98 protein-coding genes (1 of these 98 running past the window's edge) are annotated in these 103,682 nt (G+C 73.4%); 50 read left to right on the plus strand and 48 right to left on the minus strand.

The genetic code is table 11. The features are described from left to right. The 7 genes in view from ACFQ46_RS10165 to ACFQ46_RS10195 are tightly spaced (each overlapping or abutting the next) and all read left to right on the plus strand, a layout consistent with a single transcriptional unit that may run on beyond the window. Positions 1 to 477, plus strand: partial view of an ABC transporter permease gene (locus tag ACFQ46_RS10165; protein WP_380259390.1) — the 3' portion only. The gene continues 420 nt to the left of window position 1, outside the view; the window shows 477 of its 897 coding nt (coding positions 421–897); its start codon lies off the left edge, out of view; its stop codon occupies positions 475 to 477. After that, on the plus strand, positions 477 to 1,256 hold the full coding sequence (locus tag ACFQ46_RS10170; protein WP_328294887.1) for an ABC transporter ATP-binding protein: 780 nt from the start codon (positions 477 to 479) through the stop codon (positions 1,254 to 1,256). The genes ACFQ46_RS10165 and ACFQ46_RS10170 overlap by 1 nt, the downstream gene beginning before the upstream one ends. Beyond that, positions 1,253 to 2,818 (plus strand): hypothetical protein, encoded by a 1,566-nt coding sequence (locus tag ACFQ46_RS10175; RefSeq protein WP_380259391.1) that lies wholly within the window; start codon positions 1,253 to 1,255, stop codon positions 2,816 to 2,818. The genes ACFQ46_RS10170 and ACFQ46_RS10175 overlap by 4 nt, the downstream gene beginning before the upstream one ends. Continuing rightward, the gene (locus ACFQ46_RS10180) at positions 2,815 to 3,324 is read left to right on the plus strand and encodes a phosphatase PAP2 family protein (RefSeq protein WP_380259392.1); all 510 of its coding nucleotides are present in this window, start codon (positions 2,815 to 2,817) and stop codon (positions 3,322 to 3,324) included. Before ACFQ46_RS10175 ends, ACFQ46_RS10180 begins: the two co-directional genes overlap by 4 nt. Beyond that, entirely contained in the window at positions 3,321 to 4,223 is a 903-nt protein-coding gene (locus ACFQ46_RS10185) for a decaprenyl-phosphate phosphoribosyltransferase (RefSeq protein ID WP_380259393.1), read from the plus strand. Before ACFQ46_RS10180 ends, ACFQ46_RS10185 begins: the two co-directional genes overlap by 4 nt. Beyond that, positions 4,223 to 4,654: a GtrA family protein gene (locus ACFQ46_RS10190; protein WP_328296266.1), complete on the plus strand. Its 432-nt coding sequence runs from the start codon at positions 4,223 to 4,225 to the stop codon at positions 4,652 to 4,654. Before ACFQ46_RS10185 ends, ACFQ46_RS10190 begins: the two co-directional genes overlap by 1 nt. Continuing rightward, complete coding sequence (locus ACFQ46_RS10195) at positions 4,647 to 5,759, plus strand: glycosyltransferase family 87 protein (RefSeq protein WP_380259394.1); 1,113 nt, start codon at positions 4,647 to 4,649, stop codon at positions 5,757 to 5,759. The genes ACFQ46_RS10190 and ACFQ46_RS10195 overlap by 8 nt, the downstream gene beginning before the upstream one ends. Here the strand turns inward: ACFQ46_RS10195 and ACFQ46_RS10200 are convergent. From ACFQ46_RS10200 to ACFQ46_RS10235, 8 genes are all read right to left on the minus strand, one after another. Next, a complete protein-coding gene (locus tag ACFQ46_RS10200) occupies positions 5,644 to 5,988 on the minus strand; it encodes a DoxX family protein (protein ID WP_380259395.1) in 345 nt (114 codons plus the stop codon). The two genes, ACFQ46_RS10195 and ACFQ46_RS10200, sit on opposite strands and share 116 nt — an antisense overlap. 56 nt (positions 5,989 to 6,044) lie before the next feature. Continuing rightward, complete coding sequence (locus ACFQ46_RS10205; RefSeq protein WP_380259475.1) at positions 6,045 to 7,175, minus strand: low temperature requirement protein A; 1,131 nt, start codon at positions 7,173 to 7,175, stop codon at positions 6,045 to 6,047. A gap of 153 nt (positions 7,176 to 7,328) precedes the next feature. Further along, entirely contained in the window at positions 7,329 to 7,640 is a 312-nt protein-coding gene (locus ACFQ46_RS10210; RefSeq protein WP_380259396.1) for a DUF559 domain-containing protein, read from the minus strand. 683 nt (positions 7,641 to 8,323) lie between these two features. Then, the gene (locus ACFQ46_RS10215) at positions 8,324 to 10,327 is read right to left on the minus strand and encodes a SpoIID/LytB domain-containing protein (RefSeq protein ID WP_380259397.1); all 2,004 of its coding nucleotides are present in this window, start codon (positions 10,325 to 10,327) and stop codon (positions 8,324 to 8,326) included. Positions 10,328 to 10,352: 25 nt separating this feature from the next. Next, positions 10,353 to 11,576, minus strand: coding sequence for an LGFP repeat-containing protein (locus ACFQ46_RS10220; RefSeq protein WP_380259398.1), 1,224 nt, complete (start codon positions 11,574 to 11,576; stop codon positions 10,353 to 10,355). 1 nt (position 11,577) lies between these two features. Beyond that, a complete protein-coding gene (locus ACFQ46_RS10225; RefSeq protein WP_380259399.1) occupies positions 11,578 to 13,524 on the minus strand; it encodes an N-acetylmuramoyl-L-alanine amidase in 1,947 nt (648 codons plus the stop codon). Positions 13,525 to 13,909: 385 nt separating this feature from the next. Continuing rightward, positions 13,910 to 15,187 (minus strand): DUF1501 domain-containing protein, encoded by a 1,278-nt coding sequence (locus ACFQ46_RS10230; protein ID WP_380259400.1) that lies wholly within the window; start codon positions 15,185 to 15,187, stop codon positions 13,910 to 13,912. 14 nt (positions 15,188 to 15,201) lie between these two features. Continuing rightward, complete coding sequence (locus ACFQ46_RS10235) at positions 15,202 to 16,674, minus strand: DUF1800 domain-containing protein (RefSeq protein WP_380259401.1); 1,473 nt, start codon at positions 16,672 to 16,674, stop codon at positions 15,202 to 15,204. Between the two features lie 105 nt (positions 16,675 to 16,779). Here ACFQ46_RS10235 and ACFQ46_RS10240 point away from each other — a divergent pair, with 105 nt between their 5' ends. After that, positions 16,780 to 17,820, plus strand: coding sequence for an NAD(P)-dependent alcohol dehydrogenase (locus ACFQ46_RS10240; protein WP_380259402.1), 1,041 nt, complete (start codon positions 16,780 to 16,782; stop codon positions 17,818 to 17,820). Positions 17,821 to 17,830: 10 nt separating this feature from the next. Continuing rightward, complete coding sequence (locus ACFQ46_RS10245; protein ID WP_380259403.1) at positions 17,831 to 18,235, plus strand: MerR family transcriptional regulator; 405 nt, start codon at positions 17,831 to 17,833, stop codon at positions 18,233 to 18,235. Positions 18,236 to 18,259: 24 nt separating this feature from the next. Here ACFQ46_RS10245 and ACFQ46_RS10250 read toward each other — a convergent pair whose 3' ends face one another. From ACFQ46_RS10250 to ACFQ46_RS10265, 4 genes are all read right to left on the minus strand, one after another. After that, a complete protein-coding gene (locus ACFQ46_RS10250) occupies positions 18,260 to 19,384 on the minus strand; it encodes a diguanylate cyclase domain-containing protein (protein WP_380259404.1) in 1,125 nt (374 codons plus the stop codon). 129 nt (positions 19,385 to 19,513) lie between these two features. After that, entirely contained in the window at positions 19,514 to 21,130 is a 1,617-nt protein-coding gene (locus ACFQ46_RS10255; RefSeq protein ID WP_380259405.1) for an N-acetylmuramoyl-L-alanine amidase, read from the minus strand. A gap of 133 nt (positions 21,131 to 21,263) precedes the next feature. Then, complete coding sequence (locus ACFQ46_RS10260) at positions 21,264 to 22,757, minus strand: glycosyltransferase family 39 protein (protein ID WP_380259406.1); 1,494 nt, start codon at positions 22,755 to 22,757, stop codon at positions 21,264 to 21,266. Positions 22,758 to 22,831: 74 nt separating this feature from the next. Continuing rightward, complete coding sequence (locus ACFQ46_RS10265; RefSeq protein ID WP_328294905.1) at positions 22,832 to 23,593, minus strand: decaprenylphospho-beta-D-erythro-pentofuranosid-2-ulose 2-reductase; 762 nt, start codon at positions 23,591 to 23,593, stop codon at positions 22,832 to 22,834. A gap of 142 nt (positions 23,594 to 23,735) precedes the next feature. On the opposite strand from ACFQ46_RS10265, the gene ACFQ46_RS10270 reads away from it, so the two are divergent. Further along, positions 23,736 to 24,662, plus strand: coding sequence for an AEC family transporter (locus ACFQ46_RS10270; protein WP_380259407.1), 927 nt, complete (start codon positions 23,736 to 23,738; stop codon positions 24,660 to 24,662). Between the two features lie 12 nt (positions 24,663 to 24,674). On the opposite strand, the gene galE is transcribed toward ACFQ46_RS10270, so the two are convergent. After that, positions 24,675 to 25,643 carry a UDP-glucose 4-epimerase GalE gene (gene galE / locus ACFQ46_RS10275; protein WP_380259408.1) on the minus strand — a complete coding sequence of 323 codons (969 nt, stop codon included), beginning with the start codon at positions 25,641 to 25,643 and terminating at the stop codon, positions 24,675 to 24,677. A 64-nt stretch (positions 25,644 to 25,707) separates the two neighbouring features. Here galE and manA point away from each other — a divergent pair, with 64 nt between their 5' ends. Continuing rightward, positions 25,708 to 26,886: a mannose-6-phosphate isomerase, class I gene (gene manA, locus ACFQ46_RS10280; RefSeq protein WP_380259409.1), complete on the plus strand. Its 1,179-nt coding sequence runs from the start codon at positions 25,708 to 25,710 to the stop codon at positions 26,884 to 26,886. A gap of 54 nt (positions 26,887 to 26,940) precedes the next feature. Here manA and ACFQ46_RS10285 read toward each other — a convergent pair whose 3' ends face one another. The 3 genes from ACFQ46_RS10285 to ACFQ46_RS10295 are packed head-to-tail and all read right to left on the minus strand — an operon-like array spanning position 26,941 to position 29,772. Then, the gene (locus tag ACFQ46_RS10285; RefSeq protein WP_380259476.1) at positions 26,941 to 28,440 is read right to left on the minus strand and encodes a flotillin family protein; all 1,500 of its coding nucleotides are present in this window, start codon (positions 28,438 to 28,440) and stop codon (positions 26,941 to 26,943) included. Positions 28,441 to 28,484: 44 nt separating this feature from the next. After that, the gene (locus ACFQ46_RS10290) at positions 28,485 to 28,973 is read right to left on the minus strand and encodes a hypothetical protein (protein ID WP_380259410.1); all 489 of its coding nucleotides are present in this window, start codon (positions 28,971 to 28,973) and stop codon (positions 28,485 to 28,487) included. Positions 28,974 to 29,016: 43 nt separating this feature from the next. Next, entirely contained in the window at positions 29,017 to 29,772 is a 756-nt protein-coding gene (locus ACFQ46_RS10295; protein ID WP_380259411.1) for a TIGR03089 family protein, read from the minus strand. A gap of 56 nt (positions 29,773 to 29,828) precedes the next feature. Here ACFQ46_RS10295 and ACFQ46_RS10300 point away from each other — a divergent pair, with 56 nt between their 5' ends. Beyond that, positions 29,829 to 31,910, plus strand: a complete 2,082-nt coding sequence (locus tag ACFQ46_RS10300) for a hypothetical protein (protein ID WP_380259412.1) — start codon at positions 29,829 to 29,831, stop codon at positions 31,908 to 31,910. Positions 31,911 to 32,049: 139 nt separating this feature from the next. Here the strand turns inward: ACFQ46_RS10300 and ACFQ46_RS10305 are convergent, their stop codons facing one another. Continuing rightward, positions 32,050 to 32,811, minus strand: a complete 762-nt coding sequence (locus tag ACFQ46_RS10305) for a class I SAM-dependent methyltransferase (protein WP_380259413.1) — start codon at positions 32,809 to 32,811, stop codon at positions 32,050 to 32,052. Between the two features lie 69 nt (positions 32,812 to 32,880). Between ACFQ46_RS10305 and ACFQ46_RS10310 the strand changes: the two genes are divergently transcribed. The 3 genes from ACFQ46_RS10310 to ACFQ46_RS10320 are packed head-to-tail and all read left to right on the plus strand — an operon-like array spanning position 32,881 to position 36,774. After that, entirely contained in the window at positions 32,881 to 33,810 is a 930-nt protein-coding gene (locus ACFQ46_RS10310) for a glycosyltransferase family 2 protein (RefSeq protein WP_328294914.1), read from the plus strand. Further along, entirely contained in the window at positions 33,807 to 35,801 is a 1,995-nt protein-coding gene (locus ACFQ46_RS10315) for a glycosyltransferase (protein WP_380259414.1), read from the plus strand. The genes ACFQ46_RS10310 and ACFQ46_RS10315 overlap by 4 nt, the downstream gene beginning before the upstream one ends. Before the next feature lies 1 nt (position 35,802). Next, the gene (locus ACFQ46_RS10320) at positions 35,803 to 36,774 is read left to right on the plus strand and encodes a lysylphosphatidylglycerol synthase domain-containing protein (RefSeq protein WP_380259415.1); all 972 of its coding nucleotides are present in this window, start codon (positions 35,803 to 35,805) and stop codon (positions 36,772 to 36,774) included. Between the two features lie 12 nt (positions 36,775 to 36,786). Here ACFQ46_RS10320 and ACFQ46_RS10325 read toward each other — a convergent pair whose 3' ends face one another. The 4 genes from ACFQ46_RS10325 to ACFQ46_RS10340 all read right to left on the minus strand — a co-directional run bounded on the left by ACFQ46_RS10325 (position 36,787) and on the right by ACFQ46_RS10340 (position 39,493). Then, on the minus strand, positions 36,787 to 37,122 hold the full coding sequence (locus tag ACFQ46_RS10325) for a putative quinol monooxygenase (protein WP_380259416.1): 336 nt from the start codon (positions 37,120 to 37,122) through the stop codon (positions 36,787 to 36,789). Further along, a complete protein-coding gene (locus ACFQ46_RS10330) occupies positions 37,119 to 37,625 on the minus strand; it encodes a hypothetical protein (RefSeq protein WP_380259417.1) in 507 nt (168 codons plus the stop codon). The genes ACFQ46_RS10325 and ACFQ46_RS10330 overlap by 4 nt, the downstream gene beginning before the upstream one ends. Positions 37,626 to 37,675: 50 nt before the next feature. Next, entirely contained in the window at positions 37,676 to 39,082 is a 1,407-nt protein-coding gene (locus ACFQ46_RS10335) for a TonB-dependent receptor (RefSeq protein WP_380259418.1), read from the minus strand. Positions 39,083 to 39,214: 132 nt separating this feature from the next. After that, complete coding sequence (locus ACFQ46_RS10340; RefSeq protein WP_380259419.1) at positions 39,215 to 39,493, minus strand: GlsB/YeaQ/YmgE family stress response membrane protein; 279 nt, start codon at positions 39,491 to 39,493, stop codon at positions 39,215 to 39,217. Positions 39,494 to 39,659: 166 nt separating this feature from the next. Here ACFQ46_RS10340 and ACFQ46_RS10345 point away from each other — a divergent pair, with 166 nt between their 5' ends. After that, on the plus strand, positions 39,660 to 40,289 hold the full coding sequence (locus tag ACFQ46_RS10345) for a DNA-binding response regulator (protein WP_380259420.1): 630 nt from the start codon (positions 39,660 to 39,662) through the stop codon (positions 40,287 to 40,289). A 15-nt stretch (positions 40,290 to 40,304) separates the two neighbouring features. On the opposite strand, the gene ACFQ46_RS10350 is transcribed toward ACFQ46_RS10345, so the two are convergent. Beyond that, complete coding sequence (locus tag ACFQ46_RS10350) at positions 40,305 to 41,246, minus strand: LysR substrate-binding domain-containing protein (RefSeq protein WP_380259421.1); 942 nt, start codon at positions 41,244 to 41,246, stop codon at positions 40,305 to 40,307. Between the two features lie 50 nt (positions 41,247 to 41,296). Between ACFQ46_RS10350 and ACFQ46_RS10355 the strand changes: the two genes are divergently transcribed. Both ACFQ46_RS10355 and ACFQ46_RS10360 read left to right on the plus strand, forming a co-directional pair. Next, positions 41,297 to 42,211 carry a DMT family transporter gene (locus ACFQ46_RS10355; protein WP_380259422.1) on the plus strand — a complete coding sequence of 305 codons (915 nt, stop codon included), beginning with the start codon at positions 41,297 to 41,299 and terminating at the stop codon, positions 42,209 to 42,211. Beyond that, entirely contained in the window at positions 42,208 to 43,173 is a 966-nt protein-coding gene (locus ACFQ46_RS10360) for a DNA-3-methyladenine glycosylase family protein (protein ID WP_380259423.1), read from the plus strand. The genes ACFQ46_RS10355 and ACFQ46_RS10360 overlap by 4 nt, the downstream gene beginning before the upstream one ends. Here ACFQ46_RS10360 and ACFQ46_RS10365 read toward each other — a convergent pair. Genes ACFQ46_RS10365 through cofD form a run of 3 tightly spaced genes read right to left on the minus strand, consistent with a single transcriptional unit; the run spans position 43,147 to position 45,784 of the window. Continuing rightward, entirely contained in the window at positions 43,147 to 43,755 is a 609-nt protein-coding gene (locus ACFQ46_RS10365) for a cyclase family protein (RefSeq protein ID WP_380259424.1), read from the minus strand. The two genes, ACFQ46_RS10360 and ACFQ46_RS10365, sit on opposite strands and share 27 nt — an antisense overlap. After that, positions 43,755 to 44,804 carry a coenzyme F420-0:L-glutamate ligase gene (gene cofE, locus ACFQ46_RS10370; protein ID WP_380259425.1) on the minus strand — a complete coding sequence of 350 codons (1,050 nt, stop codon included), beginning with the start codon at positions 44,802 to 44,804 and terminating at the stop codon, positions 43,755 to 43,757. Before cofE ends, ACFQ46_RS10365 begins: the two co-directional genes overlap by 1 nt. Beyond that, entirely contained in the window at positions 44,801 to 45,784 is a 984-nt protein-coding gene (gene cofD, locus ACFQ46_RS10375; protein ID WP_380259477.1) for a 2-phospho-L-lactate transferase, read from the minus strand. Before cofD ends, cofE begins: the two co-directional genes overlap by 4 nt. Before the next feature lie 500 nt (positions 45,785 to 46,284). Between cofD and ACFQ46_RS10380 the strand changes: the two genes are divergently transcribed. The 6 genes from ACFQ46_RS10380 (at position 46,285) to ACFQ46_RS10405 (ending at position 50,803) form a co-directional block, all read left to right on the plus strand. Beyond that, the gene (locus tag ACFQ46_RS10380; protein WP_380162206.1) at positions 46,285 to 46,554 is read left to right on the plus strand and encodes a WhiB family transcriptional regulator; all 270 of its coding nucleotides are present in this window, start codon (positions 46,285 to 46,287) and stop codon (positions 46,552 to 46,554) included. A gap of 74 nt (positions 46,555 to 46,628) precedes the next feature. Next, positions 46,629 to 46,979: a hypothetical protein gene (locus ACFQ46_RS10385; protein WP_380259426.1), complete on the plus strand. Its 351-nt coding sequence runs from the start codon at positions 46,629 to 46,631 to the stop codon at positions 46,977 to 46,979. A gap of 186 nt (positions 46,980 to 47,165) precedes the next feature. After that, positions 47,166 to 49,277: an ATP-binding protein gene (locus ACFQ46_RS10390; protein ID WP_380259427.1), complete on the plus strand. Its 2,112-nt coding sequence runs from the start codon at positions 47,166 to 47,168 to the stop codon at positions 49,275 to 49,277. 5 nt (positions 49,278 to 49,282) lie between these two features. Next, positions 49,283 to 49,720 carry a roadblock/LC7 domain-containing protein gene (locus ACFQ46_RS10395; RefSeq protein WP_328294930.1) on the plus strand — a complete coding sequence of 146 codons (438 nt, stop codon included), beginning with the start codon at positions 49,283 to 49,285 and terminating at the stop codon, positions 49,718 to 49,720. Beyond that, positions 49,717 to 50,220 (plus strand): DUF742 domain-containing protein, encoded by a 504-nt coding sequence (locus tag ACFQ46_RS10400; protein WP_380259428.1) that lies wholly within the window; start codon positions 49,717 to 49,719, stop codon positions 50,218 to 50,220. Before ACFQ46_RS10395 ends, ACFQ46_RS10400 begins: the two co-directional genes overlap by 4 nt. Further along, positions 50,204 to 50,803 carry an ATP/GTP-binding protein gene (locus tag ACFQ46_RS10405; protein WP_380259429.1) on the plus strand — a complete coding sequence of 200 codons (600 nt, stop codon included), beginning with the start codon at positions 50,204 to 50,206 and terminating at the stop codon, positions 50,801 to 50,803. The genes ACFQ46_RS10400 and ACFQ46_RS10405 overlap by 17 nt, the downstream gene beginning before the upstream one ends. Positions 50,804 to 50,906: 103 nt before the next feature. On the opposite strand, the gene ACFQ46_RS10410 is transcribed toward ACFQ46_RS10405, so the two are convergent. Continuing rightward, positions 50,907 to 51,341, minus strand: coding sequence for a metallopeptidase family protein (locus ACFQ46_RS10410; protein ID WP_380259430.1), 435 nt, complete (start codon positions 51,339 to 51,341; stop codon positions 50,907 to 50,909). A gap of 97 nt (positions 51,342 to 51,438) precedes the next feature. Here ACFQ46_RS10410 and ACFQ46_RS10415 point away from each other — a divergent pair, with 97 nt between their 5' ends. From ACFQ46_RS10415 to ACFQ46_RS10435, 5 genes are all read left to right on the plus strand, one after another. After that, complete coding sequence (locus ACFQ46_RS10415) at positions 51,439 to 51,837, plus strand: DUF3499 domain-containing protein (protein WP_328294934.1); 399 nt, start codon at positions 51,439 to 51,441, stop codon at positions 51,835 to 51,837. A 63-nt stretch (positions 51,838 to 51,900) separates the two neighbouring features. Then, on the plus strand, positions 51,901 to 52,170 hold the full coding sequence (locus tag ACFQ46_RS10420) for a hypothetical protein (RefSeq protein WP_380259431.1): 270 nt from the start codon (positions 51,901 to 51,903) through the stop codon (positions 52,168 to 52,170). 54 nt (positions 52,171 to 52,224) lie between these two features. Then, positions 52,225 to 53,694: a phosphomannomutase/phosphoglucomutase gene (locus ACFQ46_RS10425; RefSeq protein ID WP_380259432.1), complete on the plus strand. Its 1,470-nt coding sequence runs from the start codon at positions 52,225 to 52,227 to the stop codon at positions 53,692 to 53,694. Next, positions 53,694 to 53,876: a Trm112 family protein gene (locus ACFQ46_RS10430; protein ID WP_328294937.1), complete on the plus strand. Its 183-nt coding sequence runs from the start codon at positions 53,694 to 53,696 to the stop codon at positions 53,874 to 53,876. Before ACFQ46_RS10425 ends, ACFQ46_RS10430 begins: the two co-directional genes overlap by 1 nt. Then, complete coding sequence (locus ACFQ46_RS10435; protein ID WP_380259433.1) at positions 53,873 to 55,030, plus strand: SIS domain-containing protein; 1,158 nt, start codon at positions 53,873 to 53,875, stop codon at positions 55,028 to 55,030. Before ACFQ46_RS10430 ends, ACFQ46_RS10435 begins: the two co-directional genes overlap by 4 nt. A 114-nt stretch (positions 55,031 to 55,144) precedes the next feature. Here the strand turns inward: ACFQ46_RS10435 and ACFQ46_RS10440 are convergent, their stop codons facing one another. Further along, positions 55,145 to 55,963, minus strand: a complete 819-nt coding sequence (locus ACFQ46_RS10440; protein WP_380259434.1) for an alpha/beta fold hydrolase — start codon at positions 55,961 to 55,963, stop codon at positions 55,145 to 55,147. Positions 55,964 to 56,038: 75 nt separating this feature from the next. Further along, entirely contained in the window at positions 56,039 to 57,229 is a 1,191-nt protein-coding gene (locus ACFQ46_RS10445; protein WP_380259435.1) for a hypothetical protein, read from the minus strand. Between the two features lie 95 nt (positions 57,230 to 57,324). Between ACFQ46_RS10445 and ahcY the strand changes: the two genes are divergently transcribed. Then, the gene (gene ahcY, locus ACFQ46_RS10450) at positions 57,325 to 58,788 is read left to right on the plus strand and encodes an adenosylhomocysteinase (protein WP_380259436.1); all 1,464 of its coding nucleotides are present in this window, start codon (positions 57,325 to 57,327) and stop codon (positions 58,786 to 58,788) included. Between the two features lie 52 nt (positions 58,789 to 58,840). Here ahcY and ppk2 read toward each other — a convergent pair whose 3' ends face one another. After that, a complete protein-coding gene (gene ppk2, locus ACFQ46_RS10455; protein WP_380259437.1) occupies positions 58,841 to 59,731 on the minus strand; it encodes a polyphosphate kinase 2 in 891 nt (296 codons plus the stop codon). 78 nt (positions 59,732 to 59,809) lie between these two features. Here ppk2 and ACFQ46_RS10460 point away from each other — a divergent pair, with 78 nt between their 5' ends. The 4 genes from ACFQ46_RS10460 to ACFQ46_RS10475 are packed head-to-tail and all read left to right on the plus strand — an operon-like array spanning position 59,810 to position 63,266. Then, positions 59,810 to 60,427 (plus strand): SGNH/GDSL hydrolase family protein, encoded by a 618-nt coding sequence (locus tag ACFQ46_RS10460; protein WP_380259438.1) that lies wholly within the window; start codon positions 59,810 to 59,812, stop codon positions 60,425 to 60,427. 12 nt (positions 60,428 to 60,439) lie between these two features. Next, a complete protein-coding gene (locus ACFQ46_RS10465) occupies positions 60,440 to 60,682 on the plus strand; it encodes a hypothetical protein (RefSeq protein WP_380259439.1) in 243 nt (80 codons plus the stop codon). Between the two features lie 41 nt (positions 60,683 to 60,723). Next, positions 60,724 to 62,745 (plus strand): glycogen debranching protein GlgX, encoded by a 2,022-nt coding sequence (gene glgX / locus ACFQ46_RS10470; protein WP_380259440.1) that lies wholly within the window; start codon positions 60,724 to 60,726, stop codon positions 62,743 to 62,745. 41 nt (positions 62,746 to 62,786) lie between these two features. Further along, positions 62,787 to 63,266, plus strand: coding sequence for a hypothetical protein (locus ACFQ46_RS10475; protein WP_380259441.1), 480 nt, complete (start codon positions 62,787 to 62,789; stop codon positions 63,264 to 63,266). Here ACFQ46_RS10475 and ACFQ46_RS10480 read toward each other — a convergent pair. Further along, positions 63,263 to 64,081, minus strand: a complete 819-nt coding sequence (locus tag ACFQ46_RS10480) for an RDD family protein (RefSeq protein WP_380259442.1) — start codon at positions 64,079 to 64,081, stop codon at positions 63,263 to 63,265. The genes ACFQ46_RS10475 and ACFQ46_RS10480 overlap by 4 nt on opposite strands. A 46-nt stretch (positions 64,082 to 64,127) precedes the next feature. On the opposite strand from ACFQ46_RS10480, the gene ACFQ46_RS10485 reads away from it, so the two are divergent. Then, positions 64,128 to 66,029: a prolyl oligopeptidase family serine peptidase gene (locus tag ACFQ46_RS10485; protein ID WP_380259443.1), complete on the plus strand. Its 1,902-nt coding sequence runs from the start codon at positions 64,128 to 64,130 to the stop codon at positions 66,027 to 66,029. On the opposite strand, the gene gap is transcribed toward ACFQ46_RS10485, so the two are convergent. Both gap and ACFQ46_RS10495 read right to left on the minus strand, forming a co-directional pair. Beyond that, entirely contained in the window at positions 66,030 to 67,025 is a 996-nt protein-coding gene (gene gap / locus ACFQ46_RS10490; protein WP_380259444.1) for a type I glyceraldehyde-3-phosphate dehydrogenase, read from the minus strand. It abuts the gene before it with no gap. A 122-nt stretch (positions 67,026 to 67,147) separates the two neighbouring features. After that, on the minus strand, positions 67,148 to 68,101 hold the full coding sequence (locus ACFQ46_RS10495; protein ID WP_380259445.1) for a GlxA family transcriptional regulator: 954 nt from the start codon (positions 68,099 to 68,101) through the stop codon (positions 67,148 to 67,150). Between the two features lie 22 nt (positions 68,102 to 68,123). Between ACFQ46_RS10495 and ACFQ46_RS10500 the strand changes: the two genes are divergently transcribed. Continuing rightward, complete coding sequence (locus ACFQ46_RS10500; RefSeq protein ID WP_380259446.1) at positions 68,124 to 69,122, plus strand: stage II sporulation protein M; 999 nt, start codon at positions 68,124 to 68,126, stop codon at positions 69,120 to 69,122. Here ACFQ46_RS10500 and ACFQ46_RS10505 read toward each other — a convergent pair. After that, on the minus strand, positions 69,112 to 70,062 hold the full coding sequence (locus tag ACFQ46_RS10505; protein WP_380259447.1) for an AraC family transcriptional regulator: 951 nt from the start codon (positions 70,060 to 70,062) through the stop codon (positions 69,112 to 69,114). The two genes, ACFQ46_RS10500 and ACFQ46_RS10505, sit on opposite strands and share 11 nt — an antisense overlap. A gap of 40 nt (positions 70,063 to 70,102) precedes the next feature. On the opposite strand from ACFQ46_RS10505, the gene ACFQ46_RS10510 reads away from it, so the two are divergent. Next, the gene (locus tag ACFQ46_RS10510; protein WP_380259448.1) at positions 70,103 to 70,840 is read left to right on the plus strand and encodes an SDR family oxidoreductase; all 738 of its coding nucleotides are present in this window, start codon (positions 70,103 to 70,105) and stop codon (positions 70,838 to 70,840) included. A gap of 3 nt (positions 70,841 to 70,843) precedes the next feature. Here ACFQ46_RS10510 and ACFQ46_RS10515 read toward each other — a convergent pair whose 3' ends face one another. From ACFQ46_RS10515 to ACFQ46_RS10570, 12 genes are all read right to left on the minus strand, one after another. Further along, positions 70,844 to 71,878, minus strand: coding sequence for an AAA family ATPase (locus ACFQ46_RS10515; RefSeq protein ID WP_380259449.1), 1,035 nt, complete (start codon positions 71,876 to 71,878; stop codon positions 70,844 to 70,846). Then, on the minus strand, positions 71,875 to 72,213 hold the full coding sequence (locus ACFQ46_RS10520; RefSeq protein WP_380259450.1) for a hypothetical protein: 339 nt from the start codon (positions 72,211 to 72,213) through the stop codon (positions 71,875 to 71,877). Before ACFQ46_RS10520 ends, ACFQ46_RS10515 begins: the two co-directional genes overlap by 4 nt. Further along, positions 72,194 to 73,144, minus strand: a complete 951-nt coding sequence (locus ACFQ46_RS10525) for a serine hydrolase domain-containing protein (RefSeq protein WP_380259451.1) — start codon at positions 73,142 to 73,144, stop codon at positions 72,194 to 72,196. Before ACFQ46_RS10525 ends, ACFQ46_RS10520 begins: the two co-directional genes overlap by 20 nt. 40 nt (positions 73,145 to 73,184) lie before the next feature. Next, positions 73,185 to 74,972 carry an ABC transporter ATP-binding protein gene (locus ACFQ46_RS10530; RefSeq protein ID WP_380259452.1) on the minus strand — a complete coding sequence of 596 codons (1,788 nt, stop codon included), beginning with the start codon at positions 74,970 to 74,972 and terminating at the stop codon, positions 73,185 to 73,187. Further along, entirely contained in the window at positions 74,969 to 76,507 is a 1,539-nt protein-coding gene (locus ACFQ46_RS10535) for an ABC transporter transmembrane domain-containing protein (RefSeq protein WP_380259453.1), read from the minus strand. Before ACFQ46_RS10535 ends, ACFQ46_RS10530 begins: the two co-directional genes overlap by 4 nt. Before the next feature lie 32 nt (positions 76,508 to 76,539). Continuing rightward, complete coding sequence (locus ACFQ46_RS10540; protein ID WP_380259454.1) at positions 76,540 to 78,354, minus strand: ABC transporter ATP-binding protein; 1,815 nt, start codon at positions 78,352 to 78,354, stop codon at positions 76,540 to 76,542. Then, positions 78,351 to 80,075, minus strand: coding sequence for an ABC transporter ATP-binding protein (locus tag ACFQ46_RS10545; protein ID WP_380259455.1), 1,725 nt, complete (start codon positions 80,073 to 80,075; stop codon positions 78,351 to 78,353). Before ACFQ46_RS10545 ends, ACFQ46_RS10540 begins: the two co-directional genes overlap by 4 nt. A gap of 95 nt (positions 80,076 to 80,170) precedes the next feature. Then, positions 80,171 to 81,487 (minus strand): DUF58 domain-containing protein, encoded by a 1,317-nt coding sequence (locus ACFQ46_RS10550; RefSeq protein WP_328294965.1) that lies wholly within the window; start codon positions 81,485 to 81,487, stop codon positions 80,171 to 80,173. A 23-nt stretch (positions 81,488 to 81,510) separates the two neighbouring features. Continuing rightward, positions 81,511 to 82,488, minus strand: a complete 978-nt coding sequence (locus ACFQ46_RS10555) for an AAA family ATPase (RefSeq protein WP_380162204.1) — start codon at positions 82,486 to 82,488, stop codon at positions 81,511 to 81,513. Positions 82,489 to 82,520: 32 nt separating this feature from the next. Next, positions 82,521 to 83,705, minus strand: coding sequence for a DUF4350 domain-containing protein (locus ACFQ46_RS10560; RefSeq protein ID WP_380259456.1), 1,185 nt, complete (start codon positions 83,703 to 83,705; stop codon positions 82,521 to 82,523). Beyond that, positions 83,702 to 84,328, minus strand: a complete 627-nt coding sequence (locus tag ACFQ46_RS10565; protein ID WP_328294968.1) for a DUF4129 domain-containing protein — start codon at positions 84,326 to 84,328, stop codon at positions 83,702 to 83,704. The genes ACFQ46_RS10560 and ACFQ46_RS10565 overlap by 4 nt, the downstream gene beginning before the upstream one ends. After that, complete coding sequence (locus tag ACFQ46_RS10570) at positions 84,325 to 85,398, minus strand: glycerophosphoryl diester phosphodiesterase membrane domain-containing protein (RefSeq protein WP_380259457.1); 1,074 nt, start codon at positions 85,396 to 85,398, stop codon at positions 84,325 to 84,327. Before ACFQ46_RS10570 ends, ACFQ46_RS10565 begins: the two co-directional genes overlap by 4 nt. 130 nt (positions 85,399 to 85,528) lie before the next feature. On the opposite strand from ACFQ46_RS10570, the gene mtrA reads away from it, so the two are divergent. The 10 genes from mtrA to secA all read left to right on the plus strand — a co-directional run bounded on the left by mtrA (position 85,529) and on the right by secA (position 98,877). Continuing rightward, positions 85,529 to 86,206 (plus strand): MtrAB system response regulator MtrA, encoded by a 678-nt coding sequence (mtrA, locus tag ACFQ46_RS10575; protein WP_380157984.1) that lies wholly within the window; start codon positions 85,529 to 85,531, stop codon positions 86,204 to 86,206. A gap of 27 nt (positions 86,207 to 86,233) precedes the next feature. Next, positions 86,234 to 87,844 carry an MtrAB system histidine kinase MtrB gene (gene mtrB / locus ACFQ46_RS10580; protein WP_380259458.1) on the plus strand — a complete coding sequence of 537 codons (1,611 nt, stop codon included), beginning with the start codon at positions 86,234 to 86,236 and terminating at the stop codon, positions 87,842 to 87,844. Beyond that, complete coding sequence (locus ACFQ46_RS10585) at positions 87,841 to 89,562, plus strand: LpqB family beta-propeller domain-containing protein (RefSeq protein ID WP_380259459.1); 1,722 nt, start codon at positions 87,841 to 87,843, stop codon at positions 89,560 to 89,562. Before mtrB ends, ACFQ46_RS10585 begins: the two co-directional genes overlap by 4 nt. A gap of 101 nt (positions 89,563 to 89,663) precedes the next feature. Beyond that, the gene (locus ACFQ46_RS10590) at positions 89,664 to 90,308 is read left to right on the plus strand and encodes a ComF family protein (protein WP_380259460.1); all 645 of its coding nucleotides are present in this window, start codon (positions 89,664 to 89,666) and stop codon (positions 90,306 to 90,308) included. Between the two features lie 86 nt (positions 90,309 to 90,394). Next, on the plus strand, positions 90,395 to 90,547 hold the full coding sequence (locus tag ACFQ46_RS10595) for a hypothetical protein (protein ID WP_380157977.1): 153 nt from the start codon (positions 90,395 to 90,397) through the stop codon (positions 90,545 to 90,547). Between the two features lie 61 nt (positions 90,548 to 90,608). Then, positions 90,609 to 91,406: a ribosome hibernation-promoting factor, HPF/YfiA family gene (gene hpf, locus ACFQ46_RS10600; RefSeq protein ID WP_380259461.1), complete on the plus strand. Its 798-nt coding sequence runs from the start codon at positions 90,609 to 90,611 to the stop codon at positions 91,404 to 91,406. Positions 91,407 to 91,518: 112 nt separating this feature from the next. Further along, a complete protein-coding gene (locus tag ACFQ46_RS10605) occupies positions 91,519 to 92,217 on the plus strand; it encodes a response regulator (protein WP_380259462.1) in 699 nt (232 codons plus the stop codon). Continuing rightward, positions 92,214 to 93,464: a winged helix-turn-helix domain-containing protein gene (locus tag ACFQ46_RS10610; RefSeq protein WP_380259463.1), complete on the plus strand. Its 1,251-nt coding sequence runs from the start codon at positions 92,214 to 92,216 to the stop codon at positions 93,462 to 93,464. Before ACFQ46_RS10605 ends, ACFQ46_RS10610 begins: the two co-directional genes overlap by 4 nt. Before the next feature lie 48 nt (positions 93,465 to 93,512). After that, the gene (locus tag ACFQ46_RS10615; RefSeq protein WP_380259464.1) at positions 93,513 to 96,122 is read left to right on the plus strand and encodes a putative bifunctional diguanylate cyclase/phosphodiesterase; all 2,610 of its coding nucleotides are present in this window, start codon (positions 93,513 to 93,515) and stop codon (positions 96,120 to 96,122) included. Between the two features lie 70 nt (positions 96,123 to 96,192). Next, complete coding sequence (gene secA / locus ACFQ46_RS10620; protein WP_380259465.1) at positions 96,193 to 98,877, plus strand: preprotein translocase subunit SecA; 2,685 nt, start codon at positions 96,193 to 96,195, stop codon at positions 98,875 to 98,877. 21 nt (positions 98,878 to 98,898) lie between these two features. Here secA and ACFQ46_RS10625 read toward each other — a convergent pair whose 3' ends face one another. Then, complete coding sequence (locus ACFQ46_RS10625; protein WP_380259466.1) at positions 98,899 to 99,441, minus strand: Rv3235 family protein; 543 nt, start codon at positions 99,439 to 99,441, stop codon at positions 98,899 to 98,901. A 70-nt stretch (positions 99,442 to 99,511) separates the two neighbouring features. Then, positions 99,512 to 100,207: a LysM peptidoglycan-binding domain-containing protein gene (locus ACFQ46_RS10630; protein WP_380259467.1), complete on the minus strand. Its 696-nt coding sequence runs from the start codon at positions 100,205 to 100,207 to the stop codon at positions 99,512 to 99,514. A gap of 215 nt (positions 100,208 to 100,422) precedes the next feature. Here ACFQ46_RS10630 and ACFQ46_RS10635 point away from each other — a divergent pair, with 215 nt between their 5' ends. Beyond that, on the plus strand, positions 100,423 to 100,974 hold the full coding sequence (locus ACFQ46_RS10635) for a hypothetical protein (RefSeq protein WP_380259468.1): 552 nt from the start codon (positions 100,423 to 100,425) through the stop codon (positions 100,972 to 100,974). Positions 100,975 to 101,007: 33 nt separating this feature from the next. Here the strand turns inward: ACFQ46_RS10635 and ACFQ46_RS10640 are convergent, their stop codons facing one another. Continuing rightward, positions 101,008 to 101,226 (minus strand): helix-turn-helix domain-containing protein, encoded by a 219-nt coding sequence (locus ACFQ46_RS10640; RefSeq protein WP_328294983.1) that lies wholly within the window; start codon positions 101,224 to 101,226, stop codon positions 101,008 to 101,010. Between the two features lie 244 nt (positions 101,227 to 101,470). Between ACFQ46_RS10640 and ACFQ46_RS10645 the strand changes: the two genes are divergently transcribed. Both ACFQ46_RS10645 and ACFQ46_RS10650 read left to right on the plus strand, forming a co-directional pair. Beyond that, a complete protein-coding gene (locus ACFQ46_RS10645; protein ID WP_380259469.1) occupies positions 101,471 to 102,130 on the plus strand; it encodes a hypothetical protein in 660 nt (219 codons plus the stop codon). Beyond that, on the plus strand, positions 102,127 to 103,404 hold the full coding sequence (locus ACFQ46_RS10650) for a CpaE family protein (RefSeq protein ID WP_380259470.1): 1,278 nt from the start codon (positions 102,127 to 102,129) through the stop codon (positions 103,402 to 103,404). The genes ACFQ46_RS10645 and ACFQ46_RS10650 overlap by 4 nt, the downstream gene beginning before the upstream one ends. Positions 103,405 to 103,682: the final 278 nt, after the last annotated feature.

The raw sequence follows: 103,682 nt of genomic DNA on the forward strand, positions 1-103,682 counted from the left end.
ATCGTCCTGCTGGTGGCCTGCTTCGTCACGGGCTGGCGTCCCGGGGTCGTGCAGATCCTCGCCGGGCTGCTGGGTTTCGTGATCGTGGCCGTGCTGTCGGTGGGGCTGGGGCTGCTCTTCGGTGCGGTCAACGTGCTGTACCGGGACTTCGAGAACATCGTGGACCTGCTGCTGATGATCGTGACCTGGACCTCGCCCGTCCTCTACGACTGGCAGAAGGTCGCCGCCGCGACCGGCGGTCCGAACTCCCTGTTCATGACCCTCTACCAGCTGAACCCGGTGACGGCGGCCGTCGAGCTGTTCCACTGGGCGTTCTGGTACCCGACCGGCGACGTCCGTGACGCCGTGACCCCGGTCGTGCTGCCGCCGCACCTGCTGTGGTCGGGTCTGTGGGGTCTCCTCATCGCTCTCGTGATGCTCGCGCTGGGACAGTTCGTGTTCCGCCGCATCGAGGGCCGTTTCGCGCAGGAGCTGTGATGAGCGTGACGACTTCCTCCGACTCCCCGGTGCCGGGCGCCGCCGCGGCCGACGCGCCCACCGCGATCGAGGTCCACGGCCTGGTCAAGGACTTCACCCTCCGCCACAACCGCTCCCTCAAGGAGCTGGCGATGGCGAAGATCCGCAAGCGTCCGATCTCGGACAACTTCCGCGCGCTGCACAGCATCGACCTCGAGGTCCGCCAGGGCGAGTCCCTGGCCCTGCTCGGGTTCAACGGGTCGGGCAAGTCGACGCTGCTGAAGCTGATCTCCGGGGTCATGCGCCCGGACCAGGGCACCATCGGGGTCCGCGGCCGCATCGCCGGGCTCATCGAGGTCGGTGCCGGGTTCCACCCCGACCTGACGGGCCGGGAGAACGTCTACCTCAACGGCGCCATCCTCGGGATGGACGAGGCGACGATCAACGAACGCTTCGACGACATCGTCGCGTTCAGCGAGATCGAGCGCTTCATCGACACCGAGGTGAAGTTCTACTCCTCCGGGATGTTCCTGCGCCTCGCCTTCGCCGTCGCGGTGCACACCGACCCCGAGGTCTTCCTCATCGACGAGATCCTCTCCGTCGGCGACGAGCCGTTCCAGAAGAAGTGCCTGGCCCGGATCGAGGAACTGCGCGCCGAGGGCCGCACGCTCGTCATCGTCAGCCACGACCTCGACATGGTCGCGAACCTCTGCACCCGCGGGATCCTGCTCGAGCAGGGTCGCATCGTGGCCGACGACACCGCGACCCGCGTCGTCGCCCGCATGCGCGGTGAGGCGTGACCGCCACGACGACACCGGGGACGGGGCGGCCGCGCACGGCCGGACCCGCCGCCTCCCGCTTCGGGACCTTCGTCCCCGCCCTCGTGGTCGGCGTCCTCGCGGCCGCCACCTTCGTCCTCGTCCACCGGGCCCTGGTCGACGACGCCTACATCACCCTCGCCTACGCGCGGAACCTCGCGCTGCACGGGACGTGGGGGCTGCTGTCGAACGTCGAGTCCAACACCGCGACGTCACCGTTGTGGGTGCTGCTGCTCGCCGGGGTCACCGCCGTCGTGCGCCGGCCCGTCGTCGCGCTGGGCGTCCTGCACGTCGTCATGGCCGTGGCCCTCACGTTGTCCCTGACCTCCGCGGCCCGTCGCACGGGACTCCCGGCGTGGGTGGGTCCGGTCGCGGCCGTCGCGATCGGGGTCAACCCGCTGCTGCTGAGTTCCGTCGGCCTCGAGTCGGCGTTCCTCGTGCTGCTGCTGTCGTTGCTGCTGCTCACCGCGGTCCGCGGGGCCGCGCTGCCCTACGGGCTGGTCGCGGGCGCCGTCGTGCTGACCCGGATGGACGCCTCCGTCGTGGTCGTCGTCCTCACCCTGCTGACCCCGGCCGTGCTGAAGCGGGTCTGGATCGCCGTCCCCGCCGCCCTGGTCGTGGTGCTCCCGTGGATGGCGTGGAGCTGGTTCGCCCTGGGCTCCGCCGTCCCGGACACCGTCGTCATCAAGACGCTGCAGAAGGCGTGGGAGCAGTACGACGTCCACAACGGCATGCAGCTCTACGTCGAGGTCTACGGGCTGACGGCCGTCCTCGCGTTCCTGCCGGTGCTGCTGGGCGGGCTCGGCTGGTTCGTGCTCGCGGGGTTCGGCTGGACCCGTCGCCGGTCGGCGACGAGCGCCCCGAGCGAGCTGCGGGTGTGGCCGTGGCTGGCGCTGGGCATCGCGGGCGTCGCGCACTACGTGGCGCTGAGCGTCCTCGGCGTGCCGCCGTACCACTGGTACTACGCGGTGCTGGTGTCGGCGTCGACGATGGTCGGGGCCGCGGCCCTCGGTGCCTGCTTCCGCGGCCTGGAACTGCGCCCCGTCGCGCTCGGGGCGAGCGCGGCGGCCGTCGTCCTGCTCGTGGCGAGCGTCGGCTCCGACCTGCGGGCCGGGACCCCGTGGGCGCTGTCGCCGATCCAGACGAACTGGGCCCACCCGGCCCGCTACACCGAGATCGCCCGGGACGTGAAGACGATCCTCCAGCAGCAGGGTGGTCCGCAGTACGTGACCTCACCCGGTGAGGTCGGGCACCTGGCCTACGTGTGCGACTGCGTCGTCGACTACTTCGGCGACCCGGCCCGGGTGCAGCCGATGATCGACCAGGTCGAGGCCGAGGCCTCGCCCCTGGAGAAGCGGCTGCTGGAGTGGAACTTCACCCACCGCGACGCGGCCGCACCGCCCGTCCCGGTGGCGGGGGAGCTGTTCCGCTACGACCGGGGGACCGAACCGCCCGCGGCGCAGGGGCTGCCGACCTGGCCGATCACCACGACCTGGGACATGGTCCCCTCCGACATCGTCCTGCAACCGGTGGGTGGCGCGTGAGCACGTTGTCCTCGATCGCCGCGGCCGACCTGCGCGTCCTGCGCGGCGTCCAGTCCGCGGTGACCTTCCCCGGCGCCGTCCCCACGGCGACGGCCCTCTCGCACGCGGGGGAGCACGCCGCCGCCTGGATCGGCCTCGGCACCGTCGGGTTCCTGCTCGACCGGTCCCGCCGCCGGGAGTGGGCGATCGCCACGGGGTCGGTGGTCGCCGCGCACGGCGCCTCCGTCGTGCTCAAGCGCGTCGCGCGCCGGCACCGCCCGCTGGACCACCACGTCCAGGTCCGGGTAGGGACCCCGAGCCGCTGGAGCATGCCCTCCTCGCACGCGACGTCGACGACGGCCGCCGCGGTCGCGTTCGCGCCGCTGCTGCCGGTCCCGACGTGGCCGCTGGTCCCCGCGATGGCCCTGTCCCGGCTCGTGCTCGGCGTGCACTACCCGAGCGACGTCACCGCCGGTGCCCTCCTCGGTGCCGCGACGACGGTCGTGGTCCGCCGGATCGCCTCGTGACCACCCAGGAGCGCTCCATCACCCCGTCCACGTCCCGGCTGCCCGCCTGGTTGCGGGCGATGCGCCCGCGGCAGTGGGTCAAGAACGTCCTCGTCCTCGCGCCGGTGTTCCCGGCCGGCGAGCAGGTCGGGCTGGACACGCTCACCGGGGTGGGCGTCGCGTTCGTGCTGTTCTGCCTCGTGTCGAGCTCGATCTACCTCATCAACGACGCGAAGGACGTCGAGGCCGACCGTGCCCACCCGCGCAAGCGGTTCCGCCCGATCGCGTCGGGGGAGCTCTCCGCCCGGACCGCCGTCGTCCTCGCGATCGTGCTCGCCGTGCTCGCCCTGGGGTTCGGCACCTTCTGGCAGCCGATGCTCGGGGTCGTCCTCGGGGTGTACTTCGCGATCCAGCTCGCGTACTGCTTCGGGGTCAAGCACGAACCCGTCCTCGAGCTCGCCTGTGTCGCGTCGGGCTTCCTGCTGCGGATGCTCGCCGGCGGCACCGCGGGGGACATCCCGCTGTCGGGGTGGTTCCTGCTCACCACGGCGTTCGGTTCGCTGTTCATGGCGGCCGGCAAGCGCTACGGCGAGGCCCGTCGTGGGGAACTCACCGGTGAACCGGTGCGCCGGGTCGTGCAGAAGTACTCCACCACCTACCTCCGGTTCGTCTGGACTCTGGCGGCGACGGTCGTCGTCACGACCTACGCGCTGTGGGCGATCGAGGTCCTCGTCGCCCAGACCGGTACGAACCTCGCGACCCTGACCATCGTCCCGTTCATCCTCGCCGTCCTGCGCTACGCCGTCGACGTGGACGCGGGCAACGCCGAGGAACCCGAGGAGATCGCCCTGCACGACCGGGTGCTGCTGGCCCTCGCCGTGGTGTGGTGCGGCTCGCTGCTGCTCGCGGTGTGGCTCTGATGCGCGAGTTCCTGCGCTCCGAGCGCATGGGCGAGGTCGTCCGCTTCCTCATCTCGGGCGGGATCGCCTACCTCGCCGACCTCCTGGTCTTCAACCTGCTGCTGCTCGCCGGGGTCGACTCGATCCTGGCGAAGGTGGTCTCCAGCGTCATCGCGATCTTCATCGCGTTCCTGGGCAGCCGCTACTACACGTGGCGCGACCGGCGCAGCGAGCACCCGGGCCGCGAGTACGCGATGTTCTTCCTGTTCTCCGCGATCGCGGCGGGCCTGCAGCTGCTCTGCCTGGCGATCACCCACAACGGTCTCGGCTGGACGTCGGCGCTGGCCGACAACATCTCCGGCAACGTCGTGGGGATGGCCATCGCGATGGTGTTCCGGTTCCTGACCTTCCGGACGTTCGTCTTCCCGGACCGCTCCGTCACCCGTGCGTGACCGTCGCTTCCTGGTCCCCGCGCTGCTGGGGGTCGTGGTGGCCGTCGCGATCGTCCTCTCCGGGGTCGGCCAGGAGTCGTGGGAACGCGGCTACGACCTCGCGGTCTACCGCGACGGCGCACGGGACCTGCTGGCCGGTCGCGACCTCTACCTGCGCGAGACCTACCGCGGGCACTGGTTCGTCTACCCGCCCTTCGCGGCGGTCCTCTTCCTGCCGTTGCTGCTCCTCCCGGCCTCCGCGGACCTCCTCGTGTGGGACGCGGTGCTGCTCGGGGTCACGGTGTGGGGGACCTGGCGGATCTTCCGGTCCTTCGGCGCCGCGCTCTCCGCGGGCCTCGGTGTCGCGTTCGTCCTGCTGAGCGACCCGTTCCGGGAGGCGCTGGTGCTCGGGCAGATCAGCCCGCTCGTCGTCCTCGGACTGGTGCTGGGGTGCCTCTACGGCGGGCGGGGCGGATCGATCCCCGCCGCGTTGTCGGCGGCGGTGAAGGTGACCCCGGCGCTGGTCGTGGCGGCGCTGCTGAACCGGCAGGCGCGACGGTGGTTCGCGCTGCCCGTCGTCGTGGTCGGGGCCGTCCTGACCCTGCTCGGGGTGCTCGTCTCACCCCGGTCGGCGGTGTCCTACTTCGGGGGCCTGCTCTGGGACTCCGCCCGGGTCGCCGCCCCGGGGACGACGACGAACAACTCCCTGGCCGGGGCGTTCGCCCACGCCGGGTGGCCGACGTGGCCGTCGCTGGTGCTCAGCGTCCCGTTGCTGGTGACCATCGCCGTGGTGGCGCGGCGCTGCGACTGGCTGGACCGGACGGCCCGCATCCGGTTCGGGCTGCTCGTCTCCCTGGTGACGTGCCTCGTGTCGCCGGTGACGTGGTCGCACCACGCGCTGGCCGCGCCGATCGCCGTCGTGGTGCTGTTCGCCCTCGGGCGGTACCGGCCGCTGGTGGCGCTGGCCGGTGTCCCGTGGTTGCTACCGGTGCTGCAGTGGGGGCCCGTGCTCAGCGAGACGCGGCCGGTGTCGTTGCTGGTGCTCGTCGTCCTGCTGGTGCGGCGACGAACGCCGCGGCCAGGAACAGCGCGATCGTCGGCAGCGGGTTCGTCTCCAGCACGCTGACGTTCACGACGGTCGCGCCGACCATCAGCAGGGCGAGGCCGAGGGCCGCGAGCCGGTGCAGCCGTGGGACCAGCAGCCCGATCGCACCGGCCACCTCGCAGGCACCGACGACGAGCGACAGCGCCCGGCCGCCGCCGATCTCGTCGAACATCGCGACCGTCTCCGCACCGCCCGCCAGCTTCCCCGCCCCCGCGGCGAGGAACACCGCGGCGAGGAGGACCCGGACCACCCACCTGATCGTTCGTGTGACTCTCATGCGGCTGGGACTCACGAGGTCCCGAGGACTCATCGGTGCGCCGGCACCACCGGGGGACGGATCACCAGCACCGTGACGACGACCGCCATGACCACGGCCGTCAGGGTCACGGGGACGGGCAGCACGGGGTCGAGCAGCACGAGGAGCGCGCCGACCGGGACGACGGTGTTGACGAGGCGGTCGGCGCTCTGCCGGATCGCGAGGAACCAGATCCCGAGGACGAACACCGCGACGGGGACGGTCACCGTGAACGAGGCGGCGACGTCGCCGAGTTCGCCCTTCCCCGCGAGGTGCTCGATCTCCACCTCGATCCCGGCGGAGAACGCGCCCGCGGCGGCGAACACGAAGTAGTGCAGGTAGCCGTAGCGGAGGGAACTGCTGAGGTCGCGGATCACCCGGTGGTGCGGCGGCCAGAAGTAGGTCCACCACATCGCCGCCGTCACGACGAGGGTGAGGACGGCGATGGAGATCAGCGGTCGCAGCGCCTCGGCGTCGTGCAGGGCCTCGATGACCGCGTTCGCCGATCCGAGCAGGCTCTCGCCCAGCAGGATGAGGGTGAAGAGGCCGTACCGCTCGGTGATGTGGTGCGTGTGCCACGGCGTCCGGCCCTGGCGTTCCGCGACGACGGGGACGGCGATCTCGGCCAGGGCCAGGACGACGAACGCGGGGACCGCGAGGTCCTCCGGCAGGGCGAGGAACGCGATCCAGAACACCTGCACGACGGCGATGCCCAGCGCGTACACGACCGTCGTCCGCCGACGCGGCCCTGCGCTGCGGGAGGCCCGCAGCCACTGCGCGATCATCGCGACGCGCATGACGACGTAGCCGACGACGGTGATCGTGAAGTCTGAGTCCTCGAACGCCGGTTGCACCCCGGCCGCGAGGATCAGGACCCCGGCCATCTGGAGGATCGCGAGGACGCGGTAGAGCCAGTCGTCGGTGGCGAAGCTGGTGGCGAACCAGGTGAAGTTCATCCACGCCCACCAGATGGCGAAGAACAGCAACAGGTAGTGCGTGAGGGCGTACCCGACGTCGCCGTCGGAGAGGGAGTGGTGAAACTCGGCCGCCGTGATGCTCACGGCGACCACGAAGACCAGGTCGAAGAACAGTTCCAGCGAGGACGCGACCCGTCCCGGTTCCTCCGGGTCGCGGGCCCGCATCGGGATCAGGCGGGCACGGGCGCTCGTCTCGGTCACGCGCCGACGGTAGCGGGTGGTGGGCCGTGGACGAGGCGTTGCGAGAGGGGCTACCCGTTCGCGCCCGCCGGCTGCTCCCGACCGACGGTCCCACGAAGACTCTGACGTTCGTCCCGCTCAGGCGGCGGGTCGTCCCGCGGTGTGGACGTCGCGGACGACGCCGAGCCACCACTCCCGTTGACGCACCACCTGGGACCAGCTGAAGCGCAGGACGACGAAACCCCGTCGCCGCAGTTCGGCGTCCCGACGGAGGTCGTCGTCGCGTCGTTCGCGCGCGGAGTGGAAGGTGAAACCGTCCACCTCCACGACCAACCACTCGTCGACGACGAAGTCGTCCGGCCGGCCGGTTCCAGGACCTGCTGGCTGCGCAGGTGGTACCCCTCGTCTAGGAGGTCGACGCGCGCGACGCTCTCCAAGGCGGAACCGCACTCGGGGTCGGCCATCGCCACCAGTTCACGACGGGGGTCGTTCCGGTTCATCCGCGCGGCCGCCTCCTGGAGTTCCGTCACCGTGACCAGGCCGCGGCGCAGGGCGTGGTCGAGGGGGACGAGGGCGAAGCGTCGGGGGAGGCAGCGCAGGCAGTCCAGGACGGTGGTCAGGGGATCGGTGCAGCCGTCGAGGTCATGGACCTTCCTGCGGTGCACCACCGTCCCCGGCCAGGTGCCGCGGGAGCCGGGAGGACTGGTGACGTGCGGCCGCGAGGGTGGGTCGACGAGGTCGAGTCCGAGAGCGGCGGCCGCGGTGTGGCAACTGCGCACACCTCCGAGGGCGACCGCGGCGACGAGGTCGGGGTGGGCGTCGCGGGTGGCGTACACCCCGCGGGCGGCCCGGACGACGTCGCCGACGGCCACGGCGGACCTGAGGGCGCGCCGCGACGTCCTGGGTCGGAGACGCTCGAACCGCGCGGCGCCACCGCACTCGTGGAGGGCTTCGAGGGGGTTCATGGCCGGACAGGTTGCCGGAACGAGGGTCCGACTGCGCGAAGGCCTGTGGACAACTCCGGAGGCGGACACGACTGCTGGTTCCAGCTTCCGACACGCCGAGTTCGCGGTGACCGCGAGCGGCGTGTCGGGAGATGGAGCCAGCAGTCGTGTCCGGTGCGGGCGGGGACCTCAGCTGCGGGCGACCGCGCGGGTCGTCGCGTCGTAGGTCAGGGTTCCGCCCTGGAAGGTCTGCGAGACGCGGGAGCCGTTCCACTGCTCGTCGGCCGTGGGCATGCCCAGGGACCCGCCTTCCCACCCCTGCGCGGCCCAGGTGGTGAGGATCGCCCCGCGCACCGCGTGCGCACCGGTCCCGGCGGAGTAGTAGATCGACCCGCCCTGGAAGGGGGTGAACCAGCCCCGTCCGTTCGGCAGGGCGGCGTCCCCGGAGGTGGGGAAACCCAGACCGTTCTCCCAGCCGAGCTGACCGTACTTCTGCAGGATCGCGCCGCGGACCTCGTGGGCGCCGGTCGCGGGGGACCAGTAGATCGACCCGCCCTGGAACCGGGTGAACCAGCCCGCCCCGTTCGGCGTGGGCGCGTCGCTGCTCAACGGCAGGCCCAGGCCCGTCTCCCACCCGAGGGAGGCCCACCGGCGGAGGATGTCCCCGCGGACGGCCTGCGCGCCGGTGGCGGCGGACCAGTAGATCGAACCGCCCTGGAAGTGGGTGTAGTAGGCGTTCCCGCCGGGAACCCGGTTGTCCCCGGTCGTGGGGAAACCGAGGCCGGTCTCCCAGCCCATCGCGGCCCACTTGCTGCGGATGGCGCCGCGGACCTCGTGCGCACCGGTCGCCGCGGAGGCGTAGATCGAACCGCCCGCGTAGTGCTGGTAGGCACCCTGGCCGTTCGGGGTGCTGAGTTCACCGGTGGTGGCCCCACCCATCGTGCCGCCCGCGCCGCCGAGGGCGTTGTACTGCAGCTGCACCGCGCTGACGATGGCGAAGTAGTCCGACCGCAGGGCTCCCAGCTGACGCAGTTTCGTCCCCGTCACCGCGACGCTGCCGTTGGTGCAGACGAGGGTCGCGCTGGTGACGCGGCCGCCGTAGTCGCCGCGACCGTCGCGGGCCTTGACGACGATCCCCGTCGCGGCACCACCCGGGGCGCACCCGGCGTTGAAGGCGGCGGCGGACACGGTGTTCGTCCAGGCGGCCACGCTGTCCCCGGGGGCGGTGCGGCCCGGCGCGGAGAACGGGTCCTCCTTGGCGACGAGGTACGGCTTGGAACCCGCGACCGTCCACCCTCCGTTGGAGGAGGAGAACTGGGTGAAGGCGACCTGGCCGGAGGAGGCGCGAATCTCACCGGCGGTCGCGGCGATCGCCGAGTTCGTCGACGACGGCGTCGTCCAGGTCTGCGCCCCGTTCCTGTCCCGGGCCTCCGCACCCCGGTACACCTGGCACGCGGTCGTGTCGCAGATGTCGGTCTGCGCCTGCGCGTTCAGCACGGACAGCGCGTAGCTGCGGGCCGCCACGGCCTGGGCCTTGAGCGCCTCGGCGTTCCAGGACGAGGGGGACTCGGCGGGCACGACCCCGCGCAGGTAGGTCTCGAGCGGGACGTCGTTGACGACGGTCAGGGTCGGACCGGTGACGATGCGGATGACCCCGTCGTAGCGGACGAAGGAACCGTCGCCCTTCTGCAGCATCACCCCGTCGGGACCGCTGATGGTGACGGAACCGCCCCACGTCTGGTTCCCGCCGCCGTCGACGGTGCCGGAGAGCCCGGAGCCGCTCGGCGCGACGACCAGCCGCTGCCCGGCGCTGACCTTCTGGTCGGTGCCGGAGATGGACAGCTGCTGGCCCGTGGGCGCGTAGACGGCGACGGCGGCGTTCGCGAACGACGTCAGTCCGACCCGCAGCGTCCGGTTCTCGCGCGAGGCGACGTCGGTGCCCGGGTAGTAGAAGTCGAGGATCGTGCGGTAGCCCTGGCCGGCGACGGCGCGCGACTGGGCCCCCCACTGCGACATGCCGATCCCGTGGCCGAACCCGTGGCCCACGAACGTGAAGGAACCCCCGCTGGCGGGGCGCACCTCGTCGGCGGCCGCCGGGCCCGCGGTGAGGGTTCCGGCCGTGAGAGCCAGGGCGGTTCCGGCGATGACACCGGTGAGGCCGGTGACCAGGCGGGAGAGAGGGGTGCGTGTCATGTCGTCCTCCGGGGACTCGCGCGGTTCAGTGGTTCAGCGAGATCGAGGTGCTGCGGCGGACGGCGTCCCACACGAGGTAACCGCCCTGGAAGTCCAGGCGCAAGCCCCCCGGAAGGGGGTGCTCCTCGCCCACCGGGAAACCCAGCGGGCCGTTCTCCCAGCCCGAGGCGGCCCACGCGTCGCGGAACGCGCCGCGGACGGCGTGCGCACCGGTCGACGGCGACCAGTACACGGAACCGCCCTCGAAGTGGGTGTAGGTCCCCGGTTTCGTGGGCGTCCGCTGGTCGCCCGTCGTCGGGAAACCGAGACCGGTCTCCCACCCCAGTGCGGCCCAGCGGTCCCGGACCGCCCCGCGGACCTCGTGGGCCCCCGTCGCGGGGGACCAGTAGATCGAGCCGCCCTGGAAGTGGTTGTAGGCGCCGACGCGCTGCGGGGTGCGCTGTTCGTCGGTGAGCGGCGCACCGAGCGCGGACGTGGCACCGAGGGAGGTGAACCGGCCCGCGATGGCACCGTGCACCTCGTGCACCGGCGTCGTGGGGGAGGAGTAGACGCTGCCGTAGCGGTAGTCGCGGCGCTGGACGCCCGTCGCGGACGTCGTGCGCCGGCCGCCGACGTCGGCGCCGAGGACGGAGCGGTCCCCGCCGAGGGCGATCCAGTGGCCCGTCAGCGGGTCGGCCGTCCCGCTCCACCACGAGGTCTCGCGGGCCGCGCCGGAGAACGTCAACGACAGGTGGACGTGACTCGTGTGCGGGTCGGGACCGGTGTACGGCTGCCACCCGGCGGCGGGGTCGTACGCCTTCCACACCGAACGGTTCCAGATGACGTACATGACCCCGAGCCGGCGGGCGTTGACGGCGGTGTTCCCCTGCTCGTCCGGCGCCAGCAACCAGGAGGCGAACTCCTGGGCGAGGGCCGCCTGCGCCGGGTCCGCGGCGTCCAGCGTCCAGTCCAGCGCGCGGCCGTCGGAGTGCTCGGAGACCGGGACGCCGTTCGCCGGGCAGTCCCGGGAGGTGCCCACGGTCTGCTTCCCGTAGGTGTCCCTGATCAGCTGCGCGAGCGCCAGGGTTCCCGGACGGGGTGCGGCGCAGGAGATCGGCGCCTGGTAGCGCGTGGGCAGCGCGTCGACGTCGGCGGGAACCCCCGCGGGGGTGCGGGGTGCCGCCGACGCCGACGGCACCGCTGACGGGGCCAGCAGGCCCGTCAACGTCGCGGCGAGGACCCCCGCCACGACGTTCCGCCGACGCCCCACGTCACTTCTGCTTCGCGGTGATCTTGCCGGTGGAGCGGTTCCAGGTCAGGGTTCCGCCCTCGAAGTCCATCCGCAGCCCGCCGTCGACGGAGTACTCGTCCTTGGTCGGGAAACCCAGCCAGGAGTTCTCCCAACCGAGACCGGCCCAGGTCTCGCGGAACGCGCCGCGCACGGCGTGGGCGCCGGTCGCGGGGCTCCAGTAGATCGAGCCGCCCTGGAAGTGGTTGTAGAAACCCTTGCCGTTCGGGGTCGCGGTGTCGTCGATCGTGGGGAAACCCATGCCACGTTCCCAGCCGAGGGCGGCCCAGCGGGCCCGGATGTCCCCGGCGGTCCAGTGGGCTCCGGTGGCCGCGGAGTAGTAGATGGAACCGCCCTGGAAGTGCGTGAACCAGCCGCCCGCGGCCTTCGAGTCGCCCGTCACGGGGAACCCGGCGGGGCCGCCCTCCCAGCCCAGCGCGGCCCACTTGCTGCGGATCGCGCCGCGCACGTCGTGCGCCCCGGTGGCCGCGGACCAGTAGATCGAGCCGTTCTGGAAGTGGTTGTAGGCACCGCCCTTGGCCTTGGAGTCGTCGGTCGTCGGGAACCCGAGCCCGTTCTCCCAGCCGAGGTTCCCCCAGGCCGCCAGGATCGCGCCGCGCACCGTGTGCGCACCGGTGGTCCTGTTCCAGTAGATCGCGCCGCCGGTGTAGAAGCGGTAGGAACCGCTCCTGCCGGGGGTGTCGTTCTCCGGGGTGGTCGGCGCGCCGAGCACGGCGGCCCCGCCGACGGCGGCGTACTTCGCGTCGATCGCGGTGCTGGTGGCGGCACCCATGAGCTGGGCGACGCGGGCGCGGATGCTGTCCATCCGGGTGAAGCCGACGTTGCCGGGGCAGGCCGTGAAACCCACGTCGCGGTGGGCGTTGATCGTCCGGAGCTTCACGGTCGTGCCGGGGGAGTAGCGCGCGGTGCCGCCGCCGGCGGAGGTGAGGTAGGTGACCCCGTCGGCGGGCAGGCCGTACATCGACAGCTTCCAGGCGATGACCTGCGCCACGGAGTCGAGGCACTCGGCGCTCGGCGCGACGGAGGTGAAGTCGCCCATCATCGAGACGCCGAAGGTGTCGGCGTTGAAACCACCGGCGTGGGCGCCCACGACGGGTTGGGTGATCCCACCGGCGCGACCCTCCCAGATGCCGCCGAAGCGGTCGACGACGAAGTTGTACCCGAGGTCGGCCCAGCCCAGGGAGACCGTGTGGTAGCGGTACATGCCGCGGATCACCGAGGGGACCTCGGCGAGGCTGTAGGTCCCGCCGTCGGCGGTGTGGTGCACCACGCAGGCCTTGATGGTGTCGCTGTAGCTCGCGCCGCCCTTGCGCAGGGACTCGTCGGCGCCCCAGTCCGCGCGGGAGCGGATCCTCGGTTGCGGGACGGCCTTCGGGCTGGCCTTGACCTCCGAGGCGAGGGTGCTGCGGGAGAGCGCGGAGCTCTCGCCGGCGTCGACGAGCTGCAGGTGGGCGTCGGCGACGTCGGTCGTGGGCAGGCGCACCTGGACGGTGGCACCGGCGCCGAGGGCGCCGACCCACGTGGGGTCCGAGGCCGTCACGGAGCGTCGCCCTTCGGCGGTGTCCGGGTCGGGTTCGGAGTCGTTGAGGGGGAGGTCGCTCCAGGCGGTCCAGTCGCCGCCGGCCTTGCGCACGCGCAGCGAGACGGTGTCCGTGGAGGCGCCGGAGGGGAAGGTCACGCCGAGCATGTGGCCGCCGTCGACGTCGACGGAGACGACGGTCAGCCCACCGGTGGAGAGCAGACCGGCGCTGCGCTGGCCACCGAGCGGGTAGGCGCGGGTCGAGCCACCGACCTGGAGGGCCGCGGGGGCCAGGGCGCTCGCGGAGGTCTGCCCGCACAGCAGGGCGGCGCCGGCGGCACCTCCGGCGAGGAGGGCGCGACGGGACAGGGGGGTGGTGACGGACCGCATCTGGGCTCGTTCCTCCTTCTGGCGTGGGGCGACGATCACCCCGTGGGTCACACCCACACGGGTGAACGCTCGGCTCCGGCATCGGCTGACCCACGGCGGACCTTGAGCGTGTCGCTGCTGTCCTGTGCGTCATCCGTCACGCAAAGTAGGTGACGATGCCAGTGGTGTACAAGGTGCGTGAGTGCACAACTGCGTAACACCTCTGTGGTCACTCACTCACTCTACGTCACAATCGTCCGTCCAGCCCCAGTTCTGAGGGCCGAGATGTGGTCTTCACCAAGGGTTCGAGTCGTTCGGGAACGACGAAGCCCCCCGGCCCGCAGGGGGCTCGGAGGGCTCGTCCAGCCCCTTCTCAGACTCAGGGGCACGTCACGCAGAGTGATGGCTACTTCGGACGGACGACCCCCAGAGGGGTGCCCGAGAACCCCGGGAAGATCGTCGCGAGCGAACCCGCCCCGCACCGCTTCTGCAGCACCTCGCCGATGATCGAGCGGTAGTCGCTCGTCCCGGCGAGGTCCCCGTCGACGAGCCGGTCGGCCCCCAGGCCCGGCCAGACGCCGTGGACCCTGCCGCCGACGACGCCGCCACCGAGCAGCAGGACGGCGTTGCCGTGACCGTGGTCCAGACCGCCCGAGGCGTTCTCCCCGACCCGGCGGCCGAACTCCGACAACGTCACGAGGGTGGTGGAGGCGAAGGAGCCGCCGAGGTCGGTCGCGAAGGCCGCCAACGACGAGGACAGCTCCGTGAGCTTCTCCTTCATCCACCCGCCGTCGACCCGGCCGAGGCCGGCGTGCATGTCCCAGTCGCCGTAGTCCAGGGCGATCACCTGGACCGGGGCGCCGGACTTCTTGAGCACGGCGGCCTGGGCGAGCGCCTTGCCGAGGTCGGTGTCGGGGTAGCTCGCCCCGTTCGCCGGACCGCTCGCGGTGCTCTTGAGCGCGGCGACCCCCTCCATCGCGGTGATGAGGGTGCCCGCGGGGGCCGCGACCTCGGGGCGGGCGCCCGTGTGCATGCGCCGCAGCGCCGCGTGCCACGTCGGCCGGTCGTCGCCCGGGCCGATGAGGCTGAAACCCTCCAGGGACGTCATCGTCGTCTCCTGACCGGGCCCGGCGAACGAGCGCGGGGTGGTGTTGGAGATGCCGACCACGTTCAGCACCGAACCCGTGCCCAGCGAGCCGAGGGTGCGGTCGATCCAGCCGGTGCGGACCGAGGAACCCGGGGCGGCGAGTTCCATCTGCTCCATCGCGGCGAAGTGCGAACGCGTCGGGTCGGACTGGCCGACGGCGTGCACGACCCCGAAGGTGCCGTTGCGCCACAGCGGCATCAGCGGGGCCATCGCCGGGTGCAGGCCGAACGTCTGGTCCAGGCCGAGCAGCGTGGAACGCGGGACGGCGATGTTCGGGCGGGCCGCGTAGTACCCCGCGTCGCCGCCGGGCACGACGGCCGACAACCCGTCGAAACCCCCGTGCAGGCTCAGCACGACCAGGGTCTCGCCGTTCCAGCCGGACCCGGCGAAGGAGACCTGGGTGGAGACGTCGCCCACGGTGTAGGTGGTCGCACCCACGGCCGCCGCGGCCAGCGCCGCGCGCAGCACGGTCCGGCGGGAGACGAGCTTCGAACCCTCGTCGCAGCCGCAGCGGCCGGCGTCCTCGAACTTCGACACGTCAGGGTCCTTCCTCAGCGGATCGTGAACGTCGGGCCGTCGAGCGTGAGCGCGACGACGTAGCGCAGGTTGTCCTGGACCCACCGGTCGTTCCTCGAGACCGGCGCTCCGGGCTGGCGGTTCGCGTACATCAGCAGCGCCGCCTTCTCGTCCGCGGTCAACGGGCTCCCCGTGAGGCGGACGCCCAGCGCGTCGACCAGCGCGCCCCAGGTGCCGGGGAAGTCGCCCAGCAGGTCCGGCGCCTTGGCGAAGGGCAGCTCGGGCGGGTACCAGCCGGCGGCGAAGTCCATGTGCCGGTTCCAGCGCGAGAGCGTGCCGCTGGGGGAGATCCAGGCCGCGGCCACGTCGGGGTAGCCGTTCGGGGCGCCCCAGGCCATCGGCGCGTGCCCCTGGTCCAGCACGTGCCAGAACAGCTTGGTGATGCCACCGGTACCGCTGGACTCCATGCCGGTGCCCAGGGTCCGCAGGGTCGCGACGTAGTCCTCCTGCGGGGTGCGGACCTTCTGACCCGCCGCGGACCAGAACTCGGCGGAGTCGAACAGCGTGCGCAGCACCGCGACGACCTGACCACCGGTGCTGGTCCAGGTCTGGGCCATCCGGTCGATCAGCGCCGCCGGGGGGTTGTCGGAGACGAACCGGGTGGCGATCCTCGTGCTGAGGCGGCGCGCGGTGGCCGGGTGGACCGCCAGCCAGCGCAGGTAGGCGTCGATCCAGCCGTTCCCGTCCGCCGGGGCGTGCGGCGGGACGACGAAGCCGAAGACGGTGCGGCCGCCGCCGTCGTGACGACCGGCGTCGTAGACCGCGGAACCGTCCGCGGCGATCGTCAGGCCGGTCAGCAACCGGGCGGAGTTCTTGACGTCGGCCTCGGTGTACCCGGCGTCGACGCCGACGGTGTGCAGTTCCAGCAGTTCCCGGCCGTAGTTCTCGTTCGGCTTCGCCGCGGTCGAGCTCGCGTTGTCCAGGTAGTTCAGCATCGCCTGGTGGCGGGCCGAGGCGACCAGCATGTCGGGGAAGCTCCCGAACGCGAACCGGCGGACGACGTTGCGGTCGTAGTCCTGCCGGCTGTACCAGGCGTCGGAACTCGGGCAGGTGACGTGCAGGACGTTGTTGAAGACGTCGACGACGACCTCGAACAGCTGCCGGTTGCTCCAGATCTGGCGGGCCAGCGTGAGGCGGCCCGTCTCGAGCATCGCGTTCCACTCCGTCGCCGCGTACCCGCCGGCGTAGAGCTGCTGGGCGCTGCGCCAGTAGAAGCTCATCCGGCCCGCGAAGGAGTCCATCGCGGCGTCGTCGACCGCGCCGGGGCTGAGCTGGCGGTCCAGCCAGGCCGCGGTGCCGAGCCTCGCGACCTCGGCCAGGGACGCCGGGGTGGGGCCCCAGCTGGCGCGGCGCAGCAGGTGCAGCCGGTCGGCGGCGCTCTCGTGCGCGAACGGCGACGCCGCGGGGCGTCGGCGGCCTCGGGTGACGGTGGCGGCGGAGGAAGGCACGCGACCTGTTCGGCAGGGGATCTCCGAAGCTTGAGCCGACCGGGTGCCCCGGCTCCGGGAACGCCCCTTGCGGTGGAGTGCGCTCCAGCGCCTAGCGTCCCCGGCATGCGGACGACGACAGGCCTGGCGCTGCTCGCGCCGGGCGGGACCTTGCAGCCCTCGACCATCGAACGGCGGGACCTGCGCCCGGACGACCTCGCGGTGCGGGTCACGTGGTGCGGCGTCTGCCGCACCGACCTGCACGCGGTGCAGGACGCGAGCAGCGGCCCGCTCGTCCCGGGGCACGAGTTCGTGGGCGTGGTGAGCGAGGTGGGGACGCAGGTCACCCGCTTCGCCATCGGCGACACGGTCGCGGTCGGCAACATCGTCGACTCCTGCGGGACGTGCGCCTCCTGTCGCGCCGGTGACGAGCAGTTCTGCGCCGAGTTCCCGACCCTGACCTACGGCGGGAGGGACCGCGTCGACGGCTCCACCACGTCGGGTGCGTACGCGGGGGAGTACGTCGTGCGCGAGGGATTCGCCTACGCCCTGCCCGCCGGGATGGACCCCGCCGGCGCGGCCCCGCTGATGTGCGCCGGGGTGACGGTCTTCGAACCGTTGCGCCGCTTCGGGGTGGGGGCGGGGGACCGGGTGGGGGTCGTCGGGCTCGGTGGGCTGGGTCACCTCGCGGTGAAGTTCGCCCGGGCGATGGGGGCGGAGGTCTCGGTGTTCACGACCTCGCAGGCGAAGGTGGAGGACGCCCGTTCGCTCGGGGTCGAGGACGTCGTGGTCTCCCGCGACGCCGACGCGATGGCCGCCGTGGCCGGCCGGTTCGACGTCGTGCTGGACACCGCGTCGGCCAAGCACGACCTCTCGCCGTACCTGCGCAGCCTGCGCGCGGACGGCACGTTGTGCGTCCTCGGCATCCCCGACCGCTACGAGGCCGACCCGATGGCCCTCATGCAGGGGTTCAAGCGGCTGACCGCCTCGGGCAGCGGCGGGCGCCCCCGGACCCGGGAGATGCTGGACTTCGCCGCCGCGCACGGGATCAGCGCGGACGTCGAGGTCGTGACCCCGGCGGAGATCACGACGGCCTTCGAACGGCTGGCCCGCGGTGACGTCCGGTGGCGGTTCGTCCTGGACACCGCGTCCCTGGCTCAGGCGTAGCGTCGTGGCCGTGACCACCCCGGACGCCGCCGGGCTCGGGATCCGTGAGGTCTCCGAGTCCACCGGACTCAGCGTCGACACCCTGCGCTGGTACGAGAAGGAGGGGCTGCTCCCGCACGTCGGGCGCAGCGCCGACGGTCGCCGCGTCTACGGCCCCGGCGCCGTGCGCTTCGTGCAGCTCGTCCAGTCGTTGCGCCGCACCGGGATGCCCGTCGCGCAGGTGCGGACGTTCGTGCAGCTCGGGCCGGGGACGCCCGGGAACAGCGTCGTGCGCCTCGAGGTGCTGCTCCGGCAGCAGGAACTCGTCGCGCAGCGGATGGCCGAACTGCGCCGCGACGAGGAGGTCCTGCGCCGCAAGGTCGAGGACTACCGCTACCTCATCGCGAACGGACTCGACTGCGAGGGCGAGTCCTGAACCCCGCCTCCCCGGGGGAGGGGTTCAGGTGATCTGAGCGGTCCGGGCGGCTGCACCACCGTCGGTGCGGTCACGGTGGCGACGGGCCTTGGCCGCGTACATCGCCGCGTCCGCTCGGCGCAGCAGCTCGTCGAGGGTGGCCGGCTCGGTGCTGACGGCGGTGCCGATGCTGGCCGAGACGCGGACCACGGCCCCGTCGAGGTCGTACGGAGCCCGCAGCGCGGCGCCCGTGCGAGCGGCCACCTCCGCCACGACCGCAGCGTCCCCGGTGGCCAGCACCACGACGAACTCGTCACCGCCCAGACGGGCCAGACCGTCGCCCGGACGCAGGAGCCCGGCCATGCGGTCCGCGGCCAGGCGCAGCAGCAGGTCACCGGCGGCGTGACCGTACCGGTCGTTGACGGGTTTGAAGTGGTCCAGGTCGACGTAGATGACCGCGACCGCGCTCACGGCGTCCACCTCGGGAACGGCCGCGTCGCCCAGGTGCCGGGTGAAGTGCTCCTGCAGCCCGGTGCGGTTCAGCCGTCCGGTGAGTGCGTCGTGGGTCGCGGCGTGCAGCAGCGCGTCGTGGCGGGTGCGCCGCTCGACGTCCAGGGCAGCGCCCTGCGCCTCGCGCTGGGCGGTGATCAGGGCGGTGTTGCCGATCAGGGCCACGGACAGCACCAGGGTGATCACCGCAGCCACCAGGTCCAGGGAGCGGGGCAGGTGTGAGGGCAACCAGCCGATCTGCACCGACGCCTGCAGCGCCACGCTCGGCACCAGCGCCATCACCGCGCAGGGCCGCCAGGCCCGTGCGCCGCTCCACTGCAGGTGCACGCCGGCGACCAGGGCGGCGAAGACGGGGAAGAGGAAGGAGACCCCGGTCGTGGCGATGGTCGCGGCGAAGAGGGCACCGGCGATCGTGAGGCGGAGCCAGAGGCGGTTGTCCAGGTGGCCTCCGCCGAGCCGGCGTTGCACCGGGTCGCTGCGCACGAGCAGGACGGCCGGCCAGCCGATCACCTGCGTCCACCACGGTGAGTACACCGCCTCGTCGGGCAGCGCCCACCAGGCCAGCCCCGCCAGGGCGGCGCCGGCCACCGCGGCGCCGGCCAGGCGCAACCCCGTGCCTCGCCTACCGTCCGGCACACCGCCCCCGAGTTCGAGTCGCACCTCTCCGCAGATGGTCGCGTCATCGATCCATCGGTGCTCGGGACCGCTGCCTGGATCCGGCGAACGAGTGAGCTCCCGGTCCCGACGACCTCGGTCAGGCGCCCGACGCCACGGTTCCGGGGGCCCGCCTCACCCGACCCGCACCCTCCCGGTCGAGGCGTTCCACCGCAGCCGTCCTCCCTCGAAGTTCGAGGCCCGTCCGCCGGGCACGTCGTACTCGTCGCTGGTCGGGAAGCCCAGGGCGGACGTCTCCCAGCCCATCGCCGCCCAGGTCTGCCGGATCGCCCCCAGCACCACGTGCGGGCCGGCGCCGGCGCGCCGGTAGATCGAGCCGTTCTCGAAGTGCGTCACGCTGCCGCTGCCGCCGGCGAAGTCCGTGGTGTCCATCGTCGGGAAACCCAGCGGGGACCACTCCCAGCCGATCGACGCGAACTTCGCCCGGTGGGTCCCGCGCACGACGAACGCACCGAGGCCCGGCCGGAAGAGGATCGACCCCTTCTCGTAGTGCCGGAACCGGCCGCCGCGCAGGGCGTCGCCCTCGTCGCTCGTCGGGGCGCCGAGCAGGCTCCGGCCGCCGACGTCACCGTACTTGCGGGTGATCGGCGAACCCGCGGCCTTCGAGCCGCCCGCCAGCAGCGCCGCGACCCGGCCGCGCACGTCGTCCATCCGGGTGTAGCCGACGTCGCCGGGGCACGCCGTGTACCCGACGTCGCGGTGGCCGTTGATCGTGCGCAGCGACACCGTCTCGCCCGCGGGGTAGCGGGCGGTCCCGCCGCCGGCGGAGGTGAGCCGGGTGGGGGCGTCGGCGTCCAGGTCGTGCAGCGCGAACTTCCAGGCGATGACCGCGGCGACCGACTGCAGGCACGCGTCGCTGGGGGCCTTCGAGGTGAAGTCGCCCATCATCGAGACGCCGAAGGTGTCGGCGTTGAACCCGCCGGCGTGCGCGCCGACGACGGGTCGGGTGGTGCCGCCGGCGCGACCCTCCCAGATCCCGCCGAAGCGGTCGACGACGAAGTTGTAGCCGAGGTCGTTCCAGCCCAACGTCTGCGTGTGGTACCGGTACATCCCGCGGATGACGCTCGGCACCTGCGACGCCGAGTAGTCGCCGCCGTCAGCGGTGTGGTGCACCACGGCGGCCCTGATCGTCGCGCTGTACTCGACCTCGCCGCGGCGCAGCGACTCGTCGGCACCCCACTCGGCGCGGGAGCGGACGGCCGGTCCGGTGGAGGACGCGAGCGTCACGGCGGTCCGCGACGTGGCGGCGGGTCCGGGGTCGACGACCTCCAGGCGGGCGTGCCCCGCGTCCTCGGCCGGCAGCCGGACCTCCACGACCGCACCCGGACCGAGCTCACCCGTCCACACCGGGTCGCAGGCCACGACCTCCGGCTCGGACGACCCCGGGTCGGGGGCGCTGTCGCCGAGGGCCAGGTCGATCCACGGGCCGACCACGCCGGCGCGCGTCACCCGCAGCGACACCGAGGTGGCACGGGTCCCGGCGGGGAAGCTGACGCCGAGCATGCTGCCGCCCTCGAGGCCGTCGAGGGGCACGCACACGGTGCGCAGCCCGCCCGAGGTGAGGAGCGCGCGGGCCGGGCCCGCGACGTCGGAGAGGGCCAGCGACGTGACGCCTCCGGAGGGGAGGGCGGCCCGGGCGGGGGTGGGCACCGCGGGGACGGCGAGCACTGCGAGGGCGCCACCGACCCCGAGCAGCGTGGTGCGGCGCGTCACGGGCAGGGGCAGGGGCATGGGGAAGGGCGCTCCGTCCGTCGAGGGTTCGTGACGGAACGTAGGTGATCAGTGGAGAGGTTGTAAATGGAGGGTCAGGAGTGACCGGTGTGACGACCGAGGATCGTGATCAGGTCGACACCTCGGGTTCGCGTCAGCGCGATGCCGCGCCGGTGTCCTCCAGGACGTACAGCTTCACGCTGAACGCTCGCTTGTCCTCCGTCGACACCAGCCGGTAGCCGCGGTTCAGCAGGCGGACCGTCTCGCGGTCCTCCGCGGTCTTGGTGACCACCGGTCCGACCCCGCCGATGACCCAGATCCGCCCGACGCCGGCCATCGCCGACCACAGGTGCGGCGCCGCGACGGTCGTGCCGACCAGGGTCGCGGACCCGGCGGCGGGCTCGGCCAACGCGATGTCGTCCAGGCCGGCGAAGGCCTCGGGGTAGAGCTGGGTCAGCACGCGGTAGCGGTACTCCCCGTCGGGCACGAACAGCAGACCGTCGCCCGGCTGGGCGTGGGCCCGGACGTACTCGGCGGTGCCCCTCAGGTCCTCGGCGTGCCCGATGGTGGGGGAGCGGAAGACGAACTGCATGTGCAGCCCGGTCAGGGCCATCGCCGCGACGAGGGCGCCGGCGACGACCGCGGCGCGGCGGACGCGGATCGCGGCCGTCACCACGACGGCCAGGAACAGGCAGGTCCCCGGCGCGACGAAGACGAGGTAGCGCGTCGTCCACAGCGGGTGGACCTGCGAGATCGCCCACAGTAGCGGCCACGGCAGGACACCCCAGAGGAACCCGAGCAGCTGCAGCCGGCGGGCCCGCGCCCAGCGCAGCCCCACCAGCGTGGCGAGGCCCGCCACGACCAGCGCGACGGTGGAGGAGCCGAGGGCGAAGTCGACGTGCGCACCGAGCTCGGCCGTCGTCGGCTTCTGCAGGAACGCGACCTGACCGGACTGCCGGCTCTGGGCCAGCAGCAGCGGGACCGCGAGGACCACGCCCGTCCCGGCGGCCACGGCGGCCCGCCAGCGGACCCGGCGCGGCCCGGTCAGGGCCCATCCGGCGTGCGCGACGAGCACCAGCGCGGCGACGGTGTTGAACGCGACGAGGAGCGGGATCGTCAGCGTGTACGCGATCCACCAGCCCGCACGCCGGGCCGCGCACGCCCGCAGCAGCAGGTAGGTGCCCAGCGTCGCGACGAGGGTGGCGAGCGCGTAGGGCCGCGCCTCCTGCGCGTAGCGGCTGACGAACGGCATCGAGACGAACAGGGCGGCCGCGGCGACCCCCGTGATCCGGGCCGTGACCGGCCCGACGGCCCCGGTCGCCGCGCGACGCGCCACCCCGTAGAGCGCCGCCACGGTCAGCGAGGCCGCCACGACGGAGATCCACCGGGCCTGGACGACGTCGACGCCGGAGCCGAACAACGCGTGGGCCAGGAAGTAGAAGGGCGCGTGCACGAGGTCGACGTGCTGGACGAGCCTCCAGATCTGCTCCGGGGTGCGGGAGGCGACGGCGATCGTCACGGCCTCGTCGCGCCACGGGCTCGGCGTCCCCAGCCGCCAGGAGAAGACGACGGCTCCCGCGATGGCCGCGAGCAGGCCGATCAGGACGTCGACCCGGCCGCGGGGGACGGTCTCGCGCAGGCTGGGCACAGCGGCGCGGCCGCGTGCCGCGGGGATCGCGCCGGTACCGGGGCGGGCGTGCGTGCTCGACAGATCGACCTCGCTCAGAAGGGCAGCTTGCGGAAGACCGGCGCGGGCACGTGGCGCAACGCCGACATGACCCAGCGCATCGGCTCGGGGGCCCACACGGTCTCCTTGCCGCTGCGCACCGCGTCCACGGTCACCTCCGCCACCTGCTCGGCCGACACGGACAACGGGGCCGCCTTGAGCCCCTCGGTCATCTTCGTGGTGACGAAGCCGGGGCGCACGACGACGACGCGCACGCCGCTGGGGCGCAGGGCCTCGCGCAGGCCGGTGAAGAAGGCGTCGAAGCCGGCCTTGGAGGAGCCGTAGACGAAGTTCGAGCGGCGGGCCCGCTCACCGGCGACGCTGGAGAGCGCGACGAGGACGCCGTGACCCTGCAGCTGCAGCTTGGCGGCCAGGTGCACGCCGAGGTTGACCGGGGCCGTGTAGTTGACCGTCGCGACCTGCACGGCCGCCGGGGCGTCTTGCCAGGACACCTCGTTGTCGCCCAGGACCCCGAAGGCGAGCACGGTCACGTCGACGTCACCGAAGGACCCGTCGAAGCTCTCGTCGACGACCTCGGCGTGCCCGTCGAGGTCGGTCGCCTCGAAGTCGACCGTGCGGACCTCGTGCCCACGCCGGTGCAGCCGGTCCACGGCGGCCTCGCGGCGCGCGCCGGGTCGAGCGGCCAGCGTCACCCGCAGCGGTCGTTCCGGGCTGAGGCGCTCGACGATGGCGAGGCCGATGTCGGAGGTGCCCCCGAGGAGGAGGACGGAGCGGGGGTTCCCGAGGGCGTCGATCACAGGGCTCGACCTTAGCAACGCCGTCCGGGTGCTCCCTGTCGAGACGACGGCACCGCTCCCGATCGTTGCGCGACGGTGACCTCGGTCCCGCGGATACCCTCACCCGGGTGATCCCGTCGCACCACCGCCCGCCCGACGTCGCGTGAGCGGAGTCCTCACCGGGTTCGTCGTGGTCGCCACGCTCGTCGCCGTCGGCTACGTCCTGGGGCGCACGGGCGTCCTCGGCCCCGCGGGACAGGGGGTGGTGTCCCGGTTGGTGTTCTTCGTGGGCTCTCCGGCCCTGCTCGTGCAGACCCTCGCCGACGCCGACGTCCACGTCCTGTTCTCGGGCCAGCTGCTGGTCACCTCCAGCGGGGTGGTCGTCAGCGTCGTCGTCTGGGTCCTGCTCGCCCGCTACCGGCTGAAGCTGTCGCGCGAGGACCTCGTCATCGGCAGCCTCGCGAGCTCCTTCGTCAACGCGGCCAACATCGGGCTGCCCGTCGCGGCCTACGTCCTGCAGGACCTCACGGCGGTGCTGCCCGCGATGCTGCTGCAGATGGTCGTGCTCTCACCGGTCGCGCTGGGGATCCTCGACGTGAGCCGCCACCAGGGCGACGGCTCCCGCGCGGCCCTGGCGAAGAAGCTGCTGACCCCGCTGGCCAACCCGGTCCTCATCGCCAGCGCGGTCGGGATCCTGCTCTCGGTCACCGGCTGGACGCTGCCGACGGCGCTGGCCCAGCCGCTGGACCTGCTGGCCGGGTTCGCGATCCCCGGGGCGCTGGTCGCGTTCGGGATCTCGCTGCACGGGCGCAGCCTCGCGGGCTGGCGCACCCCGCAGGTGCTGATCGCGAGCGCGCTGAAGGCGTTCCTGCAGCCCGCGGTCACCTACCTCGCGGCCCGGTCGTTCGGCCTCGACGACGCCGCCGTCTTCGCCGCCACCGTGGTCGCGGCGCTGCCCACCGCGCAGAACGTGTTCACCTACGCCGTGCGCTACGGCGTCGGGCGCGACCTGGCCCGCGACACCGTGCTGGTGACGACGGTCCTGGTCGCGCCCGTGCTGCTGCTGATCAGCGTGCTGCTGCCGCACTGACCAGCGGTTCGATCATCGGTTGGTCTTCCACGCCGCCCACGCGCTGCTGACGATGTCGTCGAGGTCCTTCGTCGTGGACCAGCCGAGGGTGGAGGTGATGCGGGAGACGTCGGCCACCAGCTGCGGCGGGTCTCCCGCGCGGCGCTCGCGGACGTCGGGTGCGACGTCGACGCCGGTGACCCGGCGGATGACCTCGAGGACCTCGAACACCGAGGACCCCGCCCCGGAGCCCACGTTGAAGGTGTCGAACGGGCGTTCCTCGGTGCCGAGGTGGTCCAGCGCGGCGAGGTGCGCCTGGGCCAGGTCGAGGACGTGGACGTAGTCGCGGATGCAGGAACCGTCCGGCGTCGGGTAGTCGCCGCCGAACACCGTCGGCACCTCGCCCGCGTCGAGGGCGGTGAAGACGATCGGGATGAGGTTCATGACGGCGGAGTCGCCGAGGTCGTCCCAGCCGGCGCCGGCGACGTTGAAGTAGCGCAGGTTCGCCGCGCGCAGCCCCCAGGCGACCCCGGCGGCGCGCGACATCCACTCGCCGACGAGTTTCGTCTGGCCGTAGGGGTTGATCGGCTCGGCCGGTCCGTCCTCGCGCACGACGGCGCTCTGCGGGGCGCCGTAGGTGGCCGCGGAGGAGGAGAAGACGAGTTTGCCCACTCCCGCGGTCTCCATGGCCTGCAGCAGGTTCGCCATGCCGCCGACGTTCTGCGACCAGTAGTGCGCGGGCCGGGCCACGGACTCCCCGACCTGCTTGCGGGCCGCGAAGTGGACGACGGCGTCGACGCCGTGCGTGGCGAACGCGTCCGCGAGCGCCGGGGCGGCGGCGTCGGTGGCGAGGTCGACCTCGACGACGGTCGCGTCGCCGACGCGCTCCGCCCGGCCGTTGGAGAGGTCGTCGACCACGACGACCTGCTCACCGCGCTGTTGCAACAGCCGCACCACGTGGGATCCGATGTAGCCGGCACCGCCCGTCACGAGAACGCTCATGCCAGCGACTGTAGCCAGGTGCGCACGGGCCCCGGCAGCGCTGTCACCCCGTAGCCTCGGTGGTGTGCTGAGACTGACCAACACCGTTCAGCCCTACGCGTGGGGTTCGACGACGGCGATCCCCCGGTTCCTGGGGGTGGAGCCGGACGGCTCACCGCAGGCGGAGGTGTGGATCGGCGCGCACCCCTCCGCACCCTCCGACGCGGAGGGGGTGGCCCTCGACGAGAGGATCGCGGCGTCCCCCGAGGAGTTCCTCGGCGCCGCCGCGGGTGACGGGGCGACGCTGGGGTACCTGCTCAAGGTCCTCGCCGCGGGGGCGCCGTTGTCGTTGCAGGCGCACCCCGACCGCGCGACGGCGGCCCGCCGCTACGCGGAGGAGGAGGCGGCGGGGGTCCCGCGCGACGCCCCGCACCGCCTCTACAAGGACACCGAGCACAAACCCGAACTGCTGTACGCGCTGGAACCCTTCGCGGCGATGGCGGGGTTCCGTTCGCCCGCGGCCGCCCGCGAGCTGCTGGCCGGGCTGGAACTGCCCGCGCTGCCCGGTGACGCGCAGGACCTGTTCGAGGCGCTGCTCGCGGCGTTGCGGGGTGCGGACGCGCTGCGGGAGGCGACGCGGTTGCTGCTGACCGCGGACGCCGCGGTCGTGGGGCCGCTCGTCGAGGCCGTGGCCGGGGCCTGCACGGACTCCGAGGACCCCTCCGCCCGGTGCGTGGTGGAACTCGCCGGGCACTACCCGGGCGACGCCGGGGTCCTGGTGTCGGTCCTGCTCAACCAGGTGCGCCTGGTCGCCGGCGAGGCGCTCTACCTCCCGGCCGGCAACGTCCACGCCTACCTCGAGGGGACGGGGGTGGAACTCATGGCGAGTTCCGACAACGTCCTGCGCGGTGGCCTGACCCCCAAGCACGTCGACGTGCCCGAGCTCCTCGCCGTCCTGGACTTCCGGGAACTCCCGCCGCCGCTGCTGGCCCCGCGGGTGCTGTCGCAGGACGAGGTGGTGTTCGCGCCCGACGTCGACGACTTCGCCCTGACGGTGCTGACGGTGCGCTCCGAGACCCGGTGGGAGCGCCCGGTCCCGCGCGAGGTGCTGTGCCTGGAGGGGACGGTCGTGCTGAGTTCCTCGGCGGGGTCGGTGGAACTCACGCGGGGCCAGGCGGTGTTCGTGACCGCCGCCGAGCACCCGCTCACCATCTCCGGTTCCGGCCGGATCGCCGCCGCCGGTCCCGGGGGTTCGGACCGTTGACGCATCGGGCCAATAGGTTCGACCCGATGCGTCAACGGTCCACCCCCGGGAGGGTCACTCGGGGGCGACGGTGGTGGTCGTGGCCTGCTGGGCGGGGGTGAGGTTGCTCAGCAGGGCCTGGACGTCCAGACCGGTCGTGCGCTTCACGATCTCGAGGGTCTCGGTGAGGTTCGTGCCGACCTGGCGGGAGAGCTGCGAGGCGCCGTCGGTGGAGATGACCGTGAGGTCCTTGATGGCCGCCATCGGCGCGGCGAGCTCGTGCGCGACGCGCGGTAGGACGTCGACGACCATCTGCGCGACAGCGGCTTCTCCGTAGCGTTCGAAGGCCTCGGCGCGCAGCTGCATGGTCTCGGCCTCCGCCTCACCGCGGGCGCGGATGGCGGCGGCCTCGGCCTCACCCTCGAGCTTCGTCGCCGTGGCCAGCGCGGTGCGCCGGTCGAGTTCGGCCTGCCCGGCGAGGCGGACCCGCTGGGCGTCGGCCTCGGCGGCGAGTTTGATCCGGTTGCTCTCCGCCGTGGCGGAGAGTTCGACGCGGCGCGCGTCGGCCTCGGCGTTGGCGATGTCGGAGGCCTTCTTCGCCTCGGCCTCGAAGATCTCGGAGTTCCTGCGGGCCTGCGCCTGCTGCTCGGCGTCGTAGCGACGTGCGTCGGCGGGTTTGCGGACCTCGGTGTCGAGCTGGCGTTCGGTCAGCGCGGCCTGGCGTTCGGCGACGCGTTCCTGCTCGAGCAGGACCTCCTGGTCGCGGGCGGCCTTGGCCAGGACACCGGCCGCGGCGGCCCGGGCCTGGGCGGTGTCCGTCTCGGCCTTGAACTCCGCCTGGCGCAGCGAGAGGTCGCGCTGGGAACCGGAGATCTTCTCCTGCGCCCGGGCTTCGGCCTGCTGGGACTCCTGCTGGGAGTTCGCCTCGGCGATCGCCGCGTTCTGCGTCGCGATGGCCGCCTCGGGCCGGCCGAGGTCGCGCAGGTAGTTCACGTCGTCGGTGACGTCCTGGATCTGGAACGTGTCCAGCACGAGACCCTGGTTGGTGAGGGAGGTCTCGGCCTCCTCCGCGACGCGGGAGGCGAAGGCGGCGCGGTCACGGATGATCTCGTCGACGGTCAGGGTGCCGACGATGGAGCGCAGCGAACCGGCCAGCACCTCCTGGGTGAAGGACTCGATCTCGTCCTGCTGGTGCAGGAAGCGTTGCGCCGCAGCGCGGACGGAGTCCTCGGTGCCACCGACCTTGATGATGGCGACGCCGTCGAGGTTCAGCCGGATGCCCTTGGCGGAGACGGCGCCGCGGATCTGCACCGAGATGCGGCGCGAGGCCAGCGAGAGCGAGTAGGCCTGCTGCACGAACGGCAGCACGAAGATGCCGCCGCCCATCACGACCTTCTGGCCGGAGAGGTCCGTCGAGACCTTCCCCGTCTCGGGGTTGGTGACGGGTTTGCCCTTCTGGCCGACGACGACGAACGCCTCGCTCGGCCCGGCGATGCGGTAGCGGCGGACGATGGCGACCGCGAGCAGCAGCACGACGACGACGGCGGCTGCGACCAGGATCACGGATGGGGTCAGGAACGTCACGGGAGGTCCTCTCGTGGCTGGGTGGGTGGTGGGTCTCAGTCGAGCGGTCTCACCCGGACGGCGGTCGCGGAGACCTCGGCGACGACCTCGACGGCCGTGCCGCGGACGAGGGCGACGTCGCTGACCGCGGTGCGCTTCACCGTCGTGCCGTGCAGCTTCAAGTTCACCTCGCCGTAGGAACCGGGGGTGTTCGCGGGGGTCGTCACGTACCCCTGGGTCCCGACGACGCTGCGGTGGGTCTCAGGTTCCTCGCGGCGCAGCGTGCGCACGAGAACCCCCACCCCGACCAGGGTGACGATCCCGGCGGCCGCACCGAAACCCGTCGCCTGCAGCGTGTTCCAGCCGAACGACGTGGTGGCCAGGGTCGCGCCGAGCCCGAACAGGGCGACGCCGCCGGTGAGGGACGTGAGGGACAGGAACCCGCCCGCGATGTCCAGGTCGAGGGCTTCGAAGAGACCGTCGAACACGAACGAGAGCACGCACAGTCCGAAGCCCACGACGGCGAGCACCACGAACACGGTCACCGGTGATCACCCCTGATCGACACCCTACCGGCCCGGCAGGGCGTTACGGCCGGGCGAGGGTGACGGTGCTCAGTTCCGCCGCGGTCACGCTCTCGGGCAGGGTCCCCAGGTCGGGGGTCACCACGAGCGACCCGGTGCGGGCCCACGCGGCCAGCGGCCCGGCGACGACGTCGGCGGGGCCGACGTCGGTGAGCAGGCGCACCCCGAGGGGCCAGCCGTCACCGGCCTCCGCGGCGCGGGCCAGCAGGGCGGGGTGGGTCAGGGTGCCCCCGTCGGCGGTCTCCAGGGCCGGGTCCTCCGGGCCGGGTTCCAGCAGGGGGGAGTAGGTGTCGCCGTAGCCGGTGATCACCCGGGAGTAGTCCAGGACGCCGTCCGGGACGGGGGCGCCGAAGTTCGTCGCCAACGGGGCCAGCGAGACGGCGATGCGCTCGACGGAGGCGTTGCGTGCCATCGCCTGGACCAGGGTGTCCGCGTCGGTCGAGACGAGCACGTCGGCGGGCCGGCCGGCGCCGAGGCGGACGACGGCCCCCGTGGACCAGGTGGCCAGCTGGAAGACCAGGGTGCGCCAGTGCGTCGGCAGGTCGATCGCCACGACGGAACCGGGGCCGACCTCGAACTCCTCCTCGAGCAGGTTCGCCGTCTTGGCGACCCACGTCGAGAGGACCCGGGCGGAGAGTTCGACGCGTTCACCGGTCTGCACGTAGTGCTCGCCGTAGAACGTCAGGCGCGGGGCCGTCGGGTCGTCGTCCATGAGCCGGCGCAGCAGCGCGGGGATCGACCGGGAGGAACCAGGGGGCACGCGGTCACCTTAGGCGTGCCGGGACGGGGGCCTCCGCGACGGTAGGTTCTCGCGGCGTGAGCACCCCTGCGCCGACGACCGCCGACACCACCGCGGGGATCGTGCTGACCCGGGTACCGGTCGTCCTCGCCGCCGCCGTCGCGGCCGTCACCGCGTTCGCCGTCCCGCTGGTGCTGCTGGACCTGTGGACCCCGCCCGTCGCCGTGCCCGTCAGCGTCGTCGTCGCCGTCCTCGCGGGCCGGCTCGCGTGGGGGGTCCCCGTCGTCGCCGCGGGGTGGTGGTCGGCGGGCGGTTCGCTGGCGATCGCCCTCGGCGCCGGCGTCTGGGCCGCGCTGACGCACGCCTCGCACGTCGTGCTGCGCCGCGACGCGGGGTCCGTGGCGCTCTACGCCCACCAGCTCGCCACCCACCACGGCCTGCCCGTCGACCCCTCGCTGGCGGCGCTCGGGGGTGCGGCCGCGCTCGCCGACCCGAACTTCACGCTCGCCTCCCCGGCCTTCTACGAGGTCGGCGACCACGTCGTCCCGCAGTTCCTGCTGGGGGCGCCGGCCCTGTACTCGCTGGGGGAGTGGGCGGCCGGCTGGACAGGTCTGCTCGTCGCGCCGGCCGTCCTCGGGGCCTTCGGCGTCCTGGCCGTCGCCGGGTTCACCGCGCGCCTCGCGGGGGCCCGCTGGGCACCCCTGGCCGCGGGGACCTTCGCGCTGGCCCAGCCCGTCCTGCACGCGAACCGCTCCACCTACTCCGAACCGCCCGCGCTGCTCGTCCTGGTCGGCGCCGCGTCGCTGCTCGTCGCGCTCGTCCCCGCGACCGGACGCACGGCGGCCCGCCTCGGCGGCGGGGCCGGGTTGCTGTTCGGGGCGTGCGGTTTCGTCCGCATCGACTTCCTGCGCGAGATCGCGGTGCTCGCCCCGGTGGTCGCGGTCCTGCTCGTGGTGCGCCACCCCGGGGCGCGGGCGCTGCTGGCGGGGACGGCGCTGACCTCGGTGCTCGCCGTGGCCGCCGCGCTGCTGACCTCGCGGCCCTACCTCGCCACCATCGCCGGGTCGCTGCTCCCGCTCGTCGCGGGTCTGGTCCTGCTCGCGCTCGCCTGCGCGGTGCTCGCCCGCCTCGCCCGCACCGGCCGGCTCGCGCAGCAGCGCTGGCTGACCAGCCCGCGACTGCCGGACGTCCTCGCCGGCCTCCTCGCGCTCGTGCTGCTGGTGCTGGCCAGCCGCCCGTTCTGGCTCGTCGTGCGCCAGGACCCGGAGGACTCCGGCAGCAAGCTCGTCGCGGCCCTCCAACTCGCGCAGGGACTCGCGGTCGACGGCGGGCGCACCTACGCCGAGCACTCGGTCGACTGGATCGCCTGGTACCTCGGCTGGCCCGCCGTCGTGCTCGCCGGTGCGGCGGCCGTCGTGGCGCTGCCCCGGCTGGTGCGCGGGATCCAGGGCGTCAGCCCGCTGCCGGCGTGGACGGCGCCCTACGTCGTGGCCACGGGGTCGACGCTGCTCACCCTCTACCGCCCGGGCATCACCCCCGACCACCCGTGGGCCGACCGCCGCTTCGTCGTCGTCGTCCTGCCGGCGGTCGTGGTGCTCGCCGTGCTCGCGGCCCGCTGGGTGGTCGAGCGCTACGCCCACCAGCGCCTCACCGGGCTGCGGATCGCGATCGCCGTGGTCCTGCTCGTCGTCCCCGCGGCGCTCGCGACCGCGCCGGTCGCCGGCCAGCGCACCGAGGCCGGCGAACCGCAGGCCGTCGCGCGGGCCTGCGCCTCCTTCGGGCCGAACGACGTGGCGCTCGCCGTGGACCCGCGCTCGCGCAACGAGTGGCCGCAGGTCCTGCGCGGGACCTGCGACGTGCCCAGCGCCTCGCTCGTCGTGCCCACCGCGTCCGGGCGGGCCGGGACGGCGGAGTACTGGACGACGCTGCGCGCGGCCGTCGACCGTGCGGCGCAACGCGTCCGGGCCGCCGGCGGGAACCCCGTCCTCGTCGCGGCCGGGGGTGACACCGATCCCGTCGAGGTCCTGCAGGAGCTCGGGGTGACCTCGCCGCGCCTCGTGACCCACCGCCGCACGATCGAGGACGAACGGGTGCTGGAGGAACGTCCCGACGGCGCCCAGAGCATCGACGTCCGGCTGGTCACGGGCGACGCCCCCTGACCCCGGACGGTGACGCACCGGGGGTGGACCGTTGACGCTTCGGGCCGAACCTACTGGCCCGAAGCGTCAACGGTCCGACCCGTGACCCGACCCCGTGACCCGACCCCGTGACCCGACCCCGGGACCCCGCGCCGGGTCCTCAGGGGCGGCGGGCGCGGGAGCAGCGGGTGACGTACTCCAGGGCGAGGGTGCCGGTCTCCTCGAGGTGGGCCTGCGCCTGGGCGCGCACGTCCTCCAGCACGCGCTCGCGGTGCGTCTCGTCGAGGGCGATGACCCAGCTGCGCGAGCGGGTGAGGTCCAGCAGCGACTCCACGGTCACCGGGTCCGACCAGCGCACGTCGTAGCGCTCGACCGGGCCGAAGGGGGCGGCGACGCGGGGCGCGAGGCTGCCGAGCTGCTCCTCGCCCGGGCCGGGCAGCAGCCGGTCCAGCTGCGCGATCCACTCGACGCCGGCGTCGCGGACGTTCCAGAGCAGCCCGAGTCGCCCGCCCGGGCGCAGCACCCGGGCGACCTCGGGGGAGGCGGTGTCGGGGTCGACCCAGTGCCAGGCCTGGGCCATCAGGACGGCGTCGACGCTGGCGTCGGGCAGCGGGATCGCCTCGCCGGTGCCGTCGAGCAGCTCGACGTCGGGCAGCACCCGCGCGAACTGCCCGCGCATCCCCGGGGTCGGCTCGACGGCGACGACCTCGAGGCCGCGGGCGACCAGCGAGCGGGTCAGCTTGCCCGTCCCGGCCCCCAGGTCGAGCACCCTGCGTGCACCGGGTGGCAACAGCCAGTCGAGGGCTTCGTCCGGGTAGCTCGGCCGGGACCGTTCGTAGGCCTCGGCGACCGCACCGAACGATGTCGCCCGGTCGGTCGCCCGGTCGGTCGCGGGTCCGTGCTGCGTCCTGCGCCCGGTCATGGCGCCATCGTGCCGCGCGGCCCGCGGATCCCCGGCATCGGGTCCACCCGTAGGTAAGCTCTGCCCGCCATGCCTGTCGACGACACCCCTCCCGCCGCGGTGACCGCCCCCGCGCCCACCGCCACCATCGTGCTGCCCTGCTACAACGAGGAGGCGCACGTCCTGCTGGAGATCCAGCGGATCACGAAGGTGATGGACGACGACGGCATGCCGTACGAGCTGCTGGCGGTCGACGACTGCTCCACCGACGACACCCTGAAGGTCCTGCGCTCGGTCGAGGCCGACTACCCGAACCTGCGCGTCGTCGCGTTCCGCCGCAACGGCGGGTCCGGCACCGTGCGCCGGATCGGGACGCAGATGGCCCGCGGCGAGATCGTCGTCTGGACCGACGCGGACATGTCCTACGAGAACGAGCGCATCCCCGAACTCGTGCGGATCCTGCTCGAGGACGACTCCTACGACCAGGTCGTCGGGGCGCGCACGACGGAGGAGGGGTCGCACAAGGCGTTGCGCGTGCCCGCCAAGTTCGTCATCCGCAAGGTCGCCGAGGTGCTCGCCCGCGAACGGATCCCGGACCTGAACTCGGGTCTGCGCGCGTTCCGCCGCGAGGTGTCGCTGCCCTACCTGCGGCTGCTGCCGGCCGGGTTCTCCTGCGTCACGACGATCACGTTGTCGTTCCTGTGCAACCAGCACGACATCAAGTTCGTGCCGACGACCTACGCCAAGCGCGCCGGGACCTCGAAGTTCCACTTCACCAAGGACGCCTACCGCTACATCCTCCAGGTGCTGCGGATGATCATGTACTTCGAGCCGTTGCGGGTGCTCATGCCGCTCGCGCTGTTCCTCTTCGGCCTCGGGTTCGTCAAGGGGGTCACCGACATGTTCCGGCACCTCTTCTACTTCCCCGCGAACACCGTGCTGCTGCTGGTGTCCGGATTGCTCATCGGGGCGGTCGCGCTGCTCGCCGACCTCGTCGTGCGTTCGAGGGACAGCGCGTGAGCGCCACCGAGTCCCGCAAGGTCGTCGTCGTGGGGCCCGCGCACCCCGCCAAGGGCGGCACCGCCGTCCACACCACCGAGCTCGCGCGCCACCTCGCCTCCGACCCCGGGGCCGAGGTCAAGCTCGTCTCCTGGGAGCGGCAGTACCCGGCGGCGCTCTACCCGGGTGAACTGCGCGTGCCCGGCGGCCTGCCCGAGGTCCCCGAGTTCCACCCGACGATCCGGCCGCTGGCCTGGAACTCGCCGGCGTCCTGGGTCCGCACCGGCCGGCGCATCGCCGACGCCGACGTCGTCGTCCTGACCCACGTCGTCCCGCTGCAGGTCCCGGCGCTGCTCGGGGTCCTCGCGGGGATGCGCACCGCCCGCTCGAGCGCGCAGACCGTCGTCGTCGCGCACAACGTCCTGCCGCACGAAGCCCGCCCGGGTGACGCCCTGCTCGTCGGACGCCTCTTCGCCGCCGTCGACGGGGTCGTCGTGCACTCCGAGGAGCAGGCCGCCCTCGCCCACGCCCACGGCGCCCGCCGGGTCGTCGTCGCCGACCTGCCCCCGCACCTGCCCGGTGGCCCCAGGGTCGACGCGCCCGCCGGCTCGCGGGTCCCGCGCGACGGGGGAGTCCGTCTGCTGAGCCTCGGGGTCGTCCGCGACTACAAGGGTGTCGACCTGCTGCTCGAGGCCCTGCGCGAGGTCCACCAGCGCGGGGTCGACGCCCGCCTCACCATCGCCGGGGAACTCTGGGGTGACGCCGGGCGCCGCGTCCGCGAACTGGCGGCCGCGCCCGGGCTGCGCGGTCACGTGGAACTGCGCGAGGGCTACGTCCCCGCGGGGGAGCTCCCGGACCTGATGGCCGCCCACGACGCCGTCGTCCTGCCCTACCGCTCGGCGACGGCCTCGCAGAACGCCGTCCTCGCCTTCGCCCACGGCCTGCCCGTGCTCGCGACCCGCGTCGGGTCCTTCCCCGCGCAGGTCCGCGACGGCGTCGACGGGATCCTCGTCGAACCCGGCAGCGTCGACGCCCTCGTCGCCGGGGTGCTGAGCCTCGCGGGCGGCGGGCTGGAGCGCCTGCGCGACGGGGTCGAAGCCCCGGACCTCGACGAACCCTGGGACCGCTACCTCGGCGCCCTCGAGCAGGCCGCGCAGGGCGGGACGGCCGCCGCCCCGCCGGGCGGCCGGCTGCTGGCCGTCGCCAAGCGCGGTGCGGAGCACGCCCTCTGGACCCGGGTCGGGGTCCAGCGTCGCGTCGGCGAGCGCCTCGCCGCCCGTCGGCTCGGGGCCGCGCCCGCGGCCCGCCCGGTGCCGAGCGGGGTGCCGCGCACCGGTGTCCTGCACGACGCCGACGAGGTCGCCGACGCCGTCGCGCAGACGAAGCGGTTGCGTCTGCCCGCCCACCCCGACGCCCCCAAGAACTGGGACGCCCTCGGGGCGGTGGCCGCCGTCCTCACCCTGGCCGACGACGGGTCCCGCACCGCCCGCGTCCTCGACGCCGGCTCCGCCCGCTACTCGCCCGTCCTGCCCTGGCTGCGCCTCTACGGCCTCGGGGCCGAGCGCGGCGCGCTGGCCGGCATCAACCTCGAGTTCGGCGCGACCGTGCACCGCGACGGCGTCGAGTTCCGCCACGGCGACGTCACCGACACCGGCCTCGCCGACGCCTCGCTGGACGCCGTGACCTGCATGTCGGTCATCGAGCACGGGGTGCCCATCACCCCGTTCCTCGCCGAGACCGCGCGCATCCTGCGGTCCGGGGGTGTGCTGGCGCTCTCCACCGACTACGACCAGGACCCGCCGGACACCACCGGCATCGAGGCCTACGGCGCGCAGGTGAAGATCTTCGGCCCCGCCGACCTCCGCGCCCTGGTCGCGACGGCGAAGCAGCTCGGCCTCGAACTCGTCGGGGAGCTCACCGACGACGTCCTGGCCCACCCGGCGCGACCGGTGCACTGGACGCGGACCGGCCTGGACTACACGTTCGTGCTGCTGACCTTCGTCCGGCGCTGAGGTGCTGAACCGCCTGCTCGGGGTGCTGCGCTCGCCCGTCCTGCGGGTGGGTTTCCTCGTCCTCGCGCTGGTCCTCGCGGTCGGCTACGTCTGGCGCGACCGGTCCGCGATCGCCGACGCGTGGTCGCGTCTCGACGCGGGCTCCGTCGTGCTGGCCGGTGTCCTCTCCCTCGCGAACGTCGCGCTGTCCGGGGCGTCCTGGCGCGCCGTCCTCGGTGACCTCGGCTCCCGCCTGCCCTGGCGTGCCGCGGCCCGGGTGTTCTTCGTCGGCCAGCTCGGCCGCTACATCCCCGGGACCGTGTTCCAGTTCGTCGCCCAGGCCGAACTCGCCCGCGACCACGGAGTTCCGCGGCGTCGCACCGGGTCCGCCCTCGCGGTGGCCCTGCTGGTGTCCATGACCACGGCGTCGCTGCTCGTCGCCGGGGTGCTGCCGATCGCCCTGCACGGCAGGGACATCCGCGGCTGGGAGTGGACCGGCTGGTTGCGCTGGCTCACTCCGCTGCTGCTGGTCCTGCTCGTGCCCCGCGTCATCAACCCGCTCCTGACCTTCCTGCTGCGGATCGCCCGCCAGGACCCCCTCGAGCACCCCGTCACCTGGCGCGGACTGCTGTCCGCCGCGGCGTGGGCGATGGCGTCCTGGGTCGCCGTCGGGTTGCAGGTGTTCGTGCTGTCCCAGGCCGTGGGGGTGGCCTGGCCCACGGGGTCGGCGCTGGCGCTCGCGATCGGGGGCTACGCGCTGGCCTGGATCGTGGGTTTCCTGGTCGTCCTCGCGCCGGCGGGTGCCGGGGCACGGGAACTCGTCCTCGGTGCGGTCGTCGCGCTGGCCACGGGCTCGGGGGCCGCGACGGTCGTCGTGCTGGGGTCCCGGGTGCTGCTGACGCTGGCCGACCTGCTGCTCGCCTTCGGTGCCCTGGCCGGGCACCGGTTCAGCGCCGCCGGGCGGTCCCGGACTCCCGGGCCTGCGGAGGACTGAGCAGCCACCGGGTCAGCCTTCGAGCGTCACCTCGTAGTGGCGCATCTCCGCGACGCCCGGCAGGTAGGGCCGGATCGCCGCGAAGAACTCCCGGAACAGCGGTCCCTGCCGGAAACCCTGCAGGTGCTCGCTCGCGGAGGTCCACCGGATCCGCAGGACGTAGCGGACCGTGCCCGCCGGGTCGGGGTCCTCGCCCGCGCCGGTGCCGGCGTCGGTGCGGCGGGCGAGTTCCCAGTCCAGGCACTCGGGTGCCCGGGTGAGGACGGCGCCGGCCCGGGCGTAGGCGGTCTCGAACTCGGCGGCCTGCTCCGCGGCGACCACGTAGCGGAGGTACTCGACGACGCTCACGCCGGGCCGGCCGCGCGGGCGCGTTCGACGTTCACGAGCGCGTCGCGCAGCTGCTCGATCCAGTCCTGCTGGTGCTGCCCGACGAGCCGGACGCACCAGGCCAGCGCCTCCGAGCGGGTGCGGGCGACCCCGGCGTCGACGAGGGTGTCGAGGACCTTGCGCTGGGGTTGGCGCAGCCTGGTCATGACCGGGGTGGCGAGGGTGGTGAAGAGTTCCTGCGTCTCGCCGCAGTCCGCGCCCCAGGCGACCTTGCGCCCGAACAGCGCCTCGGCCTCGTCGGCGATCTTCATGCGGGCACCCCGGGTGTCCTCGCGGAACCGGGTGATCCGGCCGGCCTCCGCGCGACGCTCGGCGGCCGCCCCGCCCTCGGGGGTGTCGGGGCGGCGCAGCACGCCGGTGACCACGATCTCCTCGCGGTCGAGGGAGACCGTGGGCGCGGTCTCGAACCAGTCGTCGGGCAGGCGGCCGGAGAGCCAGGCCGTCACGTCAGCGTCATCGCTCATGCAGCGATTACACGATTACGCCGTTGCAGAGTCAAGCCCTCCGGGCCGGGTCAGTCGCTCTTCCGCTTGTAGCCGAAGAAGTTCCGCTTGATGATCATCGACGCGACCTCCTCGGGAACCATGGACTCCCAGCTGTCGTCCCCGGCCCCGATGCGACGCAGCACGTCGCGACTCAGGATCGGCAGGTACTCCGGCTTGTAGTTGTCCAGGTGCACGAAGCTGCCGCGGCGGGCGAGGAAGTCGAAGAGCGGTTGGAGGTCGTCCGCGACCTGGAGGTCCTCCACGGTCCGCGTCTCGCCGGTCTCCTGGTCCTGCATCGGGTACACGAAGAGCTTGAGGTCGTTCTTGAACAGGCGCCCGAAGCTCTCCAGGATCCCGCCCTGCATGTGGGCGTGGTTGCTCTCGTCGAAGAGGTTCACCAGGCTCGGGACGCCCATGACGATGCCGATGCGCTCGCTGGTGCGGCGCTGGAGGTACTCGGCGAGGCGGTTGTACTCGTAGTAGTCCGAGATGACCGTCGTCATGCCGCACGCCCCGAGGAGGTCGGCCCGGGCCAGGAAGTCCCGCCGGTCGACCTTGTCGCCGGCGGCCCGCAGGTTGCGCATCGTCAGCTCGGCGAGGGCGAGGACCGGGGCACCCCCGGCGTCCTGCTCCGCGAACTTCTGCTCGGCCGAGGCGAGCATGTCGATGTTGACGACCGTCGGGGGGCGGAAGCTGCCGCGCTCGACGAGGACCGCGTGCTTGCGCAGCACCTCCGAGGGCTGCAGCACCTCCCCGTCGGGACCGAACATCGCCACGCCGGACAGACCGAGCTGCACCAGCTGCAGCGCCATCACCCGGTTGTCCACGTGGCGGAACTCGATGCCGCGGAACTGGATCACGTCGATCTCGATGCGCCCGGTCGACAGCTTGTCCAGCAGGCTCGCCACCACCTGCTCGGGCTCGTGGCGCTCGAAGAACGCCGCGTGCAGCAGGTTGACGCCGACGATGCCCAGCGCCTCCTGCTGCAGCCCCGCGTCGTCGTCGAGCATCCGCACGTGCAGCACGATCTGGCTGGGCTCGTCGTTGGGGTGGGCCTGGAAGCGGACCCCCATCCACCCGTGGCACTCGTTGCCGCCCCGGTAGCTGCGGGCCACCACGGTGTCGGCGAAGGCGAAGAAGCAGGTGTCGTCACCGCGCGCCTCGGTGAGGCGTTCGACGTTGAGCGACAGCTCGTGCTGCAGCATCGCCTGCAACCGGCCCAGCGAGACGTAGCGGTCCGACTTGCCGTAGACGGCGTCGCTGACGGCCATGTCGTAGGCCGACATCGACTTCGCCACCGTCCCGGCCGCACCTCCGGCGCGGAAGAACCAGCGCGCGACCTCCTGCCCGGCACCGATCTCGGCGATCGTCCCGTACCAGCGCGGGTCCAGGTTGACCCGTAGAGCCTTCTGAAGCGTGTCGGCTGCGATCTCCATGCGGCGTTCCTCCGAATCGCGGCGTCGTCCGTGAACCCATCCTGCTGGTCCAGGTCACAGCGTGTCACCTCGTGGCCCGCCGGGGTGAGCAGACGGCGAAGTCGGCCGACGGCGAGGTCAGCGCCGGCGAGGTCAGTGGACGGCGCGGCGACCCCGCGCCCCCACGATCAGCAGCACGATGACCGAACCGATGACCGCACCGATGATTCCGGCGGGCTGCAGGAAGCCGTCGGAGGCGTCCTTGTGGAAGATGAGGAAGCCGAGGAAACCGCCGACGAACGAGCCGACGATGCCCAGCAGGATCGTCATGCCGACCGACATCGACTGACGGCCGGGCACGAGCAGGCGGGCGAGGGCGCCGGCGATGAGGCCGACGACGATGACGGTGACGACGGTGCCGATGAGGCCCATGTGAATCTCCTGGTGGTGAGCGCGGCCGGGCCGCGCGGTGGTCGGGCCCGGGGTCGGGCCGTGTGCCCACTCGACCACCTGGCGGGAGGGGCTGGTACACCCCTAGGGGTGGTAGCTTCGCCGCATCGACACCCTGACGCGGACCCGCCCGATCACCGTCGCCCTCGTGGACGACTACGACGTCGTCCTCGTGGGACTGGCGCACCTCTTCGACTCCTACCGCGACCGCGTGGTGGTGGCGGAGATCGACGCGAACGCGGCCCTGCACGACGACGTCGACGTCGTGCTCTACGACTCCTTCGCCCAGCCGGAGTCGGACGCGACCGAGGTGGCGGCCCTGGTGCGCAACCCGCGCGTGCGCCGCGTCGTGGTCTACACCTGGAACTTCCAGTCCGAACTCGTGGAGACGGCCCGTTCCCTCGGCGTGCACGGCTACCTCTCCAAGACCCTGCCCGCCCGCGACCTCGTCGCGGCCATCGAGGCCGTGCACGCCGGTGAGCGGGTGTTCAGCACCCCACCGCGGCGCGCCACCAGTGCCCTCGGGCTCGACTGGCCGGGCCGCACCGAGGGGATCACCGACCGGGAGTCCGAGATCCTCGCCCTCATCACCCAGGGCAAGAACAACGCCGACATCGCCAGGCTCACCTACCTGAGCCCGAACACCGTGAAGTCCTACATCCGCTCGATCTACCGGAAGATCGACGCGCAGAGCCGCACGCAGGCGGTGCTCTGGGGGGTCGCGCACGGCTTCGCGCCCGACCACCGCCGCATCGACCACTGGCTGGGCGGACCCTAGGTCGCCACCCCGTGATCAGGGGGTGGCGTCGGGGCGTTCGGCGGCGACGCGCCGGAGTTCCTCCAGGACGGCAGCGGTGGGGGCGTCGGCGCCGCGCCCGGCCCGGGTGGCGGCGTAGATCGACCGGGCCGGGCTGGGTCCGGTCAGGGGGATGACCCGCAACCCGCTGGGACGCAACGGGTGCGCCATCCGCGGGACGAGGGCGACCCCGGCCCCGGCGGCGACGAGGGCCGCGAGGGCGTCGTACTCCAGGGTGTGGTGGCGCACGTCGGGGGCGAACCCCGCGGTGGCGCAGGCGGCGACGGTGATCTGCGTGCAGGCGTCGTCGCCGGCGGCCGCGATCCACTCCTCCTCGGCCAGTTCCCGCAGGGCGAGCGCGTCGCGACCGGCCAGGGGGTGCTCGCCCGGCAGCAGGACGTCGAGGACGTCGGTGAGCAGGTCGACCCGGTCGTAGCGGGCGTCGTCGCGGCGCGGCCCGCCCGGGTGGTCGACCGCGACGACGACGTCGAGGTCCCCGGCGTCCAGACCCGCGACGGCGGCGACGGCGTCCCGTTCGCGCACCAGCAGCCGCAACCCCGGACGGTCGTGGCGCAGCCGCCGCATGGCCGGGCCGACCAGCGCCGCGATGGTGCTGGCGAGCGAACCGATCCGGACCTCGCCGACCGTCCCGGCGTCGAAGGCGACCAGGTCGGCGCGGGCCTTCTCCAGCTGCGCGGACACGGCGTCGGCGTGGGTGAGGAGCACCCGGGCCTGACCGGTGAGCCGCACCCCGCGCCCCACCCGTTCCAGCAGCGGGACGTCGAGTTCCCGGGCCAGACCCGCGAGCTGCTGCGACACCGCGGACGGCGTGAGGTGCAGGGCGGCGGCCGTCGCGGCCACCGTCCCGCGGCGCTCGACCTCGCGCAGCAGACGCAGCCGGCGGAGGTCGATCGTGAAGTTCTCGCTGTCGAGACTCATGAGAAAACTCTAGCTGGACTGAATGGTCGGGCCGGGGGCACGATCGACCCGTGACCCGCCGTGCCGCCCTGATCTTCGCCGCCCTCGGGTTCGCCTGGGGGATCCCGTACCTGCTGATCAAGGTGGTCGGCGAGGAGCTCCCGCCCTCGACGATGGTGCTGGCGCGCACCGCCCTCGCCGCCCTCGTCCTCGCCCCGATCGCACTGTCCCGCAGGGACGTCCGCGCCGGCCTGCCGACCCTGCTGCGACGCTGGCCGGCGCTCGCGGCCTACACGGGGTTCGAGATCGTCGGCCCCTGGCTGTTCCTGGCCCGGGCCGAGCACGACCTCCCCAGCTCGACCACCGCGGTGCTCGTCTCGGTCGTCCCGGTGGTGGGCGTCCTCGTCGCCTTCACCGGCGGGCGGGCCGAGCGGCTCGGGCTCACCGGCTGGGCGGGCCTGAGCCTGGGGACCCTCGGGGTCGCGACGCTCGTGGGGTTCGACCTGGTGCCGGGGCAGTTCGGGGCCGTCGCGGAGATGGTCGTCGTCGTGGTGGGTTACGCCGTCGGGCCGGCGGTGCTGGCCCGCCACCTCTCCGACCTGCCCGGGACCTCGGTCGTGCTCGCCAGCCTGGTGCTCGCGGCGCTGACCTACGTGCCGGTCGTCCTCCTGGGTCCCGGCCTGCCGGCGGAGCTCCCCTCGGGCCAGGTCGTCGCGGCGCTCCTCACGCTGGCCGTGGTCTGCACCGCCGGAGCCTTCGTGCTGCTGTTCGCCCTCATCGGGGAGCTCGGCCCGGTCCGGGCCACGGCCATCGTCTACGTGAACCCCGTCGTCGCCGTGATCGCCGGTGCGGTGGTGCTGGGGGAGCGGATCACGGTGACCACGGTGCTCGGGTTCGTCCTCGTCCTGGCCGGGTCCTTCCTGGCCACCCGCGGACCGGGGAAACGGGCCGATCACCCTGCTCCGGCCCTTACCGTGAGGACGTGACGGAAGGCGTGACACCGGACGGGGAACTGCGCTGGCGGCCCGGCCGCCCCGTCGCCGTCGCGCAGAGCCTGGGGACGCTGCGACGCGGCGCCGGCGACCCGAGCTTCCGGCGCGATCCCGACGGCACCGTCTGGCGCGCCACCCGGACCCCGCAGGGTCCCGTCCTGCTCCGGGTCCGCGCCCGTCCCGCCGACGCCGAGGTCCACGCGCAGGCGTGGGGCCCGGGGACCGGGTGGGCGCTCGAGGGGGTCCCGCACCTGCTGGGCGACGCCGACGACGACCACACCGACTTCGTCCCGCGCCCCGAGCACCCCACCCTCGTCCAGGCGTGGAAGGAGAACCCGCACTTCCGGGTCATCCGCACCCGCGCCGTCTTCGAAGCGCTCTCCGCCTCCGCGCTGGAGCAGGTCGTCACCAGCGTCGAGGCCTTCGCGGCGTGGCGCCGCCTCGTCCACCGCTTCGGGGAACCCGCTCCCGGTCCGGCCGGGCTGACGCTGCCCCCGACCCCGGAGCAGTGGTCGCGGATCCCGTCCTGGGAGTGGTTGCAGGCGGGGGTGGAGCTGCGGCGCCGGAAGGTCACGATCCTCGCCGCACCGCGCGCGGCCGGTCTGGAACGCACCCTGGAGATGTCGCCCGAGGCCGCCGACTCCGCCCTGCGGTCGCTGCCGGGCATCGGGGTGTGGACGTCCGCGGAGATCCGGCAACGGGCCCACGGCCACGCCGACGCGTTCAGCTTCGGCGACTACCACGTGGCCAAGAACGTCTCCTGGGCCCTGACGGGGGAGGTCCTCGACGACGCCGGCTGCGCCGAGGTCATCGAGTGCTACCGGGGGCACCGGTTCCGGGTCCAGCGGCTGCTGGAGCTCGCCGGGCACCGGCGCCCGCGTCGTGCGCCGCGGATGACGTTGCCGACGCACACCCCGAACCGGGCGGTCTCAGCGCGCTACCGCGCGCACGGGTGACCCGTCGCCGCCGCTCAGCGCCCACCCGAACGCGAAGAACTCCACCCGCGGGGGGAGTTCGCCGAGGCCGCGGAGGTTCTCGACGAGGACCCCCGGATCGGGCCGGGTCCCCAGCAGGACCCGGTGCGCCGCCAGGGAGTCCGGGGCGTCGACGCTCGCGGTGTCGATCCCGACGGTCCGCGTCCCGCCGGCGCGCAGGACCCCCGCCGCGGCGGGGGTGAGGAACGGGTGGTCGAACTCCCGCCCGGTCCCGGCGAACTCGTCCCACCCGGTGTGCAGCAGCACGATCCGCTCACCCTCGGCGTCGCGCACCTGATCGACGTCGACGACGGATCGGCCCGAGACGTCGAGGACCAGGGCGGGCCCGGCGAAGAGCCCCAGCGGGAGTTCGTCGAGGGTCGCGCCGTCCGGGTGGACGTGGACGGGGGCGTCGACGTGGGTTCCCGTGTGGGTCCCCAGACCCAGCCGGGTGACCGCGAAACCGTCGGCCGCGATGGTCGTGGCGGGTTCCGCGCTGAACTCCGGATCGCCCGGGAACACCGGGGTCCCGACCGCGACGGGACGGCTGAGGTCCACCCACATCAGCGGGGGAGTTCCACGACCCGCACCAGCACGGAGCCCTCCTCGCGGTCGAGGAGACCGACGAGGAACTCCGTCCACAACGCGGCGAGCGTCCGCTGGGCGAGGGCACCGAGGGCGAAGTCGTCCTCGGCCTCCAGACGAAGCGCCGGACCCGAACCGTCGTCCTCCACGGCGATCACCGCGCCGGCCACGGGGCCGGCGGCGCAGGCCACCTCGGCGGCGCGTTCGAGGCGTTCGAGGAGGGTTCCCGCCTCCACCGGCGGCGGCTCCACCGAGCCCGCGCCGAGAGCCGCCCGGACGGCCTCGACGTGCCCGAGGCGGAACCAGTCGCCGGCCGCGGCGCGCACCAGCGACCGGGCCCCGGGGACCTCGACGTCGGCGGGCAGGACGAGGTCGGCCAGGCCCCGGATCAGGGCGGCGGGGACGCCGGAGGTCTTGCCCTTCACCAGGTCGGCCGCGGCGGCGACCTCGTCGACGACGGCCCGGGCGGTCACGCTCAGCTCCCGGCCCGAGGTGTCGGTCTGCCCGCGGAGGTCGTCGAGGGCGGCGAGCCCGGCGCTGCCCAGCGCGAAGTCGGTCTGACCCGCCCGCCACGGGCGGCCGGCGGTGTCGGTGACGACCACGCCGACGTTCGCGCCGGTGATCTCCCGGAAGCGGACGCGCAGCTCCCGGGCGCAGGCGTCGGCGTCGGCGGGCAGCAGCAGCACCACGTCACCGACCACGTTGGAGGCGTCGACCCCGGCCGCGGCCATCACCGGGCCGGCGGCGGACTCCACGATGCGGGCCACGCCGTGCGGGGTGCGTCGGGCCGCGACCAGGCGCCGGGACTCCCGCAGGACGACCTCGTCGCGCTCGCTCGCGGGGGCGGTCAGCCCGGCGGCCTTGGACACGACCTTGCTGGACACGGCGAGGACGTCGCCGTCGCTGAGGGAGGTGCGCTGGGCGTACAGGGCGTCCACGAGGAGACCCGCGACGTCGTCGCCGGCCACGACCTCCGCGATCCCGGGGACCCCGACGAGCTGCAGGCTGGTGGGGGGCGTTCCGCTCACGCGGCGGGGTCCTTCCGGTCGAGTTCGAGCGCGAGGTCGAGGGCGGCCCCGGCGAGGTCGGCGGTCGCCGCGGGCGAGCTCATGAGCAGCGGGCGGCGGCGGACCTCCAGCCCGGAGCGGACCGGGGGCTCGTCCTCCTCGGCGACGAGCCAGCCGTCGAGGAAGTCGTCGTAGAGGCCGGCGACGGCGGCGGCGGTGGTGGGAACGCCGATGGCGGCCAGGCAGGCGTCGGCCATCCCGCGCACGGGGGCGCCGGCGATGACGGGGGAGACCCCGACGACGGGCGCCGACGTCCGCACCAGGGCCTCGCGGATCCCGGGGACCTGCAGGATGGTGCCGATCGAGACGACCGGGTTGCTGGGCGGCAGCACGACGACGTCGGCCTCGCGCAGCGCCTCGAGCACGCCGGGGGCCGGCCGGGCGGTGGCGGCCCCCACGGGTTCGATGCGCAGGGCCGGGACGGCGGCGTGCAGGCGGACCCACCACTCCTGGAAGTGCACGCGTCGCGTCGACCCGTCGGCCTCGGCGAGGTCGACGTGGGTCTCGACGCGGTCGTCGGTCATGGGCAGCAGCCGGACCCCGGGCCGCCAGCGTTCGCAGAGGCGGGCGGTCGCCTCCGAGAGCGTCGCGCCCTCGCCCAGCAGGCGCGTGCGCACGAGGTGGGTGGCGATGTCCTTGTCGCCGAGGGTGAACCAGGACGGTGGCGCCCCGTAGGCGGCGAGCTCGTCGGCGACCCCGGACGTCTCGCTCGAGCGACCCCAGCCGCGGTCCTCGTCGATGCCCCCGCCGAGGGTGTACATCACGGAATCCAGGTCGGGGGAGATCCGCAGCCCGTGCAGGGTGATGTCGTCGGCGGTGTTGCTGATGACCGTGACCTGCGCCTCGCGCCGGGCGGGATCTCCCGAGGAGCGCAGGTGGGCCAGCAGTCCGCGCAGGAACCGGGCACCGCCGACGCCGCCGGCGAGAGCGGTGATCTGCAGGGCCCTGCTCGGTCGGTTCGCGTCGCTCACGGTCGCCATCATCCCCCGTCACCGCACCCGTCACCCGGACGGATCACGGGGAATCGTGGTGTTCGTGTGATGGATGTGGCAGAACCGTTGCAGGGAGACGGGTGAGATACCACGCTGGGCTTGACTCTGAGGGACGACACGCGTGTAATTCCACCAGTGGTGGTCGTAGTGTGACTGGCACAGCACACCGCGTGATCAGGGCGCACGGAGTGACAGACCGAGGCTGTGGGGGCCACCGAATGACTGACGACGACTTCCGGTTCATCGACGACTCCTTCCGTTCGCCGGTCGCCAGCACTGGCGATCCGGTCGGCACGGTGGACACCGTCGTCGCCCTCGACCCCGCCGCGGCCCCGCCGCAGGCCTTGGTCGTGCTGGCCCCGCTCGCGTCCGAGGACGCCGACGAAGAGGCCGACGACGAGGCCGACGCGGACGGTCCCCTCGACGCGGACGGCCGCCCGGAGCTCTCGCTGGTGGACCTGACCGGTGGCCTCACCGGCCTCTCGGGTCTGACCCCGGAGGACCCGGGCTGGCAGGAACTCGCGCTCTGCGCCCAGACCGACCCCGAGGCGTTCTTCCCCGAGAAGGGCGGCTCGACCCGCGAGGCCAAGCGCGTCTGCCAGTCCTGCGAGGTCCGCCAGGAGTGCCTGGAGTACGCGCTGGGCAACGACGAGCGGTTCGGCATCTGGGGCGGTCTCTCCGAACGCGAACGCCGCCGCCTCAAGCGCCGCATCAGCTGAAGGTTCGGCCCCGACCTGCCGAGACCCACGGGTGAGGGGGCCGTCTGCCTCCCGCCGAACTCGGGGAGGTACCGATGAGCCAGTCCATCTGGGAACGTCGCCAGGCCGTCGCCTCGCGGCTCGGGGAGCACGCGCAGCACGACCAGGACGTGCTCGCTGAGGTGGTGACCACCTTCGCGGCCGCCTCGCTGCGCCTCGAGGACGTGGACCCGAGGGGCTGTCTGCGGGCCTCCGTGGCCGCCGTCGCCCAGGTCGCCTCGGGTCGGCCCGGGTTCAACCTGGTGCTCGGTGCCGTCGACTACGGGATCCGCGTCCAGAGCGACGAGCAGGGACACGTCCTGCTGAGCGTCGTCGCCCTGACCGTGGGGGACCCCGCGCCGCCGGCGGTCGCCTCGGAGCTCGCGTCGCTGCTCTGGAAGCGCTGAATCTTCTAGAAGTTTAGGGGCTCGGTCCCGGTATTCGGTACCGCGGACCACACTTTCGGCCGCTCACGGCCGCTTCCCAGCAGGACGACACCTCTTCCAGGACCGGTCCGTTCCGGTCGCACGTCATCGATGACTGCTCGTGGACCCACCGGCCCGCCCGGCACCCACGTTGGAAGAGGAGAACGCATGACCTTCTTGCTGCGTCGCGTCCGAGTGGGCGCACGCTTCGCCATCGCCTTCGGGGTGATCCTGGCGCTCACCCTGATCACCGGTGCCGTCTCGTTCGTCGGGAGCCGTGAGCAGTCCAAGACGCTGTCCGACGCCCAGGACGCCACCAAGCTCGTCCAGTACGTCAACCAGCAGCGCTACTACGACGCCGACATCAGCGCCTGGCAGAACGCCTACGCGTGGGACACCTACCGCATCGGCGTGGACGCCGCGCTCGCGGACGACAACCGCAACCGCGCCGCCTACCTCGACGACCGCACCACCCTCGTCACGGCCCTGAAGACCGCCCCCACGGGTCTGATGACCACGGACGAGCAGGCCATCAACGTCGAGCTCATCGGTCTCTGGGACCAGTTCATCGACTACGACAACCGTGCCGTCATCGCCTACCGCGACGGTCGCACGGCCGACGCCGAGAAGCACATCCTCGAGGGTGGCTACCCGGTCTACCAGCAGATCCTCACCGCGATGGACCGCCTCGAGGCCTCCGTCACGAAGCGCAGCGCCGCCGCCGAGGCCCACGCGACCCGCGTCGCGCACATCGCCCAGCTGTTCATCATCGCCGTCGCCGCCCTCGCCGTCGTGCTGGTCGCGCTCATGCTGATCGCCCTCATCCGCACCGTCGTCGTCCCGCTGCGCGCGCTCACCGCCCGCGCCGAGGAGGTCGCCTCCGAGCGCCTGCCCGAGGCCATCGGCGAGATCCGCGTCCTGGCCGCCGACGGCGTGCCGCCGACGCTGCCGGCCTTCGAGGTCGCCACGAAGGACGAACTCGCCGCCCTCGCCGTCGCGTTCAACCACGTCCAGGACAGCGCCCTCGACCTCGCCGTCGAGCAGCACCGCAACGAGGTCGCCGCCGCCGAGATGCTCGTCAACCTCGGCCGCCGCAACCAGAACCTGCTCACCCGTACCCTCGCGTTCCTCGCCGAGCTCGAACGTTCCGAGCGCGACCCGCAGGTCCTCGACAAGCTGTTCCGCCTGGACCACCTCTCCACCCGTGTCCGCCGCAACGCCGAGTCGATGCTCGTCCTCGCCGGCGCGGAGCAGACCCGCACCAAGTCCCGCCCGGTGCCCGTCGTCGGCGTCGTCCGCGCGGCCCTCGCCGAGATCGAGGACTACCCCCGCGTCGACATCACCGAGCTCGACGACGCGACCCTGCACGGCAGCGCCGCGGCCGACGTCACCCACCTGCTGGCGGAACTGCTGGAGAACGCGACCGCGTTCTCGCCCAGCACGACCCGCGTCGTCGTGAGCGGTTCCCCGACCGTCGACGGTGGCTACGCCCTCTCGGTCACCGACTCCGGTGTCGGCATGAGCGACGACGAGATCGCCGTCGCCAACAACCGCATCCAGAACGCGGCGAACACCCGTCCGGACTCGCGTCTGCTCGGTCACCACGTCGTGGGTCTGCTCGCGGCCCGCTGGATCATGTCCGTCCGCCTCTCCCGCGCCCCCGGCTCCGGTGTCGTCGCGACCGTCGTGCTGCCGAACACGCTCGTCGTGCTCGGTTCCCGTGCGGCCGTTCCCGCGGCCCCCGTCGTGGAACCCGTCACGGCTCCCGTCGTGGAGTCCGCCCCGGAGCCCGAGTTCGCCCTCGTCGGTGCGCCCGTCGCCGAGGTCACGGCGGAAGCCGTCGTCGAACCCGTGGTCGAGGCCGCTCCCGTCGCGGCGCGGGTCGAGGTCCCCGTCGCGGCTCCGGTCGCCGAGGTCGTCCCGGTCCAGGCGGTCGCCCCGCTGAAGACGTCGGTCCCGCAGTCCCGCGCCACCTCCGGCGTTCCCTCCACCCGCGTCCGCGGGGCCCAGCTCGCCGACCTCGGCCGCGACCTCGGTCGCACGGCCGAGGAGGGTGTCGGACCGCAGGTCGCGGCGCTGCCCGCCGACCTGCCGGAGACCGTCGTCCGCACCCGCGTCCGCGGTGCGCAGCTGCCCGACACCGGTGACGCCGCGGCGGCGACCGCGGCCACGTCCCGTTCCGCCGACGAGGTCCGTCGTGGCCTCTCCGGCCTGCAGAGCGGGGTCGCCCGCGCCCGCAAGGAAAGTTCCGCCGACACCACCACCACCGAGAGCGAGTGACCCCGATGAGCGTCGACTCCCAGAACCTCGTCAGCCAGACCGCGCAGGACGTCAACTTCCTGCTCGAACGCTTCGTCTCCCAGACTCCCGGTGTGGAGCAGGCCATCGGGGTCTCCTCCGACGGGCTGCTCATGACCATGCGCGCCGACCTCGACCGCGCGGACGCGGACAAGCTCGCCGCGACCGTCTCCGGCCTCACGACGCTGGCCGTCTCGGCCTCGCGGTTGCTGCACAAGGGTCCGCTGAGCCAGGTCATCACCGAGTTCGGCCAGGGGTACCTGCTGGTCTCCTCGATCGCCGGCCGGGCCTGCCTCGGTGTCGTCACCGCCGCCGACTGCGACCTCGGTCTCGTCGGCTACGAGACGACGATGCTCGTGGAGCGCGTCGGGGCGCTGCTGACCCCGGAACTCATCACCGAGCTGAAGACGTCGCTGGAGCTGTGACTCCCCTCGAGCAGTACGGCTCCGAGGAGGAGGACGAGTTCGACGAGTTCGACCGTCCCTTCCTCGGAAGTGCCGCAACGACGTCCGGGGCGGCGGCCACCGCCGCCCCGGTGCCGGCCCACCTCGCGCAGGACCTCCCCGACGAGTTCGCCGAGGAGACCGGCTCCGAGGTCCGGGCCTACCTGCTGACCGGCGGACGGACCGGGGGAGGGGCCGCCGGGATCAAGATGGAGACCACGGCCGTGCTCACCCGGCAGGGCGTGGAGGTGGCGGCGAAGCGCTCGCTCGCCTTCGAACTCGGACAGGTCCTCGACGTGTGCGCCGAGGTCCGCTCCGTCGCCGAGGTCGCCGCCCTCGTCGGCATCCCCCTGGGCGTCGCCCAGGTCCTCGTCGGCGACCTCGTCGCCCGCGAACTGCTCATCACGACGTCCACCGCGAAGTCCCTCGCGTTCGACGTCTCGTTCATCGAGAGGTTGATCAACGGTGTCGCTGCACTCTGAGGTCGCGCCCCCGCGGGCGCCCGTGAAACGTCCCCCGATCCCGGTCAAGATCCTCGTCTCCGGCGGTTTCGGCGTCGGGAAGACGACGACCGTCGGGGCCCTGTCCGAGATCGAACCGCTGAGCACCGAGGCCGCCATGACCTCGGCGTCCATCGGGGTCGACTACGCCGGCGAGGCCAGCGAGAAGACCACGACGACCGTGGCCATGGACTTCGGTCGCGTCACGATCGACGAGAGCATCATCCTGTACATGTTCGGCACCCCGGGGCAGGACCGCTTCGGGTTCATGTGGAACGACCTCGCCGACGGTGCGCTCGGCGGGATCATCCTGGTGGACCCCAGCCGGATCGACGACTGCTTCGTGGCCCTGGACTACTTCGAGAAGATCGGCCTGCCGTTCGTGCTGGCCGTCAACTCCTTCGCGAACCGCAGCCAGCTCACCCTGGACCAGGTCCGCGCCGCCGCCAACGTCGACCCCGCCGTCCCCGTGGTGTCCGTCGACGCCCGGGAACGCGAGGGCGTCAAGCGGGTCGTGCTGACGCTGCTGCAGCTGATCCTGTCCCGCGCCCGCAACGCCGCCTGACCCCGGCGTGCGGGTTCGGACCGTTGACGCATCGGGCCACTAGGTTCGGCCCGATGCGTCAACGGTCCACCCCGCCGCGCCGCCCGGGCCCCGGGGACAGCGCTCAGTCGGAGTAGCGCGGGTCGACGTCCTCGGGGGGCAGGTCCAGCAGGTGCGCGACCTGCTCGACCACGACGTCGGCGACGAGGTCGTCGAGCTCGTCACCGTCGGCGCGCGTCTCCAGCGGCCGGCGGTACAGCACCACCCGTGCCGGACGGTTGCCGTGAGCCGGGAAGAGGCGGCCCAGCGGGACGACGTCGTCCTCCCAGGGCGCCGGGTCGGAGGGCGGGACGTCCTCGACGGCGAACTCCACCCCGGCCAGCTGCTCGGCCCAGCGCCGCTCCAGCAGCTCCACCGCGTCGAGCACCAGGTCGTCGAAGCGTTCGGCCCGGGTGCGCGCCGCGGGCAGCGCAGCGGGCAACAGGGGACCGCGCAGGCCACGACCGTGCCGGTCGCGGCGGCGGCGTGGACGGGTCTGCGCCCGGCGTCGGAGGACCACCGGGCGAGACTACCCACGCGGGGCCCTCCGGAGACACGCTGCGCAGACACTCCGCGGGTGTCCGACCTCACGGGGGACGTGGAGGTAGCGTGCGCGCGTGAGCACCCGCACCCCTGGAACGAACGCCTCCCGCCCGGGAGCCGGCCGCTCCGCCGCGCCCACCGCCCGGCGCTGTTCGCGCACGGCCTGCGGCAAGCCCGCGGTCGCGACGCTCACCTACGTCTACTCCGACTCCACGGCCGTCCTCGGCCCGCTCGCGACGTTCGCCGAGCCGCACTGCTACGACCTCTGCGGCGAGCACGCCGAGCGGCTCACCGCGCCCCGCGGGTGGGAGGTCGTGCGGTTGGCCCCCGACCTCGTCGAGGCCGCCCGCCACCACGACGACATCGACGCCCTCGCGGACTCGCTGCGCGACAAGCCGGCGCCCCCCCGGGGCATCGACCCGGACGCGCCGGCGGTGCGGCGGGGCCACCTGCGGGTCCTGCGGGAGAGCTGACCGCCCCCCGGCATCACCCGGACGGACTCCTCAACCGCCGGGGCGACCTGCCGATGAACGGTCGTGCCCGCCGCCATCCCCCCCCGTGCGACCCGTCGCCCCCGCGCCACCCGCAGCGCCCCGCCGTTGGGGTCGCTCACCCAGGCCGCCCACCGCGAGACCGCGGCCTGCACGCACTGCGGGAGCGAGCGCGTCACGCAGCTGTCGATGTCGCTGACCGACGGCACCCCCGTCCGCTTCGTGTCCTGCCACGTCTGCGAGGAACGCAGCTGGATGTCCGCGAGCGGGCCGATCTCCGTCGACGCCGTCCTGGACCGCACCCGCAAGCAGTAGTCGCGCCCCTCGTCGGCACCGCGTTCGCGGGGGCGCGCTTGTAGGCTCCGGAGCGTGACCGCCTCTTCCTCCGTTGACCTGTCGTCGTTCATCAAGGCCTACGACGTGCGGGGGACGGTCCCCGACCAGCTCGACGCGGGCGTGGTCCGGGCCATCGGGGCGGCGTTCGCCGAGGTCGTCGTCCTCCCGGAGGCCGCGACCGGCGCGACACCGCGCGCCGTCATCGGCCACGACATGCGTCCCTCCTCCCCGGAACTGTCCCGGGCCTTCGCCGAGGGACTGGCCTCCCGCGGGGTCGACGTCACCCTCATCGGGCTCTGCTCCACCGACGGCCTCTACTTCGCCAGCGGGTTCCTCGACATCCCCGGCGCCATGTTCACCGCGAGCCACAACCCCGCCCAGTACAACGGCATCAAGATGTGCCGGGCCGGCGCGAAGCCCGTCGGCCAGGACTCGGGGCTCTCCGCGATCCGCGACCTCGCCCAGGGCTGGCTGGACACCGACAGCGTCCCCGAGGGGTCCGGGTCGATCGGCGAGGTGGACGAGCAGGACCTGCTGAAGGCCTACGCCCAGCACCTGCGCACCCTCGTCGACCTCACCGGGGCGCGCCGCCTCAAGGTCGTCATCGACGCCGGGAACGGCATGGGCGGCTTCACCGCTCCCGCGGTCCTCGGCATCGACGCCGGTCTGGCGCCGCTGCCGCTGGACGTCGTCCCGATGTACTTCGAGCTCGACGGGACGTTCCCCAACCACGAGGCGAACCCCCTCGACCCGAAGAACCTCCTGGACCTGCAGAAGGCCGTCCCCGAGCACGGCGCCGACATCGGCCTCGCCTTCGACGGTGACGCCGACCGCTGCTTCGTCATCGACGAGAACGGCGACCCGGTCAGCCCCAGCGCCGTCACCGCGATGGTCGCCCGCCGCGAGATCGCCAAGGAGATCCTCGCCGGCCGCGAACCCGTCGTCATCCACAACCTCATCACCTCCCGGGCCGTGCCCGAGATCATCACCGCCGACGGGGGGAAACCCGTCCGGACCCGCGTCGGGCACTCCTTCATCAAGGAGCAGATGGCCGAGGTCGGCGCCGTGTTCGGCGGCGAGCACTCCGCCCACTACTACTTCCGTGAGTTCTGGTCCGCCGACACCGGCATGCTCGCCGCGATGCACGTCCTCGCCGCGCTCGCCGAACAGGACCGCCCCCTCTCCGAACTCGCTGCCGAGTACGAGAAGTACGTCGCCAGCGGCGAGATCAACTCCACCGTCGACGACGCCGCGGCCACGACCGTGAAGGTCGTCGACGCGATCACCGAACAGGCTGCGGCGGAGGGGGAGGAACTCGAGATCGACCACCTCGACGGCGTCACCGTGTTCCACCCGGCCTCGGCGGGGCAACCGATGTGGTGGTTCAACCTGCGGGCCTCCAACACCGAACCCCTGCTGCGGCTGAACGCCGAGGGCGCCGACGAGGCCACCATGACCGTGATCCGCGACCGCGTGCTCGAACTCGTCTGGGGGAGCAACTGATGGCGCTCGAGAGCTGGGTCCTCGACCTGCTGCGCTGCCCGGTCTCGGGAGAGCCCCTCTCCCCGACCACGGTCGACGGCGCGGAGTTCCTCGTGACGCCCTCGGGCCTGCGCTACCCGGTGCTCGACGGGGTTCCCGTCCTGCTCGCCGACCAGGCGATCCAGCCGGGCGCGAGCGCGTGAACGCCCTCGACGAGGCCCTGCTCGCCGACGGCGACCAGCTCACCGGCGCCGACTCCACCGGTGTCCTGCGAGCGCTCGCCAGCGCCGGAGCGCAGGTCCGCGAGGCCCTCGACCTCTCCGCCGAGGCGCGGGTCGTGCGCCTCGCCGAGGACGACCGCCCGCGTGCCGTGGTCATCGCCGCGCTGGCGGGGAGTTCCGTCGTCGCCGACATCGTGCAGTCGTTGGCCGGGCGTGCTTGCCCGGTTCCCGTCGTCGTCCGTCACGGGGGTCCGCTGCCGAGCTGGGTCGGCCCGCTCGACCTCGTCATCGCCGTCTCGTTGTCCGGTCGCGCGCCGGGCCCGGTGGCGCTGGCCGTCGAGGCGTCCCGGCGCGGGGCGCGGGTCGTCGCGGTCGCCGGGGACGGTTCCCCGCTGTCCGAGATCGGTTCCCGCAACGGCAACGTGCACGTCCGGCCCGCCCGCGGGGTCCGCGCCGACGGCGGCGACCCGCGCTCGTCCCGGGTCGCGTTGTGGTCGCTGGTGACGCCCGTGCTGCTGGCCTGCGACGCGATGGGTCTGCTGTCCGCGTCGGCGAGCGAACTCGCCGGGGTCGCGGACCGCCTCGACGCCGAGGCCGAGGCGTGCCGCCCGTGGTCGGAGACGTTCGTGAACCCGGCGAAGGTCCTCGCCCTCGAGGTCTCCGGCGCGGTCCCGGTCGTGCTCGGTGACGGTGACCTGATGGCCGCGGCGGCCCGCCGCGCGGCCGGGATGCTGGCCCGCACGGCGCGGGTCCCCGCGGTCAGCGGCGCCCTGCCGGACGACGCGAGCGAGGTCGTCGCCACGTTCGGCGGGCCGTTCGCGGCGGGCGTCGACGACGTGTTCGCCGACCCCTTCGTCGACGGCCCCGCCGGGCCCCGCCTGCAGTTGCTGATGGTCCGCGACTCCCCGCTCGCGGTGTCGGACGAGGACCGCCGGCTCGCGAACGCCGTGGTCACGACCGCGAGCGATGCCGGGGTGCGGGTCTCCGAACTCGTCGCCGACGAGGGAACCCCCGCGCAGCGGCTCGCGCAGCTGATCGCCCGCACCGACTACGCCTCGGTGTACCTGGCGCTGGCGTCCGGGATCGACCCCGAACGCTCCCCGCAGGTCGCCGACCTCAAGGACCGACTGGGCTGAGGCGTTCCGGACAGTTCCGACCGAGGTCTGCGGCGCGGCGCGGCGCGGCCTGGAGTGGAGCGTTCCGCGTCCCTTCACGCCTCCTGAGCCGCGAAACGCTCCACTCCGCAGACGTCAGCCGGCGAGCCAGGCCAGGACGTCGCGGTGCAGGGCGAGCTGGTAGTCGCCCTGGATGCCGTGCGGGGCACCCTCGTAGACCTTGAGGGTCCCGTCCTTCACCAGGGTGATCGACTTCTTCGCCGCGCCGTCGATGGGCACGATCTGGTCGTCGTCGCCGTGGCAGAGCAGGATCGGGACCTCCAGGGCCTCGAGGTCCTCGGTGAAGTCGGTCTCGGAGAACGCCTTCACGCAGTCGTAGGCCGCGACCAGGTTCACCAGCATCCCCTGGCGCCAGAAGTCGTCCTTGTCGCCCTGGGACACCGCGCGGCCGTGGTTGGCGCCGAAGAAGCTCTCCGACAGGTCCTGGTAGAACTGCGAGCGGTCGGCGAGGACCCCGGCGCGGATCCCGTCGAACACCTCGATCGGCAGCCCGTCCGGGTTGGTGTCGGTCTTCGCCATCAGCGGGGGGACCGCGCCGAAGGTGACGACCTTCGACACCCGTCCGTCCGCGTACCTCGCCGCGTACTTCACGACCTCGCCGCCACCGGTGGAGTGGCCCATGACGACGACGTCGTGCAGGTCGAGGGACTCGATCAGCGCCGCGAGGTCGCGGGCGTAGGTGTCCATGTCGTGGCCGTTCGCGGTCTTCTCGGACCGGCCGTGGCCCCGCCGGTCGTGGGCGATGACGCGGTAGCCGGCGTCGGAGTAGACCTTGAGCTCGACCTGCCAGGCGTCCGAGCTCAGGGGCCAGCCGTGGCTCAGCACGATCGGTCGACCGGTCCCGGCCTCGGTGTAGTAGATCTCGACACCGTCGGGAGTGGTGATGGTGGGCATGGACCTGCCTTTCGTCGACGAGGGCCTCAGGATGGCCTCGAAGATCACCGCCCGTCCAGGGCCTTCACGCGATGTTCAGGACCCGGCCACGACGTCCCGGCCGAGAACTCGCCGGGCCGTTCCGGCGAACCGCGGCGGAACCCCCAAGGCCCGCACCGGGTCATCCAGGAGTTCCGCCCAGGCCGGTCGGAACCCCGGCGGCCGGGCGGCGAGTTCTACGGCCTCGGGCAGCTCGGGGGAGGAGTACCACTCCCGCTTCCACCACGTCGGCACCGTGTCGTAGGCCCGCCAGAACGAGACCTCCCCGTCGCGGACCACGACCGCGAAGAACGACCAGCGGCCGTGCTCGGTGCCCTCCACCCGGCGCAGCTCCCGCAGTGGTCGCAGCACGTCGAGCCGGTCGGCGTCCAGGTCCCCGTGCTGGGTCATCTTCGCCGAGTGCTCGCCCAGCCAGGCGGTGATGGAACCACGTCCGCCGGGCGGCACCGCCGCGACGACCGGGGCCGCGACCTCGGCCAGCAACGGCGAAGGGGCCGGTGTCCGACGCGGCGCTTCGTACCCAGTCCGGGCGGCGGCCTCGGCGACCAGCCACTGCTCCTCGCGCGTCATCACCGGCGGGGAGGGCCGGTCCCGGCCATCGCCCGGGGCGGCCCAGGTCGGGGTGGTCGGGCCGGTGCCCAGCTCCGGGACGGCGCGCTCGGAGCCCGCCAGCAGCGCGGCCAGCGAGGCGGCGTCCACGAAGCCCGCGGCGGCGGCCGCCAGCACCCGGGCCCGGGGAGCGGCCTGCACGTCGGCCTCGGCCCACTCGTCCTGCACCTCGGCCAGCCCGTCGTCGGGCTCGCGCACCGAGCGCAGCAGGGTCGCCGACCCGTCACCGACGCCGTCCGGGTAGGCCGCCCGCGACCACCCGGTCCCGGGCTCGAACCAGAACGCCCAGCCGAGCTGTTCCTCCGCGACGGGCTGCCGGAGCTCGGCGAAGGGGAGCCAGTCGGGGGACCCTGCCAGCAGGTCGAGCGGCGGCGCGCAGCGGCCGACGTCGTCGTGGTCGAAGCTCGCGTCCCGGTCCCACCCGTGCAACACGGCGCGCCCGCCCTCGACGAGGGTCAACCGCATCCAGCTCCCACCGCCGTCGTCGTGCCCCGCCGCCCCGTCGGGGCCCGTCCACCAGACGTCGTCGAAGCCCAGGCACCGCAACGCCGCACTCAGTGCGGCCCACCTCGCCCACAGTTCCCCGGGGGCCGGCAGGTCAGGCGTCACGGTCGGCACCCGCGTAGTCTGGTCGGTGCTCCGGCGTCCGGTGATGCCGCAAGGGCCCAGAGGGGCCGCGCCGGGGGAACGTCACGAACCACGAGAGGACTCGCATGTCTTTCGAGTACCAGGTCCGGGACCTTTCCCTGGCCGAAGCCGGACGCCACGAGCTGCGTCTGGCCGAGCACGAGATGCCCGGGCTCATGGCGCTGCGCGCCGAGTTCGGCGAGGCGCAGCCGCTGGCCGGCGCCCGCATCGCAGGGTCCCTGCACATGACGGTGCAGACCGCCGTCCTCATCGAGACCCTCGTCGCCCTCGGCGCCGAGGTCCGCTGGGCCAGCTGCAACATCTTCTCCACCCAGGACCAGGCCGCCTCGGCGGTCGTCGTGGGCACGGGCACCGTCGAGGAGCCCGCCGGCGTCCCCGTCTTCGCCTGGAAGGGGGAGACCCTCGAGGAGTACTGGGCGCTCGCCGACCGGATCTTCGACTGGGGCACCGACGCCGAGGGCCACCGCATCGGCCCGAACATGATCCTCGACGACGGTGGCGACGCCACCATGCTCGTCCTCGAGGGCAAGCGCTTCGAGGCCGCCGGGGCCGTCCCCGCGACGACCGAGGAGGACTCCGAGGAGTACGCGGTCGTCCTCGAACTGCTCCGCAAGAGCATCGCCGAGGACCCCGAGCGCTGGACCCGCATCGCGGCCCGGATCCAGGGAGTCACCGAGGAGACGACCACCGGGGTGCACCGCCTCGCGGAGTACTTCCGCAACGGCGTGCTGCCCTTCCCGGCGATCAACGTCAACGACTCGGTGACGAAGTCGAAGTTCGACAACAAGTACGGCACCCGCCACTCGCTGATCGACGGCATCAACCGCGGGACCGACATCCTCATCGGCGGCAAGACGGCCGTCGTGTTCGGCTACGGCGACGTCGGCAAGGGTTCCGCGGAATCCCTGCGCGGCCAGGGTGCCCGCGTCGTCGTCACCGAGGTCGACCCCATCAACGCCCTGCAGGCCGCGATGGACGGGTACCAGGTCGTCCGCCTCGAGGACGTCGTCGAGGTCGCCGACATCTTCATCACCGCGACGGGCAACAAGGACGTCATCATGGCGGCCGACATCGCCAAGATGAAGCACCAGGCCCTCGTCGGCAACATCGGCCACTTCGACAACGAGATCGACATCGCCGGTCTCGCGAAGATCCCCGGGGTCGAGAAGATCGAGATCAAGCCGCAGGTGCACGAGTGGCGCATCCCCGCGAGCGAAGGCGTTGCCGCGCACAGCATCATCATGCTGTCCGAGGGGCGCCTGCTGAACCTCGGCAACGCGACGGGGCACCCCAGCTTCGTCATGTCGAACTCGTTCACCAACCAGGTCCTCGGCCAGATCGAGGTCTTCACCAAGCCCGCGGAGTACCCGGTCGGCGTCCACCGCCTGCCGAAGCACCTCGACGAGAAGGTCGCGCGCCTGCACCTCGACGCGCTCGGCGTGCACCTGACGGAACTCACGAAGTCGCAGGCCGAGTACCTCGGTGTCGACGTCGAGGGTCCGTACAAGTCCGACCACTACCGGTACTGAGTCCTCACCACCGGTGTGACGCCCGGCACCCCTCGCGGGGTGCCGGGCGTCCTCAGTTCCCGGGGACGCGCTCGGTCAGGGTGGGGAACACGTGTCCCGGGTCCTCGCCCTGTTCCAGCACCCGTCCGGCGGGGCCGAGGCCGACGATGAGCGGGTCGGGGGTTCCCACGACGTCGAGGTCCTTGTCGTCGTAGGGGAGCATCGCCAGGACGTGGCGCATCGCCTCGATCCGGGCCCGCTTCTTGTCGTTGCTGCGGATCGTCGTCCAGGGCGCGTCGGCGGTGTCGGTGTAGAAGAACATCGCCTCCTTCGCCTCGGTGTAGTCGTCCCAGCGGTCGAGCGACTGCAGGTCCATGTCGGAGAGCTTCCACCGTCGCACCGGGTCCTCGGCCCGCGACGCGAACCGGGTCCGCTGTTCGGCCCGGGACACGGAGAACCACATCTTCACGAGCCGGATCCCGCTGCGGACCCACATCCGCTCCAGCTCGGGCACCTGGCGCATGAACTCCAGGTACTCGGTGGGGGAGGCGAAACCCATCACCCGCTCCACCCCGGCCCGGTTGTACCAGGACCGGTCGAACAGGACGATCTCCCCGCCCACCGGCAGGTGCTGGACGTAGCGCTGGAAGTACCACTGGGTGCGCTCGCGGTCCGTCGGCTTCTCGAGGGCGACGACCCGCGCACCGCGCGGGTTGAGGTTCTCGGTGAACCGCTTGATCGTGCCTCCCTTGCCGGCCGCGTCGCGCCCCTCGAAGAGCAGGACGACCTTCTCCTCGCGCGCCTTGACCCAGCTCTGCAGCTTCAGCAGCTCGATCTGCAGGCCCTGCTTGAGCTTCTCGTACTCCTTGCGGGACATCTTCTCCTCGTAGGGGTAGCCCTCCCGCCAGGTCTCGTCGCCGCCGTCGGCGCTCCCGACCGCCTCTTCCACCTCGTGGTCCTTCACCTCGCGGACGTGCCCCGCGAGCGCCCCCGTGAAACATCCCGGTGCGCGCGAGCGCGCGAGCGCTGGTGGACTGGTCGGGTGAGCCACGTCGTCGAACCGGTCCGGTTGGCGCTCTTCGGCGACTCCCTCGCCGCCGGAGTGGGGGCGACGTCGCGACCGGACACGCTGGGGCCGTTGCTCAGCGCCGACCTCGCGAGCACCGGGGTGGAGGTCGAGCACCGGGTCTACGCGTCCTCGGGAGCCCGCAGCGTCGCGCTGGCCGGGCAGGTCGCCACGGCGGGCGGCTGGCCCCGGCTCGCCGTCGTCGTGGTGGGCGCCAACGACCTGACGCACTTCGTGCCGGTCCCGGAGGCCGTCGCGCACCTCGCCGCCGCCCTCGGCGCGCTGCGTCGGGACGGGGTCGAGGTCGTCCTCGTCCCGGCGCCCGACCTCGGTGTCGTCACCCTCGTCCCGCCCGACCTGCGCGGGTACGCCCGCGACGCCGGTCTGGCCCTGCGCACGGCACAACGGCGGGCGGCCGAGGCCGCCGGGGTGCACGTCGTGGACACGTCCGCCGCGTCCGAGCTCTTCGCCGCCGACCCGTCGATGTTCTCCGCGGACCGCTTCCACCCCTCCTCGGCCGGTTACCGCGTGATCGCCGCCGCCGTCGCCCCGGTGCTGCGCGCGGCCGCGCGTGCCCTCCTCCAGACCCCCTGAGATCCTGGCGGGGTGAACCTGGAGGACGCCGCGTCGTGGGCCACCATCGCCGGGGGAGTCGCGGTGCTCGCGGCGTTCCTGCGCGGGTGCGTCCTCGTGGCGATGAAGTACCACGCCCGGGAGGTCCGCCGGTGGGAACGGACCGAGGCGGGGCTGGACTCGGGGAAGTTGCGCTGGTGGAACGGGGTCCGGGCCCGGTGGCGACTGCTCTGGGCGAAGGGCCGGTTGCGCACCCGCCAGGAGGAGCAGGACTAGATCGACTCGCGGGACCTCGGTTTCTGCCCGACGATCTCGAGGTGGACAACAGCACCCCTTACCCCCTCGGCGTGACGATCCGCCAGGACGGGTTGAACGTCGCCGTGTACTCCGAGACCGCCGAGGCGGTGGACGTGGCCGTCTTCGGCGACGACGGCGCCGAGACCCGTCACCGGCTGGCGCAGCGCACCGGTCACGTCTTCCACGGGGTCGTCCCCGGCGGCGCCGGCACCCGCTACGGGTTCCGGGTGCACGGCGAGTGGGAACCCGCGGAGGGCCTGCGGCACAACGCCGCGAAACTCCTGCTGGACCCCTACACCCGGGCGGTCGAGGGCCAGTGGGGCGCCGGCGAGGAGACCTTCGGGCACACCTTCGCCGACCCCGAGCAGCGCAACGACGCCGACTCCGCCCCGTCGGTGCCGCGGTCCGTCGTCGTCGACCCGTCGTTCGACTGGTCCGGCGACACCCGACCGCGCACCCCGCTGGCCGACACCGTCGTGTACGAGGTCCACGTCAAGGGTTTCACGAAGCAGCACCCCGACGTGCCCGAGGAGATCCGCGGCACCTACGCCGGCCTCGCGCACCCGGCCGCGATCCAGCACCTCACCGACCTCGGCGTCACCGCCGTCGAACTGCTGCCCGTGCACCAGTTCGTCCAGGACTCCCACCTGGCCGAGAAGGGCCTCCGCAACTACTGGGGGTACAACTCCATCGGGTTCTTCGCCCCGCACAACGAGTACAGCGCGGCCGGCGACGGCGGTGGCCAGGTGCGCGAGTTCCAGGAGATGGTGAAGGCCCTGCACGCGGCGGGTCTCGAGGTCATCCTCGACGTCGTCTACAACCACACGGCCGAGGGCAACCACATGGGCCCGACGCTCTCCCTCAAGGGCATTGACAACGGTTCCTACTACCGCGTGGTCGAGGAGGAGCCGGAGAACTACTTCGACACCACCGGCACCGGCAACAGCCTCAACGTCTCCCACCCCGCGGCGCTGCAGCTGATCCTCGACTCGCTGCGCTACTGGGTGACCGAGATGCACGTCGACGGGTTCCGGTTCGACCTCGCGACGACGCTCACCCGGCAGTGGGGCGACGCGCACGTCCACTCCGCGTTCCTCGACATCGTCCACCAGGACCCGGTGCTGGCCGCGGTCAAGCTCATCGCCGAACCCTGGGACACCGCCGGGTACCAGGTCGGCGGGTTCCCGGCGCGCTGGTCGGAGTGGAACGGGAAGTACCGCGACGACATCCGCGACTTCTGGCGCGGGCAGGGCACCCTCGGCGACTTCACGAAGCGCCTCACCGGCAGCCCCGACGTCTACGAGGCCGACCGACGGTCCCCGTTGTGCAGCGTCAACTTCCTCACCGCCCACGACGGGTTCACCCTCGCCGACCTCACCGCCTACGACGAGAAGCGCAACGAGGCCAACGGCGAGGACAGCAAGGACGGCGAGAGCGACAACCGCTCCTGGAACTGCGGCGTCGAGGGCCCGACCGACGACGAGACCGTCAACGCGTTGCGCGACCGCCAGCGCCGCAACCTGCTGACCACCCTGCTGCTCTCGGCCGGGGTGCCGATGATCCTGGGCGGGGACGAGATGGCCCGCACCCAGAACGGCAACAACAACGCCTACTGCCAGGACGACGAGATCTCCTGGTTCGACTGGGAGAACGCCGACCGCGAGCTGCTGGCGTTCACCCGCGACCTGCTGACGCTGCGCCGGGAGACCTCCGCGCTGCGCGGGGCCTGGTACCGCGGCGACGGTCTCGACGGCTCGCCCGACGCGGTGCTCTCGCTGCGGGCCGACGGTGAACCCATGACGCAGGCGGAGTGGGACGACGGCAACGCCCGGGCCTACGCCGTGCAGTTCAAGGCCGAGGGGTCGCCCACGGTCCTGCTGCTCGTCAACGGGGCCACCAACCCCGTCGAGTTCACCGTCCCGAAGCCGCCCGCCGGCCCCTGGAAGCTCGCCGTGTCCTCCGACCCGCAGCAGGAGGTCGGCCGTGAGGTCGAGACCCTGCTCGTGGGGGAGTGGTCGACGACGGTCCTGCGTTCGGCCTGAAACCCCTGGCGTGACCTCTCACCCGGCGCGATGATCGCCGGGTGAGAGCGCACCGCTGGCCACCCGCCGTCGAACCCGACGAGCTCGGGGCCGGCGTGCACGGACCCGTCGTCCTGGCGCGGTCGCCCGGGATCGTCGCCGGGCTGCGCTGCGTGTTCGCGTACACGGACGGGGTGTCGTTGCCGTTCGTGCTGCGGGCTGAAGGGGTGCAGGCGGAGGCGGCGAACCGGCAGTCGTTCAGTGGTCAGACGTCGTTGGACGAAATCGGACCGGGGACGTCGTCCTGGCCGAGCGTCGCGGTGCAGATCGGTGACCACGAGGGACTCGTCGACGCTTCGCAGGCAGGCGGCTCCAGCAGCGACGACGTCTACGACCTCGACGCCAACTTCTGGATCGACGCGCTCCCCGCCGACGGCCGCGTCGTCGTCACCGTGAGCTGGGTGCAGGCCGGGCTCGCGGAGTCCCGGACCGAGCTCCGCCTCCGGCCGTGGACCGGGGATGACGTCCTGCGGTTGCTCTAGGCCCGCCCGATCGTCCGTTCGAGTTCCCGGGTCCGCGCCTCGCGACGTCGCATCCGCTCGAACTCGCGGTCGCGACGTTCGACGAGGACGGCCACGAGGAAGCGTTCCGGGTCGGCCTGCGCGGGCGGGGCGGGGTTCACGAAGGGGATCAGCGCCCCGGCGAGCTGGAGGCCCAGCGCCGTCCGCGAGGTCGGGTTCAGGGTGGCCGTGCGGGCGAGGAACTGCCGGGCCGCCGTCGTGGTGTCGAGCGGGAGCCGGCCGATGTCGGCGGTGCGGGCCCAGCCCGCCAGTTCCGGCGGCATCGGCGGCAGCGGGACGTGGCGGGCGGAACTGCGTTCGCGCACGACGTAGGTCCCGGCCAGCAGGTCGCCGACCCGCTTGCCCCGCTGGGTGATCAGCGAGCAGATGATCGCCGGGCTGCCCGCCAGGCTCCAGAGTTCGAAGAGCCCCAGGACGGCGCGCACGAGGGAGTGCCGGAAGCGCACCGGGCCGCCGTCGTCGCGCACGACGCGGACGCCCATGACGAGCTTGCCCACCGTGCGCCCGCGGGTCGCGGTCTCGACCGCGACGGGGATGCCGACGAAGCAGAGCACCGTCTCGGCCAGCGTGATCGCCGCGGAGGCGGCCTCGTCGGTGTCGGAGAGCAGCGCCGACGTCCCCCACAGCAGCGCACCGAAGACGAGGCCGACGATCACGGCGTCCAGCAGCGCGGAGAGCATCCGGGACGCGAACGACGCCGCGCGCAGGCCGAGGACGACGGCCTCACCGGTGACGATCTCGCCGACGGGTTCCCCGACCGGGCCAGCAGCACTCACCACCCCACCGTATCCGGGCGGCCCGACCCGGGTGCACGATGCTGGAGTGGACTCGCACGGCTCCTGGACCTCGCCCCTCACCGCCGACGCCGTCGCCGCGGCGGCACTGCGGTTGACCGCCGTCGCCCTCGACGGGGAGGGGCGCACGTGGTGGTCCGAGGGCCGTCCCGCCGAGGGGGGCCGGGTGGCCGTGATGCGCCGCGACCCCGACGGCGGGGTCGTCGAGGCGACCCCGTCCCTGGACGCGCGGACCCGGGTCCACGAGTACGGCGGCGGCTCCTGGGGGCTGGTCCGGTCCGCGCAGGGCGAGGTCGGGGTCGTCGCGGCCTCGGCGGGCGACCAGCGGTGGTTCCACGTCAGCGCCCCGCACCGCGCGCCGCGTCCGCTGACCCCGGCCGACGGGGTCCGCTACGCCGATCCCGTGCAGGTGGGGGACGGGGTGGTGCTCGTCGCCGAGGACGTCTCCGGTGAGGTCCCCCGGCGCGCCCTCGTGCACGTCCCGCTCGATGGTTCCGGCCCGCGGGAACTGTTCAGCGGGCCGCGGTTCCTGGCCGCGCCGCGGCTCTCCCCGGACGGGACCCGGCTGGTCTGGATCAGCTGGGAACACCCCGACATGCCGTGGCAGGCGACCCTGCTGTGGGAGGCCTCCGTCGTCGACGGGGGGTTGCGCGACGTGCGGGTGCTGGCCGGGCAGGACCGGCGGGAGTCCCTGGTCCACCCGGGGTTCGCCCCCGACGGCACCGTCCTCGTGGTCAGCGACCGCGACGGCTGGTGGAACCTGCACGAAGTGGTCGACGGCGGTCTGCGTCCGGTGCTGCCCGAGGCCGCCGAACAGGGTTTCCCGCCGTGGGTGTTCGCGACGACGTCCTGGGCGGCGCTGGACGCCGAGCGGATCGCGCTGATCCACGCGGCCGACGTCGGCTACCGCCTCGACGTGGTCCACCGGGGTTCCGGGGAACTCCACCGTCTCGACCTGCCGTTCACGGCCTGGACCCCGGTGCTCGCCGCCGCGGACGGTCGGATCGCCGCGATCGCGGCCTCGCCGACCACCCCCGCCGCGGTCGTCCTGCTGGACCCGGCGACCTCGGCCGTGGACGTCGTGCGGTCGGCCGCCGCGGCACCCGACCCCGCCTACCTCCCCGTCCCGCGCCCGCTCGAGGTCGCCAGTTCCGGGCGGACCGTCCACGCCCACCACTACCCGCCGACCCACCCCGACCACGTGGACGGCGGGCCCGCCCCGCACGTCCTGTTCGTGCACGGCGGACCCACCGCGCAGTCGCAGGCCGCGTACTCGCCGGAGGTCGCGTTCTTCACCTCCCGCGGCATCGGGGTCGTCGACGTCCAGTACGGGGGATCCACCGGGTACGGCCGCGCGTACCGCGAGGCCCTCGACGGCAACTGGGGGATCGTCGACGTCGAGGACTGCGCCGCCGTGGCCCGCCGTCTCGTCGCCGAGGGTCTCGCCCCGGCCGGGCAGGTGGGCATCCGGGGCGGCAGCGCCGGGGGGTTCACCGTCCTCGCGGCGTTGACCGGGACCGACGCGTTCTCCGCCGGGACCTCCTACTACGGGGTCGCGGACCTGCGGGCGCTGGCCGCCGAGACCCACGACTTCGAGTCCCGCTACCTCGACTCCCTGGTCGGTCCGCTGCCGCAGGCCGAGGCGGTGTACGTCGAGCGGGCGCCGCTGTCCCACGTCGACGACCTGTCCTGCCCGGTCCTGCTGCTGCAGGGAGCCGACGACCCGGTGGTCCCGCGGGCCCAGGCCGAGGCGTTCGCCGACGCGCTGGCGCGCAAGGGGTTGCCGCACGCGTTGCTGGTGTTCCCCGGTGAGCAGCACGGGTTCCGCCGGGCCGAGAACGTCGTCGCCTCGCTCGAGGCGGAACTGTCGTTCTACGGGCAGGTCTGGGGTTTTGTCCCGCCCGGCGTCCCGCGGCTGCCGCTGCGCTGATCAGCGCGCCAGGAGTTCCAGGGTGTCGACGACCCGGTTCGAGAAGCCCCACTCGTTGTCGTACCAGGCGACGACCTTGACGTGGCGGCCGTCGACCCGGGTCAGGGCGGAGTCGAACACCGCGGACGCGGGTCGGCCGGTGATGTCGCTGGACACGAGGGGTTCCTCGGAGAACTCGAGGATCCCGTTCAGGGGCCCGTCGGCGGCGGCGCGGTAGGCGGCGAGGACCTGCTCGCGGGTGACGTCGCGGGCCACCGTGGTGTTGAGCTCCACGATCGAGCCGACCGGCACGGGGACCCGGATCGAGTCGCCGGACAGCTTCCCCGCCAGGTTCGGCAGGACCAGCCCGATGGCCTTCGCGGCGCCCGTCGTCGTCGGGACGATGTTCACCCCGGCCGCGCGGGCGCGGCGCAGGTCGCGGTGCGGGCCGTCCTGCAGGTTCTGCTCCTGGGTGTAGGCGTGGACGGTCGTCATGAACCCGTGCTCGATCCCGGCGAGGTCGTCGAGGACCGAGGCCAGCGGGGCCAGCGCGTTCGTCGTGCACGAGGCGTTGGAGACGATCGTGTGGGCCTGCGCGTCGTAGGCGTCGGTGTTCACGCCGTAGGCCAACGTCACGTCCGCGCCGTCGGCGGGGGCGCCGACCAGGACCTTGCGGGCCCCGGCCCGCAGGTGAGCCTGCGCGGCGCTGGCCGCGGTGAAGCGTCCCGTCGACTCCAGGACGAGGTCGACCCCGAGTTCCGCCCAGGGCAGGTCCGCCGGCTCGCGTTCGGCGAGCACGCGCACGCGCCGCCCGTCGACGACGAGGTCGGATCCCTCGACATCGACGGTGCGGTCGAACCGGCCGAGGGAGGAGTCGTAGCGCAGCAGGTGCGCCAGCGTCCCGGGGGCGCTCAGGTCGTTGACGGCGACGAGTTCCAGGTCGCTGTCGCGGGTGAGGAGGGCGCGCAGGGTGTTGCGGCCGATGCGGCCGAAACCGTTGATGGCGATGCGGGTCATGCCTCGAGGTTCGGTGTTGCGCCGGCGCGCGACCAGTGGCCGCAGCGACACCGGCCGCAAGGATCCCGCCAGGGTCAGGGTCAGGGTCAGGGTCAGGGTCAGGGTCAGGGTCAGGGTCAGGGTCAGGGGGCGAACGTGTGCCGGTAGGCCGTCGGGGAGGTCCCGAGGACCCGCCGGAAGTGCAGCCGCAGGTTCGCGCCGCTGCCCAGCCCGACGCGGTCGGCGATCTGCTCGACGCCGAGGTCGCTGCGTTCCAGGAGTTCCCGCGCCGCGTCGATCCGCGCCCGCAGCACCCACTGCATCGGGGTGTACCCGGTGCCCTCCAGGAACCGGCGCGAGAACGTCCGGGCCGACACCCGCGCGTGACGGGCCAGCGCCTCCAGCGTCAGCGGTCGCTCGAGGTGGCGCAGCACCCACTCCCGGGTACCGGCGTAGAGGTCGTCGACCGGTTCCGGGACGCTGCGCGGGACGTACTGGGCCTGGCCGCCGCTGCGGTAGGGCGCGGTGACGAGACGCCGGGCGGTGTGGTTCGACAACCCGACGCCGTGGTCGCGCCGGACCAGGTGCAGGCACAGGTCGAGCCCGGACGCCGCGCCGGCGGAGGTGAGGACGCTGCCCTCGTCGACGAAGAGGACGTTCTCGTCGACCCGGACCGCGGGGTGGCGCTGCGCGAGGGCCCGTGCGTAGTGCCAGTGCGTCGTCGCGCGCAGGCCGTCCAGCAACCCGGTGGCGGCCAGGGCGAAGGCCCCGGTGGAGATCGCGGCGAGGCGGGCACCGCGGGCGTGCGCAGCCCGCAACGCCTCGACCACCTCGGGGGCGGGACGGGTCGTCGCGGGGTCGCGGTAGCCGGGGACGAACACGGTGTCGGCCTCCTGCAGCGCCTCCAGACCCTCCGCGACCTGGTAGGCCAGCCCGTCGCCACCGCGGACGGCGCCCGGCCGCGCGCCGCAGACGCGGACCTCGTAGGGCATGCTCGGCCGCCGCGAGAAGACCTGGGCGGGGATCCCGACGTCCAGGGGTTTCGCGCCGTCCAGCACCAGGACGGCCACCCGGTGCGCTCCGCCCGTCCCCGCCACGGGTCGACGGTAGCTTGGGGGGGTGGACGTCGACGCCTTCCGAGCGGTGCACGAGCACGAGTGGACGCGGTTGCGCCGCCTCGTCGGGCAGCGCCACCTCAACGGCCAGGAGGCCGACGAACTCGTCGTGCTCTACCAGCGGACGGCGACCCACCTCTCCTCGTTGCGCTCCGCGCAGTCGGAGCCGGTGCTCCTCGACGAACTCTCCACCGTGCTGGTCCGGGCGCGGGCGCGCCTCACGGGATCGCGCTACACCGCCTGGCGCCAGGTCGTGCACTTCACGACGCGGGGACTGCCCGCGGCGTTGTGGCGGGTGCGCTGGTGGACGTCCGGCGCGGCCGCGTTCACGATCCTGCTCGCCGTCGTCTCGGGGGTCTGGATGGCCGGGAACCCCGCCGCCCAGGCGAGCCTGTTCGGCTCCGACGAGAACGTCCGCCAGCTGGTGAACTCCGACTTCTCGGGCTACTACTCCGAGTACGGGCACGCGTCCTTCGCCGGGAGGGTCTGGACGAACAACGCCCTCGTCGCCGCGACCTGCGTCGCGCTGGGCATCACCGGGGTCTTCGTCGTGGTCGCCTTGACCCAGAACGCCGTGAACGTGGGGCTGCAGGGCGGTCTGCTCATCGAGAACGGCCGCGGTGAGCTGTTCTTCGGGTTGATCCTGCCGCACGGTCTGCTCGAGCTGACCGCGGTGTTCGTGGCCGCAGGCGCGGGGATGAAGCTGTTCTGGGCGTGGGTCTCTCCCGGCGCCCGCACCCGCTCGCAGTCGTTGGCCACCGAGGGCCGGGCGATGATGGGCATCGCCCTCGGCCTGGTGTTCGTCCTGTTCGTGTCGGGACTCATCGAGGGTTTCGTCACCCCGTCCGGCCTGCCGACGTGGGCGCGGATCGGCGTCGGGGCGCTGGCCGAGGTCGCGTTCCTCGCCTACGTCCTCGTCCTGGGCCGGCCCGCGGCCCGGGCGGGGGAGACCGGCGACCTCGAGGAACGCTTCGCCGGCGACACCGCGCCCGTCAGCGCCTGAGCGCCTCGTTGCGGAACTGTCGCGGCGAGGATCCCACCACCCGGCGGAACGCGGTGCTGAACGCGCTCTCGGACTCGTACCCGGTGGCGGACGCGAGTTCCGAGATCGAGCGGGTGTCGCGGCGCAGGGCGTCCCGGGCGAGGCTCATCCGCCACTGGATGAGGTAGTCCAGCGGCGCGTTCCCGACCTGGCGCTTGAACGCGGAGGCGAACGCCGACCGCGACATCAGGCTGATGTCGGCGAGCTCCGCGAGGGTCCACCGGTGGGCGACATCGCCGTGCATCGCGCGCAGGGCGGCGCCGATGCCGTCGTCGCGCAACGCCCCGAGCCACCCGGCGGGACGGGTCGTCGCCTCGGCGTGGGCTCGCAGCATGTGCACGAAGACGATCTGGGCGAGGTGGTCGAGCACCAGCGAACCGCCGACGCCCCGGGTGTCCATCTCGGCCACCAGGAGGGCGCTCAGGTGGGCGAGCGCGCCGCCCCGCGGATCCCCGGCCCGGACCAGCACCACCGGCGGGAGGACGTCGAGCAGGACGCCGGCGTTGTCGTCGTCGAAGCCGAAGTACCCGCCGCAGACGTAGGTGCTCTCCTCCACCTCGGGTCCGATCCGCAGCGAGCCCTCCCACGAGGAGGTCGCGTCCTGGGGCGGGGCGTCGAGGTCCCCGGCCAGCCGGTAGCGCGGGGGGTTCCCCAGCAGGTAGAAGTCGCCCTCGTGCAGCTGGACGGGTTCGTGCCCCTCCAGGACGAGCCAGCAGTCGCCCCGCGCGACGACACCGAGTTCCACGTGAGGGGTCGGTTCGAACTGCACGGCCCACGAACCCGTGGCGTGCAGGCCCGCGTGCCCGACGTCGCGCGGTCGCAGGAGCCCGATCGCCGCGGTGATCGGATCCTGGCCGTCGACGGGCGGCCTGGACGATGTGTAAGGAAAAACGGACGCCACGTCATGGATCGTAGCTCCGGTGCCGTCCAGGATCGACGTCATGACCACTTCGCAGCAGACCGCGCTCGTCACGGGCGCCAACAAGGGCATCGGGTTCGAGACGGCTCGCCAGCTCGCCCGACAGGGTTTCACCGTCTGGATCGGCGCGCGGGACCAGGCCCGCGGTGAGGCCGCTGAGAAGGAGCTCTCGGACGCGGGCGACGTCCGCTTCGTGAGCCTCGACGTGACCGACGACGACAGCGTCGCGGCGGCGGCGCGGCGCATCGAGCAGGAGATCGGGCTCGACGTGCTGGTGAACAACGCCGGCGTCGCCTTCGCCGAGGTCGACGGGCGTCCCAGCACCGTTCCGCTGGACGTGCTGCAGCGCACCTTCGACGTCAACGTCCACGGCGCGCTGCGGGTGACGCAGGCGTTCCTGCCGCTGGTGCGGCGCTCGCCGGCCGGGCGCATCGTGAACGTCAGCAGCACGCTGGGTTCGACCGGGACCGTCGTCCACCCGGCGAACCCGTTCGGCCAGGTTCCCTCCTTCGCCTACCCCGCGTCCAAGGCCGCGCTCAACGCGCTCACCGGCTGGCTGGCCGTCGAACTCCGGGACACCGCCGTCAAGGTCAACTCGGTGTGCCCGGGGTTCAACGCCACCGACATGAACGACGGGCCGGGAACCGTTGGGGCGCAGCACCCCGCCGAGGGGGCGAAGGTCGTCGTGCACGCCGCGACCCTCCCGGCCGACGGGCCGACCGGGAGCTTCCTCGACGTCAACGGCGTGGTGCCCTGGTGACCCTCAGCCGCTGCCCAGCAGGCTGCGGGTGAGCGACTCCGCGTCGGAGAGCAGTTCGTCCAGCGCCGCCCGCACGTCCTCGTCGCGGACGTCGTGACCGGCCTCGGCCCCGAACAGGACCGCGCGGCGCAGCAGTTCCTTCGCGAAGCTCGCCGTGACCCCGGCGGTCCGGGCGGCGGCGTCGCGCAGGACCTCCTCCGACACCCCGAGCCCGCGGGCGTAGAGGCGGAACAGCTCCAGGCGGGCGGCCTCGTCCGGCAGGGGGACCTCCACGGCCAGGTCGACCCGGCCCGGGCGTTGCGCCAGCGCCCGTTCCAGCAGGTCGGCCCGGTTCGTCGTGAGCAGGAACGCGACGTCGGCGTCGCCGTCGAGGCCGTCCATCGCGTCCAGCAGCTCGAAGAGCAGCGGCCGCTCGCCAGGGGAGTGGCCGCGGTCCTCGGCGACGAGGTCGCAGTCCTCGAGCACGACGATCGCGGGCTGCATGGCCCGGGCCAGGTGCGCGGCCAGCGTCACGAAACCCAGGGTCTGACCGGCGAGCAGGACGACCGTCGTCCCCTGCGCGCGGGCCACGAGGTGGCGCACGGTGAGCGTCTTGCCGGTTCCGGGCGGGCCGTAGAGCAGGATCCCGCGTTTGAGGTGCTGGCCCGCCCGCGCCAGCTGCTCGGCGTGGGCGCCCACCCCGACGACGTGGCGCGCGATGCGTTCCAGCGCACCGTCGGGGAGCACGACGTCGCCGGCCCCCACGGTGGGACGGTGGACGAAGGTGATCCCGGAGTTGTTGTGCTCGTAGGGCGACCCGGAGAACGACAGCACCTGACCGCGCAGGACGCTGTGCTCGATCATCAGCCGGCGGACCTCGGTGATGAACTCCGGGACGAGGCCCTCCTCGGGGCAGGCGACCTCGAACCCCGCCGGGTGCCCGCTGTGCCGTTGCGCCGAGCGCTGCAGCACGGCGACGGGCCGCCCGTCGAAGTGCAGCATCCGCACCCCGAACGCGACGACGCGCCGGGTGCTGTCGGGGCCGGTGGGCAGGTTCACCCGGTCCACGGCACCGGTGCCGAACCGGCCGAAGACCCCGGACAGGAAGTCGGAGAACCCTGGTGGTTGCGCTGGTCGCCACCGCCGATGCCGACGACCTCCTCCCCACCGCCGCGTTCCGCCAGCAGCGTCAGGGCGATGTCGAGGTCGACGTACTGGTGCTCGGGGACCTCCTCGCGCACCACCGGGACCTGCTGGGCGGGGACGCCCAGGAAGGCGCCCACCACGTCCCCGACGGAGGGTCGGGACTCGTCCGCGTCGACCTGCTGGGAGTGCACGACGTCGTCCAGGAACGTCCGGATCGACCGGGCCAGGTCACGGGTCTCTGCGTCCATGCCCTGATCGTGTCGGGGGGCTCGGACACTGCGCCACCGACTTCCGGAAACCGGTCAGGTCCACCCGCGAACGGTCCGGGTGGACGCGGTTCGTGAGCAGCACCCGACACGTTCCCCGCACCGGGTCCAGGAGCAGCGACGTCCCGGTGAACCCCGTGTGGCCCAGGTGGTCCGGGGTCGGCATCCAGCTCGGGTCACCCACCCGCAGACCCTCACCGGAGCTCATCCGCCGCCACGACCCCTCCGAGAGCAGGGTCCGGTCGAGCAGTCCCCGACCCAGGGCGTGCACCTCCTCGGCGGTGCCGAACAACCCGGCGTTGCCGGCCGGGCGCTGCAACGAGGCTGCGAACTCGTCGTGCACCACACCTCGCGGGGTACCCGTCTCGGTGGCCGGGACGGGCTCCGCCACCGGCCCGAAGAGCGGCCCGCTCAGTCCCAGGGGGTGCGTGACGAACTCCTCGAGCAGGGAGTCCAGCCCCTGCCCGGTGGCCTCCTCGGCCAGGTGCCCGGCGGTGACGTAGCCGACGCAGGAGTAGCGGAACTCCGCCCCCGGCGCCGACTCCAGCGGCGCGTCGAGGGCCCGCTGCAACCGCTGCGCCGGTCGCAGGTCGGTGCGGCGCCACACGTCGGAGACCGCGGGCAGACCCGAGGTGTGGGCCAGCAGCTGCCCGATCGTGAAACCCCGCTCGGTGGGGCGGTCGAGGTCCAGGGCGCCGACCTCGGCCAGGGAGTGCACGACGGTGGCGGTGAAGACCTTCGTCAGCGAGGCCAGGTCGAAGCGGGTGACCGCGGTGACCGGGGTCGGGTCGTCGTGGGCGAGGGTTCCCGCGACCGCCCGCTCCACGGGAGCGCCGGGGGCCGAGGACACCGCGCTCGCGCCGGAGAACAACCGGTCGCGGAGACCGGCGGCGAGGGCGGCGCTGAGCTCCACGACGCGATCCTCCCATCCCCGCCCCGGTGATCCCGCGGGATCACGGGCCGGGGGTGGTGGGGCGGGACCAGGTGTCCCACAACCGCGCGTAGCGACCACCCAGTTCGAGCAGTTCGGCGTGGCTGCCCAGCTCGGTCACCTGCCCGCGCTCCACGACGGCGATGGCGTCGCACACCGCCGCCTGGGACAGCCGGTGCGCGACGACCAGCGCCGTCCGCCCCGCCACGACCGCCACCGCGGACTGCTCCAGGTCCCGCGCACCCGCGCTGCCCGCCTCGGCGGTGGCCTCGTCCAGCACCACGACGGGCGGGTCGCGCAGCACGATCCGGGCCAGGGCCAGCTGCTGCTGCCGGGCGGGGGACAGGGGGAGCTCGCCCGGCCCGACCCGCGTGCCCAGCCCGTCGGGCAGCGCCTCGACCCAGTCCTCCGCGCCGACCACGACCAGCGCCCGGTGCAGGTCGGCGTCCGTGGCGTCGGGACGGGCCAGCGTGAGGTCCTCGCGCAGCGTGCCGGTGAAGACGTGGGACTCCTGGGCGATGACCCCGATCCGCTCCCGGACCGCGACCGCGTCCAGTTCGTCGAGGTCGGCGGCGCCGGACCGGCCCACCAGGGTGATGGTCCCGCCGCTCGCGGGGAACACCCCGCCGACGACCGCGGCGAGCGTCGTCTTGCCGGCCCCGCTCTCGCCGACGACGGCCAGCGAGGTCCCCGCGGGGACGTCGAGGTCGATGCCGCGCAGGACGAGGTCCTCGTCGGCACCGGAGTCGGAGTAGCTGTGCCGGACACCGCGGATGCGCAGCGAGACCGCTTCGCGGGGAGCCCGGGCCAGGGCCGCGGGATCGGCGTCGGGTTCCACGGGCAGGTCGGTGACCCCCACGAGACGCCCCAGCGCGGCGGCCGCGCGCTGCACCTCGTCGAAGCTCAGCAGCAACGACCCCAACGGCCCGAAGAGCCGGTGGAAGAGCAGGGCCGCGGCCGTCACGTCACCCACGCTGACGTCCCCGCCGCGGACGAGGAGGAACCCCGTGAGCAGCAGGCTGCAGAGCCCGACCGCCTCCGCGCCGTTCATCGAGACCGACAACCGGGCGAAGGTGGCGAGCGCGGCCAGCGACGCGCCGATCGTGCGTTCGGAGGCGACCTCCACGCGGGCGCCCTGCAGCTGCGCCATCTCGTAGGCGTGCACCGTCGAGGCGCCGTGGAAGGACTGCAGGACGACGGTGGAGCGCTGCGCGGCGACGGCCCGTTCCCGCGCGTAGAGCGGCCCGGCCTTCGGGAGGTAGCCGCGCAGGCTCAGCGCGTAGACCGGGAAGACCACGCAGAACGCGAGGGCGAGGCGCCAGTCGAGGGAGACGAAACCGACGGCGGAGAGCAGGACCGTCAACGCCGAGGCCAGCACCGTCGCGCCGAGCTGGACGGAGGAGGTGAACAGCTCGACGTCCTCGGTGACCCGTGAGGCGACGTCGCCGGAACCGGCGCGTTCCAGGACGCGCGGCGACATCCGCAGCGAGCGCTCCACGACCTGCTCGCGCAGGTCGGCGGCGATGCTCGCGCCGAGGCGCTCGGCGTCGCGGCGGGCCAGGGCGGTCACGACCGCGGTGGCGACCGCGGTCACGGACAGCCACACCAGGACGGGCGTGAGCGACGTGCCCGTCCGCACGACGTCGACGGCGCGACCCAGCAGCAGCGGCAGCGCGACCGTCCCGGCACTGGCCAGCGTCGTGGTGACCAGGGCCGCGGCGAGCTCACCGGGGTTGCGGGTGGCCGCGTGGGCCAGCACGGCGGCGCTGCGCCGACCGGTGGCGACGGGCAGGGCGTGCGAGGTGGTCACCGCGTCACCGCGCTCGCGTAGTCGGGGTCGCTGAGCAGCTCGGCGTGGCTGCCGGTGCGGTGCCGGCCGTCGCCGGTCAGCAGCACCACCCGGTCGCAGCGGGCCAGCAGCAGCGGGGACGTCGTGACGAAGACCGTCGTCCCGGTGCCGGCCCGCAACCGGCGGATCCCGGCCGCGACGCGGTCCTCGGTGACGGCGTCGAGGGCCGTCGTGGGGTCGCGCAGGACGAGGACCTCGCGGTCGGCGGCCAGCGCCCGGGCCAGACCGATGCGCTGGCGCTGACCGCCGGAGTAGTTGCCCCCACCGTCGGTGAGTCGGGTGTCGAGGTCGTCGGGGGCCGCCGCGGCCTCCAGCGCGAGCGCCAGGGCGACCCCCCGGCCGGCCGGGGCGGGCCCGGAGTCGAGGGCGTCGGCGAGGGTGTCGCCCAGCAGGTGCGTCTGCGCGGGCTCCACCAGGGTGCCCGCCCCCGCGGCGAGCGCGGCCGTCACGGCGTCGGCGGTCGCGGTGTCCGTGGTCACCACCCCGAGGACCTCCCCGGGCACGGTCCGCACGTCCCGCACCGTCGCCGTCGCGGTCGGGGGTTCGGGGGCGCTCGCGGGCACCTCGAGGATCGAGGCGACCCGACGCGCGCTCGCCCGGGACACCGCGAGCTGCTGGACGCACGAGCTGACGTTGCGGACGGGGTCGGCCAGGAAGCTGGCCATGCCCACGACGGTGACGAACTCGCCCACGTCGAGGCGACCCTGCTGGACGAACGTCCCGGCGACGGCGGCGGTGGCGACCAGGACCGCGCCGGTGGCCAGGGTGCTGACGCCGACGACGATCGAGGTCCCCGTCGCGGCCTGGACCGCCGCGTCCCGCGAGGTGCGGCTGGCGAGGTGGTAGCGGCGGACGGCCTCGGGGACCCCGCCGAAACCGCGCAGCGGCCGCAGCCCGTTCAGCAGGTCCGCGGCGACGGCGGCGGCCAGACCGGCGCTGCGCTGGCGGGTGTGCATCTGCTTCTCCAGCCGCGGGGCGAGGGCCTGCAGGCCGAGGACCAGGACGGGGACGCAGACCAGGAGCCCCAGGCCCAGGGCGAGGTCGATGCGCAGCAGCACCACGGCCGAGACGAGCATCCCGAAGCAGCCCGCCGTGCCCCAGCTGACCAGGGCGAGGGACTCCGCCGCGTGCCGGGTGTCCGACGTCGCGATCGAGAGGGCCTCCCCGACCTGGCGTTCCCGCAGGACGGCGGGCTCGCGCAGGACGGCGCGGGCCACGGCGGTGCGCAGGAAGTGCGCCTCGGCGAACTCCGCCCGGTCGATCGTCCAGAACGCGAAGGTCCCCGCGCTGGTGAGGACCGCGAACAGCGCCAGCACCGCCGCGAGGGACACGACGATCGAGCGGGTGTCCCCGGTGCGCACGGCGCCGTCGACGACGGCGCCGATGGCGACCGGGACGAGGGCCTCGCAGGTCTGGTGCAGCATCGAGGACCCGCAGCCGATCGCGGCTGCGCGGGGGTGCCGTCGGAGGACGTCGACGACGGGGCGGGAGGACACGAGGGGTGACGCTAATCCACCCGCACCCGGGGTCACTCCACCTCGGCCGCCGCGCCGGAGAACTGCGCGTCGTGCAGCCGCGCGTACGGCCCGCCCGCGTCCACCAGGTCGACGTGGCGACCCTGTTCCACGACCCGACCCGACTCCATGACGAGGATGAGGTCGGCGTCGCGGATCGTCGAGAGCCGGTGGGCGATGACCAGGCTCGTGCGGTCGGCCCGCAACGCCGCCATCGCGTGCTGGACCACGCGCTCGGTGCGGGTGTCCACCGAGGAGGTCGCCTCGTCCAGCACCAGCACGTGGGGTTTCGCCAGGTAGGCCCGGGCGATCGTGATGAGCTGCTTCTCGCCGGCGCTGATGCGTCCCGCGTCGTCGTCCACCAGCGTCTGGAAACCGTCGGGCAGGGTCTGCACGACGGTGTCCACGGAGGCGGCCCGGGCGGCCTCGAGGACGTCCTCCTCGCTCGCCGAGGGACGCGCGTAGGCGATGTTCTCGGCGATCGTGCCCTGGAACAACCAGGTGTCCTGCAGCACGATCGCGGCCCGCGAGCGCAGGTCGGCCCGCGACATCGTCGCGACGTCCACCCCGTCGAGCAGGATCCTGCCCGCGTCCAGCTCGTAGTAGCGCAGCAGCAGGTTCACCAGCGTCGTCTTGCCCGCGCCCGTCGGTCCGACGATGGCGACGGTGTGCCCGGGTTCGGCGACGAAGGAGAGGTCCTCGATGAGGGGCTTCTCGGGGGAGTAGCGGAACGACACGTGCTGGAACTCGATGCGGCCCGGGCCGGAGGGTTTCGGCCCGTCCACCGGGTCCGGCGACATCGTCGGGGCGTCGAGCAGTTCGAAGACGCGTTCGGCGGAGGCGACCCCGGACTGCAGCACGTTCGCCATCGACCCCAGCTGGGCCAGCGGCTGGGTGAACTGGCGGGAGTACTGCACGAACGCCTGCACGCCGCCGATGGTGAGGGTCCCCCCGGTCACCATCGTGGCGCCGACGACGGCGACGGCGACGTAGACGAGGTTCCCGACGAGCATCGTCGAGGGCATGATCGTCCCGGAGAGGAACTGCGCGCCCGAGCTCGCCGTGTACAGCTCGGCGTTCTTCGCGGCGAAGCGGTCCCGGACCTCCTCGCGGCGCCCGAAGGCGGTGACGACGTCGTGGCCGGTGAAGGCCTCCTCGATCTGCGCGTTCAGCTGGCCGGTCTCGCGCCACTGGTTCACGAACAGCGGCTGCGACCGCTTCGCGATGACCACCACGATCCCCAGCGTCAGCGGGATCGCGACCAGGGCGAGCAGCGCGAGCTCCCAGGAGATCGTGAACATCATCGCGACGACGCCGATGACGGTGAGGACCGACACCAGCGCCTGCGACACCGTCTGCTGCAGGCTCTGGGAGATGTTGTCGATGTCGTTGGTGACCCGGCTCAGCAGCTCCCCGCGGGGGGTGGAGTCGACGTGGGAGAGCGGCAAGCGGTGGATCGTGGCCTCGACGTCGGCCCGCAGCCGGAACACCGTGCGCTGCACGACGCGGTTCAGCAGGACGCCCTGGACGTAGGCCAGCACCGCGGACCCCACGTAGACGGCCACGGCCTGCAGGACGACGTCGCGCAACCCGTCGCGGTCCAGCGGCTGCCCGCCGAACGCGGTGGCGACAACGAAGTCGGTGGCCCGCCCCAGGAGCTTCGGGCCCGTGACGTTCAGGCCGACGCTCGCCACGGCCAGGACCAGGACGACGACGAGCCGGGGCAGGTCCGGGCCCATGCGGCGCAGCAGCCGCTTCGCCGAGGGCAGGAAGTCCACCGACTTCTGCGGCGGCCCCGCCATCCGCACCGGTCCTCCGCGCCCGCTCACGCGGCCACCTCCAGCTGGGAGCTGACGATCTCCAGGTACGTGGGGCAGGTCTCCAGCAGTTCCCGGTGCCGGCCCCGGCCGACGACCTTCCCCGCCTCCAGGACGACGATCTCGTCGGCGTCGACGATGGTCGAGACCCGTTGCGCCACCACGAGGATGGCCGCGTCGGGCAGGGTCCGCGCCAACGCCGTCCGCAACCGGGCGTCGGTGGCGGTGTCCAGCGCCGAGAACGCGTCGTCGAAGACGTGCACGGCGGGGGACTGCACCAGCATCCGGGCGATGGACAACCGCTGGCGCTGCCCGCCGGAGACGTTCGTCCCGCCCTGGGAGATCGGGGCCTGCAGGGCACCGGTCATCTCCCGCACGAAGTCCGCGGCCTGCGCCGTCGTCAACGCGGCCCACAACTCCTCGTCGGTGGCGTCGGGGCGGCCGAAGCGGAGGTTCGAGGCGACGGTCCCCGCGAAGAGGTAGGGCCGTTGCGGCACCAGGCCGACGCGTCGCCGCAGGTCGACGTCGGAGAGCTCCCGCAGGTCCACCCCGTCGAGCAGGACCGCGCCCGCGGTCACGTCCGCGAGCCGGGTCGCGAGGTTCACGACCGTCGTCTTGCCGGACCCGGTGGAGCCGATCACGGCCGTCGTGCGGCCGGGCAGGACGTCGAAGGTGACCCCGTCCAGGACCGGCCGGTCCGCGCCCGGGTAGCTGAACCCGACGTCGCGGAACTCCATCCGCCCGCCCGAGGTGACCTCGAGGGGTTTCCCGCTGTCGTGCACGGAGGGCGCGGTCTGCAGGACCTCGCCGATGCGCCCGGCCGACACCGCCGCACGGGGACCCATCACGGCCAGGAACGTCGTCATCATGACGCCGGTGAGGATCTGCACGAGGTAGGACAGGAACGCGATGAGGGCCCCGACCTGCAGTTCCCCCGACTCCACCCGCGCGGCGCCGAACCAGACGACCGCGGCGCTGGCCAGGTTCACCACCAGCGTGACGAAGGGGAAGACGACGGCGAAGAGCCGCCCGGTCCGCATCGCGACGTCGGTGAGTTCCTCGTTGGCCCGCCCGAAGCGGGCCTGCTCGGCGTCCTCGCGGACGAAACCCCGGATGACCCGCAACCCCGTCAGCTGTTCGCGCAGCACCCGGTTCACGGTGTCCAGCCGCTTCTGCAGCACCCCGAACAGCGGCCCGAGGCGCACCATGATCACCGCCATCACCGCGACCAGCAGCGGGACCGCCACGACCACCAGCCAGCTCAGCCCGACGTCCTCGCGCAACGCCATGACGATGCCGCCCACGCAGAGGATCGGCGCCGAGACGATCATCGTGCAGGTCATCAGCACGAGCATCTGCACCTGCTGCACGTCGTTGGTGCCGCGGGTGATGAGCGAGGGGGCACCGAAGCGGCCGACCTCGGCCTTGGAGAAGGACAGGACGTGCTCGAAGACGGCGCCGCGCAGGTCGCGGCCCATGGCCATGGCCGCTCGCGCCCCGCACCACACGGCCGCGATCGTCGCCACCACCTGGACCAGCGTCACCCCGAGCATCAGCAGACCGGTGTGGACGATGTAGTCGGTGTCCCCGGTCGCCACCCCCCGGTCGATGATGTCGGCGTTGAGACGGGGCAGGTACAGCGAGGCCACGGTCTGCAGGACCTGCAGGACCAGGACCCCGATCAACAGCCCGCGGTGCGGGCGCAGGTGCTCTCGGAGCAGGGGGAACAACACGAGGTTCAGGTCTAGCAGCCGCTGCGCCCGGGGACATCAGACTTTCGTGTCCCCGTCGAACCTGCTGTCGAACCTGCTGCGGTCGAACCCCGCGGTCAGAGGCGCCCGGCGGCCTTGAGGGCGAGGTAGCGGTCGGCCAGGGCGGGGGCCAGCCCGTCCGGGTCGGCGTGCACGACCTCGACGCCGAGCCGGGTCAGCAACCGGGCCGTGCGGTCGCGTTCGGCCGTGGCGGCCTCCGCGGCGGCGGCGGTGTAGACGGCCTCGGCGTCAGAGCGGCCGCGGGCCAGCTGCGCCAGCGCGGGGTCGTCGACCGCGGCGAGGACGACGGTGTGCCGGGTCGCGAGCTGCTCCAGCACCCCGAGCAGCCCCGAGTCCAGGACCGAGGAGTCCAGGGCGGTCAGCAGCACCACGAGCGAGCGTTGACGAGCCGTGGTCCGGACCTCCGTCGCCACGGCGTCCCAGTCGGCCTCCACGAGCGAGGGTTCGAGCGGGGCGAGCGCCTCCACGAGCGAGGGCAGCAGGTCCCCGCGGGTGCCGCCCCGCACCCGTGCCCGGACGCGGCGGTCGTGCGCGACGAGGTCGACGCGGTCGCCGGCCCGGGCGGCGAGCGCCGCGGTCAGCAGGGCCGCCTCGATCTGCGCGTCCAGGCGGACGCTGACCTCGCCGCTCAGCGAACCCCCCGCGTCCAGGCGGGCCGCGGAGGTGCGGGAGGTGTCGAGCACGAGCAGCACCCGGCGGTCGCGTTCGGGACGCCAGGTGCGCACGACGACGGCCTGCCGACGCGCGCTGGCGCGCCAGTCGATGGAGCGGACGTCGTCGCCGTCGACATACTCCCGCAACGAGTCGAACTCCGTGCCCTGACCGCGGTGCTGGACGGCGCTGCGGCCGTCGAGCTCGCGCAGCCGGGCCAGGCGGGACGGCAGGTGCTTGCGGGACGTGAACGGCGGCAGCACCCGCAACCGCCCGGGGACGGGGGTCGAGCGCTGCCGGGCGGCGAGGCCGAGCGGACCGGCGCAGCGCAGGGTGACCCGGTCGCTGAGGCGGTCCCCGCGTCGGGTGGGGACGAGGACCGTCGTGACGCGGCGGCGTTCCCCGGCGGGGAGGTCCAGGCGGTGCCGGGAGGAACGGGCCCCCGCGGAGGGGACCCAGGCGTCGCGCAGGAGCCCCCGCACCCGCTTGCCGCCGGTGTTGTGCACGAGCAGCTCCGTCTCGCGGGGTTCGCCGAGACGCACCGCGCTCAACGGCGGCCGCTGCACCTGCAACGAGCGCGGCGACGGCGCGAGGACGACGTCGAGGACGACCAGGACCACGCTGAGCGCGCACCAGAGCCAGACCGCCGCCCACCCCGGCCAGGCCACGACGAGGACCAGCCCCGCGAGGACGAGCAGCACGGCCCGTCCGGTCAGCGCCATGTCAACCCCATGTCACGGCCCGATCAGCGGGGGACGGGGACGGAGCCGAGCACCGAGTCCAGGACGGCGTCGACGCTCACCCCGTCCAGCTCGGCCTCGGGACGCAGCTGCACGCGGTGGCGCAGCGTCGGGCGGGCCAGCGCCTTCACGTCGTCGGGGGAGACGTAGTCACGCCCCGAGAGCCACGCCCAGGCCCGCGCCGTCGCCAGCAGCGCCGTCGCCCCGCGGGGGGAGACGCCCAGCGCCAGCGACGGCGAGCTGCGGGTGGCCCGGCAGACGTCGACGACGTAGCCGAGGACCTCGCGCGAGCACTGCACCCGGCGCACGGCGGCGGCCGCGATCGCGAGCTGCTCGCGGGTCGCGACGGCCCGGACCCCGGCGGCGGCCAGGTCGCGCGGGTCGAAACCGGTGGCGTGGCGCACCAGGACCTCGATCTCGTCCTCGCGCGGGGGCAGCGGCAGGGTCAGCTTCAGCAGGAACCGGTCCAGCTGCGCCTCGGGCAGGGGATAGGTGCCCTCGTACTCCACCGGGTTCTGGGTGGCGGCGACGATGAACGGGTCGGGCAGCGGACGGGCCTCGCCCTCGACGGAGACCTGCTTCTCCTCCATCGCCTCCAGCAGCGAGGCCTGCGTCTTCGGCGGGGTCCGGTTGATCTCGTCGGCGAGCAGGATGTTGGTGAACACCGGGCCCTCGCGGAAGGAGAACCGCGAGCTCTGCGCGTCGTAGACCAGCGACCCGGTGACGTCGCCGGGCATCAGGTCCGGGGTGAACTGCACGCGTTTGGTGTCGAGGGCGAGAGCGGCCGACAACGTCCGCACCAGCAGCGTCTTCGCCACGCCCGGAACGCCTTCGAGCAGCACGTGGCCGCGGCAGAGGACGGCGATCACCAGCCCGGTGACGGCGGCGTCCTGGCCGACGACGGCCTTGGCGACCTCCTGGCGGACCGCCCGCAGCGCCTGCCGGGCGTCCTCGACCTCGGGGCCCTCGCTCGCGCGGGCCACGGGTGCTGCCGTCTCGGGGGTTTCCGGTTCGCTCACTTCTCGGCCTTCCTCGGGGTGGATCCGCGCACGTCGTCCTCCAGGGTGTCCAGTTCGAGGGCCAGCCGGACCAGCGCGGGGTCGTCGCGCGGGGAGGTCCCGGTCAGCAGTTCCTGCACGCCGGTCGCCGCCCGCCCGGTCAGCCACGCGACCTGGCCGGCCACGTCCTGCACGGGGGCCTGCGGGTCCAGGCCCACCGAGGCGCGCAACCGGCGGGTGGTCGCGCCGCGCAGGAGGTCCGCGGCCCGGCCCGAGGCGCCGGCGCTCGCGTAGAGCCGGCCGTGGCCTTCGACGGTCTCGGCCGCACGGACGACGACGGGCAACGGTTCGCCCACCAGGCGACCCAGCCGTCGTCCGCGCCAGAACAGCCCCACGAGGGTCGCGACGAGCAGCAGCGCGATCGCCGGGGCGAGCCAGCGCGGGACCAGGTCCAGCAGCGGCACGGTCGGGGAGTCGGTGTCCAGCGGGTCCGGCAGGTACCAGACGAGGGACGGGTCGGCGCCGAGCGTGCGCAGCGCGAGCGTCCCGTTGCCCTCGCGGTCGGCCCAGCGGTTCGTGAGCAGCGCCGGCTGGCCCAGGACGGTCAGCGAGGCCTCCGACCCGCCGACCCCGGACTCGATGCGCACGTAGGACCCGCCGTAGCAGGACCGCGCGTCGCCCTCCGCCGCGTAGGTCAGCCCGCCCGCACGGGCCCGTCCGGCCGCCACGGCCGCCGCCACGGTGCACCCCGGGTCGCGGTCCAGCGCCGCCTCCGAGCCCCTCCCGCGCACGTCGGCGCTCAGCGCCTCCAGCGTGTCGTCGCCGGGCCGCAGCAGCACCAGGTCCGCGCCCGAGGCGACGAGCACCTGCAGGCGCTGCGCGGAGAGCAGGTCGGGGTCGGTGACCAGCAGCGTCACCCCGCCGGCCCGGTTCTCGTCCAGGGCCCGGGTCGCGGCGTCAAAGGACCGGGCCTGCGTGAGGCTCACGCCCTGGTCCTGCAGGACCCGCGCGAGCGCGCGGGCGCCGCTGGGGGAGACGGAGTCCGGGGCGAGGGCCTCCTCGCTGGTGCGCGGCGTGAGCAGGCTCAGCAGCAGCACGACCGCGACGACGACCACGCCGAGGGCGACGATCCCGCGCCAGCGGCGCCACGCCCCGCCCACCTCGGGTTGCGCGCTGCGGGTCTCGAACCCGAGCGCGCTCACGCCGCGACCACCGGCCGTGCGGCCGCGACGGCGGCGACCACGGCCCGCAGGTCCTCGTTCGTCGCGGCCCCGGCGCTGCGGCCGCCGTAGCGGATGTCGTCGAAGGTCCGCGCGGCCCGGGTCAGGGCCCCGGCGCAGTCGGGCAGCGTGGCCCCGGCCTGCCCGGCGATCTCGCCGGCGGTCCGCCCGGCGCGGGAGTCGATGATCGTCCGTTCCTCCAGCGAGCGGACCAGACCGCGGAAGCGTTCGGCGACGGCGAGGTCCCAGTCGCCCGCGGTGGCCGCGGCGTCGGCGCGGGCGAAGTGGGTGGCCGACGGTTCGGGCCCGGCGTCGAAGACCGCGTCGGGTTCGCGCTGGCGGGCGCTGCGCCGCAACGGACCCCCGACGAGGAAGACCACCGCGACGACGGCCGCCAGCAGCAGCACGACCACGACCACGGCGGTCCAGTTCGTGCCCAGACCCGGCACCCGCACCTGCGAGAGCCAGTCCTGCAACCAGGCCCACGCCCGCGCCAGCCAGGACCCCTGCGCCTCGCGGTACTCCGGACCGGCGAGCTCCCGCGCCAGCCACTCCCGGCCCTGGGCGCGGTCGGGGTCGAGCGGGACCCCGGCGAGGAGGGTCACTGGCCGCTGGCCCGGTGCAGCTCGACGTCGAGACCCTCGCGGCGCATCCGCAGGTCCACGTAGACCAGGGCGGTCACCGAGGCCAGGAAGGGGTAGGCGACGACGCTGCCGATCACCGAGCCGAGGGTGGAGATGGTCTGGCTCAGCGCGAGCCCCCACGTCCCGGTGTCGCCGACGGCGACCGCCACGACCTGTCCGACGGCGCTGAACGGCACCGACACGGCCGCCACCACGGCGTAGACCACGACCGCGGTGAGCAGCAGGATCCCGAACGTCCGCCAGAACGTGCGGGCGGTGAGGCGGTACGAGCGCGTCAGGGCCGCCCGGATCCCGAGGTCCTCCAGCAGCATCGCCGGGGTGGCCATCGACCACTTCACCCACAGGAACGCGCCGGCGACCAGCCAGGCGAGCAGACCGAGCAGCAGGGCGGCCACGCCGATCCCGGTGACCGTCGTGGAGTCGGCCTGCCAGACGACCAGCGCCCCCGGCGCCAGGGCGACCGCGCCGACCACGAGCGTGCCGAGGGTGATGACCAGCGACAGCCCGACGAGGGGCAGGACCCGGCGGGCGCAGGTGCGCCACAGCTCCCCGAACCCGATCGTGCGGCCGAGCACCGCGCGGCTCACGCTGACGATGAGCATCCCGTTGAGGACGAGGACCGCCACCGACTGCAGCACGGTGCTGAAGACCAGCAGCGGCAGCCCGCGCTGGACGGAGGAGAAGAGGTCGTCGAAGGAGCCGTCGGCGGCCTCGAGCCGGTTCACCGCCCCGACGAGGTCGCGGGTGGTGACGTAGGTGGCGATCAGCGTCACGACCGAGGTGATGACCACGACGATCGCGGAGAGCCCGACCATGACCCGCGGGTTCTGCCGGAAGGCCCGGAACGCGCCGTCCCAGATCTCACCCAGGCCGAGCGGTCGCAGCGGCACGATCCCCGGCCGCGGGGCGCTCGGGCGGCCCCAGGCGGGCGGCGGTGCGCCGGTCGGGCCCGACTGCGGCTGTCCCCAGCCCGTGGGCCCGGCCGGGTCCGGAGTGCCCTCGTCCGGCCGCTGCCACTGGTCCGTCCCCATCGCCCGTACGCCCCCGCACCGCCAAGATCCACCCGTTGCCGGTGGCCCATGCTGCCAGAGGACGGGTGCCGAGCGGGGTCACGGCGTGGTGATCAGCCCCGATCACCTGCCGTACGGGCAAGATGACCCCATGAGGGGACGTGTCCTCGTGGTGGACGACGACACCGCGCTGGCCGAGATGCTGGGGATCGTGCTGCAGGGCGAGGGGTTGGAGACCCGCTTCTGCGCGAACGGGGACGAGGCGCTGGGCGCCTTCCGGGCCACGCGGCCCGACCTGGTGCTGCTGGACCTGATGCTGCCCGGGACGGACGGCATGGAGGTCTGCCGCCAGATCCGCGCCGAGTCGGGCGTGCCCATCGTCATGCTCACGGCGAAGAGCGACACCGTCGACGTCGTGCTCGGGCTCGAGGCCGGCGCCGACGACTACGTCGTCAAGCCGTTCAAGCCCAAGGAACTCGTGGCCCGGGTGCGGGCGCGGTTGCGTTCCGCCGGCGACCGCCCGCCCGAGACGCTGCGCATCGGCGACCTGACCATCGACGTCGCGGGGCACTCCGTGCGTCGCGACGGCCGGTCGCTGCCGCTGACCCCGCTGGAGTTCGAACTGCTGGTCACCCTGGCCCGCAAGCCCTGGCAGGCGTTCACCCGCGAGCTGCTGCTGGAGCAGGTCTGGGGCTACCGCCACGCCGCCGACACCCGGCTCGTGAACGTCCACGTCCAGCGGTTGCGCTCCAAGATCGAGGTCGACCCCGAGCACCCCGAGATCGTGGTGACCGTCCGCGGGGTGGGGTACCGCGCCGGTCCGCTCTGATGGGCCCGTTCTGATGGGCCGGTTCTGATGGGTCGGGTGCTGGCCCGCTGGCGGGCCTCCCTGCAGCTGCGGGTCGTCGTCCTCACCACCCTGCTCGGGCTCGCCGTCGTCGTCGGGGTCGGCTCGTTCCTGCTCGACGGGATCGCCGACGGGCTGGTGGCGGAACGCCAGGAGGTCGCCCTCGCCGACGCCGCCCGCAGCGCCCAGACCGCGCAGCAGCAGTTCGACGCCTCCACGACCACGAACTCCGCGGAGGTCGAGCAGCTCGCCGGCGACGTCGTGTCCTCGCTGGAGGGCGCCGGTCCCGACCGGGTCCGCGGGGTGGTCCTGCTGCGCGCCATCGGCTCCCCGGACACCAGCGGCAGCGGGCAGGTCATCGTCCGCGACATCGCCTCCGAGGGGCTGGAGGCCGGCGACGTCCCCGTGGCGCTGCGCGAGGCCGTCGTCGACTCCGACGTCCAGCAGATGCAGATCGTCGACCTGCCCGACGCGGGCACCGCGCCGTCGCTCGTCGTCGGCTCCACCGTCACCCTGCCGCGGGCGGGGGAGTACGAGATCTACTTCGTCTACTCCCTGGCCAGCGAGGAGTCGACCGTCTCGCTGGTGCGCACGACGTTCGTCGGCGGCGGCATCGCCCTCGTGCTGCTCGTCGGGGCCGTCGCCTGGGTCGTCGCCCGGATGGTCGTCGAACCCGTCCGCGAGGCCGCCGGCACCGCCGAACGACTCACCGGCGGCCACCTCGACGAACGCATGCGGGTCCGCGGCAGCGACGACCTGGCCCGCCTGGCCCGGGCGTTCAACGAGATGGCCGCGGGCATGCAGCAGCACATCGAGCAGCTCGAGGAACTCTCCCGGGTGCAGCGCCGCTTCGTCTCCGACGTCAGCCACGAGCTGCGCACCCCGCTGACGACGATCCGGATGGCCGGGGAGGTCCTGCACGACGCCCGCGCGGGTTTCGACCCCGCCGTGGCGCGTTCCTCCGAACTCATGCTGACCCAGCTCGAACGGTTCGACTCCCTCCTCGCCGACCTGCTCGAGATCAGCCGCTTCGACGCCGGAGCCGCTGCGCTGGAACCCGACCCGCAGGACGTGCGGGCGCTGGTGCACCGCGTCGTCGAATTCAACTCGACCCTCGCCGAACGGCGCGGCTCGCAGGTGCTGCTCTCCGAACCGGCCTCCCCGTGCACCGCCGAGGTCGACTCCCGGCGCATCGAACGGGTCCTGCGCAACCTGCTGGGCAACGCCCTCGAGCACGGGGAGTCCCGGCCCATCGAGATCACGGTCGTCTGCGACGAGCACGCCGTCGCCATCGGCGTCCGCGACCACGGGGTCGGTCTCGAACCGGCCCAGCTGCCGCGGGTCTTCGACCGCTTCTGGCGCGCCGATCCCGCCCGCGCCCGCACCACCGGCGGCAGCGGGCTCGGGCTGGCGATCGCGCTGGAGGACACCCGCCTCCACGGCGGCTGGCTGGAGGTGTGGGGTCGCCCGGGGCAGGGGTGCCACTTCGTCCTGACCGTCCCGCGCACCGCCGGCCGGGCGTTGCGCTCCTCCCCGCTGCCCGTCGTCCCCCTGGGCTGGCGCGAACCCGTCGCGGCGCTCACCGCCGGACGGTCCCGCCCGTCCCCGGACCTCCCGTGAGACGCCGCGCCGCGCTCGCGCTGGCGTTCGCGGTCGTCCTCGCCGGGTGCGGTGGGGTGCCGCGCTCCAGCGACGTCGTCAGCGGTCAGCGCATCGAGGACGACCCCCGGATCGGTCTGCTGCAGGTCATCCCCGACGGCCCCGTCCAGGACGCCGCCGCCGTCGACGTCGTCCGGGGGTTCCTGCTCGCCGCGTCCTCCTCGGAGCAGGACCACGCGGTCGCCCGGCAGTTCCTCGGCGCCGGGACGGCGCAGACGTGGCGCCCCGACGCGGGGACGACGATCGTCACGACCAGCCCCGACCTCGAGCTGCTGCGCCAGGACGCGGACACGGCCGTCGTCGCCGTCACCGCGCCCGTCGACGCCCTCGTCGACGCCGACGGGCACTACACCGAGCAGCCCCCGGCCTCCACGTACACCCGCTCGCTGAACCTGGTGCGGGAGGAGGGGCAGTGGCGCGTCACCGACCCCGGCGACGGTGTCGTCATCACCGCCCTCGACGCCTCCCGCACCCTGCGGCCCTTCCCGGTGTACTTCGCGACGTCGGGGCCCGCCACCCAGCTCGTCGGCGACGTCCGCTGGTTCGGCTACGACTCCTCCACGGCCACCCGGATCGTCCGCGCGCTGCTGGCGGGACCGTCGGCGTGGCTGGCCCCGGGGGTCGACTCCGGGGCGCCGGTGGGCACGGAACTGCGGGTGGGGACGGTCCCGGTGGCGGCCGGGACGGCGACCGTCGACCTCACCGACACCGCCCTGGACGCCGACCCCACCCAGCGCGGTGTGCTGCTCGCCCAGCTGCGGGCCAGCCTCACCGGCCTGCCCGCCGTCGGCGACGTGCAGGTCAGCGTGGACGGCGCGGAACTGACCCGCGGGTCGGAGACCACCGGCACCGACGTGCCGCGAACCGGCGCACCGAGCGACAGTCGGCTGGTGGCGCTGGGGCCCCAGGGGATCTCGCGCTGGGACCGCAGCCAACTGCGCGCCGTCGCCGGCACCGGGCCGGGGCTCGAGGCCGACGGTGCCGCCTCGCACCCCGCGGTCGCGGCCGACGGCAGCGTCTTCGCGGTGCTCACCGACGCCGGGAAGGTCGCCCGCACCCAGCGCACCGGCGGTCAGCTGGAACCCGCGGTGACCGGTCAGGGCAGTCTCGTCCCGCCCTCGATCGACCGCTTCGGCTGGCTCTGGACCGCACCGACGACGGCCGGGCAGCCTCCCCTCGTCGTCCCCACGGGGACCCCGCAGACCCCCGCCGCGCCGGTGGAACCGCCCGCCGACGGGCTGGGGGCCCTGGTGTCCGTGCGGGTCTCCCGGGACGGCGCGCGGCTGCTGGTGGTGGGCCGCGACGCCGCCGGGGCCGTGCACGTGCGCGTCCACGGCATCGTCCGCGACGCCGGCGGGAAACCGCTGCGCCTCGGCGTCGGGACGCCCGACCTCGTCCCCGGCGTCGCCGGCGTCGCCGACGTCGCCGACGCCGCCTGGCTCGTCGACGACGAGCTGGTGGTGCTGACCCGTCCGCCCGGCGGCGACCCGGTGCCGGTGCTCGTCCGGGTCTCCGGTCCCAGCACCCGGCTGCCCGCCGTGCCGGGGGCGGTGACGATCGCCGGTGGCTGGAGCGAGCGCGACCTCGTCGTCGGCACCGCCGACGGACGCCTCCTCACCCGCAGCGGTGCGAGCTGGATCGTCCTCGCCGACGGTCGTGACCCCTCCTACCCCGGCTGACCGGCTGTCCGGCTGTCCACAGCCCCCGGACCGACGCCCCGCCGGGACCGAGCTGTGGACGAGGGCCGGTGAGTGCCGCCGGGGGAGGTGATGCTCTGCCGGTGCCGCCCGCGACCTCGTTCCTGACCGCCGCCGCCGACCTCGTCTGGCCCGCCGACTGCGCGGGGTGCGGGCGGGCGGGCACCGTCTGCTGCGTCCCCTGCGGACGGGCGCTGCGCGGCGGCGCCGGCTCGGAACTGCCCGACGGGACCCCGGTCCGGGCCTGCGCCACCCACGACGGCCCGGCCCGTCAGCTGCTGCTGGCGGTGAAGGAACGCGGCCGGGCCGAACTCCGCGGCCGCCTCGCCGGGGCGCTGGTCCCCGCCCTCGCCGACCTCGTCCCGCACGGCCCGCTGGACCTCGTGCCCGTCCCGACGCGTCGCGCGAGCCGACGCGCCCGGGGCGGCGACCTCGTCGCCGACCTCGCGGCCCGCACCGCCGGGGTCGCGCGCCGCCGGGGGCGCGACGTGGGGGTGGCCCGGTCGCTGCGGGTGGTGCGACGGGTGGCGGACCAGACCGAGCTCGACGCGGCCGGTCGCCGGGCCAACCTCGCCGGGGCCTTCGCGCTGGCCGGCCCCGTCCCGGGCCGTCCCTGCGTCGTCCTCGACGACGTCGTGACGACCACGGCCACCGCGGCCGAAGCCGTGCGGGCGTTGCGCGCGGGGGGCGTCCGGGTGATCGGCGTGCTCTGCGTGACGCTGGCCTGAGCCGCGGGGGCGGATCCGCTGGGCGTTCGCCGGGAAACGCGCGTCACACCTGGGCACCGGAGGGGGAGGGGGTCTAGCGTGTCTGCATGGCAGCCCTCACCGGCACCGTGGCCGACCTCGCGTCGGCCCTCGCCCCGGCGGAGTCCAAGGACGGACCCGCTCACCGGGGGACACGGTCCTGCCGGATGCTGCCCGCTCACCGTGCGCTCCCCCCGGGGGTGGTGCACGGCACGAGGTGACGGTCCGAGGCGGGCCGGCCCCACGTGCCGGCGCCGCCAGTTCGAACGAGGGAGGCATCCCGTGGAAGTTGTGGTCACCGGACGGCACACCGACGTCAAGGAGAGGTTCCGGCGCCACGTCGAGGACAAGCTGGAGAAGGTCACCCAGTTCGCCCCGCGCGCCCAGCGCATCGACGTCGAGGTTTCCCACGAGAACAACCGCCGACAGGCCAGCAACTGCGAACGCGTCGAGATCACGGTGCGGGACAAGGGACCCGTGGTGCGGGCCGAAGCCTGCGCGGACGATCCCTACGCCGCACTGGACCTGGCGACCACGAAACTCTTCGAACGGTTGCGCAGGGCGCGCGACCGTCGCAAGGTCCACCACGGTCGGCACCGGCCGACGTCGGTGGCCCAGGCGACGGCCGGGTTGTCCGACGAGGTCCTGACGGGTTCCTTCGACCCCGCCCGACCGCTCGCGGAACAGGTGGAGCACACCACGGCGGACGGTTCGCCGGTGCCGACGCCCGCCGTCATGGCCGGGACGAAACCCCCGACCGCGGAACCCGTCGGGTCCGGCTCCGACGCGGCGCTCGAGGACGCCTCGCCGGTCGTCATCCGCGAGAAGACCCACGACGCCGAGCCGATGACGCTGGACCAGGCGTTGTACGAGATGGAACTCGTCGGGCACGACTTCTACCTCTTCGTCGACGCCGCCACGAGCTCCCCGAGCGTGGTCTACCGCCGGCGCGGTTGGGACTACGGCGTGATCCACCTCGACCTGCAGAGCGGCGCCACGCCGCTCGAGACGGGATCCGCGGACCGGCGCAGCACCGGTGACGCCGCCCTGACCGCTGTCGTGGCAGCCGCCATGCGCTGAGTCCCGACCGGAGCAGAGGGCGCCGCTCCCCGCCGCGGGGAGTGGCGCCCGCTGCTGCCCGTGCCAAGATCGCCGGAGAGCAGAACGGCACGCGGAGGGGGAACGGACGAGGATGACCGACCAGCCGGGCGAACGCACGAGCGGCGAGGCGATCCGCGTCGTCGTCGTGGACGACCACTCGCTCTTCCGGCGCGGGCTGCAGATGGTCCTCTCCGTCGAGGACGACATCGACGTCGTCGGCGAAGCCGGTGACGGCGCCGACGCGCTGGCCCGGGTCGAGGAGCTGCTGCCCGACGTCGTCCTCATGGACGTCTGGATGCCGCGCCGCTCGGGGATCGACGCCTGCGCCGAGATCAAGGCCGCCGCCCCCTCGACGAAGATCCTCATGCTGACCTCCTCGGAGGAGGAGGACGACCTCTTCGGGGCCGTGCGCGCCGGGGCCAACGGCTACCTCCTCAAGGACGTGCCGGCCGAGGAGGTCGCCGACGCGATCCGCGCGGTCATGACCGGGCAGTCGCTCATCACCCCGAAGATGGCCGGCCTGCTCCTCGGTGAGTTCAACGCCATGCGACGACGCGACGAGGAACGCGCCCTGGGGCTGCCCGGCGCCCCGCGGCTCTCGCCCCGTGAGCTCGACGTCCTGCGGCTGCTGGCGCGCGGGATGGCCAACCGCGAGATCGCCGGTTCCCTGGGCATCAGCGAGAACACCGTCAAGAACCACGTCCGCAACATCCTCGAGAAGCTGCAGCTGCACTCGCGGATGGAGGCCGTCGTCTACGCCGTGCGGGAGAAGATCGTGGAACTGTCGTGACCGCCGCCCTCCCCGTCCCGGTGGAGGAGATCACGGCGCGCCAGGCCCGGCGCGCGGCGCTCGCGGCCCAGGGCTTCAGCCGCCGCCGACCCGCCACCGTCACCGCGGCCGGGATCGCCCGCGTCGTGGACCGGCTCGGGATCGTCCAGATCGACAGCGTCAACGTGCTGTGCCGCAGCCACTACCTGCCTTTCTTCTCCCGGCTCGGGCCCTACGGCACCGACCTCCTCGACCGGGCGGCGAACCGCGGTCCCCGCCGCCTGGTGGAGTACTGGGCCCACGAGGCCAGCTACGTCGCGCCCGCCACCCACCGGCTGCTCCGCTGGCGGATGGACCGGGCCGCGGACGACGCCTGGGGCAGCGTGCGCAGCATCGCCCACGAACGCCCCGACCTGCTCGAGGCGATCGTCGAGCACCTCGCCGTGCACGGCCCGAGCACCGCGCGCGTGCTCGAGGCGCAGCTGGCCCCCGGCGCCGTCCGCCCCAGGGACAACTGGGGCTGGAACTGGTCGGACGTCAAACGCGCCTGCGAGCACCTCTTCTTCGCCGGCCGGATCTCCGCCGCCGGCCGCAACCAGCAGTTCGAGCGCCGCTACGCCCTCACCGAGCGCGTCCTGCCGCCCGCTGTGCTGGCCCTGCCGGTCCCCGACCCCGCCGACGCCGTCCGCGAGCTGGTCCGGATCGCGGCGCGCGCCACCGGGGTGGCCACCGAGGCCAGCCTGCGCGACTACTTCCGGCTCCGGCCGGAGCAGTCGAAGGCAGCCGTCGCCGACCTCGTGGAGGCCGGTGAGCTGGAACCCGTCCGGGTCCGCGGCTGGGCCGCCCACCGACCCGCCTACCGCCTCCCCGCCACCCCGACGCCGCGGGTCCGCGCCCGGGCCCTGCTCACGCCGTTCGACCCCCTGGTCTGGCACCGCGCCCGCACCGAGGAGGTCTTCGGCGTCACCGTCCGGTTGGAGTTCTACGTCCCGCGCGAGAAGCGCGTCCACGGCTACTACGTGCTGCCGTTCCTGCTGGGCGAGGACATCGTCGGCCGGGTGGACCTCAAGGCCGACCGCGGCGGCAGCGGCGTGCTGCGCGTCGAGGCCGCGTGGGCCGAACCCGACGCGCCGCCCGAGACGGCCGAGGAGCTCGCCGCCGAACTGGGTGACCTCGCCCGCTGGCTGGGCCTCGACGACGTCGTCGTGCTCGGCCCCGGCGACCTGGCGCCCGCCCTGGCCGGTGCGTTGAGGCGTTCGGGTCACTGACCCCCTCACCGCCTCAACATCACGTCCCCGCAGGCCGAAGCACCTGACGTGGACGTCGCCGCTCTCTCGCCCGAACAGCTCGGGCACGCCAGCACGTTGCTCGAGCACGTCCTGACGGAGCTCAGCGCCGGGGCGAGCGAACGCGACGTCCTCAACCGTTCCGCCGCCCTCGTCGCCGACCTCGTCGACGCCGACGTCGTCGCCGTCTGCGAGGGCGCCCACGTGCACGGCGGGGTCGGCCTCGGTCAGCGCTTCCTGCCCGAACGCGGTCTCGCCCGCGTGGTCCGCGACGGGGGCGGGTCCTTCGCCGTCCCCGGCCTCGGCCGGGTCCGCGCCACCGTCGTCGAGGTGCCGGCCCTCGAGGGCGTGCACATCGTCGTCGGGTGGGCGGAGGCCACCGAGACCCCGGAAGGCGTCCTCGCCACCGCCACCCTCGTGGCCCGCGTCCTCGGGCTCGTCGTCCTGGGCCGCCACGGGCGCGAACGGGAGCGCTGGCACCGCCAGCAGGGCGCGCAGGGGGTGGCCGAGCGCAACCGGCTGCAGCAGGCCCTGCGCCAGCGCGAGCAGGTCCTGACCACCTCGGTCCGCTTCCAGCGCGCCGTCTCCAGCCGTCGTCCCCTGCCGGAGCTGCTGGTCCAGATCGCCACGAGCTCCTCGGAACTCATGGACGGCCGCGCCGTCACGCTGGTGCTCGCCGACCCGCGCTCGCAGATGCAGATGCGCGTCGTCGCGGCCGTCGGCGACCCGCAGCTCGCCCCCGAGCTCGCCCTCGCCGCGACGAGCGCGCTCGGCGGTTTCGGCGTCGCCACCGGCGACGCGCACGTCCCCGCCGCGGCGGCCGTGCACATCAACGGCCGCAGCGTCGGCGCCCTCGTCCTCGACACCCTCGCCAGCGGCCCGCTCGACCCCGTCGGCACGACCGTCCTGCGCGCCTTCGCCGAGCACGCCAGCATGGCGCTGAGCCACGCGGACACCGTCCGCGCCGTCGAGGCCGCGTCGTCGGACTCCCTCACCAACCTGCCCAACCGGGCCACGCTGCTGCGCCACCTCGAGGTCTCGCTGCGCGTCACCGAGTCCGACGGCATCGGCACCGCGGTGCTCTTCGTGGACCTCAACGGGTTCAAGAGGATCAACGACACCCTCGGCCACGCCGCCGGCGACGAGGTCCTCTCCCGCATCGCGCGCCGCCTGCGCCGCTGCCTGCGCGGCGACGACCTCGCCGCCCGTCTCGGCGGCGACGAGTTCGCCCTCGTCGTCCGCGACGTCGAACCGGCCCGCGCCGCGGCCCGCATCGCCGCCCGCGTGCAGGCCGACGTGTCCCAGCCCCTGGAGACCCACGGGCAGTCGGTCCGCGTCGGCGCCAGCATCGGCATCGCGGTGGCCGAACCCGGCGTCGGCGCCGCCGAGATGCTGCGCCGCGCCGACAGCGCCATGTACCGCGCCAAGGCCGAGTCCCACGCCCTGGGCACGGGGTCCTCCGACACGAGCCACAGCGCCCGGGAAGGTGTCGTGGCCGGCCGCGTCGTCCTCTTCGAGGCCGACATGCACGACGCCGACCGCCTGCGCAGCCAGCTCGAGCACGACCTGCTGCGCGCGGTCGGCGACGACGAGTTCGAGCTCGCCTACCAGCCCATCGTCCGTCTCGGCGACGGTGCGGTCGTCGGGGCCGAGGCGCTGCTGCGCTGGCGCCACCGCACCCGCGGGCTGCTCGAACCGGGCGCGTTCCTGGCCGGCGCCGAACGCTCCCCGGCCGTGGAGGAGCTCTGGCGCTGGGTCCTGAGGACCGCGTGCGCCCAGGCCGCCGCCTGGCGCGAGCAGGTCCCCGACCTCTCCATCACCGTCAATCTCTCCGCCGCCCACGTCATGACCCGCGGGGTGTCCGACGACGTCCGCAACGCCCTCACCGCGGCGTCGCTGGACCCCACGGCCCTCGTGCTGGACATCCCCGCCGACCTGCTCGGCGAGGACCCGGACATGCTCGCCGCGCGGCTCAAGAAGCTGCGCGCCACCGGGGCGCGGATCCTCCTCGACGACTTCGCCACGCTGCGCCCCGACGGCGACAGCGACGTGCTCGTCAACCACTCCCTCGCGCCGCTGCGCCAGTTGCCGGTGGACGGCGTCAAGCTGGACCGCACCCTGATCGCCGAGATCGACGGTCCCGACGGGGCCGACGCGCTCGCCGCGGTCCGCACCCTCTGCGAACTCGGCGCCGCCCTCGACCTGGGGGTCGTCGCCGAGGGCGTGGAGCGCACCGAGCAGGTCCTGCTGCTGCAGGAGGCCGGCTGCTCCGTCGCCCAGGGCATCCTGCTCGGCGCGCCGCGCTCGGTGGCCGAGCTCGGGGCCGAGCTGACCGCCGGCGAGCTGGGCCCGGTCGAGAAGCTGGCGACCGTCCCGGCGCTCGCCGACCTCGCCGACCTCGCCGGTCTCGCCGAGTTCACCGGGGACCCCCTGGAGGGACCGGGGGAGGACGGGGACGACGCCGAGGCGGCGCTGGACGCGCAGTCGCTCTTCGCCCGGGAGTTCGGGCCGGTCGGGGTGGCGCGCGAGGGGACCGTGGCCGTCCCGGTGCAGGGTGGCCCGGGCGAGGCGCCCGTGCCCGTCCCCATCAGCGGTGTGCGCCCCACGGACCTGCGCAGGATGCTCGACCGCTCGCGCTGACGCCACGTCGCGAGACCACTGCATTCCGTAGAGGCACCGTCACGCGACGTTGCGCCGCTAGAGTGACGGGGTGCCAGCGATCGTCGAAAAGGTCCTCCGCGCCGGTGAGGGCCGCGTGGTCAAGCGCCTGCACCGCATCGCGGAGCAGGTGAACGCCCTCGAAGGTGACTTCGAGGCGATGAGCGACGAGGAGCTGCGGGGCGAGACCGACCGCTTCCGGCAGCGCATCGCCGGCGGCGAGACGCTCGACAGCCTGCTGCCCGAGGCCTTCGCCGTGGTGCGCGAGGCCGCGCGCCGGACGCTGGGCCAGCGCCACTTCGACGTGCAGCTGATGGGTGGCGCGGCGCTGCACCAGGGCAACATCGCGGAGATGCGCACCGGTGAGGGCAAGACCCTCGTCGCGACGCTCCCGGCCTACCTCAACGCCCTGTCCGGCAAGGGCGTCCACGTCGTCACGGTCAACGACTTCCTGGCCGAGTACCAGAGCGAGCTCATGGGGCGCGTCTTCCGCTTCCTGGGCATGACGAGCTCCTGCATCCTCTCCTCGATGCGCCCGGACGAGCGGCGCGAGGCCTACGCGGCCGACGTCACCTACGGCACGAACAACGAGTTCGGCTTCGACTACCTGCGCGACAACATGGCGTGGAACACCGAGGAGATGGTCCAGCGCGGCCACAACTTCGCGATCGTCGACGAGGTCGACTCGATCCTCATCGACGAGGCCCGCACGCCGCTGATCATCTCCGGCCCCTCCGACTCCCCGACCAAGTGGTACGGCGAGTTCGCCAAGATCGTCCGCCGGCTCACCGTCGACGTCGACTACGAGGTGGACGAGAAGAAGCGCACGATCGGGATCCTCGAGGCCGGCATCGAGAAGGTCGAGGACCTGCTCGGGATCGAGAACCTCTACGAGAGCGTGAACACCCCGCTCATCGGGTTCCTGAACAACGCGGTCAAGGCCAAGGAGCTGTTCAAGCGGGACAAGGACTACGTCGTCTCCCCGAACAACGAGGTCCTGATCGTCGACGAGCACACCGGCCGCATCCTGGCCGGTCGCCGCTACAACGAGGGCATGCACCAGGCCATCGAGGCGAAGGAGGGCGTGCCGATCCAGAACGAGAACCAGACGCTGGCGACGATCACCCTCCAGAACTTCTTCCGCATGTACGACAAGCTCTCCGGGATGACCGGTACGGCCATGACCGAGGCCGCGGAGTTCCACCAGATCTACAAGCTCGGCGTCGTCTCGATCCCGACGAACCGCCCCGCGGTGCGGATGGACCAGCCCGACCTCGTCTACAAGAACGAGCAGGCCAAGTTCAACGCCGTCGTCGAGGACATCGCCGAGCACCACGCGAGCGGCCAGCCCGTCCTCGTCGGCACGACGAGCGTCGAGAAGAGCGAGTACCTCTCGACCCTGCTCACCAAGGCCGGCGTCGAGCACACCGTCCTCAACGCCAAGCAGCACGAGCGCGAGGCCTCGATCGTCGCGCAGGCCGGTCGCAAGGGTGCCGTGACGGTCGCGACGAACATGGCGGGCCGCGGGACCGACATCATGCTCGGCGGCAACGCGGAGTTCCTCGCCGTCGCCGCGATGAAGGACAAGGGGCTCGACCCCGACGAGGCCCCCGAGGCCTACGAGGCCGCGTGGCCCGAGGTCGTCGAGCAGGCCAAGGCGTCCGTGCAGGCCGAGCACGACGAGGTCCGCGACCTCGGTGGGCTCTACGTGCTGGGGACCGAGCGTCACGAGTCGCGTCGCATCGACAACCAGCTGCGCGGTCGTTCCGGTCGTCAGGGTGACCCGGGGGAGTCCCGGTTCTACCTGTCGCTGACCGACGACCTCATGCGCCTCTTCAACGCCGCGCTGGTGGAGTCCTTCCTGACCCGCACGGGCATCCCCGAGGACGTCCCCATCGAGTCGAAGATGGTCTCCCGCGCCATCCAGAGCGCGCAGGGTCAGGTCGAGGGCCGCAACTTCGAGATCCGCAAGAACGTCCTCAAGTACGACGACGTCCTGAACCGCCAGCGCGAGGTCATCTACGCCGAACGCCGCAAGGTGCTCGAGGGGGAGGACCTGCACCTGCAGATCCGCCACTTCCTCGACGACGTCGTGACCGCCTACGTCACCGAGGCCACGGCCCGCGGCTTCGGCGAGGACTGGGACCTCGAGGAGCTCTTCGAGGCGTTGCGCAGCCTCTACCCGGTCTCCGTGACGCCGGCGGAGGTCGTCGAGGCCGCCGGGGGGCGCGGGAACCTCACCGTCGAGCGCCTCGTCGAGGAGATGCGGGGCGACGCGCAGGCCTGCTACGACGTCCGCGAGGTGGAGCTGGGCGAGGGCGTCGTGCGCGACCTCGAACGCCGTGTGGTGCTGTCGGTGCTCGACCGCAAGTGGCGTGAGCACCTCTACGAGATGGACTACCTCCAGGAGGGCATCGGGCTGCGTGCGATGGCCCAGCGCGACCCGCTCGTGGAGTACCAGCGCGAGGGGTACCAGCTCTTCGGTGCGATGACGGAGGCCATCAAGGAGGAGTCGATCGGCTACCTCTTCTCGCTCCAGGTCCAGCCGGCGACCCAGCCGGGGGCCGCGGCGACCGCCCCGGGGTTCGGCGCGCCCCCGCCGCGTCAGCAGCTGCAGTACTCGGCCCCGACGGCCGAGGGCGACGTGGAGGTCCACGCCGGCGACGCCGCGGCGACGGACGCCGAGACCGGCAACCGGGCCCAGCGTCGCGCGGCCCAGCGCCGCCAGGACGACTGAGCGCAGCTCAGGTGGGGCGGGTCACCCGAGTTCCAGCGCGGTGACCCGCCACCGCTCCCCGGAGCGGTCGGTGCAGCGCTCGATGCGCAGCGCCGCGGCGCGCACCCGGTCCGACTCCCTCAGCACGGCCCCGACCTCGGCCACGTCCGGGCGGGGGAACGACACCCGCAGCGTCCCGACCTGCGGACGCACCGTCCGTCCGGTCCGGGCGCGCAGCCGGGCCTGCAGCGCCGCCCGCCGCTGCACCCCCGCGTAGATGTCGGCGGCGGACCACCGCAGCAGCTGCTGGGTCGGTCGCTGACCGGTGAGGACCTCGAGCAGGACGACGAGGTAGCGCCGTGTCCACGCCGTCACCTCCGGCAGCTCCGAGGGCGGCAGCAGCCGCGGGTCGACGATCGCGAGTTCGAGGACGCCCTGGTCGGGGCTGAGGTGGCTGAGGACGGGCCCCTCGGGACCGAAGGCGTCCTCACGTTCGTCGATGTAGGGCGGCAGCCCGTAGGGCAGGGGCACTCGTCCGGTGTCCGGCGTGAGGTCGTCGAGCAGGGCGGCGGTGGAGCTGGTCACGCGGAGGTCTCCTGGGTGCGGTGTCGAACGGGTGGCCGGACGGGTGGCTGAACAGGTGCTCGGACGGGGGTCAGGGCAGGCGCAGGACCTGGCCGGGCAGCAGCAGGTCGGGGTCGTCGCCGATGACGTCGACGTTGGCGGTGTGGAGGCGGTGCTGCTCGGCCATCACCTCACCGGCGGTGGCGTCGGGACCGCACCGTTGCGCGGCCAGCGACCACAGGCTGTCCCCGCGGTGGACGACGATCTCGCCGTCGACCTCCCGGGGTGCGGGGGGAGTGCTCGCCGTGCTGGTTTCGGGGGTGGTCTCCGGGACGGCGGCCCAGCCGAGGTCGAGGGCCGGTGCCGAGGTGGCCTGCAGGGGCGCGGAAGCGGCCCAGCCGAGCTCAGGGACCGCGGTCGCCGCGCCCCGTTCGGCCGCACCGGCGGAGAGGGCGGCCGATCCCAGCACCAGGCCCACGACGAGCGCGACGACCCGGCGGACGGTCCGCGGGACGCCGGGGGAGGGCCGCACGGCGAGTCGCGGGTGACTGCGGGTCCGGACCTCGTCGGCGACGGCCACCAGGACGGTGAGCGCCAACCACCCCAGGAGGAGGGCGCCCACGACGGAGCACCCACCGACGAGCAGGTCGGAGACCGTCGCGGTGCCCGACTGCGCGGTGCGCAGCGCCGGTGCCGCCAGGGCGAGGAGCCCGGCGCCGGCCAGAGCGGGCACGGCGGCCAGCCCGGCGCCGACGGTGAACGTCAGCAGGTGCCGAAGTCTGTGCACGGTAACCACCCTCGTGATCGCACGGCCCCAGTTGGACCAGTTGAGTCCTTCTGGGTGTCGTTTGGTGTCGTTTGCTGCGCCATGTCTAGCGACCACCTGTGCGCGGGGCCAGGAACTCCCGTGACATGCGCCCGATCGGAGGGCAGCGCCTGACGGTGGGTGAAGACGGGTGACGGGCGACCCGACGGGTGGTCACCGCGACGTAGCGTTGTGTCGTGCGCTGGGACGACCTCTTCGACGACCTCGCCGCCCGCGCGGAGCACGCCCACCGGCTCGAGCGGGACGAGGAGGTCGCCGACCGGATCCGCCGGGACGAGGCGACCGTCACGCTCGCCTCCCGCGTGCGCGCGGCGACCGGGGCCGTCACCTTCGTGCTGCGCGACGGCACCACGCTGAACGGGCGGGTCGAGGGGGTCGGACCGGACTGGTTCCTGGTCCGGGAGGCCGCGGCGTCGCGGCAGGTCCTGCTGCCGGCCGCGGCCGTGCTCGCACTGCGGGGGGTCCCCGGGCGCAGTGCGGCGCCCTGGGGCGCGGTCGCAGCGCGGCGGACCCTGCTCCTGGCGGTCCGCGCACTGGCCGGAGCCGGTGTGCACGTCGTCGTGCGCACGGGTGGTGTCGACGTCCGGGGCACGGTGGGTCGGGTGGGCGCCGACCACGTCGACGTCGTCGACCTCGACGACGTCGTCGAGGGTCAGCGTGCGGACAGCGGTGCGCGCACCACGACGGTCCCGTTCGCGGCGTTGCTCAGCATCACCGAGGTGGTCTGACCGGGAGGTCGGCCGGTGAGGTCGGTGAGCGGGTCAGTCGGTGTGGTCCTCGCCCGCGAGGACGCTCTCGCGGGTCTGGGTGTACATCCGCTGGATGTAGTCCTCGAGCTCGGAGTCCTCGACGCGCCACTGCCCCCGCCCGCCGACCTTGATGGCCCGCAGTTCTCCCGTGCGGACCAGGGCGTAGGCCTGGGCCGAGCTGATCGCGAGCGTCTCGGCGACATCCGCGAGCGGGACGAAACGGGCGGGCACGGGGTCTCCTGGAGGGCGTCGTCGGAGCTGTTCCTGGCGGGTGTCCGCATCCTCGCACGACGTCACCCTGGCGCATCGGCCGTTCGGGTGGCCTGTGGACAACCGCGGACCCCCGCCGCTCGGGAGCCTCACCATGGTCCTCGACCACAGCGCCTGGAGCCCGGGAAGTGCCCGGACCTCCACGTGTCGGACGACGGAGGGCCCACCAGTGCGGACAGCGGTACGAGCGGTACGCGGACGTGACGTGCCGCCGGTGTCGGTCGCCCGGCGGGTGAGTGCCCCTTCGTGGCGCGATCCGCGGTTGCTGATCGGCCTGGCCCTCGTCCTGGCCAGTGTCGTGCTGGGCGCGCGGGTGGTCGGTGCCGCCCAGGCGACGGTGGGCGTGTGGGCGCTGGCCCGTGACGTCGGCGCGGGGCAGCCGCTGACCGCCGCCGACCTGCGGGTGGTCGAGGTGCACCTCGACGAGGGGACGGGGACGGCCTACCTCGAGTCCTCCACCGGCGCGCTCGACGCCGACCTGGTCGCTCTGCGGGGCCTGCGCGCCGGCGAACTCCTCCCGCTGTCCGCCCTGGGACGGAGCGGTGACCTCACGTCGCGACCCGTGACGGTGCCCGTCGCGGGGAACGTCCCGCAGGGTGTCCAGGTCGGTGCCCTCGTCGACCTGTGGGTCGTCCGGGCGGCCGGGGCCGGCGCTGTCGAGGACGCGGTCGAGCCGGAACGCCTCGTCGAGACCGCCGAGGTGTCGGCGGTCGTCACCGGCGGGGGTGCGCTCGGTGCCCGGTCGGGGGCCGACGTTCAGGTGGTCGTCCCGGAGTCCGCCATGCCCGCTGTCCTGCAGGCGGTCTCGAACGACGACGACCTGGTCCTGGTGCCGGTCCCCGGTGCCGGAGGTGCTCGCCCGTGACGCTGCCGGTGGTCGTCTCGGTGCCTGGGCCGGCCGAGGCGAGGCTCCTCGCGGGCTGGGAACCGTTGCGACGCGAGCTCGTCGTCGTGCGCCGTTGCCCGGACGTGGCCGACCTGCTGGCGGCCGCCGGGGCCGGTCTCGCCCGCGCCGTGGTGGTCGGGGCGGACCTCCCGGGGTGTGACAGCGAGACCGTCGAGGCGTTGCGGCGGTGGGGGGTCGCACTCCTCGTCCTGGTGCCGGAAGGACCCGAAGGGGAGGCGGCTGAACGACGCTGGCGCGCGGTGGGGGCGACGAGGTTCGCCCTCGAGGGGCGGTCTCCCGGCGACCTCGCGCGGGACGTGGCGATGGCCGTCGAGTCGCTCGGCCGGGTGGACGAACCGGGCCCGGTGCCTGCGCTCGAACCGGTCGCCCAGGCCGTCCCGGGGCGCACCGTCGCGGTCTGGGGACCGCACGGTTCCACGGGACGCACCACGGTCGCCGTGAACGTCGCGTTCGAGCTCGCGCTGGCCGGGCAGGAGGTGCTCCTGGTCGACGCGGACACCCGGGGAGCAGCGGTGGGCCAGACCCTCGGTCTCCTCGACGAAGCGCCCGGTCTGCTCGCGGCCGTGCGCTCCGCGGCGGACGGCCGGTTGGACGTCGCCGCGTTGCAGCGGCACACCGCCGCCGTCGCCACCGGGCTGGGGGTCCTGACCGGTGCGACCGACCCGTTGCGTTGGAGCGAGGTACGTCCGGCGGCGTTCCGCCGGGTGCTCGAGGTCGGTGCCACCGCGCACGACTGGAGCGTGCTGGACCTCCCCGGCGGTCTGGAGGACCCCGTGCAGGGGGCGGGAGAGGGGCGCAGCCGGGACGCGATCACGACCACGGCGCTCGAGGCCGCCGACGTGGTCCTGGTCGTGGGTGCCGCGGACCCCGTGGGGTTGCAGCGCTTCGTCCGCGCCTGGGACCGCCTGCGGGAGGTGGCGCCGGACGCGCTCGTGGTGCCCGTCCTCAACCGGGTACGGGCCTCGGCCGTGGGGACCCCCGCTGCCCGACGGACGAGGTCGACGCTCCGTCGCTTCGGTGGGGTGGAGAACCCGGTGCTGCTGGACGAGGACGCCACGGCGGACGCTGCGTCGCTGGCCGGCCGCGCCCTGGCGGAGGTGGCACCGCGCAGTGGCCTGCGCCGCTCGCTCAGCGAACTGGCGATGCAGGTGGAGGCGGTGGCCGACCTGCCGCCGGACCCGGTGGAGGCGCTCGTGGGGGCAGGATTTGACCCGCTGCTGGCCCGCAGTTAACGTAGTTGTCACACCGCAGGACGGGGAGGAACGGACGGGAAACCGGCCGGTCTCCGGAGGCGGGGGACAGTTCCGAAGAGCTTCACCAGTTGCAGGCGCTCAACTGCGCCCGTCGACTGCCGATGAAGCTGGAGCGTCCCGACCGGGCCTGAAGGTCCGGTAAGCTGGACGAACTACCGCAGACGAGAAGCCGCCAAAAAGCGGTCGACAGTCGTGCGTCCGGTTCTTGAGAACTCAACAGTGTGCCAAAAATGTTGATGCCATATATGTATCAACCC

The organism is Kineococcus sp. GCM10028916 (assembly GCF_042674865.1).
Taxonomy (GTDB): Bacteria; Actinomycetota; Actinomycetes; order Actinomycetales; family Kineococcaceae; genus Kineococcus.

Bases quoted from the DNA above. Each gene is read 5' to 3' on its own strand.
- ACFQ46_RS10350 (WP_380259421.1), bottom strand. From the start codon at position 41,246: ATGAGTCTCGACAGCGAGAACTTCACGATCGACCTCCGCCGGCTGCGT.
- mtrA (WP_380157984.1), top strand. From the start codon at position 85,529: ATGAGGGGACGTGTCCTCGTGGTGGACGACGACACCGCGCTGGCCGAG.
- ACFQ46_RS10605 (WP_380259462.1), top strand. From the start codon at position 91,519: ATGACCGACCAGCCGGGCGAACGCACGAGCGGCGAGGCGATCCGCGTC.
- ACFQ46_RS10390 (WP_380259427.1), top strand. From the start codon at position 47,166: ATGACCTTCTTGCTGCGTCGCGTCCGAGTGGGCGCACGCTTCGCCATC.
- ACFQ46_RS10520 (WP_380259450.1), bottom strand. From the start codon at position 72,213: ATGGACGCAGAGACCCGTGACCTGGCCCGGTCGATCCGGACGTTCCTG.
- ACFQ46_RS10385 (WP_380259426.1), top strand. From the start codon at position 46,629: ATGAGCCAGTCCATCTGGGAACGTCGCCAGGCCGTCGCCTCGCGGCTC.
- ACFQ46_RS10550 (WP_328294965.1), bottom strand. From the start codon at position 81,487: ATGGCGCTGACCGGACGGGCCGTGCTGCTCGTCCTCGCGGGGCTGGTC.
- ACFQ46_RS10595 (WP_380157977.1), top strand. From the start codon at position 90,395: ATGGCAGCCCTCACCGGCACCGTGGCCGACCTCGCGTCGGCCCTCGCC.
- mtrB (WP_380259458.1), top strand. From the start codon at position 86,234: ATGGGTCGGGTGCTGGCCCGCTGGCGGGCCTCCCTGCAGCTGCGGGTC.
- ACFQ46_RS10570 (WP_380259457.1), bottom strand. From the start codon at position 85,398: ATGGGGACGGACCAGTGGCAGCGGCCGGACGAGGGCACTCCGGACCCG.
- gap (WP_380259444.1), bottom strand. From the start codon at position 67,025: ATGACCCGCATCGCCATCAACGGTTTCGGCCGCATCGGCCGCAACACC.
- ACFQ46_RS10255 (WP_380259405.1), bottom strand. From the start codon at position 21,130: ATGCCCCTGCCCCTGCCCGTGACGCGCCGCACCACGCTGCTCGGGGTC.
- ACFQ46_RS10225 (WP_380259399.1), bottom strand. From the start codon at position 13,524: ATGCGGTCCGTCACCACCCCCCTGTCCCGTCGCGCCCTCCTCGCCGGA.
- ACFQ46_RS10340 (WP_380259419.1), bottom strand. From the start codon at position 39,493: ATGGGCCTCATCGGCACCGTCGTCACCGTCATCGTCGTCGGCCTCATC.
- ACFQ46_RS10330 (WP_380259417.1), bottom strand. From the start codon at position 37,625: ATGAGCGATGACGCTGACGTGACGGCCTGGCTCTCCGGCCGCCTGCCC.
- ACFQ46_RS10170 (WP_328294887.1), top strand. From the start codon at position 477: ATGAGCGTGACGACTTCCTCCGACTCCCCGGTGCCGGGCGCCGCCGCG.
- galE (WP_380259408.1), bottom strand. From the start codon at position 25,643: ATGAGCGTTCTCGTGACGGGCGGTGCCGGCTACATCGGATCCCACGTG.
- ahcY (WP_380259436.1), top strand. From the start codon at position 57,325: ATGTCTTTCGAGTACCAGGTCCGGGACCTTTCCCTGGCCGAAGCCGGA.
- ACFQ46_RS10395 (WP_328294930.1), top strand. From the start codon at position 49,283: ATGAGCGTCGACTCCCAGAACCTCGTCAGCCAGACCGCGCAGGACGTC.
- ACFQ46_RS10240 (WP_380259402.1), top strand. From the start codon at position 16,780: ATGCGGACGACGACAGGCCTGGCGCTGCTCGCGCCGGGCGGGACCTTG.
- ACFQ46_RS10215 (WP_380259397.1), bottom strand. From the start codon at position 10,327: ATGACACGCACCCCTCTCTCCCGCCTGGTCACCGGCCTCACCGGTGTC.
- ACFQ46_RS10440 (WP_380259434.1), bottom strand. From the start codon at position 55,963: ATGCCCACCATCACCACTCCCGACGGTGTCGAGATCTACTACACCGAG.
- ACFQ46_RS10305 (WP_380259413.1), bottom strand. From the start codon at position 32,811: ATGACCGGGCGCAGGACGCAGCACGGACCCGCGACCGACCGGGCGACC.
- ACFQ46_RS10310 (WP_328294914.1), top strand. From the start codon at position 32,881: ATGCCTGTCGACGACACCCCTCCCGCCGCGGTGACCGCCCCCGCGCCC.
- ACFQ46_RS10510 (WP_380259448.1), top strand. From the start codon at position 70,103: ATGACCACTTCGCAGCAGACCGCGCTCGTCACGGGCGCCAACAAGGGC.
- ACFQ46_RS10430 (WP_328294937.1), top strand. From the start codon at position 53,694: ATGGCGCTCGAGAGCTGGGTCCTCGACCTGCTGCGCTGCCCGGTCTCG.
- ACFQ46_RS10365 (WP_380259424.1), bottom strand. From the start codon at position 43,755: ATGTGGGTGGACCTCAGCCGTCCCGTCGCGGTCGGGACCCCGGTGTTC.
- ACFQ46_RS10335 (WP_380259418.1), bottom strand. From the start codon at position 39,082: ATGGAGATCGCAGCCGACACGCTTCAGAAGGCTCTACGGGTCAACCTG.
- ACFQ46_RS10190 (WP_328296266.1), top strand. From the start codon at position 4,223: ATGCGCGAGTTCCTGCGCTCCGAGCGCATGGGCGAGGTCGTCCGCTTC.
- ACFQ46_RS10205 (WP_380259475.1), bottom strand. From the start codon at position 7,175: ATGCGGGCCCGCGACCCGGAGGAACCGGGACGGGTCGCGTCCTCGCTG.